We start from the raw sequence: 115,343 nt of genomic DNA, 5'->3' as shown, positions 1-115,343 counted from the left end.
GAAATATAATCAGCAATTTTTTCGCAATATTTAGGTGTTTCATCTCCATGTAATTGTACCATGTGTAATCTGCATTCATCCACCATATGCAATACTTCTTCTGTAGAAGCATTTACAAAAACCCCCACCTTATTAATATTGTTTTCCTTTTTTATCTGATTTGTGGTCATGTGGCGTAGCACATACCTCGGCGATCTCGGATAAAAAATGAATCCGGCAAAGGTAGCGCCAACTTCCGGCAATTTTACCAATTGCTCTCCTTGTGTAATACCACAAACTTTTACTCTCATTACGCTGATGCTTTTAATTGTTTTACAAATTCGGCAAAAGCAATCGTTGGGTTGGGTTGTTTCATAAAGTTCTCACCTATTAAAAAACCCTTAAATCCGGCATTTTTAAAGATATTGATCGTTTCTACATTGTGAATACCGCTTTCTGCTACTTTGATCTTATCCGCTGGTATCTGTTTGCTTAAAGCAATGGACCGGTTGATATCAACCGTAAAGGTTTTCAGATCCCGGTTATTTACACCCACTATGGCAGTTTCATCACATATATGTACTAATTCTTCTTCAGCATGAATTTCAAGTAACACTTCTAAGCCTAAACTTGTTGCAAAGATGGCTAATTCTTTCACTCTTTGTGGTGTTAAGCAAGCTGCTATCAATAAGATAACATCAGCCCCCATTGACTTTGCTTCGATGATCTGGTATTCATCAATAATAAAATCTTTTCTTAAGATAGGAATATTATTGATCCTTGCTTTAGTCAGGTCATTAGTGGTTCCGCCGAAGAATATTTCATCTGTAAGCACAGATAAACAGCTTGCACCATTTTCTGTATACGCTTTTGTAACATCCACCACATCCGCAGTTGCATTGATCACTCCTTTTGATGGAGATTGACGTTTGAACTCAGCAATGATGCCTGTTTTCGTTTCATCCAGTAAAAATTGTTTTAATGAAAAACAAGTACGGCTATACAGTGGAGAATTTCTTAATTCCTCTGCACTTGTTTGCAATTTTCTTTCTGCTACTTCAATTGCTTTTTGTTCAATTATTTTATCTAAAATAGTCATGAGCTTAACCTACTAATTTTTGTAAAACTTTTAATGCACTACCACTTTCCAAGCTATTAACTGCTAATTGATAACATTCTTCGTAGTTGCTATACTTGCCAGTACATTGCAATGCCATGGCTGAGTTAGCTAGTACCACTGCATTTTGAGACCATGTGCCTTCTCCTTTCAAAATATTTAAAAATATTTTTGCGGCAGCTTCTACAGAATCACCTCCATGAATATCTTCAGGTTTTACAGTTCTTTTGCCTAAAAATTCAGCAGTCAATATTTTTTCTCCTTCATTGGTGATCACTTTGGTATCTCCTGTCAAAGAGATTTCATCATAGCCATCAAGGCTATGGATGATGGTGAAATTATTAGCTGTCTGTTGTAATAAATAATTATAGATCCTTGCCATTTCGAGGTTGTATACACCTACTAATTGATGCTTTGGAAAAGCAGGATTAACCATTGGTCCGAGCATATTAAAAAAAGTACGTATGCCTAAATTTTTTCTGATTGGCCCTACAGCTTTTAATGCCGGGTGAAAAAGAGGTGCATGTAAAAAACAAATATTACATGTTTCAATTTCTCTTTTTAGTGTATCGGCATCGTTTTTGAATTTATAGCCTAACTGTTCCATTACGTTGCTGCTTCCGCTGATAGATGATGCTCCGTAATTACCATGTTTAGCCACTTTGTTACCGGTGCCGGCAACAATAAAACAACTTAAGGTAGAAATATTGAAAGTATCTTTTCCATCACCACCCGTACCTACTATATCAATTACGTCATTACCGTTAAGGTCAATTTTTACGCACAACTCCTGCAATGCATCTCTGAATCCACTTAATTCATCAATGGTGATGCTCCGCATAAGATATACGGTAACAAAAGATGCGATCTCACTTTCATTGTACACTCCTTTAGAAATATTGATCAATACTTCTTTAGCCTGTGCAGCAGTAAGGCTTTTATATTCGAATAAATGTTGTAGAATCTTTTTCATTACGTTATTGTTTCAACCAGTTCCTTAATATTTTTTCTCCGTCGGGTGTTAATACGCTTTCCGGATGAAATTGTACACCTTGTACATCAAAAGTTTTGTGTTGTAGCCCCATGATGTAACCATTGTCATCTGTGGCTGTGATTGCTAATTCAGTCGGGAAATTTTTATTGCTGACTATCCAGCTATGGTAACGACCTACTTCAAAACTATTCTCTAATCCGTCAAACAATTTTGATGCGACATTTGTCTTTTTAATGTTGGTTGCAACCCCATGATATACCGTACTCAAATTCTCCAACGTGCCACCAAATGCTTCGCCTATTGCCTGATGCCCGAGACATACACCCAGTATTGATTTGCTGGAAGCATATTCTTTGATCAGCGGCAAGAGTAAGCCAGCTTCTTCAGGTATGCCTGGTCCGGGTGATAAAATGATCTTATCATATTCTTTTACTTTTTCTAAAGCGATCTTATCATTACGGTAAACATCTACTTTCTCATGCATGATCTTTTCAACCAAATGAACAAGGTTGTAGGTGAATGAATCGTAATTATCAAATACCAATATCTTCATCTTATATAGTTTGTGCTAATGCAATAGCTTGTTTTAATGCGTTCAATTTATTGTTCACTTCCTGTAATTCGCTTTCGGGTTTACTGGCAGCAACAATGCCTGCACCCGCCTGGCGAATTAATGTATTATTCTTACTTAAAAATGTACGGATCATAATAGCGTGATTACATCTTCCGTCAAAGCCCATAAAGCCTATAGCGCCTCCGTAATAACTTCTTTTTGTTGGTTCAAATTCATTGATCAATTGCATCGCCTTAAATTTAGGCGCACCACTTAGTGTACCTGCAGGAAAACTAACTGCTAATAATTTAAAAGGATTTGTTTCGGCCTGTACAGTGCCTTTTACTTCACTCACCAAATGAATAACATGAGAGTAGTAATTGATCTTTTTGTATTGTGTTACTTCTACTTCATTGCACATTCTGCTTAGGTCGTTTCTTGCAAGATCTACCAGCATCACGTGTTCGGCATTCTCTTTTTCATCTGCTTCTAATTCAATAGCCAATGCTTTATCCTGTTCATCGTTGCCTGTTCTTTTAAACGTACCCGCAATTGGATGAACGATCGCTTTTCCATTCTCCACTATTAACTGACTTTCAGGAGAAGAACCTATCAGTTTATAATCACCATAATCAAAATAAAATAAATATGGACTTGGATTGATGTTTCGTAGTGCCCTGTAAACATTGAATTCATCACCTCTGAATTTCTGTTCAAATTTTCTGCTGAGTACGATCTGGAAAACATCACCTCTGTAACAACTTGCAATTCCTTTCTTTACTATTTGTAAATATTGTTCATCAGTAAGATTAGAGGTTTCTTCTCCAATACTTTCAAATGGGAAGACCGGAACATCTTTACTTTTTATTAAGCTTTCTACTTCATCAATTCTGCTCTCAATTCCCGGGATTAAATTTTCACAAATAAATAATTCATCTTTAAAATGATTGATCGCAATTACATACTGATACAATCTGTAACGCATCAACGGTATTTCTGTACTTTGTTCTTTATGTTCTACACTCAAATTTATCGTATCGAAAAATTGTACCGCATCATAAGTACTGTAACCAAATAAACCCTGGGCTACATTTATTGGTTTGGGTGCATGTTCAGTTACTTCAAATCGTTGCATAAAATCCCATAAATGTTGTGGAACATCCGTTGGATTTGCGATGGTAATTTTTTCAGGAACTTCTCCTGGTAATTTGTATTCGATAATTTTTGTATTGCTTATTTCAATACCGGCAATAGCATTGATACCTATGTAAGAATAACTGTTTTCACCTGCATGAAAATCGGTACTCTCCAACAGTATGGTATCTCTGAATCTGTCTCTCAATCGTAAATAAATACCTACCGGTGTGTAGATATCGGCTAAGAGTTTTTTCGATGTGGTTTCTATTCTTATTTTTTTCATTTTACCTCAATCCGCTGTAACGGAACTTTAGTTTAAAATTCGTTTGTTCTGTTTACTTCCTATTCCCCCTTTAGGGGGTTAAGGGGTATTAAAAAGCCCCAACACAATGTGTCGGGGCTTACGAGTATATTAAATACATATCAATAGCATAGCGACACAAGAATTACCTTGACTGCCACCACCAACTATTGTTATTTGTATTGTTTATTTTCATTTGTTATTGCAAATATGAGTGTGATTTTTTAATTAACCAAAAAATATTTTGATGTATTTTTCCTGAAAATTATATCAAATGCTGATACAACATAAGGAAGAAGGACATAAAGGTTCATTTTATGTAGAAGAAAACGGAAATGTACTTGCAGAAATGACCTACTCAATGACAGGAGACAAATTGCTGATCATTGAACACACAGAAGTTTCTGATGCTTTAAGAGGCAAAAATGTCGGCTATCAGTTGGTGCATTCGGCGGTTGAATTTGCCAGATCTAATCAGCTTAAGATATTACCATTGTGTCCATTTGCAAAATCAGTGTTTAATAAAAAAAAGGATGAGTTCGGCGATGTTCTACGTAACTAAGTAGTATATAGTTTATCTTTATTCAAAGAAAAAATGTATGAAAATTATAATATTTGGAGCAACGGGAATGGTTGGTAGTCGATTGGTGAAACAGGCGTTGCATATGGGACATCAGGTAAGAGCGTTTGGAAGAAATGTGTTTACGGCTGATTTACCTGAAAATGACAACCTGGAGTTGATACAAGGTGCTTTATTTGATGAAAAAGAGGTGTTTACTGCCATAAAAGGATGTGATGCAGTGTTATCTGCATTAGGCGGAGCTCCCAATGGTTTGGATGTTACTCGTAGCCTTGGCATGAAAAATATTGTAACTCAAATGCAGAAAGCAGGTGTAAAACGTATTGTTGGTTTGGGGGGACTTGGAGTGCTGAATGCGGAAGATGATACCTTTCTGTTGGATGCCCCAGACTACCCTGCTCAATATATTCCTGTGGGAAAGGAACATTTAAAGGCTTATGAATTTTTAAAAGCTTCTTCACTGGATTGGACATTTGTTTGTTCTCCGGACATTATTGATGCGGAAGTTACCGGTACATATGTAACCAACGCTGATTATGCGCCTGTCCCTAATGCATATAAAATTAATGTGGGTGATCTTGCCTTGTTTATGTTGACCGAATTAGAAAAAAATGAATATGTAAAGCATCGGGTTGGTATCAGTAATTGAGTAACAACAAAAATTTAACAGATACCAAGACAACCTTTGGCATAGATTTTTCAATCTTACCAAAAAACAAATTCAGTGAAGAAAACAATATTTTCCATTTGTATACTTTTATCGGCATTTGCGAAAGCGCAGACGATTGACAACATCTACGTCAATTTATACACTGACAGTTTAAAAAAAGGGACATACAATTATATCAACATTGACGGTCTTTTATCTAATGGAAGATATTTGCCTTTGGACAGCACACATCTTATTTTTTCTGCTTCTGCAGGTAAATTTTATGGAAATAATTTGTGGCTGGATAAAAGCTTTGCCGGCAATAAAGTAGATTTTAAAGTTGTACTCAAAGCCAACCCGGCTTTATATAAAGAGTTTTCTGTTTTTATAAAAACGAAAGCTGATAATGAACAATTGAAAACAGTAGATGAGATTTTGAATGATGTGAGAAATAAACCGAAATCAAATAAGAAAAAAAATTGAGGTTAAGCTATAAGTAAAAATGCCCGATTCATCTGTAAAGATTTATCGGGCATTTAAATGTATAAAATGTCTTTATTGAACTACAAAAGTTACAGGCTGTTTTCGATAAGCTCTTACTATTCTTCCATTTTGTCTGGCAGGAGTCCATTTAGGTCCTTCTTTAATAATACGTATTACTTCCTCCGCAGTTCCATACCCTGGAGATACATCGGCATTTATTGTACTTACAGAACCATCCATATCTACAATAAATCTTATAACAACTAGATATGAACCCTTTGGTGCTCCATTTTTTATTGGAACCAAAGCATTTAAATTTCGTTGAAGATATTTGGCCCACGCTGATGCTCCTCCTGGAAATTCTGCATCTTTCTCTACTTTGGTAAAAACTATATTGTCTAGACTTTGGGTATCAACTACAGGTGTGGGGTGCATAAAAACACCTGTAGAATCAGTCTGAAGAACAATTTCCTGTGCAGTTATAATATTTGAAAACAATAAAAAAAGAGCCCCTAAAATGTATTTACTCATTTAAGCAAACTTTTTAGCGTCTTCCAAAAATTGCGCTAATCCTATATCTGTCAAAGGATGTTTCAATAAACCTAAGATTGAAGGTAACGGACAAGTGCAAACATCGGCACCGGCTTCAGCACATTTAATAATATGATTTGGATTACGTATTGATGCCGCTAATATTTCTGTTTTGTATCCCTGCATAGAAAATATCTGACGTAACTGATGGATCAGATCCATTCCGTCCCAACCACTATCATCAATTCTTCCGATGAATGGAGAAACATATGTAGCACCTGCTTTTGCAGCAAGTATTGCTTGTCCTGCAGAGAAAATCAAAGTACAGTTTGTTTTAATGCCGTTTTCAGTAAACCATTTGATCGCTTTGATGCCATCTTTGATCATTGGCACTTTTACAATAATATTTGGATGAATTGCAGCTAATTTTTTCCCTTCTGCAATAATGCCATCAAAATCAGTTGAAATAACTTCAGCACTGATATCACCATCTACCATTTCACAAATGGTTTTGTAATGGTTCATAACTGCTTCTTCTCCTTTAATGCCTTCTTTGGCCATTAGAGATGGATTAGTGGTAACACCATCTAATATTCCTAAATCGTTTGCTTCTTTAATTTGTGCCAGGTTGGCTGTGTCTATAAAAAATTTCATATGCCCCTATCCCCTAAAGGGGGATTAGCTTTTTAATTGTGAGTTAAAATTATTCCCTGCAAAAGTAAAATAATTAAAAGTTTTATGTCAATTTTTATTTGATCGGGAAAAAATGGATAAAATGCTGTTATTGGAGATGGTAAACAGGCAAAAAAAAATGGCAAGTTACTTACATCGCACCGCTCAACCACCTACCCTTGCTACCTTCCGGTCCTGGGGGAGTTCAGCAGGAGCTGGTCGTATAAGACTTGCCGGCGCAAAGATAAGGAGAATTGATTTTAAAATGTATTAATTTGGAAATTAGTTATGATTTGAAAATAAAAGGAAATATTCAAAAGCTGATCACCAAATTGTTTAAAAGCTAAACCCAGGTCTGTCTGTTCTTGTATTTATTTTACCAACGCCAATCAACTGATCACTTCTGTCGGTAAATGATTTATAATAAACCAGGATCGTATAATAATTTTCAGTTTCCCAATAATTGCCATCCAATTCGGTATCAAGCGCCGGATTGGTCTTGTCTTTTAACATGTATCCGTAACTGTAATATCCCTGTTTTAAAAACAAACTGCTTTCATACAATCCTTTATCGGGGTTATAGATCATTTTGTTATTTTGAGGAAATGCGTTTTCTGTCAGTTGCCCGATCAGGCATAGTTCTTTGTTTTTATATTCCGCTAAATTCGGCGGAGCAAAACTAAAATGTACTGTGGCATAATCTCCCTGCCAATAAGGATTAACACTTTCATAAGTCGTAACCTGGTAAAGCCCATTAAAATCCTGATAATAGACATAACGTTGATTGCTTCTGTCGGCATCGGTCTTAACAAAAATATCTGTGCTGTTCTTCTTCTTATCTGCACTGTCAATTCTTTCACTTAATAAACGCAGGCTTCTCAGATCGAGCCAGCGCCATTCTTTTCCGCCGGGAAAAACAAAATTGTTTTCAGTGTTATATTCTAAAGTATTGCCTCTGATAAATGTTGGAAAAGCATTGAATTGAGCATTATCCCAACGATAATTTTGCAATACCACTACTTTTATCTGCTGATTAGGATTAAATGCATTTAGTCCGTTTATATTGACTGCAAATTTTATTCGCTGATGTGTATTGAAATTTTGTGGTGTAAAGGGCTGCATCATTTGTGCACTCACTGTACTTCTTGAGTCAAGTACCAGAAGTCGCCTGGTAAAAGCCAGATTAGTAGTATCTCCGTTTAGAAACACCTTTAGTAAATAATTACCGCTTTTTGTAGGTACAGAATTAGCTTCGGGCAAAATAACCTGGTAATGTGTGTAACGGGTAAATGCAATGGATGAGTATCGGTAATTGCTGATCCTTTGTTGAGTAAATCCTTTAATATAATCAAACGGGCTGAGATTTACAGGTTGCCAATCGTAATCACACAACTGATAGGTATAATAGTAACTTTTCACATCCCCGTCAAGATCATCAAAATGTAATTCAAGTCGGTCGTCACTGTTCAATTTATAGATAGGCATACTCAACTGATCGCCATACGTATGTAAACGAACGGTTTTAATATTGGGCAGATAGGTATTTCCGGCGTTTGTTTGAGCCGAACTGATTACCTGGTTGCCCAGTAACCATAAGAAGAAAATAAATTTTATAAACAGAGATTGCAAGTGTTTCATCAAATTGAAATAAAATGGTTTAGTTTTGAAAAACTGATGACAAGATACTTAATTTATCTGCCACACAATCAGTTATCATATTATTGATTGACAAAATTTATGCCGATTGGATATATCAGCGTTCATAGCTAAAAGAATTGCCTTTAACAAGCAGAAAACATTCTCTCGTTTTATAGTACGGCTGGCCGTTGGAGCTACTGCTATCAGTGTGGCTGTAATGATCGTAGCATTAAGTTTTGTAAACGGATTTCAGCAGGTGATCAGCAATAAAGTATTCAGTTTTTGGGGACATATACATGTTCAACAGGATATTGAAGACAGGGCAAACACCGCCGAAGAATATGTTATTACCAAGAATGATACAGTTGAAAATATTATAAAAAGTATTCCTGAGGTTAAGAACGTAGAGCGTTATGCGACAAAATCGGCCATACTCACCTATGGAACAGATATTGAGAGCATATTGTATAAAGGAATAGATTCATCATTTGATTATAGTCGACTCGATCCATTTTTAGTAAAAGGAAAATGGTTATCGTTTGCCGATAGTGGTTATAGTAAAGAGATCGATATCTCAGCTTATACGGCCAAGCAACTTAACGTGAATGTGAATGATACTATTTTGTCATTTTTTATACAACAAGATGGCTCTAAGAGGGCCCGGAAGCTTAAGGTCGTTGGTATTTTTAAAACATCTATTGAAGATTACGACAAACAGTTTGCTATTTGTGATATCAACCTCATTCGTAGAATGAATGATTGGGATGCCAATCAGATCGGTGCGTATGAGGTCTTCTTAAAAGATTATACAAAGATCGATACGATAACCAATCTGATCAAACAACAAACACCGCTTGAATGGAACAGTAAAAGTATCAAGGAGATATATCCTAATATCTTTGACTGGCTTGCTCTACAGAACAGAATCAAATTTATATTGATCTCCATTATGCTGGTAGTGGCTGTGGTAAACCTGATCACTTGTTTATTGATCATTGTATTGGAAAGAACAAAAATGACCGGCGTATTAAAAGCATTGGGGGCAAGCGACTGGACTGTTCAAAAAATATTCTTATACAATACAAGCCTGATCGCAATCGTGGGAATTATTATTGGCACTATACTGGGTGTAGGCATTTGCTTGCTGCAGGAAAAAACAGGATTTATAAAGTTAGATGAAGAAGCGTATTTCATGAGTGAAGCTCATGCACAAATTGTGTGGTGGCAAATATTATTGATAGATATCATCACATTGGCAATTTGTTTCGCTACATTGATCATTCCTTCTATATTGGTAAAAAAAATAAAAGCTATACGGGCTATACAATTCAGATAATATGTGACAATATAATACCCGTTGCTACAGCAGCATTCAATGATTCGGCCTCTCCTATTTTAGGAATAGTAATTTTTTCAAAAGCAATATTCATTAATTCTGCACTAATGCCTTTTGATTCGTTGCCTATTAAGATGATCCCTTCTTTCAGGTCTTTTATTTCATTAACTTTTTTACCGTCAAGTGCTGCGGCGTATACTTTAATGTCGTCATTCTTGTCGATCCAATCAACCAGGTCTGTATAAATAATATTTACCCTGCTCAAACTCCCCATGGTACTTTGTACTACTTTGGGGTTATACATTTCTGTAGTGTTTTTTGAGCAGATGATATTTTCAATGCCAAACCAATCGGCTATCCGAATGATCGTACCCAGGTTTCCGGGATCCTGGATAGTGTCCAACATCAAATTTATTTTGCCTTTTGCAGCAACTTTCTCTGTTGTAGACTTTGAAAAAATAGCCAATACTTCATTAGGAGTTGATAATGCACTGATCTTTTCTAATTCAATATCAGTTATGACCTGGATCGGTTCTTTGTAATTTTTTTTTACTGTCGATTTATATTGTACCTCCCAGTTGTAGGTACAAAACAGGGTTTTACACTCAAACTTTTCAGATTGCAATAATTCTAACACTACCTTAGTACCTTCGCCAATAAATACTCCCTCAATATCTCTTGATTTTTTGTGGTGTAAACTTTGAATATATTTGGTATATGTTTTGCTTAACATCGTTTTTTAAAGATTTGTATGCTCGTTAATTTTTTTAATAAATCCGGATTTATAAATAGCCTGAAAAGTATTGCATTGTTAGCTGTACTTTTTTCTTCCTGTACCATTCCGAAAAAATACCAAAAAGATAAACCGTTTTTATTTAGCAATGATATTAAAGTTATCGGACAAAATTTAAGCAAAGATGAAAAAATAGCTATCAAAACAAGATTAGAGGCTCAATTAGATGATAGTGCAAGAGTGATAAAAACAGACAAATTTTTAGTATTTCACTATATCAATCAACCGCCGGTATTTGATACAGCTTATGCCGGAGCATCTGCAAGAAACATGAAAGCATCGATGGTGCATATTGGATATTACAATTCTATCGCTACTTATAAGGTTGATACGATCACTAAAAAAAATCAAAAAAGGGTTTCTGTTGCTTACAGTGTAGAAACCGGTCCTCCAACATTGATTGACACTATTGGCTATCAATTAAAAAAAGAAGATCTGCAGCAATTGGCCTTAAAGACGATCAATAAATCTTTCTTGAAAAAAGGAAGACCGGTTACTAAGGTGGATATCAATGCAGAAAATGCCCGACTTGTTGATCTTTATCGTAATAATGGATACTTTAAATTCAGTTCGGATGACCTGCAATTACTGGGAGACACTACCATTGCATCATTAACCACTATCAGTGATGATCCTTTTGAAAGTTTACGTTTATTGGCAGAAGCACAACAACAAAGAAATAAGCCAACCATCAAGCTGCAGATGGTGCTTAATCCTGCCACAGACACGAATAAACTGAAGCAGTATTATATCGATAATATTTACATTTACCCGGATTTTTATAGTACAAGTTCTGTACGTCAACCTAAGTTTACCAGTGATACTGTGAAAGGGTACACTATTTTTCACAGAAGAAAATTATTCAAAAACAGTTTTCTTTTGAGTAATATGGCTTTTGAAAAGGGAGACCTTTACAAGCAGGATGATTATATCCGAACGATCAATAATTTTTCTAAGACAGGGGTATGGCAAAGCATAAATATTCAGGCCATTGAAGCCAAGGATAGCACGGGAAAACTTGACATGAATATTCAATTACTGCCTTCCAAAAAATATGGATTTGAAGCCAATATCGAAACAAGCTATTCTACCAACAATAACTATTCGTTGGGTAATCTGCTCGGATTTTCTGTCAACTCATCTTTACAGGATAGAAATATTGGAAAGGTTGGCGTTAAGATGACACATGCACTTCATGCCGGGGTAGAGTTTAACGTTAGTAAGAATAAAAGTACCAATGGATTGATCAATTCTAATGAAGTTGGCTATACCAATACAATTTCGATCCCTAAATTGGGATGGCCTTTCAGAACAGAGAAAGGAGAAAGATCTGATTTCTGGGATACAAGAAATAAGACAGCTCAACAAACATTTATTAATACCAGTTTATCTTATACCAACAGAATTGATCTATTCAATTTACAATCTTTAGGGTTGGCAGTAGGGTATAGTTGGAACAATAAGAAAAATGGCAACTGGGTATTAAAATTATTGAATGTTGAATTTTCGAGGTTGTACAATGAATCTAAAAGTTTTTCAGATACGCTTGCTAAGTATCCTTACTTGAAATATTCTTTTAAAACAGCATTGGTAATTGGTACCAGTGTTAGCTACACGTATAATTATGGTACCGCAAAAAATTTGAGTACAATAAAAATAAATGTGGAAGAATCGGGGCATCCCTTATTTTTCCCATTGGCACAATCCGGCATCTTTGAAAAATATTTACGTCAATTTGCTAAAGGAGATTTTGAATTTACTAAGACTATCAGTAAAAATAAATCGGCTAATGTCTTTCGTTTTTTTGTGGGAGTGGGTTGGCCATATGGAAAACAGGATTCTTCACTACCCTTCTTTAAGCAATATTTTGCCGGCGGCTCAAATAGTATGAGAGGTTGGCCAATTCGTGGTATCGGCCAGGGAGCAAGACCATTGGCGCCTTATGGAAGTGGAAATAATTTTAATGACAGAACAGGTGATGTAAGAATAGAAGGTAATTATGAGAACAGGCATAATCTCTGGCAAATAATCCCTAATTCGGTTACATTAAAAGGAGCCTTTTTTATAGATGCAGGTAACATCTGGAATTTTAAAAATACAAAAACTGGTGGAGGCCCGGATAGTTTACAGTTTGATTTTTCTAATTTGTATAAACAATTAGGTGTTTCTGCAGGCTATGGATTCAGGTTGGATTTTAATTATTTCCTCATCCGATTTGATCTTGGCTTCAGATTTAAAAAACCGGATGTTGCTAAAAATGCAGGATGGCAGTTGCCAAATATTTTCTCTTTTAATAATTTATTCAAACGTGGAGTAAATGTACCCGATCCTTTGAATCCGGGAAAAACATATAATGATGAACGCTATAAAAAATGGCGGTACGAGAATTTCAATTTTACAATTGGTATAAGTTATCCGTTCTAATTAACTGCTGGATATAATTCTTTCGTTAAATCATCCATATCAATAGCGTCAGCAGCGTTGAATTCTCCTATCTTCGTACGGCGGAGACTGCTTAAATACCCCCCACAGCCCAATGCTGCCCCAAAATCGTTTGCCAAACTGCGTATATACGTTCCTGTTGAACACGTTACTTTAAAGTCAACAACAGGTAAAGCAATATGGGTGATCTCAAAACTATGAATAGTTATTTTCCTTGATTTCAATTCCACCTCCTCTCCTCGCCTGGCTAATTCATATAAAGCCACCCCATCTTTTTTTATGGCGGAATATATGGGAGGATACTGATCTATTTCACCGATGAATTTTTTTGTAGCATTCTGCAGCATTTCATTGGTAATAAATGAATAATCTTTTTCCTGTTCAGGCTTACTTTCCAGATCGTATGTTGGGGTAACTGCCCCGAGTGTGATACTGCCGGTATATTCCTTTTGTTGTGCCATAAATTCATTGATCTTTTTGGTGAATTTACCAGTGCATACAATCAAGAGACCGGTAGCTAAAGGATCCAGTGTACCGGCATGACCAATTTTTTTGATCTGAAGCAGCCCACGTAATTTACGTACAACATCAAATGATGTCCAATGCAGCGGCTTGTCAATTAAAATAACTTTACCTTCAGCATATGGCAATTGAATGGCAGGGTCAATAGGGATACGTTCTTTTCGTTCCTGTCTGACTGGGGCTTCGCCTCCTGCCTCAATGATCCGGTTGGTATATCTTTCTCTGTATGATCCTTTTTTTGCCACAGTTAATGTTTTCGCAAAAGTACTATTTGAAACGGCAATGGAGAAATGTTAATCAGATACCGTAGAGTATGAAAATCAAATCGCTTGTCTGGTCTTTAATTCAAGATATTTATTGATCGTGTTGATGGTTAAATGTTCAGGCGAAGTAAGGATAGATAAAATGCCATGCTTCTGTAATTCTTTTACGATCAATCTCTTTTCGAAGGCAAATTTTTCTGCAATGGTTTTAATATACACTTCTTCTGTATTGGAGGCAGAGATAGATGAGAGTTCTTTCAATTCCGTATTTTCAAAAAATACAACCATCAGCAAATGATGCCTGGCAATGGAACGCAAATAGTTCAATTGTCTTTTTAAACCTGATAGCGATTCGAAATTTGTAAACAATATAAGCAGGCTACGATGCTTGATACGACTGCGTATTTGCATATACAACATTTCATAATCGCTTTCAAGATAACTTGTTTCCTCTTTGAATAAAAGTTCTGAAATATGACTTCGCTGGATCGGCTTTCTGTCAGCCGCCAGCAGTGTCCCCATTTTATTAGCAAAGGTTATCAGGCCTACTCTATCTTGTTTTTGTAAACAGACATTACTTAAAACCAGTGTGCTGTTAATAGCGTAGTCTAGTAAACTAAGTCCGTTAAATGGCATCTTCATCAAACGCCCCTTGTCTATGATACAATACACCTGTTGACTTCTTTCGTCGGTATAATTATTTACCATTAACGAAGTTTTACGTGCAGTAGCTTTCCAGTTAATGCTGCGAATATCGTCTCCCCTCACGTATTCCTTTATCTGTTCAAATTCCATGCTATGGCCAATTTTGCGCATGCGTTTATTGCCATTTTCAGATTGTATTGTAGTTTGAGAAATCAATTCGTATTTGCGTAATTGCATAAATGAAGGGAACACCTCGACGGTCATTTCTGCCTCAACATTGTGCCTACGCATCAATAAACCTAGCAGGGATCTAACGTAGATAATGATATCACCAAAATGATATTCGCCCCTTTCGGTAGGCCGTATGGTATAAGCCATGTTTTTTTGCTGGCCGGCTTTGAAAGATTGTTTTAATATAAAATCTCTTTTTTGAAACTGCACCGGTAATTCGTCAATGATTTCCATCATCACTTCAAAACGCATCCGATTGGTTACCTGTAATGAAACTTTATTGGTGTCGCCATTGCTCAAACGTTCTGCCACTATACGTTTGGCAGCTGGTGAGCTTCCTCCGAAAAATAAAAAAATGTAATCAAAAAATATTAGTGCTGCGATTGTATATAAAATGATCTTAACTGGCTGATACAATGCTGGTACAAAAAATGAGATAACAAACAATACAATGCATCCTCCCACCACGATATAAAAACGTGCTGGTAAAAAAAGGTTGCCTATGTATTTTTTGATCATATCTTATCTGGGTACTTCTATTGATTTAAGAATGGTGTCGATCAGATCATCTGCTGTAATGCCTTCCATTTCCTTTTCTGGAGTGAGAATGATACGATGGCGTAACACCGGGAATGCCATATCCACTATGTCTTCCGGAGTTACAAAATCTCTTCCTTTGATCGCAGCATTGGCTTTTGCTGCTTTCAATATTGCCAATGAAGCTCTTGGCGATGCACCTAAAAACAATGCAGGATTGTTACGGGTCTCATTCACAATTTTTGCGATGAATTCTATTAAACGAGGTTCTACAATTACTGATTGTATCAATGTTCTATATTCACGTATGGCTGAAGCAGATAATATTTTATTTACATCGGTCAATAATTGTGATTGCAGTTTGCCGTGTTGATTATTTAAGATGGTAATCTCATCAGCCAGGCTTGGATATTGCACATCAATTTTAAAAATAAAGCGATCCAGTTGTGCTTCAGGTAATCGATAGGTACCTTCCTGCTCAACAGGATTTTGTGTAGCTAAAATAATAAATGGAAAACGCATTTCGTGTGTTACGCCATCTACGGTGATCTGCCTTTCTTCCATTACTTCAAATAAAGCAGCTTGTGTTTTTGCCGGAGCCCGGTTGATCTCATCTATTAAAACAATGTTGCTGAATATTGGCCCTGCTTTAAAACTGAAATCACTTTCTTTTGGATTGAATACAGATGTTCCGATCACATCACTAGGCATCAGGTCGGGAGTAAACTGTATCCTGGAAAAGTCTACATCTATGATCTTCGCCAGCAGTTTTGCCGTAAGCGTTTTAGCTACACCTGGCACCCCCTCTATCAGAATGTGTCCGTCACTTAATAAGCCAATCATCAATAGGTCGAGCATTTTATGCTGACCAACGATCACTTTACTTATTTCGTTGCGGATATTATCTACAGCATTATTAAGACCGGAAAGATCAATGCGTTGCTGAAAAATATTTTCTTCCATTATATTTTAGTTTTATTAAAGTGTTCAATTTGATTGTTTAATGACAATAACTGATGATCGCTTACATCAAAATTATTTTGAATCTGGTGAATTGTTTTAAATAGTTTTTTAGTCTTTTCGATCGATACATTACTTTTTCTGCTTACAGTATCAATAAACTCGTCATTCAGATGATTGGTATTCAAAAAGTATTGTGTACGGATCTGTTCAAAAAAATACAAGATCATTTTATCGGCAATATTTCGATTGTTCTTACTCTGTAAATATAATCTTCCTATAGTTTCAGTAAAAGCTACTGTTGTGTTAATATTGGGTTTTACTACCTCGATGATCCTTTGTCTTCGTTTGCCTCCAAACAATATATATAAGGCTAACAACAGTAAAGTAAGCCATAGGGCCCATTTTAAAGGCGGGTATTTTGTCAGCATAGCAAAAGTACCCTCTTCCGACTCTCCATCACTTGTAGCATAATTTTTCTTACAATAGAAATCATCCCAAAAAACCTGCTCCGGGTTTTCATTGGTAAATGCCAATGCCTGTTGCAGGTATTTGTAATTACTTTTCTGTAATAAAAAATAATTGCTGAAAGCTTTGGGTTCCAGGTGTAAATAGAATCTTCCTTTTCCATGAAAGAGCAGAATGAAATTAGGCTTGCCATTTTGATTGACACCCAATACTCTTGATTGTGCTGTGTCGTACTTCAGAAATTTATTATCAAGCGGATAATAAAAATAACTGTATTTGGTGGAGTCATTAAACAAGGAAGGTTCAAGTCCTACATGTGTATAGTTCATCAACTCAGGCACAACATATGGCATGTCCTGAGATTCAGTAGTGCTGCAACCAAGTGTATCCAGTAATTTTTTGTCAATATTATTTCCAGAAATAAACATGGTATTGCCGGCATAAACATATTGTAGCATAGCTGTGACATCAGCCTTTGTTAAAAACACATTATTACTGATCGAAACATATAAAGCTTTTGTGTCAGAAATTTCACTCCAGGTAGTTTGGAAATTTTGCCGTTTAATAAAGATCGTATTGTGTGGATAAAGCTGCTCCATCTGGTTGTAAGTGATATAAGTACCAAAAGGAGTCTTATCTTTTTTTTCGAAAGTTTCAGTTAATACAGGTAGTTTAGATGGTTGCTGATTGCATGCAGCCACCATCACAATAGTGATAAATAGAAAAATATAATATCGTATAAATTGCGGCAACTATAATTGATTATGAAAGTGTTGAAACGTTGTTTTTAATTTTATATAGATCAGTTCATCTATCTCAAATTCTCCATACCATACATACTCATAATTCAAAGTGAGTGCTGCAAAATCTTTCTTATATGGTTTTGACATAAGCTCTCTTCGATATTGATCATTGGTTTTATCAGCGGCAAATACTATTGCACCAGATGCTGAAAGTTTTTGTAGTGTTTGCAGATATAAATATCTGATCGCTAAACGATAATTTTTATCAGCAACTGCCAAGGCGATCAGTTTTTCATAATCTCCATCAATCGAGACTTCTTCTTCCTCAGGTAATGTATTGATATCATTTTTAATTGCTGGCCGTTGAAAAAATCCTTTGGTAAAAAATAATTTATACAGGATGATCAATACAAATGAAATGGCCAATATCCAAAAAGCAGTATGCGTAATAGGAGATTCAAAAAAACGTTCTATCCAGCCTTTCTCAGGAGGTTTTATATCGGCATTGAATTCCTGCTTTCTCTGCATGGATTTTAAGATACTATCCAGATTTTTAGCATAAGCAAAAGCTTCGCTTTTTTTATATTGATTTATCGAATCTCTTGACACCAATTTTTCCGTCGCATACAAAGTAGTGTCGGGTTCTGCTGCATAAATGAATTTCTCTGTATTTTCTGAATTTTCTTTGGGAGGCTCTTCTATGCTTGAAACAACAGTATCTACCGTAATGTCCTGTGCAGTAGAGTAAATGCTGCACAATAATAATAGTAAAAATGATATGATGAATTTTGATCGGGGCATTAAATGGCAGCAGGAGTTTTTAAAAAACCACCGGTTGATACCTGATAGCCCTTTTTATGTAACTGAATAGGAAGAATTACAAAATACCAAACGATAAATACCAACGAAAGAAACAGGATCAAACCGCTACCCCACACGGGTAAGCCGATATTGTTATGCTTATCATATGTGTTACTCATTAAATGTGTAACATAACTTTCAAAAAATGCGGCTAAAATAAAAATAGGAACCAATACGATCATTACTTTTAATGCATCTTTTACCCCTCGCCTGAAAGATATCGATCTTGAATAGGTACCCGGAAAAAGAATTCCGTTGGCGATAATGAAACCTGCGGTAGATGCTACTACAAAGGATAGTATCTCCAGCGTGCCATGCACCCATATTACCATTACTGACTGTATACCTAAGCCTTTGGCAAAAAACATGTATTGAAAGCAGCCTAACATTAAACCATTTTGCCACATAGAAAATAGTGTGCCGGCGCCACAAAGAATACCTCCTATTGCCATGAGGAAGGCCACAAAAATATTGTTCATGGCAATATGTACGAACATAGTAAAAGGGTTATCGCTTTTATACACGCCAAACGGATCTCCGTTTGCAATATTTTCTTCTGTCATATTTACGTAGGCATCGCCTAGTACTCCACGGATGAAACCAGGTTCTTTTATAGAACCGAATACACCAATGGCTACAAACAGTAAGAATACCAGAAATGTAAATAATAATATCCGGTGATACCGTTTAAAAAGCAGCGGTAATTCGTATTTCCAGAAAATAAAAAAGCGGTTGTATTTTTCTTTCTTGTTTTGGTAAATATTTAGGTAGATAGAAGCGGCTATCGAATTTATCCAACGGGTAACTTTACTTTTAGGGTAAAACGTTTTGGCATAAGACAGGTCATCAACCAATGTTACAAAACGTTCGGCTGTTTCATCGGGGTCAGTAGATTCGGAATGTTGGTATTCATTCCATTTGTCTACATTCTTTTTTATGAACATTGCCTCACGCATTTAACAAATTTACTGATTGCAGTTTAAAAATGGTCAATTCGTAAAAATTGTACGCAAGATTTTTTCGTAAAAAAGTTCATCTGTAAACAGCAATCTGTAATTTGCAAGAGTTATGCCGCTGATACAAATAGCCACCCCTTTCAATATTGATATTGAATTTGAAATTGCAGAGTTTCATAAAAGGCTATTTGCGTATATGATAGACTTTTTCTTGCTGATCATTTATCTGTTCAGTATGATATATGTGCTTTTTGGAGGCTTCAGTCTTGGCGAAGGCAGTATAGGCTTCGTGTTTCTTGTTATTTTTATTCCGATGATCTTTTATACACTGCTTACAGAATTGTGGCTGAACGGGCAAACGATCGGTAAAAAGATCTTTAAAATCAAAGTAGTAAGTCTGGATGGTGGTGAGCCGACGCTTAGTCAGTATCTCTTAAGATGGTTTATGCGTTTTTACGAATGGGGGTTTATAGTATTCTTTTTGTTTTGGGGAAATGCCACCTGGGGCTTTATGATCCTTTTTCTTGGAGGGATCACTTCCATAATTATCATATCTGCTTCAAAAAACAATCAGCGTATAGGCGATATAGTTGCTGGTACTGTTGTGGTGAATACTAGATCTAACCTTACCGTACATGATACAATATTCATGAACCTAACCGAACAAGGATATAAAGTAAAATTCCCTCAAGCAATTACATTAAGCGATCGGGATATCAATACCATTAAAAATGTATTAACGCAAGCGGAGAAATCCAACAATCATCAAATGTGTAATCGGGTGGCAACAAAAGTAAAAGATGTATTGGAGATAACTACCGATATGTATGCTATGGATTTTTTAGAAAGAATTATGGCCGATTATAATTACCTGGCCACCAGAGAATAGAGCCGATGTGCTGATTTGTTGATTTGGTGATTTGAATGTGACGGATTTTCTAAATCTTGATATCCATACATTTTCAAATCACCAAATCTTCAAATTGAATGTATTATTTCTGCAATTCCAACACAACAGCCTGATACGACCCCAGTTTAAAATCTTTTAGATCGCTTTGTTTTTTAGTATACACGTCGAGCATTTTGGTAAAGCCGGCAGTACGTTCCGTATATTTATTTACCGAAATAGTTTTCTCTTCTTTGGCAGTATTCATCACGATCATCACCGTTTGTTTAGCATCGTATCTGAAATACACATACACGCCATCTTCAGGTAAGAACTGCATCATTTTACCGGTGGTAAGCGCAGATGATCCCATTCTGTAATTAGCTAGCGTTGCTACATATTGCCAGATGGTTTGTTCCTGTTGGCTTCTTCCTTTAATTGTAAATTTATTCACGGAATCACCTTTCCATCCGCCTATAAAATCCTGACGGACATATCCGTCGTTAGGAGATGTAAACCCTGTCATGCCAATTTCATCACCATAATACAATTGAGGAATACCACGGCACGTCATCAACCATGCTAAAGATGATTTGTATTTATCCATATTTCCTCCAATGGTAGAAAAGAAACGGCTCAGGTCATGGTTATCTAAAAATATCACTTGTCTTGTCGGATCTTTATAAACAAAATCCTGCGCAAGCGTAGTATATAGTTTATTGATACCATCATCCCATCCAAAATCTCTTGTCATGGCATCTTGTATAGCCCATAACGTTTGAAAATCGGTAGTAGCCTGCAAATTACTTTTGTATGGAATATTATAAGTATTCTGACAGAAGAAGCTTTGATTGATCACACCATGCACCCATGTTTCGCCAAACAGAGTGATCTTGGGGTATTCGTTCATTAATGCCTGGTTACACTTATTCATAAATTCCAGATCATTATATGCATATGTATCAATACGCCATCCGTCAATTCCAAATTCCTCTACAGTCCACAAAGCGTGCTGTATTAAAAAGTTTGCAACAAAAGGATTACGTTCATTCAGATCAGGCATCTCTTTCGTGAACCAGCCATCACTCATTATTTTCTTTTGTGATGGAGCTGCATACGGATCAAACAATGTCTGGTCTTTATAAGATGTATTGGTATAGTTATCCCATTGATTCAGCCAGTCTTTCATTGGAGGATCAAGAACAGTTAAATGAAATCTGCCCACATGATTATACACTGCGTCTTGAATGATCTTCATTCCTCTTTTGTGGATAGCTTCTATCAATTGATGATACGCCTGTTCTCCACCAAGTCTTGGATCTACTTTATAATGATTAGTAAATGCATAACCGTGTTCAGTGCGGTTAGGCATATCATTTTCCCAAATAGGATTTAACCATAAAGTGTTTACCCCCAGGTCTTGTAAATAATCCAAATGGTTACTGATACCTTGTATATCTCCGCCATGCCTGTTGAATACGGTATCTCTGTTCAATGTCTGATCTCTCATGCCTTCTATTCTGTCATTACTCGGATCACCGTTACTGAATCTGTCAGGCATGATCAGGTACATGAGGTCTCTGGAGTTAACCCCCTGAGCATAGGCACTACCGTTACCCTTACGTCTTGGCTTCAATTCAAAATCTATATCAAAAGGATAATTTGCTCTGTTTACTTTAATTTTTATAATGCCGGGTTTTGCTGCAGGAGCAATTGCAATATCTAAAAAAACATAGTTACTGCTTTCAACTATATTGGTCTTAAGAAGTTTTACACCGGGATAATTGATGGTAAAACCACCGGCTGCATTTGCGATCGCATCACCATGGATCATTATCTGTACTTTGTTCCATTTCATACCCGTCCACCAATTGGTAGGATAGCATTTATAACCTGATTGAGCTACTGAGCAAAAGGCAATGAACAACAGGCAATTGGCAATAAAAAGTTTCTTCATAATAATTATTTTTCTTTGATTCGTAAACATAATAAGGCTGCTACTAACATGGAGCATCCTCCTAAAACAATCGATAAAATTGCCTGATCTCCAAAAAGATGTTTAGTGAAGAATCCTAAAAGTGTTGCTGCCAATATTTGTGGAATTACAATAAAGAAATTAAAAATTCCCATGTAAACTCCCATTTTGTGCGACGGCAATGTTTGTGTTAAAATAGAATATGGCATTGATAAAATACTAGACCATGCTAATCCTACACCTGCCATACTAATGATCAATAATTTTTCTTCTTTAAAAATATAGTAAGAGATCAGACCAAGTCCTCCGGCGATCAATGCGATCATATGTGCTTTTGGACGAGAGAATTTTTTAGATAACACCGGTAAAAGGAATGCAAACAAAGCCGCAAAGCCATTATAAGAACCAAACATCACTCCTACCCAATCACCAATTTTATTATATTGAGAAGATGCTGTATCAGTAGTATTATACAAATGCTGTGCTAATGCCGGTGTACTGTATATCCACATAGAGAAAAGGGCAAACCAGGAAAAAAACTGAACAACAGCTAATTTTTTCATGGTGTCAGGTAAAAAATTCAGGTCATCCATTACTTCCACCAAACCATTGTCCATATTGCTTTTGTGAAACAACCCTGCAACCATTTGCAACAGCCCGAAAAAAGCAACCCCACAAGTCAACACATATAATTCTTTCTCTAATTTAACTTCAGTGGTCGTATTATAGAGGTATAAAGCAGCTGTCAATATTCCTCCAATCACCAACCATACCAAACCCTTGTTGAAAAAAGAAGACCAGTTGGATTTTATATTTTTAGCGGTAGATTCATCGTCCAGTACACCAAATGATTTCATTTGTGCCGGAGAATACTCCTGTGTTGTAAAAACCGTATATGCTACTGCGATCACATACACAATGCCGCCGATATAAAATGAATATTTCACTGTATCCGGTAGCTGACCAAGAGGCGCCTGATCGGTGATATCAAATTTTCCTAAAATATATGGAAGCATAGACGAAATAACCGCACCTACTCCAATGAAAAAGCTTTGCATCGCAAAACCGGTTGTTCGCTGATTGTCCGGCAACATATCACCTACAAATGCTCTGAAAGGTTCCATCGAAATATTTATTGATGCATCTAACAGCCACAATAAAACAGCAGCCACCCACAATGCTGCTACGTTAGGAAAGGCAAATAATGCCAATGCAGCTAAAATGGCTCCCACCATAAAATAAGGTCTTCTCCTTCCGAATTTCCCCAACCAGGTCTTATCACTCATATGCCCAATGATAGGCTGCATTATTAATCCTGTTAAAGGCGCTGCGATCCAAAGAATAGGTATCTCTTCGATCTTTGCTCCAAGGGTTTGAAATATTCTGCTGACATTGGCATTCTGTAATCCGAATGCAAATTGAATTCCCAAAAAACCTACACTCATATTCACAATCTGAAATAGGCTTAATCGGGGCTTTTGAATGGCTCCATTTAATTCTGACATAGCAATAGTTTAGAAATGATCGTTTATTCGTGTACAAAATACACATTTTTATTTTACTGCAAAAAAAAACATGTTCAACGGCTGTTAAAGGTGCTGTTTTTCAGGTTTATTGCATAGTTAATTTGTACGCTGGCATAGTACGCTTACTCAACTTCAGCCCCGCTATTCGCTGCTACTCCGGCACAAGGCTTGCGCACAAACCTTCACCGGGGTATCCGCTTCTATCGGGCGTATGAATTCAGCTGTTGAATATGTACGAACATGTATAAAAAAAGCCCTGCATAAACAGGGCTTACATTTTATTCTTTATAAAGTTCTTTTATTGTAACACAAAACCATTTTCAATGATCGCATCTTTTTTAATTACCACAATGCCATCTTTGATAGTATACAAAGAATGATCTCCATTTGGTAAATGATTGCCTCCATTGATACGAACATCATTACCAATACGGCAATGCTTATCTACAATTACATTATTTAAAAAACAACGTTCCCCCACACCAACTTTGGGAATGCCTCTTTCTTCTGCATAAGTAATTTCTTCCAGCGTTTCATACGAGTCGCTACCCATCATATAACATTTGGAGATGGTAGTTCCTTTGCCGATCCTTGTACGAATACCGATCACACTATCCTCAATTCTGGAAGCATGAATGATACAACCATCTGCAATGATCGTTCGTTCTAATGTAGTACCGCTAATTTTTGCAGGCGGTAGCATACGGGAGCGGCTGTAAATTGTTTTTGCGTTATCAAACAAATTGAATTCAGGAATATCTTTTGTCAAAGCCAGGTTCGCCTCAAAGAAAGAATGGATATTTCCAATATCTGTCCAGTAACCGTCGTATTGAAAACTAAGCACTTTGTATTTACTGATAGAATCCGGAATGATCTCTTTACCAAAGTCTGTGGCTTTACCATGTTCCTCTTCTAACAAACTGAATAATAATTTTCTGCTGAAAATATAAATACCCATTGATGCCAGATAATTTCGTCCGGTTGCTTTCATTGCATCACCGGTATCACTTACCCATTCAGGCAATAACTCTGCAGCAGGCTTTTCTATAAATGAAGTGATCACCCCTTCGTTATTAGATTTTAATATACCAAACTCTGTGGCCTCTCTGGCTGTTACGGGTATGGTGGCAATAGTAATATCGGCATTTCGTTTTTTATGATTTTCTATCATTTCGGTAAAATCCATCTGGTAGAGTTGATCGCCGGATAATATCAATACATAGTCGTAATCATAACTGCGTATATGCCTTAACGATTGTCTTACCGCATCAGCTGTTCCCTGGAACCATTTCGGATTATCCGGGGTTTGTTCTGCTGCCAGAATATCAACAAAACCGCTACTGAAAATACTGAACTGATAAGTGTTCTTGATATGCTTGTTCAAAGAAGCAGAATTGAATTGTGTCAATACCATAATTCTGTTGATACCAGAGTTGATACAATTTGAAATAGGAATATCAACCAATCTGTATTTTCCTGCAATCGGTACCGCAGGTTTACTTCTGCTGGCAGTTAAAGGATATAATCTTGTTCCGGCTCCTCCGCCTAAAACTATTGATATTACTGATTTTCCTATCATTGTGATACTGTTTTATATAGAAATTAATAAGCGTTTAAAATTACGGTATAAAGTTTATTGCTTGAAATATTATTACAATTTTCTTTTATAATTGTTTATACACTTCAATGTATTCACCTGCACTCTTTTCCCAGCTATTATCGATCTCCATCATCGTTGTTCTTACTTTGTCTAATTGCTTGGGATGTTTGTATAATTGAAGTGCCCTGTAAATGGCATGAGTGATATCCCCTACAGATGCGTCATTGAATCGCACTCCATATCCATTCTTGTCGCCGTAATCGATCACCGTATCCTTTAACCCCCCGGTACTTCTTACAATAGGTACAGTACCATATCTCATTGAATACATCTGGTTTAAACCACAAGGCTCTACCCTGCTGGGCATCAGTAAAAAGTCCGCTCCTGCATACATTTGGTGGCTCAACTGTTCGTTATAACCGATCCTTGAATTATAATAACCTGTCAACTGATGGTTCATACTGGCTAATTGCCCTTCGATCCAGGTTTCGCCACTGCCCAAAATGAGAAAATTCATTTGGCCCTGCAAATGATAGATAGAATCACCTATGACTGCAGGTAAAAGGTCTGCAGCCTTTTCATGTACCAGCCTTCCTATAAAGATGATCAATGGTTTGTTGATGTCTAAATTAAACTGGTCGCACAATATTTTTTTATTGTTTAGCTTGCCTTCGTCGGCATCTTCTATTCCATACCTGTAATCGATATAGGTATCTGTGGATGGATTCCATACAGCATCATCTATACCGTTCAAAATACCTATACACTTACCTTTTTCGTATTCAAATAATTTTTCTAATCCGTTGGCCATGTGTTTGAGCTCCTGCAGATAACTGTGACTAACAGTGGTAACCTTCGATGCACATTTAACGCCACATGCCAGCGAATTCACCGTGTTTTCCCATTCCAATAGACCGGCTTTCCATGGATCCCAGGCAGGAATGAAATTAGTTTTATCCCATCCTATCCATCCCTGGTATTGTCCGTTATGTATGGTCAATACGGTAGGGATGGTATTTAAATGTTGGTACACATAACAATGCTTCATCATAAAAGGGATCAATGCCGTATGATGATCATGCACATGCACTACGTCCGGACGGTGATTCCATCTGCTTATCCAATCAACAGCAGCGATCTGAAAAGCTACAAATCTTTCTACATCATCATCATAACCATATACCGCTTCTCTGTCCAGCAAGCCATAGATATCGATCAGATACAGATCAAAGCCTAGGGTATTCACTCTTTCTTTGATAACAGTATAATCAATAAAACCTGCGGCTCCCATATGAAAGCCTCCCTTATGCACTACATCAAATGAATGAGCATTCAGGAATTTGGTTTTATACATCGGCATCACTACTTTGGATATGTGGCCGAGTTGATTTTGATATTTTGGTAAAGCGCCTACCACATCACCTAATCCACCAGCTTTTGCTACCGGATAACACTCTGCACTGATATGTATTATTTCCATTTACTGTACAATATTTTTATTGTTGGTAAATTAAGAAGGATTTTGTTACCAGCAATATAAGTATTCAAAATTTTTCAGTTTGCTTAAATTATTCTACTTTCAGCCAAATTTTTATATACGATGCCGACTGAAAAAAAAAGCACCATTAGCGAATATGTAGAATCTACACAAATACCTACTAATTATGGTGCATTAAGCACACTTGTTACCGTATTTTTTTTCTGGGGATTTATTGCTGCCGGCAATAGTATTTTTATTCCCTTTTGCAAACATTATTTCCATCTTGATCAATTCCAAAGCCAGTTAATTGACTTTGCTTTTTATACTGCTTATTATATTGGAGCATTAGGTTTATTTGCTTATGGAGCTTTTGGTGGTAAAGACCTGGTAGGCAAATGGGGTTATAAAAAAAGTATCGTATACGGGTTACTGTTTTCTGCAATGGGAGCTGCTGCAATGATCATTGCAGTGAATGCAAATACTTTTGCTGGAATGTTGGTCGGTCTGTTCATTGTTGCATTAGGCTTTTCTTTACAACAAACTTCAGCTCAACCTTTTTCTATTTCATTAGGTGATCCTGCTACAGGAACCAGCAGGGTTAATTTGGGTGGAGCCATCAATTCTTTTGGTACTACTATCGGCCCTATTGTTGTTGCATTTGCGTTGTTTGGCACCACAGCTGCTGTTACAGATGAACAGATCGCTGCATTGAGTTTAAATAAAGTAATTATTTTATACACTTGTGTTGGCGCATTATTTCTTGCAGCTGCAGCACTCTTTTATTTTTCTAAAAAAGTGCCGGCAGGTGTGTTAGAAGAAAAAACAGAAAAGGCCAATAAAGCACTCAATACTTTACTGATAATAACCGGTTTATTGATCATCATGTTTGTGCCGGTTTTCAGTAGTTACAAAACTGATCTTACCAATGCAACGGATATTGAAAGACACAGCATGGAATCATACCGAATGAAATGGTTATTAGGAGCATTGGCCGTGGTGTTGATCGGTTTATTGTTTGCCAATATGAAAGCGAAAAAAAATCCGAATGGCTGGGGGGCAATGCAATACCCTCAATTGGTTTTGGGCATGATCGCCATATTTGTTTATGTAGGTGTAGAGGTTGCAATTGGTAGTAATCTTAGTGAATTGTTGAAACAACCTGCGTTTGGTGGTCGTCAGTCTTCAGAAGCAGCACCTTTCATTTCTATGTATTGGGGAAGCCTGATGATAGGCAGATGGGCAGGTGCAGTAAGCGCATTTAATTTTAGCAAGCAAACAAAAATGTTGTTGCAGTTTGTTGCTCCCTTGATTGCCTTCGGTGTGATCATTACCGTAAATACAATTGCCAAATATGATATGACAGCATTGTACTATTACATTATTTGTGTGCTGATTCAAATAGCTGCTTCTTTTATCAGTAAAGACAATCCTGCAAAAACTTTGCTGGTGTTTGGTTTATTGGGAGTAGCTGCTATGTTGGTCGGACTTTTTTCAACAGGCACAGTAGCAATATACGCTTTCTTAAGTGGAGGTTTATTTTGTTCTATTATGTGGCCATGTATTTTCGCTTTATCGATTGCAGGCCTTGGAAAATATACCACACAAGGATCTGCTTTTTTGATCATGATGATCTTAGGCGGAGGTATTATTCCTCCTATCCAAGGTAAACTGGCAGATGTGATCGGTATTCATCAATCTTATTTTGTACCGGTTCTCTGCTTCGCATATCTGGCGTTTTTTGCATTTGCAGTAAAAGGTATTTTAAAAAGACAAGGAATTGATTACAGTATCAGTAATGATGCAGCAGGCGGACATTAAAATTTATCAGTTTAAAAGAAGTTAATCATTTATGAAAAAGAAATACGCAGTTGGTATTGATATAGGCGGCACTACCACCAAGTTTGGTATTGTTACCGAAAAAGGAGAAATCTTAGTGCAGGATAGAATTCCTACCAATCAACATGAGGTAGTAGAAGAGTTTATAGACGACCTTTATAACAAGTTAATGCCAATGATTGAGCAACATGGCGGAGTTGAAAATTTTATCGGCATTGGCATGGGTGCTCCTAACGGAAATATTTATACTGGCACGATCGAGTATGCACCTAATTTAAAATGGAAGGGAATCATTCCTATTGCAGAATTGATGGAGAAGAATTTTGGGTTGCCTACCAAACTTACCAATGATGCCAACGCAGCCGCTGTTGGAGAAATGATGTATGGATGTACTAAGAACATGAAACATTTTATAACGATCACACTGGGCACAGGAGTTGGCAGTGGAATTGTTATTGATGGTAAAATTGTTGTTGGTCATGATGGCTTTGCCGGAGAACTGGGACATACTGTGATCAGACCCGGAGGCAGATTACATAAAACCACTGGATTGCATGGCAGTCTTGAATCATATGCATCTGCTACAGGAGTTAGAGAAACAGCGATAGAATTATTGACTGAACATCCTGAAAAAGAAAGTTTGTTAAGAGATTTTTCTCTCAATGAATTGACGAGTCAGACAGTATATGAATGTGCTATGCAGGGAGATGATATCGCCAATTCTATTTTTGAATTTACCGGACAGATATTAGGTGAATCATTGGCAAACTTCATTATGTTCTCTTCACCCGAAGCGATCGTATTATTTGGCGGACTTACAAAGGCTGGTAATTTATTGCTGAATCCTACAAGACAACACATGGAAGCAAATCTGTTACCGATCTTCAGAAATAAAGTAAAATTATTGTTCAGCGAATTGAATGAAGCTGATGCGGCAATACTAGGTGCAAGCGCATTGGTTTGGGATATAAAAGAGTAATCTGGTCAGACAGATATTTCTCAGGTGTACTATGTGTCTATGTACTGTCCTGTACAATGCACCGAACAAGTACATATCCACATAGAGTTTTCAGAAAGGGCACAATGCACCATTGCACGTAGGTGGTTAAAGCCTACGATGCAATAAAGTCCTTCAGTCGCTGAAAATCTTTTTTATCCGGAGATTCGAAAAGGGATCTGCATACAGATGAGATGATCTTAAGGAAATTTGATAAGGCAGTAGCATGTTGGTTTTGGGTACTTTTGTTTTCCATAGTCTTCTTAGATTAGACTGTAAAAGTAGAAAACTTTACCCCCCTTTGTCAAGAGGGGATTTGACCCTTTTTTAAGACACCATTTTTACGGAAATATCGTAAAATGTACTATATATCTATAGTAATAAGCACAACGTACCATTACTATTTTTATTGTAACTGTTTCTCTTCTAACCACTTATTTTTTCCCCATCCTTGTATCACATGCTTTTCGCTATGGTAAGACGACCGTACCAACGGACCGCTCTCTACATAATCAAAGCCCATATTGTAGCCAATTTCACGTAATTCTTTAAATTCATCAGGGTGTACAAATCTTTGTACAGCTAAATGTCTTTTACTTGGTTGAAGATATTGCCCAATAGTTATTACATCTACATTGCTATCTCTAAGGTCTTGCATGGTTTGTATCACATCTTCTTTGGTTTCACCCAATCCAAGCATGATGCCACTCTTAGTACGCATTCCGCCTGCTTTTAAAATACGCAGTGTTTCCATGCTGCGCCAGTATTTTGCCTGGATACGAACCTGTTTCGTTAACCGTTCTACCGTTTCAATATTGTGTGATACCACTTCAGGAGCAGCATCAATGATGCGTTGTATGTTCTCTGCTTCGGCTTTAAAATCCGGGATCAGTGTTTCTAGAGTTGTAGAAGGATTTAATGTCTTGATTGCTTTGATGGTGTTATACCAGATGATACTGCCACCGTCTTTTATCTCATCTCTGTCAACAGAAGTAACAACAGCATGCTTAACTTTCATTAAGTTGATCGCTTCTGCAACACGTTGAGGTTCGTCCCAATCAACAGGTTCGGGTCTGCCGGTAGCTACTGCACAAAATCCACAGCTACGTGTACAGATATTTCCCAGTATCATAAAGGTTGCTGTTCCTTCTCCCCAGCATTCACCCATATTAGGGCAATTACCACTTTCACAGATCGTATGCAATTTGTGTGTATCTACTAAATTCCTTACATGCTTATACTCTTCGCCGATAGGCAATTTAACTCTTAACCAATTAGGTTTTTTAGGACGTTGCTCCACTACTCCATCCAATACCGGTAACTCTATCATTTAAAAATATTTAATCATTAATTATTTTATTTCCTTCTGCCGAACATGATGCCTACATAAGCTCCAAAGAAAAATTGCTTTTGTTCTACATATACCATTTGTTCTAGCTTTTTGCTGTATACCTCAGCCGTCAGACCAAGCTCTACTGCATTAACCATCTCATTGAATTTTCCGTAGTCAAATCTAAATCCTGCTTTTACATATGCTCCCGGGTTTATTTTTATTTCGCCCCAACCTTTACCAAAATCCGGCCCACCTATGATAGCACCGTTATTTAAGAACAATGCACTGTCGGGAGAATTGTACTTAACAAATTCTGTTGAAGTAGGAGAAGAAATTACCTGAACATAATAAGGTCTTAACAGACCAATATTCACTCCGCCACCATAATTAGCTGTTACAGAAACACCATTCTTGTTGCTTTTGTTTCCTAATAATATTTGCTGTTGAACTCCTAATTTGATGTTGTATACAAAGTTTTGTTTTCCATAAACATATGGAATGGTGGATACATAAGGATTGCTTTGTTTTTCTTCTTTCGGGTGCTTTCTTTCTGTTATCTCAAATTGAAAAAGTGTAGCCTTTTTAACAGATCTGGCTCTGCCGGTCTCGAAAAACAACCCATAGCCATCTGTAGTTAATTTTAGTCCGTAAACGGTATGTTTATGGTAGGCAATCACCCCCTCTTCATCTTGTTTAATAAGCGCATTGATTCGTTGCCTCCGCTCTTCTTTCCGCTCCTTTTTGGTTTTTTGTGCCATTACAGATAAGGTGCCAATGAACAACAAAAAGAATAAAAATATTTTACGCATGATAGCTATTTACTTCTGTAAATTTATGCAAAAATAGTACAATGACAGCAACCATAGTATATGAAGGAAATTTAAGATGTGTGGCCACCCATTTACAAAGTGGTACAGCTATTGAAACCGACGCCCCTACTGATAACCGGGGGAAAGGTGAACGTTTTTCTCCAACCGACCTGGTATGCACTGCCCTGGGAACCTGCATGATCACAACGATGGCAATGAAGGCCACGGATATGGGAATTGAACTGAAAGATACCGGTATATCTGTAAAGAAACATATGCTCTCCGATCCAAGACGTATCGGGCAAATTGATATTGTAGTGAACTTTCCGTCATCCTTAGATCTGGCTGAAAATGACAAGACCATTTTGCAGAGAGTGGGTGACCATTGCCCGGTGATAAAAAGCCTACATCCGGATATTGTATTGAATATTGAATACCACTGGTGATCGATCTCATATGCTGCTTTTAAGTAGCTTATTACCGATAGCACAGTCCAGGCATCTTTTTTTACTGCAGTATTCATTTTTTAATTGAATGAGTGCCTGGGAGTCCGCAGCACTTTTATTAGCAATACCCAATTTCATATATCCATTGGTGATGGCATTTTTTTCTGCAGGGATATGTTCAAGCCATTGCAAAGCCCGGTTCTTATATTCCTGTTCATCGATAGTATGGCCATAAGCAAACAGTACCGGCACGATCGTATTGATACAGATATTGTGTATCATTTGTGTTCCCAGTTTTTTCTCTTTATACGCAGAAGGCTCATCCAGCATATAATGATAATGCCAGTAATCATTTGCAGTTACATCTAATAATGCTTGTATGTCATTCAATACTTTGATCTCTTTAATTCTGGAAAACAAGTGAGTGCTGGAATGTATCAACATGGCCAATTGCGCCAATCTTACCGAAGGAAAATTAGAAGGACGCATTCGTAAAAAATGTAACGGAATATTGATGGGGTCAAGCTTGTACTTATTTTTATAAAACTGGTATTCTCTTTTCAGCATGAGCGTATAATCATCGGTACAATCTGTATTCAATAATCCGGCCTGTCCTAATAACAATGCTTCTGTCTGATGGATCTGGTTTTTATGTTTGGCCAAAATATTTATGGGTATAGAACGGGCTATTGCTTCAAAAGCATCTGCATTTACTTTTACACCGAAATTTCTTGCTAATAGCCACCAGAAACTTTCCTCCCAATGGTTATTATTCTGAGACAAAAAACTAAGTATATTGGTTGATTTGTGTTGTAATCTTTCTATCAGCAATCTTTCTTTCCAGGAGTTCCAGATAAGCGGATTTACCGACTGAATATTTTTCTCACAAGGAATAAAAGTTTCTGCATTCATCAAGGCTGTATATCTTTCTAACAGTAATACAGAAGTACGATCCTGTAATTCAACTGTAAAGAATGGTTCATTCAATTGCACATCATCCTGCCATACAACATGCAGAATGATATTTCGATAATTGGCATCATCACTATGCTGATGATCATTCCAATCAGCAGTATGTATATGCAATTCGATATTACCTGCCCAGATAGTATTGCCTACTTTTATTTTAGCATCTAAAAAATCGGGGCCCTGGTTGGGATTAAGTTTACCGGGATAGATGATCTGCAGTTCCTCACCTGTAGTAGTGGTCAGATCGCTCTTGTTAAAATATTGGAATTGCCAGATATATTGCAGCAGTTTCTCTGTCATAAACAATTAGTTGTGATAATTACTTGAGGGAATTATTCAACTAATGGTTGCATGGTAATTGGAAAATTTGGTAATTTGATGATTTGGAGATTTGATAATAAAAGACTTTTTATAAATATTAAGGTACTCACATCTCCACATCTCCAAATCTTCAAATCATCAAATTACCAAGTTCCTGCACCACCCTGCTCACCGGTAATCCCATAACATTATAAAAGTCGCCTTTTACTGATTGAATGCCTACAACGCCGATCCATTCCTGTATAGCATAAGCACCTGCTTTATCGTATGGTTTGTATTTGTCTACATAAAATTCAATTTGTGCTGCAGATAATTGATGAAATACCACTTCTGTAGTATCTGCAAACACAATTTCTTTGTAGGCGGATGAAATACATACGCCTGTGATCACCTGATGTTTTTGTCCGGAGAGTTTAGATAAGATATTGATAGCATCTGTTCTGTCCTTAGGTTTACCAATGACCTCATTGTGCAATACCACAATGGTATCTGCCGCTAAAATTGTTGTTGGCTGAGAAATTAATTCTTTAACGGCAACCGCTTTATTTTTTGCAATATGAATAGCAATTTCATCTACTGATAAATTGGAAGGATAAGATTCGTCGGTTTCTTTTACGATAATATCGAATGGTATTTCGGCCCATTCTAATAATTGTTTACGACGAGGAGATTGTGAAGCAAGAATTATTTTTTGCATAAAGATTTAATGGTAGATCCTGAAAAATATCATTGATAGTATACCTGTAAGCATGATCAGTTTGATCCCTCTGCTCAACTGATGATATTGTGCTGATGTTTGAGCCTTGTATAATTTTCTGAGCACCCAGATAACAGGAAGAATGACCAGGATAAAACAGTACAGCGCACTTTCCCACCATCCTAATTGCAGTACATAAAACTGTATCACCGCCAGCGCCCCTGTCAATACTACCAGCCATACAGCTACAAATACTTTAGAGGCAGGTATACCCCAAACAATTGGCATTGTTTTGCAGTTGTATTTTGCATCGCCTTCCATGTCTTCCATATCTTTTACCACTTCTCTTACCAGGGAAATGATAAAAGCGAAACCACCATATAAAGCAGCAAACTTATATATACGTTGCATGGTTAGTTTAACAGGCACACTAACCACTACTCCTGCTTTGTAATCAATATCGGCAACAAAATAAAGTACAAATAATGTCCAGGCAGTTAACAGTGATATGATGACGTTACCTGATAATAATTTCTTTTTGAATGTTGTAGAATAGAACCAAAGTAACATGGTACAAACAATATTGGCCACCGCAATGATCCAATTGGTTTTAAGTGATATGTAGATGCTGATCACTACTCCGATCGTTGTTACGATAATATGCCATAAAATAGCCCATCTGCGACTAATGATCTTTTCAACCACCATTTTACCTGGTTTATTGATCTGGTCGATATTGATATCAAAATAGTCGTTTATGATATAACCACCTGCTGCTATAAAAACGGAAGCGATGATGATTAGAATAAAAATGAGATCAGTAATGCGGTGTGGTTGTAAATGATATTCCTGTGGTAAAGAAGGGAGAATGATACAGTAGTAAAAAAGCGTTTGCGCTAAAACAATAAAAAAAAGATTGGGCCAACGTATCAATCGAAAAAATGCGGCAATTAGTTTCATGCTTTTATTTCTTATACGAAAATACGTATTGAAATAGTAATAATGGTAAAAGATTATTTAGAAGCCACTGTTGTATCCAGCCCCCAGTCATTATTCAGCTTCAATACTTTTTCTATCACATCCCGGCCGCAACCGCCACCACCGATAATTGGTGAGATATATTTTGATATTTCCTTTATTTCTGGTACTGCATCTGCCGGGCAACATGGCAACCCTACTAATTGCATACAGGTATAATCGGGGATATCATCTCCCATATACAGGGTTTCATTGAGGGATAAATTATTTTCAGCTACATATTGCTGCAGCTTTTCTTTTTTATGATTCACACCTAGGAAAACATCCTGTATCCCCAATCGGTTAAGGCGTTCTCTCACGGCTTCTGAAAGTCCGCCGGAAATAATTACCACACGGTATCCTTTTTTTACAGCCAATTGTAATGCATATCCATCCTTGCTGTTCATGTTACGAGCCATCTCGCCACCGCTTAATACCAGTAATGTGTCGGTAGCCAAAACGCCATCAACGTCAAATACGAATGTTTTGATAGATTTGAAATGTTCGAGAATGTTCATTATTCTGATTTGAAGATTTGAAGATTTGAATATTTGGAAATGATGAAAAGTATTTCTAATAATGAAGTCTTTTCATCAGCAGATCTCCAAATTTCCAAATCTCCAAATTGGTTAATTATTTCTGGTTATCCCTCCATTCATACACCCAGGTACTCTGTATCATTTCCAGATGTCCTTCATTACTTTCTTCCGGTTTGCCGGCAAATTTTGGTATTTCCATTACCCACTTGTGCAGATCGGTAAAACGAATACGGTAGATCTGGCTTTCGCCAAAATCATCGCCGAAACGTTCGTACAGTTTCATGGCTATATCTTCATAATCATTCCAGTGGATGGGTGGCTCAAAATGCGTCATATATCTAATTTGATGATTTGGAGATTTGGTAATTTGGAGATGATAAGATGCTTTCGGAACATTGAAATCTTTACATCATCAAATTTCCAAATTGATTAATTAATTATTCTCCTAAAAATTGTGTTTGATCGGGTAAGGTAACAACAATATTACCGCTTCCGCTTTGTAATACACACTGACAACCAAGTCTTGAATTCAATCTCGGACTTATTGCTCTGTCAATAAAATCTTCTTCTTTATCGCTTAGTTCCTCTAAAAAATCTTCGCCTTCATTTACATAAAGATGACAGGTGCTGCAAGCGCAAACACCCCCGCAATTATGGTGTAGATCAATGTCGTTTTTCAGTGCAACCTCCAGTAACGACTGGTCGGGTTCTATATTATTGAGTGTGATAGAATCCAGTCCCTTCTGCTCAAAATTAAATGTGATGTTATACATGTTTTATACTAATATCTGACTGCAAACCTACTGTAGAATTGCCAATTAATGAAAACTTAGTTGAGTTAGAGTATACGAGTTTGGGAAATAAAATGGCAGACTATTATATTAAAAAAGTACTTATGTTACTTTTTTTGCGGAAAAAAAGTAACCAAAAAAGCCGTCGACAAAGGATTACAGCCCCTTTGTCGATTTGTTCCCTGATATAGCTTTTGCACTACTGTAAACTCAGCTTCAGTAATGCTACATTACGTTATGTTCTCAAACTCATCCCATCACTTATTTGGAAGACATGATACTATCCGTCATTTTCAAATAGATATTTTTAAGGGCAGGATAGCGTTGCAACATTTTAAGGTGCTTCTCCAGTGTTACAAAATCATTTCTTAATGCCGGGCCGGTTTGCAGTTCGGCAGCAGATTTTTTTTCAATGCGTAAAGCAGTTTCTGCAATAATAGGATGCAGCATATGGAAATCAACTCTTTCCTTCTGACAAAAATCTTCCGTCAAAGCATATAAGTGATTGCTGAAATTACTAACTACTACTGCGGCCAGGTGAAGATTCACACGTTCTTCATCAGTAGTAGGCGACACGATCGGTGAAAGTGTATGTGCAAATTCTTCTATTGTTTTCTTTGTCTCTTTATTATTTCCATCAACCAGTAAAGGAATTACCGGGATACTCGTCATCTCTTTACGTAGACTCTGCAGAGGATACAAAACCCCAAAGTTGGCTGAAACATGTTCCAGCACATTTTTTGAAACAGAGCCGGCAGTATGCAATGCTATCTTTTTTCCAAAGTCAAAATTTGTTCCCACTTCGTACAGAGCGGTATCTGATATGGCAAATAGATAGATATCTGCAGTCTCATCGATCAGTCCTTTATACCCACAATGTCCGCACCCCAATATTTCTGCCAATGATTCAGCGGCATGTTCATTTCTGCTTACCACCTGCAATATTTCATGTCCTGCTTTTTTAATGATCTTACCTAAAACTGTAGCAACATTTCCCGAACCAATCATTACTATTCTCATTTTAGTATATTTGTTTTTTATGAAGTTAAGGCAAAGATTAATATTCGCTTTCTTTAGGCGTAAAATAAAGTTCATTGCAGCTTTTTCTAAGCAAAAGGCTGCAGAGGAAGCGTTTAAAATTCTCTGTACCCCCTTTCCTCCCGACAGGGATACCATGCCGCTTATCTATCAGCAAGCTAAGTCTGTAAAGTTTGTATTACACGGGAAAAAAGTCCGGGGCTATCGCTGGAAAAATTCAGGGAGTGTAAAACGTGTATTGATCATTCATGGATTTTCATCAGCCTCACATCGTTTTGAAAAATACATTATATCCCTGCTGAACAGAGGCTTTGAAGTACTGGCTTTTGATGCTCCGGCACATGGCAGAAGCCAGGGCAGAACGATCAATGCCCTGGATTACAGGGATATGATCGTAAAAGCAATTGATCGTTTTGGCCCCATCGATCATTTTATTGCTCACTCGTTTGGAGGCCTGGCGCTTTGCCTGGCATTAGAAGATATCAAGGACAACGAAAAGTTTAAAGTGGCACTCATCGCCCCTGCTACAGAAACCACCACTACCATCCGTAATATGCTGGGCATGTTAAAAATATCAGATAAATCGATGATGAATGAGATCGAGAACCTGATCTTTAAGGTAAGTCACCAGCAAATTGAATGGTTCTCTATTAAAAGAGCAATGAATAAGATCAGATCAAGTGTGTTATGGGTACATGATAAAGATGATGAGATCACCCCCTATGCTGATGTGGTTGAACTGGAAGAAAAACAACTCCCCAACATAACTTTTTATGTTACCAACGGGCTCGGACATCATAAAATTTATAACAATGATGATGTAAGAGAACAGGTTATAAACTTTCTATAACCATCCATTTTTCCGCTACAGAATTTTATTAAAAATTTTGATTTTTCAATTTTAAACTAATATTGCAGTATAAAGGAACCCTTACGAGGTTAAAAAAGTCTTGTTAAGGTGTGGTTGTTCAGGCTCGTCTTAATGAGACGAAAAAGATACCGACCAATTGAATTTCAGTCGGTTATAAAAACAGTAAAAGTAATTATGGCTAAAAATTTATTGATAGTAGAAAGTCCGGCAAAAGCAAAAACGATTGAAGGCATTCTTGGAAAGGACTTCGAAGTAAAAAGTTGTTTCGGGCATATTCGAGACCTGGAGAAGAACGATATGGGTATCGATATAGCAAACAATTTTCAACCTAAATATATTATATCACCCGAAAAGACAAAGGTAGTAAGCGAACTGAAAGCCCTTGCAAAGAAAAGTGATGAAGTTTGGCTGGCATCGGATGAGGATCGTGAGGGAGAAAGTATCAGCTGGCATTTGGCTGAAGTGTTGAAATTAGATCCAAAGACAACCAAGCGTATCGTCTTCCATGAGATCACCAAACCCGCCATACAAAAAGCAGTACAAAATCCTCGTACCATTGATATGAACCTGGTAGATGCCCAGCAAGCCAGAAGAGTATTGGATAGAATTGTAGGTTTTGAACTGAGCCCCGTGTTGTGGCGTAAGATCGGTATGAAAGGCGGCTTAAGTGCCGGCCGTGTACAGAGCGTAGCTGTAAAACTGATTGTAGAAAAAGAAAGAGAGATCAATCAATTCACTCCTGTCAGCAGTTTTAAAGTAGAAGCATCACTTGCTGCAACAGATATCAATAACAGAACCGTTGCATTCAAAGCAGAAGGTGCTAAATATAGCCAGGAAGCAGATGCACAGAAGTTCTTAGAAAGCTGTGTGGGAGCAAAATACACCGTAAAAGACATACAGGTGAAGCCCGGCAAACGTACTCCGGCGGCACCTTTCACCACCTCTACCCTGCAACAGGAAGCCAGTAGGAAATTAGGCTATGGTGTAAGTAAGACGATGTTGCTGGCACAAAAGCTATACGAAAGCGGTAAGATCACTTACATGCGTACGGATAGTGTGAACTTGGGTGAAACAGCCATGGATGCCATCAAAGCAGAGATCAGTAAAAGCTATGGCGATAAATATTTGCAAATACGCAAATACAAGAATAAGAACGAAGGAGCACAGGAAGCGCATGAGGCCATTCGTCCTACCTACATGGAAAACCATACAGTAAACGATCCTGAACTGGCCCGTTTATATGAGTTGATCTGGAAGCGTACCATCGCTTCTCAAATGAGTGATGCAGAATTGGAAAAGACCATCGCTAAAATAAATATCAGCACCAACAACGAAGAACTAACGGCTACGGGTGAAGTAATTAAATTCGACGGGTTCTTAAAAGTATATATGGAGAGCACCGATGATGAAGAAACGGAAGAAGGCGATGAAAGCCGTTTACCGAATTTAACTGTTGGACAAGCGCTCGACTTCAACCAGATGACCGCCACCGAACGTTTTACCAAACACTCGGCACGTTATACAGAAGCCTCTCTGGTAAAGAAGTTAGAAGAATTAGGCATCGGCCGTCCGAGTACTTACGCTCCTACTATCTCTACCATTATCAAACGTACTTACGTAGAGAAAAAAGACAAAGAAGGCGTTAAAAGAGATTTCAGGATTTTAAAATTGAAGAACGATACCATTCAAAAAGTAACTGAATCAGAAAATACCGGCGCAGAAAAATCGAAGCTCTTCCCTACCGATCTGGGTTTGGTGGTAACAGATTTTTTAAGTCTGCATTTTAAAGATGTAATGGATTATTCTTTTACTGCCAACATTGAAAAAGAGTTTGATGATATTGCCGAAGGCAAGATCGTTTGGAACAATATGGTGAAAGATTTCTACGGCCCTTTTCATAACGGCGTAGAGCATACGTTGGAAACGGCTGAACGTGCCGTAGGCGAACGTGTGTTGGGAGTGAGTGAAGATGGCAAACCGATCATTGCACGTATGGGCCGCTATGGCCCGATGGTACAGATCGGTGCACAGGCTACAGGTGATGAAGAGAAACCAAAATTTGCCAAACTGAAGAATACACAGAGCATTGAAACCATCAGTATGGAAGAGGCGCTTGAGTTATTCAAGCTCGGTGCTCCGCTTGGTGAATACGAAGGACAGGAAATAACGGTGAACATTGGACGCTTTGGCCCTTATGTAAAATTCGGTGATCAGTTTGTGTCTATTCCTAAAGGCGAAGAACCTTCATCGGTTGATCTGGAAAGAGCCATTGAGATCATCAACGCCAAAAAAGTGGAAGACGCTCCTATCGGTTTTTATAATGAACTGCCTATCACTAAAGGCAAAGGTCGCTTTGGTCCGTTCATTAAATGGAACGGCTTATTTATTAATATCCCCCGTGCTTATAATTTTGATACGCTGACACAAAAAGATTGTGATGAGCTGATTGAAAAGAAAATGGAGAAAGAAGCCAATCGCTTTATTCAGCAATGGCCCGAAGAAAAGATCGCTATCGAAAATGGCCGCTGGGGCCCATTCATCCGCTTTGGTAAAAAAATGCTGAAGTTGGTAGGTGGTGGTGCTAACGGTAAATACACGCCTGAAGAATTAGCAGTAATAGACCTTGAGGAAGTGAAAAAAATGATCGTTGCTCAGGAACCGAAAGCATTTGATAAACCTGCTAAGAAGAAAGCTGCTCCTAAAAAAGCTGCGGCGAAGAAGAAATAGATTGAAACAAACCTCTACATATGAGAGCCCACTTGACTGAGTGGGCTTTTTTATTTTTTTGTTAGGGAGATTCGAACTCCCACGCCACAAAATTTTAATAGACTCAGGACGGAGTCTTTGCGCCTATTGGGATAAATAATAACCGTTTTATCTGATCTCCGTAAGCTGTGCCACAGAACCAAAACTTTTTGACCCAAATATATATCCTACTATCAACCTGTTATTACCGTCATTGAGAAGGGTCATTGTTCTTGTAGGATCCTTGTAAATGGATTGTTTATTATTGATGTCAAAAGTTTCAATGGTAACAGCTTCGCCTTTATATTTAATGGCGGTCTGCGTTACGTTTGTTGCAAGGGCAAAAGATTCCTTTGGGTAACTGTCTATTTTTAATGATGTAGTACCGTTAGCAATTATTTCTTTGTAATTGTCCCGGCTAAACCAAAATACCAGGGAATCCATCAAACTCATATTTAATTTATCGCTGCCAAAATAAGTGGTATAATTCCTGGTAGTTTTATAAGTGCTTCCGGGAATTACTACATGCCATTTATTGGAGGAAACACTTTGCTGATAAGAGAGGTCGATCTTCTGATCTGAAAATTCATTTACAACAATAAAGACATCATATTGCATTACCAATGCCTGGCAATGATATACCAGTGTATCATGCTTTGTAATAGTTGCATTCATTGCTTTACCATTTTTTTTATACGTAAAAGAAAGGTTGGAGGTTTGTGCCATAGAACCTATACTTAAAAATAAGAATGCAACTATGAATTTGACTGAATGCATATGAATTAAAATTTAGAAATATGAATGTACAAAATCTCTTAGCATTATTAGTACCCTCAATTGGGTATATGTGCTTTCTATAAACAGCTATGCCTTTAAGTAGTATTGAGGATGTTTTTGTTACGGCGGGGTAACAGAAACATTTTGTCTAAGCAACGTCTCTCTCCCAGCCTATGCAGAGCCGAATACGTTGCGACCTATAACTAACACTAGATCTTTTATAATTGTTACAATGTCCCGTGCTGGAGACATTGCCACTAATAGAGCTCAGAATGACAGTTTTTACATCTTGCTTAATTATAAACAAATGCACAATCCGTAACCTATCACTAAAAAACTTAAAGTATCTTTGCAAAATGTTCTACCGTAGAAAAATAATATTAGCCCTATTACAAGTATTTGGCGGCAGGTTAGATAAAATTAATCTGCAAAAATTATTGTTTTTGGTATGTAATAAGCAAAAAGCGCCAGCTTACGATTTTATCCCATATCTATACGGTTGTTATTCTCATTCTGCAAAAGCTGATCTGTTTGCAATGGTGAAAAGAGATTTCTTATCAGAGGATGAAACAGGCTATTCAAAGAAGGACAATAAAAATTATTTAGCTCTATTGAATGAGGATGATAAGCAATTAGTAAATCAGGCATATTCACTTTACAACAAAATGAATAGCGATGGCTTGATGAAACATACTTATATTAATTATCCTTACTACGCAATTAACAGTACAGTTGCGGAAAGACTTTTAACCAAAGAACAGTTACATAAAATCAATACAGTTCGGTCTACTCTAACCAATACAACATTGTATACAATTGGCTATGAAGGAATCTCTTTAGAAGCCTATTTGAATAAACTGATACAAAATGATATACGAGTGTTAGTTGATGTACGCAATAATCCGATGAGTCAGAAATTTGGATTTTCTAAAAGTCAACTAATACGTTATTGTGAAGGTTTAAATATAGAATATATCCATTTTGCAGATGTTGGTATCCAATCTGAATACCGTCAGGAATTAAAAGTGCAAAGCGATTACGATACGCTTTTTAATAATTATAAAAAGAAGACCCTTCCTCATACAGTTTCTACACAAGAAACTATACTAACCTTATTACAAGAAAAACAACGAATAGCCTTAACCTGCTTTGAAGCCAATATTTGTCAATGTCATCGTAAACACCTGGCAGAGGCAATTACCCAATTACCAAATTGGCATTATGAACTAAAGCATATATAAATGGCTATAACTAAAGTATTAATTGCAGTAAAGACATACCCTTCGCTTTCCACTAAGTATGATGAATTAGTATGCACTGCTGGCTTTTTAGAAACCGGCGAATGGATAAGGATCTTCCCTATCCCATTTCGAAAATTAGATTACGATAAACGTTACAGTAAATATGATTGGGTTGAAATCGATTTGACAAAGAACACGGGTGATTTTCGTCCGGAAAGCTATAAACCAAAATCTATTGAAACTGCATTCAATGTAGTTGGACATATTAATACAGGTAACTGTAAATCGTCAGCTAAAACTGGACTAAAAATAAGTTAATTTTAGAGAGTATTTCCATTGTTCATCATTAAAATAGAATAACATGGAAAAGAAACAAAAACAGTCCACAGAAAACTTCATTAAAGACATCCGTCGCAGGACTAGGCGATTGTTCACCTCCGAACAAAAGATCCTTATAGTTATGGAAGCACTACGAGGTGAAAGCTCTACCGCAGAGATATGTCGTAAACATGGGATTAACCAGGCATTGTTTTACAAATGGAATAAAGAGTTCATGGAAGCAGGTAAGAAACGCCTTAATGGTGATACTACTCGTGAAGCTACTAGTGACGAAGTAACTGAACTACGTAAAGAGAATCAAAGGTTAAAAGAAATGGTAGCTGATCTGATGCTCCGCTATGACATTGTAAAAAAAAGCTTAACCATCTTGGAGTAAGCGAAAAATATCAACGTCGTATGAGATTATCAGTAGCAGAAAAGGAGGAAATCATTCAATTGGTTGAACGTTCAGAACTGGGAGTAAACAGAACTTTGGTACAGTTGGGGATCAACAAGAGTACGTTTTACAATTGGTACAAAGCTTATTTGGATAAGGGTGCTAATGGCCTTGAATCAAAACGTGCTACCCGGCAACGCTGGAATACGATACCACAGTCTGAAAAGAATCTTGTAGTGGAGATTGCGCTGGAATATGCCGAGTTATCACCCAGAGAATTATCCTGTAAACTCAGTGATGTAAAAGGAATATTCATATCAGAATCCAGCGTGTACCGGATTTTGAAGGCCAAAGGGTTAATCACCAGCCCTTCACATATTTTGTTAGCAGCAGGAAATGAATTTAGTCAAAAGACCTGCTTTGTTCATGAAATGTGGCAAACAGATTTTACTTACTTCAAGATATTGGGATGGGGATGGTATTATCTGAGTACAGTACTGGATGATTACAGCCGTTTTATTGTTCATTGGGAACTCTGTAAGACAATGAAAACAGAGGATGTACAACGAACAGTTAATAGAGCCCTGGAGGCTTCAGAGTTGCCAAATGAGTTCAGGCCAAAGTTATTATCGGACAATGGAGCTTGCTATATCGCATCAGAACTCAAAATCTTTTTACAAAACAAGAAAATGAAACTTTTACATGGCAGGCCCAATCATCCGCAAACACAAGGGAAAATTGAACGTTATCATCGGTCAATGAAAAACGTTGTTAAGTTGGATAATTACTACTGCCCTGAAGAACTGGAAGCATCATTAACGGCTTTTGTACACTACTATAATCATGAACGCTATCATGAGTCTCTTGGGAATGTCACACCGGCAGATGTTTATTACGGAAGGCAAGAAGAGATTTTTAAATACAGGCAAAGAATAAAAATGCTAACGCTTCAAAGAAGAAGGCAAAATTATTTAAGACAAAAAATAGCATCTTAATTTTAATCTGTACACTATAAAACTAAAAATAAAAAGTATCTTTAAATCACGAAACACTCTCTAAGAGAAAGTTCACTTTGATTTGACGACATACACAGGTAACAGTTGGCAGGAAAGAAAAGATATAGTTCTTAAAAAGGTTTATACTAATCTAACTACGCTTATTACTGAAGCAAAAGATAAAACCATTGCAACATCTTTAGCAACTTTTAAACCGACAGAAATATTAGGTTTTGTTATTGAACCTGTAGAAGATCGTGAATGGGATAAAGAAAAATTGGCTACTTTAAAAGCAAAAGCTCAGCAGTTGCAATTATTTCAAAACGCAGACAATCCATTTGAAGTCGTTAATAAACTTCCTTTCAAATTTTCTTATCGTTTTAAAGATGATGCTGGAACTATTTCAAAATTGATGATCGAGGATTGGGAAATAGGAGCATTATACTGGCGACAGTTGGAAAAATATGACGGTCATGACAGAGAAACAAGAGCGTGTGAAGATGTAAAGAAAAAATATTGGGATGATTTTACTTTAACTAAAGACTTATACCTTTTCTTAGGCACAGTATATGAAAGTCATGTAAAAAATTATCCAAACCCATTTGTAATTATTGGAACATTTCATCCTACATTTCCTAAACCTGTAAAACCTGAAGCTCAATTAAAATTATTCTAAAAAGGTGGACTAACATCCCAAGCAATTCCTTCGCCTTACTCAAAATAGCAACTTTTCCGCCGCTGTAGGTGCTCCAATATCCCACATAAGCCAACTGTAACAAGTACAACATGCCGCCGTCTGGTCTCCGACCAACGGCACAAATTTAAAAGCCCCCTTTTATCCAAGCCTCTTTTCGAGTGCCACAAACCAAGGTGATGGGTAAATGAATCAATATAATATCGTTAAATGTACACCTGGTAATACATTCAAGCTTGCTCCGTTTTTAAGTGTAAGACTTCTGCAAACTTTATTTGAATTTATGTTTACAACAACAGGTCCATCAATGACCACATCGGTATAGGCATCAGGCACAGTGCCACAACTCCAGCTTGTTGCATTTTCCCAATTATGATTAGTAGCAGTAGTTAAGAATGTATTTACAAAATTAATCGTGTGGGTAAATGAATAAACAACATTTGTTAAGCAACGATATTTATAACCAGCAAAGGAAGAAGGAATATTGCTTATAGTAAGGGTACGTTGGTGCACTCCTGAATAATACAAACCATCTGATAGGTCTTTAAAGCCTGTGCCATCATCTACCTGCCAATAATAAGCATAGCCACAACAAATTGCTATCCCTTCCCAATTAGAAGTAAGGGTGATAGTACTTCCGGGGCATATTTTTTTTGCGGTATCAACAAATGTAAATCCGGTATAAGTACTTGAAACGTTCAATGCATTTTTTAATAAAATATCACCGGATGCTCCTGCACCTACAACCGCTTTAAGTATATTATTTGCAACTTTAATAACAGTATCCGCTTTTACACCACCAAAAGATATTTCAGGTAATGCAGGGTTGTTAGGTATGTTGAAATATTTTCCTTTGATGGTAACGGTATCCCCTTTTCTTGCGGTTAGTGGGTCTACCGAACTGATAACAGGTGTAGCGTCAAAAGTAATTCCCCCTATATCTGCATCAGCACTCTGACAAGAACCTTCGGGCTGGTAATGCATATACATTTGGTTATCACCTTGACAGTCGGAAAAAATTACAAACTTAGCTTGATTCAACGATTGCGAAATCATATAACTCGAAACTGTTCCACACGTTTTAGACATCAATGTACCCGAATAGTTACCAATAAAAGAACTGGTACTTAATGTAAGTGTATCTCCGGGACCAATTTTGGTATTTAGCGGAAACCCATTTACAGCCAATGTAGCAAAAGGACTAAACACCAATTTAGCCTGTCCGTAATTAGTATAAACCTGCAATACATAGCTACCGGGTTGTAAAGGAATTGCAAAATTAACCTCTATGACATTGGGATTCATTACAGAATAACTCGTCATAGGGCTTGGCCCCATTATAAATACTGACACTGGTCCGGTAAAATTGGACCCGATAATCGAAGCTTGAGTTGATCCTACATTTGCATTAATACAGTTGATGGTGGGTGGAAATTGAGCTAAGCTTTTAATGCTTGAGATTACAATACAGAGGAAAAAGATTATTTTTTTCATTGTTCAGGGAATGAAGGTTGTACAAAAATAAAAAATATTTTTCGTTTTTTAGCTGTCCTGCGCCTATTGGAGGAAACTGAAGAAATAGTTTTAAATTTATCGCATGACAGAGAAAAACACTATTATAACTCCTCCCTATTGGCTCGGTTTACTTTGTTTTTTGCCGTTGATTGGCGCAATCGTTGGAATAACAATGATAATAAAGGGCATCACAAAATATAAGGACAAAAAATTCATACTGATCGGTTATTTTGGCATACTGTTTACCATTACAGTGTACTCTCTCCTCTTTTACAATTTAAAATATGGCAAGGCAACAGCAAAAGGTTTTGCCGAAATAGCACAGATAGAATTAAATAGCTTATTTAGAAACGTGGAATTTTATAAAATAGAAAATGGTCAATATCCTGATAGTCTGCAACAATTAATTAAAGTAGATCCAACATTATCTATTTATGATCCTCTTCTTGTAAGAAAGATGGACAACGATGTAAAATCAACATTCGAATATCAAAAGATCGGAGAAAAATACAGGCTCTTTTCTGTTGGTATAGATGGAAAGATAGATACAGATGACGATATTTATCCGGTTTTAGATACCAGTGTTCATAAGTATGGATTGATAAGGAGGTTAGTTGTAAAAACTTTATAAATTAATGTTCAGGTAAGGTTGACGGCTAAATCATTTTATTTAGGAAGAGAATAAATATTGCTTCCCTGCTGTTAGAGAAATAATACAAAGCAACATGATATCGATAAAAGATCTGATTGAATTGGAAGGTGGCAAAGATTTAGTTACTATGTTACTGAATGCTATAATCGATAGCAAAACAAAGGGAATTGAAAAGCAAGAATTTTCCTTCAATGTTTTCGATGTTCCGATTGATTATAAACTTAACAACGTAACGATTAGTGAAAATCTAGTAATTGAGGAAAATGAATCTATTACAATAAAAATTGATGACTTTGTAAATAAGTTGTCATTATATAAAAATTGAGCATTCCTCCTCGCTATCCGTAGTATTCATCAAATATAAAACTTCACTGTCCTGAGTTTCCGAACTCAGAACTTATTATTTAAAATAAGAAATACAATTTTTATCCGAATGTGTGGATTATGCAATTAGTTTCAGTTGATATGTAACATCCTTCAATTTTGCAAACTTACTTTTGTGCTCTAAAAAATAATTAAGTCCGTTACAATCAAGCTGCAATTATTTTACCAACAGCATCTCATTTTTATGATCAAAGCATTCAAAAAGATCTCATTTGAACATTTAGTAACTCCGTTAATTATTTTGGTAGGTATTTTGTTGTTTGCTACCGGCTCTAAGAAAAATAATAACATACCTTCTGCTAATTATAAACAAGTAGATAGTATGACCGATACTGCAATGAGCCTGAAATACCATCCCTTTCCTTTTTAATAATAAACGATCCTTCTTTCTTTGCTGCTGATTTCTCTATCACAAAATCACTTTGCTGCGAATTGTTCTAAAAACTGTGAATCATGTAAGAAATAACTAAAGTTCTGTAATACCTTTTTTTAAAAAGAATTCAACCTTTACATAGTATCAAATACGGTACAATTTAAATCCTATAAAATGAAAAAAATATTACTACAAATTTTTATAATCATCGGTATTTTAGCATGTCCGAATATAAATTTTGCACAAACACCTGACCTGGGAACAGCTTCAGGATTCGCTCTTTTTACTGCAGATGGTGCATTTACCAGCACAGGTGCAACAAATGTAACAGGTGATATAGGAACAAATGTTGGGGTATTCTCCGGTTTTCCTCCGGGAACAGTTTCCGGGGCCATTCATGTAGCAGATCCAACTTCGGTTCAGGCAGCTTTAGATGTAAATACAGCGTATACTTATTTAAAAGGGCTTACTTGTGGAGCAGTGCTTACAACTACTCTGGGCAACAACCAGATACTAACACCCAATGTGTATTGTCTTGGAGCAGCATCTACTTTAAACGGAAGCTTAACGCTTGATGGGCAGGGTGATCCCAATGCACTATTTATTTTTCAGATCGATGGAGCATTTACCACCAGCACATTAACTAATGTATCAGTAATTAATTCTGCAGCTATATCGAATGTATATTGGCAGATAAATGGTGAATTTATATTGGGTGATAATTCTGTTTTCAGAGGCAACGTTGTAAATAACGGAGCTATTACTTTATTGAATGGCGCATCTCTTTTGGGCAGAGGCCTTTCACGTGCAGGAGCAATTGCTATCCATAATAATATGGTGATCCCCGATCTGTTTCCGGCTCCAATAAAGATGACAAATTTTAAAGCAACAAATGCAGGTTACCGGAACGTAATAGAGTGGACAACTGAAACAGAAACAGGCGGAGATGTGTTTGGCGTAGAAAGAAGTACAGATGGGATCAACTTTGTTTCATTGAGTACAATGAATGCAGCAGGAAAACCAATTGTATATAGCTATTATGATGAATCTCCTTTTTCCGGATTGAATTACTATCGTTTAAAAATGACCACAGATGCAGGGAATATTACCTACTCACCCATTGTTACAGCTAGTATGAAAGCATCTTTACTGTCTTACGTAAAAGTATATCCTAATCCAGTACATAACAATTTAACCTTACTGGTAAAAGGAACACCGGGCAAAAATCAGGTAGTAACTATTTCAGATATGACCGGCAGAAAATTGAAACAGATCTCATTTGCAGGTAATAGCGTTCACATAAAAATGAACGAGGTTAAAAGCGGCATGTATACACTCACCTATTTTGATGATACGATCAAAAAAACAATAAAGATCAATAAGCAATAAAAGGATTTTCTTCCAAACAATGTTTTTTCTGCTAATTTCTCTCCTGCTATTGGTGGGTATGTAATAAATACCCACCCAAGGGTATTGACATACCCGCCAATAACCATTACATTTATAAAAAATAGTAAAATGAAAAGATCAGTATTTCAACTCATTGTATTTCTTTGTATTTGTTTATTGCCAACAATAGCAGAAGCTCAGCAGGATGTTAGTCTTACGTTTAGATTTGTAACAAAAAATACCAAAGAAGGGTACGATCATGTATCAAAATTGATAGTATACAGCGATGATGAACAGATTGGTGAAAGCACAGAAAAATTACAATCCAAACCAAATAGTGTAACGGTAAAAACACCAAAAGGAAAGCATAAAATTAAAGCCATCTTATATGCTTTATATAATGGCACATGGGAACCCCGTACAATTGCAAATGAATACAGCTTCGATTTTGAGTATAGCAAAACAGGGAACTGGGAAGTGAATAATACCATTAGTCTTACTTTTGATATTGAACAAACAATGGTGCATATAAAAGAAAAAGTACCTGTTGTTGCAGATGACGAAGATTGATCTTAACCAGAAAATAAATACAATACTGCCTTACCGCTGCTGATCAGGAAATTGAAAGCAGTGTTAGTCCTCTCTCATTATAATTAATGCGTAATAGCGCATACTTCCCTGTACAAGCATTCGGATAGTTTTATATCAGTTTATACTATTATCATTCATTTTCTTTTACTGATAAACAGGAAACGTTTTCTTTATCAGGGCAACAGCCTATTGTTACTTATAGAATATACAATGTGTGAATAATATAACCATTTCTCATAATTATGTAACTATCTAATTGATAAAGTTGCTAACCTTTACTAAAGGCTAAAACTTAGCAAAAAGTGCTGCAAGAGACAAAAGCATTACATACACACAGTGTGTACAAATGTTTTTTAACCACAACCAGATCTTACCGATTAAAAACTACCCGGCTAAATTATGACTAAACGCAATCAATCGGAGGAGTTGATCAAAGCAAACACTGAACTGGTTTCTGAAAATGAAGTAAGCGACAGTATCAATACAAAAAAAACAGACAAGACTTTAGGTAATGAAAGGAAGAAATTGCATGATCTGTTCCTGCAGGCGCCTACAAGCATGGGGATGTTAAAAGGACCTGATCATATTTTTGAAGTGGTGAATCCATTTTACCTGCAATTGATCGGTAAAAAAGATATAATCGGTAAAACGGTAAAAGAAGTTCTTCCTGAGGTAGAAGGGCAAGGATTTATTGAAATATTAGATAAGGTATATGCAACAGGCGAAATTTATCGGGCAAATGAAATGCTGATACAGCTTAAGGAACCAGTTACAGGAAAATTAATAAATAACTATTTGAATTTTGTTTACCAACCATACAGAAATTCTGATGGAAGGATAGACGGAATACTCTTCTTCGCTGTGGATGTAACGGAGCAGGTTATATCCCGCCGGAAAGTTGAAGAAAGCGAAAATCGATTTCGTGCAATCATAGAAAAAAGCGCAGAGATGATAACGCTTTCTACTAAAGAAGGGAAATTATTATACATCAGTCCTTCCATTACAAAAGTGTTTGGATATGAATTGAATGAGCTTAGCCAATTATCCGGCTTTGATTTTATTCACCCCGATGACCTTCCGGAATTTACAGAAAAAAGACAAAAAATATTGGATACCGATGGCAGGTTCTTTACTGTGCAACTAAGAGTATTGCACAAAAACGGACACTGGATATGGTGTTATGCAAGACTTACCAATATGTTGAATGAACCGGGTGTGCATGCAATGGTATCTAATTTTACAGATATTTCTGAAAAGAAGATGGCAGAGCAGCAAATGGAATTTGATAAAAATAACCTGTATGCACTTATTAATAATACCCATGATCTCTTATGGAGTGTAGACAGAAATTTCAAACTGCTCACGTTCAATCGCCCCTTTTCTGATCTTGTAGAATTTATGTCTGGAGTTAAACTTTTAAAGGGAGAAGATAGCCTCAGTCTTGTGTTTCCAGGAAAAAGAATAGAGCGATACAGGAAATTGTATGAACGGGCATTTGCTGGAGAGATCTTCACTGAAATTGAATACACAGATAGTCCTGTAGAATTTTGGTCAGAAATTTCTTTCTATCCCATCATGAAAGGAAATGAGATCGTTGGTACAGCCTGTCATTCCCGTAATATCACGGAAAGAAAAAGAAGTGAAAAAAAGTTATTGCAAAGCGAAAAAAAATATCGCCAGATATTAGAAACTGCCCAGGAAGGAATATGGCTGGTAAATGAACATAATAAGACCACTTTTGTAAATGACAAAATGTGTGCAATACTTGAGTATGACAAGGAGGAAATGATGGGACGCACTAATTTGTCCTTTAATGATGAACATGAGCAGAAAATCGGATTAGCACGAATTGAAAGAAGAAAAAGAGGAGAAAAAGAAACATATGAATCTAAGTTTACTACAAAAAACGACAGACATATTTGGGCACGGGTATCGGCCAGTCCTATTTTTGATGATCATGGATTTTACGCCGGAACTTTAGCTATGGTCACCGATATCAGTAAACGAAAACAAGAAGAACAGCAACTGAAATTATTGGAATCTGTAATTACTAACACTACCGATTCTGTTTTGATCACAGAAGCGGAACCACAGGATGAACCTGGTCCTCGGATCATTTATGTAAACGAAGCATTTACAAAAATGACCGGTTACACAGCAGAAGAGGTCATTGGTAAAACGCCGAGAATTTTACAAGGCCCAAAATCTGATAAAAAAGAATTACACCGATTAGGTGAATGCCTGAGAAAATGGGAACCATGTGAGATCACTACTATCAATTACAAAAAAAATGGAGAAGAATTCTGGATCAATTTTACTATAAATCCTGTAGCAAATGAAAAAGGATGGTATACGCATTGGATCGCTATTGAGAGAGATGTAACGGAAGAAAAACTACATGAACACAAAATAATAAAAGCCATTATAAAAACACAGGAAGATGAGCGGTATGAAATTGGAGGAGAGTTACATGATAATGTATGTCAATTACTGGCAACCAGCCAGATCACTCTTGGTATGATCAAAGAATCTATACCTGAAGAAAGGATGAAGTTTTATACTCAAAGTAAAGAGTATATTAAAATGGCTTTAAATGAAATAAGAAATTTGTCTCATCGGCTGGCGCCTGCATTTATTGGAGACTCAACATTAGAAGAAGCATTTGGCAGATTGCTTGATGCATTCAATGTTGAAAATAAATATACTATCTTGTTTCATTTTGATGTAGCCATAAAGAAGGATGTCATAAGTAAGGATATTCAATTAAATCTCTACAGGATATTGCAGGAACAATTAAAGAATATTCTGAAATATTCTAAAGCTACGATCATTGAAGTTGCTATAACGATCAATAACAATAAACTTAACATGAAGGTAACTGACAATGGCGTTGGATTCGATACAAACAAAGCTAAAGACGGCATCGGATTGGCAAATATGAAACGAAGGACAGAATTGTTTTTAGGCAAATTCGAAATAATTTCTTCGCCGGGCAATGGTTGTATAATTGTGATAGATATTCCTGTTTAAATTTTATGGGTTAGAAAATCTCTCCACCAATAGCCCGATTTTTTGATAGTCCGCAATTGTGTTACAAAGTCTACATGTATCAACCCAAACCGGGCATTGTATCCTTCTGCCCATTCAAAGTTGTCGAGTAAGGTCCATGCAAAATATCCTTTCACCGGAATTCCTTCTTTAATTGCCAGATGCATTGCTGTAAGATATTGCTGATAATAACTGATCCTTGCAGCATCCTCTACAACCCCGTGACTTAGTATGTCTTTAAAGCAGGCGCCATTCTCAGTAATCAAAATATCTTTAGCTGGATCATAGGCAGAAAATCTTTTTATCACATTATAAAAACTATCAGGGTTGATCTCCCACCCCATTGCTGTATGTGGAACTTTTCTTGCTTTGGCTTTTACTTCCGATGCGCTTACGTATGGGATCAATGAATTATGCCGTATGGTAAGCGGAAAATAATTTTGTATACCGATGAAATCAAAATCAAATTGAAATTTGGTTTTGTTTCTCCAGCTCTTCGAATGAAAATGGATCTTTTCCATCAAAGGAAAATCATCTTCGGGTAAACCAAGCCCCAAGGCAGGCTCTATAAATAACCTGTTTAATAAAACATCTATTCTGTTTGCTGCGTCAATATCTTTTTGATTGGGTGTATGAGGAATGATCTCACTACAGGAAAAAGAGGTGCCAATATATGCCTTTTGAATCAGGCTTCTTATGATATTACCACCTTCAGCCTGTGCCAGTGTTGCATTGTATACAGCGGGTAAAAAATTTGTCAGCCCGGTTTTACCGGGAGCATGTTTGCCCAACATATAACCTAAAGAGGTAAAACCCATTGGTTCATTCAACACGATCCAGTGCTTTACCTTGTCGCCATATTCCTTTGCACAAAAATTAACGTAGTGTTTGAACCATTGAATAAAAAATACAGATGTCCACCCGCCTTCCTTTTCTAAAGCATAAGGAAGATCCCAATGATACAATGTTACAAAGGGGATCAGTTCAAGTTTTAAACATTCATCAATAAGTCTGTGATAAAAAGCAACACCTTCTTTATTCGCTTTCCCTTTTCCTTCAGGGAATATTCTGCTCCATGAAATGGAAAATCTAAAAACAGTAAAGCCCAAAGCTTTTGCTAATAAGAGATCATCTTTATAACGATAATAAAAGCAGCATGCATGGTACGGTGTATGTCCATTTTGTATTTTACCTTGTCGCTTTGCAAAACTATCCCATATAGATATTCCACGACCATCAACGTTATGGGCTCCTTCTATTTGTGCAGCAGCCGTAGCAACTCCCCAAAGGAAATTCTTATTGAAATCGTTATGCGTAATATCAGTCAAGTAATAATCGGCTTAGTGAAGGATGGATATCCAAATAGGTAGATAATTGATTGCTGCGATCTTCTCTAAGGCCACGTGCTGTATAAATTACTTTTGATACGATCGATTCTGTACTGTATTGAAGTGTTAGTTTTTTTTGCTCACTATCTAACCATTGCTTAACGCTATTTGAAAACAGAGCATCCATTTCTTCCAGTACAGGTACATTAAAATTTTTTAAAGCCTCCGCATTACATAGCTGTTCGTATTGACCTTTAATTGGAAGTACCATTAATTTTTTACCCAGGTATAATGCTTCTGCAGGTGTTTCAAATCCTGCGCCTGTTATGATTCCTTTGGAGTGTATCATGCTTTCATTAAAACCATTGTTATCTATAGGAAGAAATGTAATATTCTTATTCACTTCTTTTTGTTTCACCCTTTTACTAAATACTTCAAACTCGATATCCTTGAGATTTTTAAGTTTTTTTGCTAACTGCAGGTCGCTGTAATGGGGCAGATAAACTGTTACATGCCCTTTGTCTGCAGGTCTTGCGCTCAGTATCTTATTTTTAATTACAGGTGATAAAATAAAATCATCGTATTGCTCAAAATGAAGACCAATGTATGATCTGGCAGGGGCATATTTTTTAAGTATCAACTCTCCTGCAAAGTTTTTCTTTTTAGGACGTGGCACTTTATCACTCATAAAACTTGCCTGATGACCAAAATTAACAGATGGAATATTTTTCATTCTGCAGGCGTGCGAAGTGATGCTTTCAAAATCATTGATCACAATATCATATTTTTCAACAGGCAGATCTTTAGCCTCTTTAAATACTTTCAACGGTGAAAAATGTTTTAACATTTTCCAGTAATCCAAGCCCCCTTTGTTACTGTAAAAAAGACTAACGCCTTTACTCCGGTATTTTACCGGTAATTTTTGGGAGGTATCCAAACTGCTATTGCTTCCACTTAAAAAAATATCCACTTCACCATATTGTTGCAAGTAGGGCATTAATTCTATTGCTCTTGCAATGTGTCCGTTTCCGGTAGCTTGTACGGCATAAAATATTTTCATTATTGAGAAATTAATGTGTCAATGAATAAGGATATTTCGTTGGTTTCTACATTCAATCCGGGCAACTTTTTATCTCTTGTTACAATACGTACATGATCTTTTAAAAATTGTTTTTCATCATACTGATATATCTCCCACTCATCGTTATTGTATTCAAGTGCTGTCAGGTTTTCAACCCAATCTCCGCTATTGAGATATATAACATTTCCTTCCTTTGTTTCTATCACTCTTTTCTGTGGCTGATGGATATGACCGCATACCACATAATCATATTTTTTAGCAATGGCCAGTTCTGCAGCCGTTTGTTCAAAATCTGCTATCCATGAAACGGCTTTCTTTACACTATCTTTTACTTTTTTACTTAAGCTCATTTTCTCTCTGCCGAATATTTTTAAAATAGCATTGATGAAACGGTTTAACAGTATCAGCAGATCATAACCATGTCCGCCAAGTTTTGCAATTATTTTAGCACTTCCTTTTGTGGTAGCATCAAATACATCACCATGAAAGAACCAGGCTTTCTTTCCGTTTATTTCAATGACGAATTTATCTGTGAGTTGAAAATTTCCGATCTGCAGATCGCAGTAACGACGCAACATCTCATCATGATTGCCAGTGATGTACACTATCCTGGTTCCATTGTTCATGAGGGTCATTATTTCTTTTATTACCTGCATATGACTAACAGGAAAGTATCTTTTGCTGAATTGCCAGCCGTCAATAATGTCGCCGTTTAGAATTAATATCTGCGGAGCAATACTTTGCAAATAATTTAGAATTTCTTCTGCATGGCATCCGTATGTGCCCAGATGTAAATCGCTGATGACAGCAATTTCTACAGTACGTTTTTCCATAATGGAATGATGGTTTAGCAAAAGAACTAAACCTGTATTACCATAGTATTACCTAAGTATTAAGGAATTGTGATAATATCTTCTACATATTTTAATCCCGGGAAAAAGATAGGAAAACCTTATAAATTTTAGTAAATTACATTAACACCCGTCAATATATTACCATTATGTCAAACATCTATTTTACAACAGCAGCATTTCAAGATCTGCATACACCGGAAGGTGTAGATGCATTGATCGGGTTGATCAATGAAATAAAAAATGATAAAGAAGAGAATGAAAAGTTTTATGTAAAGGAAGGCAATATTGTAAGACAGGTAAAATACAGTGAAGAAACCGATTCATTGTACTTAGGTGAACCAATTAGCGAAAACATATAGTAATTATCTTTTCTCAACGCTGTATACTACTTATTGTGTACTATTCGTACACAACTAACCGTTCGATAACGGTATTATTTTTCCCTCTTGTATATTTTCTTTATTTTCGCTCCTAATATTGATGTAATTATTAATATTTACCTTTTTAAACCTTAGACTTATTTTTCAGTCAATTCATTACCTAACCAACCAACTGATATGAGAATAAGTTTACCGTATCTATCGGCACTGATCTTTATTTGCCTTTCTTCTTTCTTTTCAACTACATTACTAGCTTTTGACGCCAACTATATTGACACTACTATTGACCCGATCCCCGATGCCAAAGTAATGATCGCAAACGGAGCTGATGCACTAGAGATCACCCCGCTTACTTCCACAGACAGCATTACATTAATAGAACCGGTGAATCGCACTACTAATAAAGGTATATCTACCCGTTTCTTTTTATCCGATACTTCTTTCTGGTCGTTTTATACTAACTCTACACAACGATTGACCATTGCCGGTGATGGAAAAATTGCCACTACTACCCCATTGTTTGTAAATAATGCAACTGTTGACAGTACTTCGGCATTAAGGGTAAATGGCATTGGCCGTTTTGATTCTGCCGTATATGTTCCCGGAAATAATAACTCATTTATTGAAATAAGAAGCAGGGTAAGAAGTATCACTGAACCAGACGATAGTATTTCTCCCTATACCATTACTCCTATGACATGGGCAGAGGGAAAAGGATTACCTGTATTCAGATTAAGACACCCGAATACAGTAGCAGGCTTTCAAACAAACCATCATGTAAGTACGGGCAGAGATTTTATGATACTGCCATATGAATTTGGTACTGCAATAGAATTTAATGGTGTGGTAGAATGCTGGGTTGGAGAATGGTCAATTCACAAAGGAAATTATTATGTGGATATAGAAGGGAAAGGAAATGGATGGGGTGCTGTTCATTGGGTTGGTGATGATGTAGACGGAGGAGGCGTAAGAACAACTGCCAGAAACAATACTTCATTGGGAGGGAATGTTAAATACGGAGAAATTTCTGTTGAAAGTTTCACCAGGGGATCTAACGGAGATTTTCGTTTTCGATTACCAACCACAGAGAATTCATTTCAATATGTATACGGAGAAAGAGGTAGTGAAAATATTGTAGCTAAGATATCTCACAACGGTTTTTTTATTCCTGTTATTCCTTCCACCGATTCTGTTGCATTGCCGGAAAGAGCACAGCTGAGTTTTGATTCATCCGATCACCAACTAAAAGTATATGATGGTACAAAATGGAAAAAGCTGACCAATGATGATGTCCCTTTGAATCCGGGTACTTATACAATTTCAGGAGATGGCATAAGCCTGTTATATAGCATTCCACACGGCTTAAGCAGTAAACCTTCTTACTATACTGTGATCCCTACCAGTGCAGATGCTGCCAACATAAGCTATGTAACTGCAGATGATACTTTCCTTTATGTTCACTACATCATTCCTCCAATATTGGGTACAGATAATCTTTCATGGAACTGGTTGATAAAAAAATAAAAATACGCTTGTATTGTTTTTGAGAAAGTTCATACTGTATATTTACAGCTGAAAAAATTCAATACATGAACATGAAAAAAAAATATTTCGGCCTGTTGCTTCTTCCCTTTTTTGTAATTGCCTGCAGTTCTTCAAAGACGTACTTCACCACAGGTATTCGTAATGCTGTAGAAAGTAATCATCAACCTCTGGAAAAAATTCAGTTTTATGCCGATCGTGATATCATTTTAAAACGTGAAATGAATGTGGGTGAAACAAAAGTGAGTTCAGGAAAAGTAAAAATTGAGAACGGTCACTATGTGCAGATCATCATATTAAAGAAAAATACGCCGGGAGTGTGTACTGTTGTAAAAAATAATATAGTAGGTATTTCTTTTGAGAACGGGCCTAATAAATATTTAACTTTTGGAAAGATAAAAAATGCCAAGCCGGAAGATCCTTATCGTTTGCTGATCACTGATTGGGTAAAAGATATGGGAGTTGTTGAGTACGAAGGAAAAAAATACCGTATTGCTTCAGAAAGTGCTGATGCCGGTATCATGATAAAAACAAGTGTGTTGAAAAAAGATAAAACTGAACAAAGAAAGATGAAGGGCCGAACGCTCCCTAATTAAAATTGATCACAGTTTTTATTTGAAACATTACGTATTACCGATACGATAGCACATAGCCCTTACAGAAGTTAATCACATAAGTGGAAAATTATTGTTTCTTTTTGTGGTTTCTAATAACGAATTTCATTTTTAAATAAAATCTGTTGATCGAAAACAAAGAAATATCAGCCCTGTTTCATTTGATAGATGATCCCGATGAGGAGGTGTACAGTACTGTTAGTGATAAACTGATCTCCTTCGGAAAAGATATTATTCCTAACCTGGAAGACCTCTGGGAAAATACAACGAATGAAGAGATACAGGAAAGAATTGAATCTTTGATCCATAAACTTCATTTCAGAGATCTTACAGAAGATTTTATCCACTGGAAGAATAATGATGGCAGTTTGCTGCAAGGTGCTATATTAATAGCCCGTTATCATTACCCTGAAATGCAGACCACACAAGTGCTGCAGGAAATTGAAAAACTCCGGAGAAATATATGGCTTGAGTTAAACCGCTATCTTACGCCATTGGAACAGATCACTGTTTTTACCAGCATTTTATACAATTACTACAAACAACAAGGTGTAGAGATAGCCTACGAACATCCCGAAGATTTTTTGATCAACAAAACCCTGGAAACAAAAAAAGGAAATGCCATCAGCAACGGTATCATTTACCTGATCTTGTGTGAGATATTAGATATTCCTGTAAAGGCAATTAATTTACCCCGGCAATTTATCCTGGCACATTTTGATCCGCAATTTGAGATGATCGAGTCGGTAGCGCATAATTCTGAAAAAATTCTTTTTTATATTGATCCGTTAAATGGTCAGATATATTCACATAAAGATGTAGAGAATTATTTTAAACGTATTTCTGTTCCGCCTACAAACTCTTACTTTAAACCAATGGATAACAAACGGGTTATTCAGTTCCTGTTAGAAGAATTGAGTAAATGTTTTGATGATGACAGAAATCGGTATAAAATGCAGGAATTATTATCACTAGTAACTTTATTGGATGAATGATCTACCACGTTGTAACTTCTGAAAATTGGCAAAAGGCGCTGGCAGCAGGCTTTTACGAGGCTCCTTCCCTGCATACTGAAGGATTTATTCATACCAGTAAAAAAGAACAGCTAGCAGGTGTGCTGGAAAGATATTATAAAGGAGCTACAAATTTATTACTCCTCCACATTGATGAGAACAAACTTACTGCTTTACTGAAATATGAATTAGCCCCATCTGTGAATGAGCTTTTTCCTCATATTTATGGCCGGTTAAATATGGATGCGGTTATTGAAGTAACGGAAATATAATTGCCCGGATCAGGCTTCGCAGAATTTTCCCAGGAAGGTATTAATTCTTTTAAAGTTTTCTTTGTTCAGCGTAATGATCTGATTGCGTCCTTTTTTATTGCAATCGATCAATGCACTTTCTGCTAACAACTTAATGTGATGTGAACAGGTAGGTTGAGATAAACCGGTAAGGCTTTGCACATCACCACAGCACAACTCTCCTTTCAGGTAAACTTCCTGCAGGATAGATAAACGACATGGGTCTGCTATCGCACTCATTGCCTTCTCTATAAATTTCATATCACCTTTTGTTGTATTCATTCAAAGTTGTAAAGAAATTGTATTTTATTCAATCAGTCAAAATTAATATAGTAAATTTATTTTTTTATACATGGAAACCTGCACTTCATACTATCAATCTCCTATCGGTATTCTTGAGATCAGATCGGAAGGCGACACTATTACTGCCATTCTTTTTGTTAATTCATGGAAAGGTACAAAGCTCGATGAGGCTGCTATTCAATTGAATCAGTCTGCATCTCCGGCAATTAAGATCTGCATGGAACAACTGGGTGAATATTTTTCAGGAGAACGAAAAGTTTTTTCTTTGGCGTTCAGCCAGACAGGTACGGATTTTCAACAAACTGTTTGGAAAGAGTTATGCAATATTTCCTACGGACGGACAATCAGTTATCTTGAGTTAAGCAAACGCATTGGTAATACAAAAGCCATCAGAGCAGTAGGTACAGCCAACGGCAATAACAGTATTTCAATTGTTGTTCCTTGTCATAGGGTCATTGGCAGCAACGGAGACCTAATTGGCTACGGCGGTGACCTGTGGCGAAAGAAATGGTTATTAGCACACGAAGCTAAATTTGAGAACGGCGTTCAACAATTATTTTAGATCATCACCACCAAAAGACAAAGGCAATAATTGATTGGCCTGTTCTACAACAAATATATTTCCGTCCATACCACTCAATATCAACCTGATCGGGTGTTTGGTTCTGCCTTCATACTCAACCAATGCTTGTCTGCACATACCACATGGCGAAACAGGTTTATTGCTTTCTCCATTTAAATTATGGTATGCAATAGCCATTGTGTCGATGGCCACATTAGGGAATAATGTTCCCAATGCAGATAGCAAAGCTCTTTCGGCGCAAATACCAACCGGATAAGAAGCATTTTCCTGGTTGGTGCCGGTTACGATCTCTCCATTAGCTAATTTAGCCACGGCGCTTACCTGAAAATTGGAATAAGGCGCATAGGCCAGTTTGGTGATCTCCCTTGCTTTTAATAACAAAGCTGCATCACCTTCTGCCAGATCAGTAACTGATGGGTAGGTTTCGAATGTAAATTGGTATACTTTTTTTTCCATGCAATTTTTATTTAGATAAAAAATCCTCCCAACATTGCTGTTGAGAGGACACATCCATATTTTAAAGTTACATAATATAAAACAAAGGACAAATTATTTTATCCATCTGAACATTCTCTTCCATCTTGGGCCTTTATCCCAACTGAACCATATCAGGGATGCTTTACCCACTACATGATCTTCCGGTACAAAACCCCAGTAACGACTATCCAGTGAATTATGCCTGTTATCCCCCATCAACCAGTAATAGTCCATTTTAAACGTATAACTGGTTGCTTCTTTACCATTTAGCAACACTTTACCATTACTGGTTTCCAATGTATTATTTTCATAAGTAACTATACAACGGGAGTATCTGGCAATATTGTCTGGGGTTAATTGTATCGATACTCCTTTTTTAGGCACCCAAAGTGGCCCGAAATTATCTACCGACCAATGTGCTGCAGTATCGTAGTAAGGGTATAGTTCAGGAGAAACCTCATTGATATAATCTTCTACTTTTGTCACATTTTTTAACGCAGCCACTTTTGCTTTTTCTCCGGCCGTCATGTTTATTTTATAAACACTGTTGTTCATTACCTGGAACTCTCCCAATTCGGGATTGGTATGTACGCCTATCTCAGTCAATTCATCCTCGTTCAAGGGCGTACCGTTTGTTTGTACAGTATAATAATGTTCACTTTCCGCAGGGAAAGGTTGTGGCACATTATTGATATATAGAGTGGTGTTTTTTATTTGCAGGGTATCTCCTGCTATAGCCACACATCTTTTAATGAAATTCTCACGCTTATCAACCGGACGTGTAATGATGAGGTCTCCGTAATTCTGCCATACCATATCTCTGCCCAATGACCTTACTGCCTGATAATAGGTGATCTTAGACCCAAAATTTTCTTCATCGTTGATAAGTGTATCATTGGCAGGGAAATTAAATACAACAGCATCATTGCGTTTTACAGGACTTGCAAACCACCTTGTATAAGGTATTTTGATCCATTCCAGGTAAGCTTTAGTATTGGTAATTGGTAAAGTATGATGTACAAAAGGCATTGCCAATGGTGTATTAGGAATGCGTGGACCATAAGTTGATTTACTAACAAAAAGAAAATCATTCACCAACAAAGATTTTTCCATTGAAGGTGTAGGTATCGTGTAGGCTTCAAATACAAAAGTTCGGATAAGTGTTGCGGCTACAATAGCAAAAGCTGCTGCATCTATCCATTCTCTTGCGCCTGATTTCTTGTAATTTTTTACAACAAGCTCACCGGCAAATTTTTCATTTTGGCTGTAGCCTAAATAAGGGAAATAGATAAACGGCAATAGAACGGTAGCGGCATGATGCCAAAAGCCAAAGCGGCCGAAATGTTCTACAAATTTTATGGTGATCCATATAGTAATGAATGCTCCTGCAATAGGAACAAACTGCAGGAAGAACCAAACCTTATTTAGTTTGATCTTATCTACGATGCACCAGGTATTATAAAAAGGGATCAATGCTTTCCAGGATTCTATTCCTGCTTTTTTAAACATGCCATACAAACCGATGTGCCAACCTATTGTTGCTACTATAAAAATGATCCAGCCAATACTCATAATAAAAATTTAATTGTGCCAAAAGTACCATATTAAACGGAAACCTAAATTGGTATCACAAAATTGTTTTAAAATGTTTAACAATACCCTACCACTCATAAAAAAGTCCCGACCACACAAGGAATGTAATCGGGACAGTAAAACCCTGAAAACCTAGTTCAAATATTTTTAACGAATCATTTTCCAACCAAGATAATCGACATATATTGCTTTTGCAGTTGTTCCTGCTGTTTTTTCAATTTTAAAAACAAACTTCATGGCAGCTGTAGGAATATTAGCCGATACAGATCCAATCAAAGTACCATCAATATAAAAATCAACTTGAGTACCCGCTGCATTAACCACCGCTTTTATTTTATACCAGGTGTTGGCTACAATCGTAATACCTGTATTTAAAGAACTCGAGGTACCTGTTTTAGTACATATGGCTGTCCATTTGCCTGAATTCAATGCATAGTTATATTTATAATAAACCCCATTAGATGGATCTCCGGCTGTTATAGAACCTGAAGCCATTACCAGATCCATTAATCCAAAATAAGCATTAAAATTATTAGTAGCATCACCTAATCCAGTGATCTTTACCCTTGCTTCGTATATTACCTGTTTTCCTCCCAGTTTTAGTCTGTTAATAAAGTTAAAGGCACCCAAACCGGCTCTACCTGCAGAGTTAGTACCGGTACTCATGGTATCCATACCTGCATAATCATTTGCGGTAACATCAACTGAGCCATCCACATCATTTATACCACTATTTTGTGTTGCTTTAGTGAAGGAAAATTGGTTATCATTACTACCCGAACCGGCATACGCATCAAACACAAAATCTTCAAAGTTATCTTGCGAAAAACTTAATGAAGGTGGTGCATAGGTTAAGAAATCAGTCGCAGATCTTTTTTTGATTGCACCTGTTGCATCAATTGTTAATAGACTATCATTACTTGTACCACTTGATAAAGTGCTTAATACAACGGCACTGCTTGCAGTTAAAGTGTCTGCAAAAGTTTTCTTTCCTCCTAATGTTTGTGAGCCTGTTGTTACTAACCCCCTTGCGGTTGTGCCTGCATCAGGTATATTAAAAGTATTTACAGTACCAGCAGTAGAAATATTAAAGTCAGATCCGCTTGTACCGGTAGCGAAAGTCTGATCTCCACTAATACCATTAACAGCACCACCTACCGGTGTCCATGTAGGACTTGAAGGCGTACCTGTATTCACCATAAATAAATTGTAATTAGTATTATATATCAACAAGCCTTTTGCCGGAGAAGCAATAGCATTTTGCTGAGTTGTTGTCATACGGGGAGTTAATACACCTTTGTTTGTACTCTTCATGTCTAATATAGAGCTTGCATCCGGCGTTGCCCCATCTTCATTAATGGCTATATTTTGCGCTTGAATTTCGGATGTAAGCATTACTGCGATCAGTAACCAAACAGATGTAACTACTTTTTTCATAACCTTAGTTTTAATAATTAATTCAAGTTTTTTCATTTAAAGGATCTTATTATTTTGCAATTATACTTTGTGTAACAATTGTTTTGTCTGGTGTTGTAATTTTTAATTGATATATACCATTGATCAATTGAGATTCTTTGAGCTTAATCACATAAGTAGCATTGCTGCCTGTATGTTTTAATGTATTGTTGTAAATAATTTGCCCAAGTGTATTGATCAGTTTAAGTTCATAACTACCGGCAACCTGATTATTTAAGTGTAAATTGATAGTACCGTTAGTAACCGGGTTTGGATAAACATTCAATCCTTTTTCAATATTATTACTATTTGATACTTTAACAATTGATGAATATTTAACCTGTCCATTCGTTTCATAAATTTTAATTCTATAGAAATTATTACCGGTTAATGTATGTTCATCTAACCAATTGTATGTATTGGTTGAATTATTATTGCCAGCTACATTTTTTGTTCCGGCTGTGATAAATGAAGCACCATCAGCCGATTTTTCTACTTCGTATTTTGCAATATTTGTTTCATTTTCTACTATCCATTCTACCGCAATATTGTTGTCAGTTTGTAGGCTTGCTTTTATATTACTGATGGTTACCGGTAATGGGCCGGATACAACTATAGGTCTGAAAACAACCCTGAATCTATCCATTGCCTGAGAAGCAGGAGCACTGTTGATAGAAAAATCATAAACAGTAGGGGTTTCCAGGCTTACAGGAGTTGATGTTTTTAGGTAGCTATCTTCTAAAAAGCCCTGCAAACCAGTTTGAGCCAGGTAAGATGGAACTAACTCTATTCTGTAGTTTCTTTGTGTTGTTCTCCAGGTCTTAAAAAATATGGTATCGTGTACATTGAGCATTGGTCTTCTTTCCACAGAAAAACTCAACCCGTTTCTTATCAATGTAAAATTTTCATTTGTATTGGATGGTTTTGAAGCATCTTCTAAGTTTGTAGCAGCGCTATATCTGTTATCAAACTCAGTAAGGTTACCATCTGCAATTATTGCATTATCTGGATTAAGTAAATAAAAATTACCACGGATAGAAGCTATCGGACTGCTTGGAGAAGCAGGTCTACCCATTATCGTTGTATTGGTAGAGGTAGCTTTGCTTGTTTCCTCAAATGTAATAGAAGCCGAAGGGACATTCCCATTTGTTACAACCATAACCGCCTGCCCTGATTGTATTTCATTTGTCATGCTGCTGGCAGCAATAGATTTTGTATATGTGCCATCTCCATCAAGATCATCTAACATTACCCATGACCCTACTGAACCTATCGAAGGATCCAGTACAAAGAATCTTTTTACAATATTATTTCTGGTAACATTATTAAAGTTAATGGGAGATGCATACGGATTACCGATCAATGTATATTTTGCAGAGTCTTTAGCTGTGGTGAAAGTCTGCGTGTGTGTTTGTAGTTTACCAACACTGGTAAGTGTAGTAATGGTACAAGCACCGGAATAGTAATCGAAGTTATTATACACCCTGTCTCCTCTTACAAAAATAAAATAGCCTGTGTTGTCTGCACTTCCATTAGATCCTGATGAAATAGGAACTTTAGTATTTAATACATTAGTAAAAGCTTGTGTACTGTAATTAAATCCTTTCATTGATACGTTATCTTCCGGGCTATCATCAATACCATTACCTGATGGGCCGCCTGGATTAGGACCTGTAACCCATGTACCTTTGCCAGCTTCGTATACTCCCCCGTTTTGCCAGGTGTTCAAAATTGTATTAGAACTGGTTACAGGAGCTGTTAATAAACGCCATGCTCTTCTGGGTGGCATATATCTTTGCACAAAAGCCTTTCCGTAAATTTCGGAACTAGCTGGAACATTATCTACTCTTGCAGTAAGTGTAGCATCTGATAATAAAGTTAAATTACTATCGCAATACAAATGTCCTGCACCTACTTTTAAAACATTCCTGATGCCTGCATAAGATTTTACAGCAAGCCCGTATGCGGATTTATCTGTGGTTAGATTATAAAATGTAGAACCTGAACTTCCTTTCACATATGATACAGTTGTATCAGTTGTCCCGCTGAATTTTACTGTACTAACATCTGCGGTAAAAACGCCGTTATTATTAAATCCGGTATTATTCAATACCAGATTGATAGATCCGTTCATAACCATATGTATGCCGGAAGTAAGTTTTAGCTCTTGTGCATTTATTGTGGAGAAAAGCAGAATAAGACCAAGAGTTACACCAGATACATTTTTTACTTTGTGAAAATATTTTTTATTAATTGCAGGAGTAACAGATCTATACAGGAATGACTTGTAAGAAAATATTATGATGCTTACGGATAAGAAAAAAAGTATAAGTAAAAATATAACCATCTCATTAAGGTTTAATATCCAACTGACATGCAATCGGGCATTAAGAAAAATCTCGAATTAGGAGTCTTTGAATAGAATGTTGGAGCTAACGTGGTTAGTTAAAAGAATACTGGAAGTTAGTCTTCGGGTTAGTTAGATAGGAAATTGGATGGATAAGGTCTACCTTGTTGCAGATATAATGACTACATAAAATGACTACTTTAAATTGCAGTCGCAGAAATTAATAAGTATTCCCTAGGCTAGATTAACGCTAAATTATTTTATTTATTTCGTTTTGTAAAGGTATTTTTAACTTTTATTTACAAATAGCACCTAATGCTTTTGTCATTAGCTAATTACATATTAGTGTATATGTGTATAAAAAAGTCAAAAACCTCGTTTTTTTGAAATTATATAATTAATTATTGTAATAAGATTTTTTCTATTTTAATAAAAGTGGTGCTATTTACCTTCAAGGTATAGATCCCTTTCGAATAATTACCCAGATACAGTGTAGTTAATTGCCCCCTACTGATTTTTGATAACTCTTTATTAATTACCAGCTTACCGGCAGCATCAAAAACCTGATATTGGGTCTTGCCTGCATCTACGTTGCTCATTACCGATAGAATTCCTTTTGTAGGGTTGGGAAATATTAAACAAGTTATTTTTTCGGTATTAAATAGTACAGATACAATTTGCGATATTACAACCTGTCCACTCTTATCCACTTGTTTTATCCTGTAGTAATTGATGCCTGATAACGGTGTTGTGTCAGCGAAAGAGTATTGTTGTGAGGTGCTTGCATAATTTTGAGCAGATACTTTTCCAATACTGCTAAAATTAATTCCATCCGAACTTCTTTCTATTTCATAAAACGAAGCATTTTGTTCGTTCACTATCCATTTTAAGTTAGTGCTCAGGAAGTTTTTTTGTGCACTAAACTCAACCCATGTTACCGGTGTAACAAATAATATATTGAAGTTGTTGGAAGATATGTTATAGAAAATATTGCCCACTGCTTTTACTCTTATTCTGGCGGTGGTGGTAGTAGCTACATTCGGTACTGTAATTGTTTGTGATCCATCGTTTGGTGTACTGGCTATTAAAGTAATCGGATAAGTGTATCCCCCATCCGTTGATAATTCAATACTGACATTAGCTGTACTGACTGGAGATATATTTGTATTGGCAACATCCCAGGTTACGGTTTGTGTTGTATTGCCTGTCCAGGTAATACCGGCTGCTGTAGGATAGGTCACTTTAAAAGGCCCATCACTATTTACAGTAACCAATATGTCATCATAATTAACACCGCCACCGCCTGCACGATTATCCCTCGCCGTTAGCCTGAAATTCATCGGCCTTGCAATTGCAGGTAACAACTCTCCTATGGTTGTTGTATTGTTTACAACATCACTTATTTTGGGGAAATAACGAACGCCGGAATCAACAGGTAAAAAGGACCTGAATAATGGAGCACTGGTTCCTGAGGGTTCATTCCATTTAGATGCAGGAGCTCCTACATCAATTTGCTCCCAGCTATATGATAAAGCGTCACCGTTAGCATCTGTTGCAGAACCGGATAATCGGAATGGCGTAGATTTTGGTATTATATAATCTGCTCCTGCATTTACTACAGGTATAGTATTGCCTGTAGCTGTTTTTACAGCACATGAATTTCCTCCTCCGTTTACAGAAAAAGTTGAGATCTCAATAAAACTTACTGTATGAAAAACAGCATCACTATTATTTTGCAGATTATCTGTTCCGCAAATTGCCGGATTAGCAGAATATCCCATGATAGTAGATCCGCTACCGGGTTCAGCATTGGTAGTAGCATTCCATTGCAATGGAGATCCGCAAAAATCCAACTCAGAATTAAAACTATGATCAGCGTTAAACTGATGCCCCATTTCATGACAAACGTAATCGATAACAAATGGATCTCCTACAGGGTTTGAAGTACCCGTAACGCCTTCAGCTTTATGATTTGTACTACATACTACTCCTACACTGGCGGCTCCCCCGGCACCTGTACTGAAGGTATGTCCTATATCATAATTGGCACTTCCTATAGTTGTACCAATTACAGATTGACTTTCATCAACTAAGATCTGTGCGTCATCATTTCCTGTAAAAGGATCAACTCCGGCTGTTGGGAATATTATCGAATTTTCATTTGCGATTAACGTGAAATGAATAGACAATTCTTTTTCGTAGACCTGATTAATTCTATTAACAGCTGTAACGATCGCCGACAATGTTAAAGCCACTGTAGGAGCAGAAGGCGAACATACTGCAGCCGCATACTGGTGTGTACATGCAATAGCGAGGCGATATGTTCTCAATTGTGTACCTACACCAGCTAAAATATTATTGCCTTGTATTGGCCTGTGTAGATTTTCTGTCAGTTTTTTTGGGGCTAACTCTTTGAATGCTCCTTTTTTTTTAAAGTCGCTTTTAAAATAGGAAATGTAGTTTACTTTATTCCCATTCGAATATGGATCTATTAATATTGTACCCGATAATGCACTTAATATCATGGCATGAAATCCTAAAGGAGTCCAATCTATTTTTATTGTAGCAGTTTTGTCGTCTACCCCTTGTCCAGTATATGTTTTTATATCCGGAAATTTAGCAGCTAATTCCGGTGCCATTATTTCTGTTTCCCAAACATGAAATTTTGCAGTAGTGCCATTGGGCATTGGTAGTTCTAATACCGGAGTATTATTTCTATCAGCCGATATTGATAAAGCTGGTAGAGATTGAAGAAATTTTTTAAAAGCAGTGGTATCTAATGAAACAGTTCTGTACTTAGAAGGTTTAACAATTGGCTTTAGTTCTGTTTGCCTGAATGCTTTCTCTGGTTTATCGGCAAAGAAATTATTTTGTGCATTGGCTTTTACTGAAATTACTGCCAACAGAAGAATGAATAATGCTTTTGTAAAAATTTTCTTCATATAGATATTTTATAAATCAAAAATGTTAAAACCCATTTCTAAACAGAAGAAGCTTTGAAACCAATTATTGCTGCTTCTTTGGAAGCACATAATTTTCTACATCATCAGGGGTAATATTTTTTCCTGAGAGAATGATCAGTCTTTCAACCACATTTCTGAGTTCACGGATATTTCCAGTCCAATTATATTTTACTAAAAGATCTAATGCATCTTTGTCAATGATCTTCTTAGGTTGGCCATATTCTTCAGCGATAGTTTCCAGGTAATAATCTACCAGAACAGTTACATCTTCTCTCCTTTCATTTAACGAAGGGACATGTATGATTATTACTCCTAAACGGTGGTATAAATCGAGTCTGAAATTCTTTTCACTTACTTCTTTCAGCAGGTCTTTATTGGTAGCAGCTATTACCCTTACATCTACATTAATATCTTTATCAGCGCCTACTCTTGTTATTTTACCTTCCTGCAGGGCTCTTAAAACTTTGGCTTGCGCATTTAAGCTCATGTCTCCAATTTCATCCAGGAATAAAGTGCCACCATTTGCTTGCTCAAATTTTCCAATACGTTGTTTGATAGCTGAGGTAAAAGATCCCTTTTCATGACCGAATAATTCACTTTCAATCAGTTCACTAGGAATAGCTGCACAATTGACTTCTACCATCGGCCCTTTATTGCGGCTGCTTTTTTCATGAATCCATCTTGCCACCAATTCTTTCCCCACACCATTTTCTCCGGTTATTAATACTCTTGCGTCTGTAGGGCCTACCTTCTCAATCGTTTCCTTTATTTTTTTCATACCGGCGCTATCTCCCACCATTTCCTGCACCTTACTTACTTTGCGCTTTAATACCTTAGTTTCTGAAACCAGATTTTGTTTGTCTAATGCATTTCGCAAAGTAATCAGCATCCTGTTCAGATCAGGAGGTTTACTGATATAATCAAAAGCGCCTTTCTTTACCGCCTCTACTGCAGTTTCAATATTGCCATGTCCGCTAATAATAATGATCGGAACATCAGGATTGATCTGCCTTGCTTTTTCCAAAAACTCTATACCATCCATCTTAGGCATTTTTACATCACATAATACTACATCATAGGCAGCATTACTGAATTTCTTAAATCCTTCCTCACCATCCGCAGCTTCATCTATTTTATATCCTTCGTAACTAAGTATCTCTGCTAAGGTTTTGCGAATTGCTTTTTCGTCGTCAATGATTAAAATATTTGGCATAGTTTATTAACAATTTTTTTTGTGGATTAAATGCTGAGAAGCATCTCACAAACAAGTCTAACCAAAAATAATGATTTATGCGTTCCAAACCTATACTGTTATTTATTTCGAGTGTAAGCTTGTCTTGTACGGAAAATCATGTGGATGTAACAAGAAACATTCAATCAAATGTAATCAAAGTTGTATCAGAAGACATTAATCCCTATACTTCCATTGGAAAAATCCCGTTGCCTCCCGGGTTTGTTCGTTTGGAAAAAAGCAAAGATTCATTTGCCACCTGGCTTAGAAATATCAAATTAAAGAAAGATAAAACGGTATTTCTGTATAATGGGAATGTCAAAAAAAATCAATCAGCACAATTTGCTGTACTTGATATCTCCGTCGATAAAAAAGATCTTCAACAATGTGCTGATGCTATGATGAGATTAAGAGCAGAGTATCTTTTTAACAATAATAAATTTGATGAAATAGTTTTTACAGATAATGCTGGTACCAAATATCAATTTAGAAAGCCATATACTAAAGAAAATTTCAACAACTATCTTACGACAGTTTTTGGCATGTGTGGTTCTGCATCTTTATCAAAACAATTAAAAAACATAGCTATCAGAGATATTGACCCCGGGGATGTTTTTATACGGGGTGGATTTCCCGGGCATGCCGTTATGGTTATAGACGTGGCCACGAATGCGCAGGTAAAGAAAATTTATTTACTGGCACAAAGCTATATGCCTGCACAGGATATTCATGTGCTGATAAACCCTGTAAATGCAGTATTATCTCCATGGTATATGGTGAATGAAGATGAAGATATTATAACCCCTGAATATTATTTTAAGAAAAATGAGCTTAAACGATGGTGAAATATTTCTACGGGTTGAACGAAGGTTGGACCATTATAACGTATACCATTAATATACAAAGTAAAATACCGATAATAAAAAAGCCCTCCATTTGGAAGGCTTTTTATTATCTATTAATTAATTATTTCTTTAAATACATCACTTCTTTTACCACTTTAACTGTTTTTTCTACACTTGGTAAATAAGCAGCTACAAGGTTTGGTGCATAGTGCATTGGAGCATCGGCACTGGTAACCCTGCGTACAGGAGCATCCAAATAATCAAATCCTTCTTTTTGTATGCGGTAAGCAATTTCAGAAGATACAGAAGCAAATGGCCATTGTTCTTCTACAATTACTAAACGATTTGTTTTTTTAACGCTTTCTAAAATTGTAACCCAATCTAAAGGACGAATAGTAGCTAAATCAATTACTTCTGCTTCGATACCTTCTTTGGCTAATTCTACTGCAGCACCCAAAGCAATCTTCATCATTTTATTGAAAGAAACGATGGTTACATCTTTACCCTCTCTTTTAATGAATGCCTTACCGATTGGTAATACATATTCTTCTTCAGGCACTTCTCCTTTATCTCCATACCCTACTTCACATTCCATGAACATAACAGGATCGTCGTCACGAATAGCTGCTTTTAATAAACCCTTTGCTTCGTATGGCGTAGCAACGCTGATCACTTTTAAACCAGGGATATTTGCATACATAGATTCAAAAGAGGTAGAGTGTTGAGCACCTAATTGCCCGGCTGAACCATTTGGCCCTCTGAAAACGATCGGACAACCAACCTGTCCTCCACTCATTGCCAACATCTTAGAAGCCGTATTTAAAATTTGATCTAAAGGTAAAACAGCAAAGTTCCAGGTCATAAATTCTACAATCGGACGAAGACCATTTTGAGCAGCACCTACTGCAATACCGGCAAAACCCAATTCAGCGATCGGAGTATCAATAATTCGTTTTTCGCCAAACTCATCCAGCATACCCTGACTAACTTTGTAAGCTCCATTATATTCGGCAACTTCTTCACCCATTAAAAAAACTCGTTCATCCCTTCTCATTTCTTCCTGCATTGCTTCTCTAAGGGCTTCTCTAAGTGCTATTTGGCGCATAATTGTGTTTATTGTTTATTGGTTTAGTAGTAATAATTGTGTAAATGTTCATTTATCATTACCCCGGCATTTAATGACATATTAACCAATCAATAATTAACCTGAGTACATTTACGGAGTGCAAATTTATTCCTTAGAAGTCACACAAACAAATTGAATACTATAGATTTTCGATAACGATTGCACTGGCTCCTCCTCCGCCATTACAAATGGCTGCTGCACCGATCCTTCCACCATTTTGTTTCAACACATTAATTAATGTAACAATGATCCTGGCACCACTACAGCCCAAAGGATGCCCTAATGAAACAGCCCCTCCATTCACATTTACTTTATCTGCCGATAAATTCATTTTTTGCATATTAACAATACCCACTACACTAAAAGCTTCGTTCAATTCCACAAAATCAATATCACTCATTTCCAAGCCAGCTTTTGCAACAGCTTTAGGTAAAGCCAATGCAGGGGTTGTTGTAAACCATTCCGGTGCCTGTTCGGCATCAGCATAACTGATGATTTTAGCGATGGGTTTTAGTCCTAGCAAATCAGCTTTTTCTTTACTCATTAATACAACAGCAGCTGCACCATCGTTCATTGTACTGGCATTGGCTGCAGTTACGGTTCCGTCTTTTACAAAAGCTCCCTTCAACTCCGGTATCTTATCAAATTTTACATTAAAGGGTTCTTCATCTTTAGAAAATAAAAGTGGCTCTCCCTTTCGTTGAGGTATTGATACCGGGATAATCTCGGCATCGAATTTTCCTGTATTTACAGCCGCTTGCGAACGTTTGTAACTTTCCACAGCAAATGCATCTTGCTCTTCTCTGCTGATATTGCACTCTCTTGCACACAGTTCAGCAGCATTACCCATTGCATAATTATTGTAGACATCCACTAATCCGTCTTTAGCCAGCCCATCTTCCAAAACAACATTGCCATACTTATTCCCCCAGCGCATACTGGACGAATAAAAAGGAACATTGCTCATACTTTCCATGCCACCTGCAACTACTATATCTGCATCCCCCAATAAAATACTCTGAGCGGCTTGCGTTATAGCTTTCATACCACTGGCGCATACTTTATTTATTGTAGTACAATTAACACTATTGGGCAAACCGGCAAATTTTGCTGCTTGCCTGGCAGGCGCTTGTCCCATGCCTGCCTGAATTACTGCTCCCATTAAAACATCCTGCACATCCTCAGGCTTTATACCGGCTTTCTCAATCGCACCTTTAATAGCCACAGCTCCCAATTGTGTAGCGGAAAGATCTTTCAGGCTCCCGCCAAAACTTCCTATTGGAGTACGAACTGCAGATATAATATACACTTCTTTCATATGGATCGACATTTAGTTGATAAAGATAATTTTTTGTTAGCATTATACACATCAATTTAGAAAGACAATTGTAGTATTTTTGAAGTTTCAACATGGATAAAAGTTTAAACAAATATATCAGTGAAACCGGCTTTTGCTCAAGGCGGGAAGCTGATAAATATATCGAACAAGGCAGGGTTACCATTAATGATAATATTGCCAGTAAAGGCAACCGGGTAATGCCCGGTGATGTGGTTGAGATAGATGGAGAATCTTTAAAAAAGAAAGATAAAACAGTCTACATTGCTTTTAATAAACCGGTAGGAATAACCTGTACTACCGATATGAAGGATAAAACCAATATCATTTCCTTTATCAATTACAAAAGCAGGATTTTCCCTATTGGGAGATTGGATAAACCATCGGAAGGGTTGATCTTTTTAACCAATGACGGAGATATTGTCAACAAAATTTTGCGGGCAGGCAACAATCACGAAAAAGAATATATCATTACTACAGATAAACCGATTACCGGGGACTTTGTTACTAAAATGAGTAATGGAGTTAAGATATTGGGTACGGTCACTAAAAAATGTTTTGTAAAACAGGAAGGAAAAAATCGATTCAGGATCATTTTGGTACAGGGATTGAACAGGCAGATAAGAAGAATGTGTGAGGCATTGGGATACAAAGTAATAACGCTGAAAAGAGTAAGAATAATGAACATAACTATAGCGAATCTGCCCCAAGGTAAATGGCGCTATTTTACGTCGGAGGAAATCGCTTCGATTGAAAAAATGATCTCAAATTCTTCAAAAACCGAGGAAGCTTCTAACATTTCATTCGAAATGGGAGAATAACAATATTTTAATGTAAATAATCTTGAGCAACGTTTTTTGCATTTTTACTATCTTTATAATGAATTTTTTTTAGAAAATAGGACTGATGGATTTTTTAAGTATTACATCTTTATTTATTTTCTTATGTGGATTGTAGGCTTGATACTATTTAAAACTAATTTTTTATATGCGGCTATCTTTGTCCCTTTTGCTGTTACTTTTTTGCTTTATCACAGTTAAAGTAGTGGCTCAGCCCACTATTATTAACAGAGGAGACTTAGCTATTGTAGCTGTAAATGCAAATCTTCCTAATCCAAATGCAAGTAAAGATGAAATAAGCTTTGTTTGTTTTAAGCCCATTACTAAAGATACAGAGCTTCAATTGATCGATGCAGGCTATGAAAACTGCGTATCAGGCATGTGGAGTGGCGGGCAAGAAGGGGGTGCTATATTAAAAAGAACCGGAGGCACTATTCCGGCAGGAACGGTAATAACTTTCAGAACCACTTCCCCATTTGTTTTTGTTTCCCCTGATAATGGCTGGAGTGTTAGTGATCTCTATGTTCATCCGACAAACCCTGCTTATTCACTGTTAGCTGCTAATTTAAACATGAATTCTAACGGAGATCAGATCTATATGGCTCAAGGAGGAACATGGACACCAGGTCCTACCCTTTGTACTATCAACGGAAATCGGACATCACCTAATGCTGTATTCCCAGGAAATGGGGGAAGAATATTATTTGGCTTTTCTACGAGTTCCTGGTTGTCTCAACAACAATCATCGGGTGAATCAGCATTATTTCCCGGTATGGAATGTTTTAGTATGGCTCCAACCAGTGGTACTGCATATAATAAATATACGGGGCCATTAACACCAACCACACAAACCGGTTGGATAGCCAGAATCAGTAACGTAAATAATTGGTCTAGCTATGGTTCTAGCGCTACTTATTCATCTTCAGGTACTAATTTCGGAGGAGGTTTTAGTATGACCATACAAGCCGGAGGAGATATTCCCACTGCAACATGGTCTACCCGCCCTCCGATCTGCTCTGATACGGCCAGTTTTGACCTGTCTACTTTGATAACCGGCACAACAGGTGGAACTTTTAGCGGAACGAATGTAACCGGTAATATGTTCAATCCTTCCGGATTAAATGGGAACTATGATATAACATACAAGGTTGTTTATTTATCATGCCCAATAACTCAAACGAATACTATAACTGTTAATGCTACTCCTAATCCGCCAACACTTAGCGTTACGCCTCCAAGTTGTACGGTTGCTACAGGTACAGTTTCTGTAAGTAGCAGTACAGCTGGTTTAACTTTTAGTAGCGATGGGGTAAATTATACTAATACCACGGGTGTTTTTTCTGGAATTGTTCCTGGTGCTAGTTACAGCATCACTGCAAAAAGTGTCGCTGGATGTATATCTACTGCATCTACGGGAACAATGGGGCCTGCGTTAACAACACCTGCTCAACCTACTGTAACGCCAACAAATCCTACCTGTGCTACTCCCACAGGAACACTAACGGTTACGAGTAGTACCACAGGCCTAACATTTAGCAGTGACGGAACAAACTATACCAATACTACAGGAATATTTACCAATATTGCATCTGGAGCAGCTTACAGTATCACTGCTAAAAATACATCAGGCTGTGTATCTACTGCTGCAACGGGTACGATGGGAACTGCGCCTTCAACCCCGGCTCAACCTACTGTAACACCTACAAATCCCACATGTGCCGTTGCCACAGGTACACTAACTGTAACAAGCAGTACCACTGGTTTAACTTTTAGTGACGACGGAACGAACTATACCAATACTACAGGAGTATTCACCAATATAGCATCAGGTGCCGCTTACAGTATTACTGCTAAAAATGCAGCAGGCTGTATATCTACTGCTGCAACAGGTAATATGGGAACTGCACCGGGAGCTCCAGCTCAACCTACAGTTACTCCTACTAATCCTACATGTACAGTTACTACCGGAACATTGACGGTTACAAGCAGTACTGCAGGTTTAACATTTAGCAGCGACGGAACCAACTATACCAATACAACAGGCATATTTACCAATATAGCATCAGGAGCTACATACAGTATTACTGCAAAAAATGCAGCAGGTTGTACCTCTTCTGCGGCAACTGGTACGATGGGAACTGCGCCGGGAGCACCAACTCAACCAACAATAACACCAACCAACCCAACCTGCTCCGTTGCTACTGGTACACTAACGGTTACGAGTAGTACAACCGGTTTAACGTTTAGCAGCGATGGAATAAATTATACCAACACTACCGGAATATTTACCAATATAGCATCAGGAGCTACATACAGTATTACTGCAAAAAATGCAGCAGGTTGTACTTCCTCTGCTGCAACAGGCACGATGGGCATAGCGCCAACAACCCCAGTTCAACCTACTGTTACTCCTACCAATCCTACCTGTACGGTTAATACCGGCACACTAACAGTTACGAGTAGCACAACCGGTTTGACATTTAGTAGTGACGGAACTAACTATACCAACACAACAGGAATATTCACCAATATTGCATCAGGTGCTGCTTATAGCATTACTGCAAAAAATGCAGCAGGTTGTACCTCTTCAGCGGCAACAGGTACGATGGGAACTGCGCTGGGAGCACCAACTCAGCCAACAGTAACGCCGACTAATCCTAAATGTACTGTTGCTACCGGAACATTGACGGTTACAAGCAATACAACAGGTTTAACATTTAGTAGTGACGGAACTAACTATACCAACACAACAGGAATATTCACCAATATTGCATCAGGCGCTGCTTACAGTATTACTGCCAAAAACGCAGCAGGTTGTGTATCAACAGCGGCAACTGGCACGATGGGTACAGCACCAACGACACCAACTCAACCTACTGTCACTCCTACTAATCCTACCTGTGCAACTTCTACCGGCACACTAACGGTGACGAGTAGTACAACAAGTTTAACTTTTAGCAGCGACGGAACTAACTATACCAATACAACAGGAATATTCGCCAATATCGCATCTGGAGCAGCTTACAGTATCACTGCAAAAAACGCTGCAGGTTGTATATCAACAGCGGCAACTGGCACGATGGGTACAGCACCAACGACACCAACTCAACCTACTGTCACTCCTACTAATCCTACGTGTGCAACTTCTACCGGCACGCTGACGGTGACGAGTAGTACAACAGGTTTGACTTTTAGCAGCGACGGAACAAACTATACCAACACAACGGGAGTATTTACCAATATCGCATCTGGAGCAGCTTACAGTATCACTGCTAAAAACGCAGCAGGTTGTGTATCTGCAGCGGCAACTGGCACGATGGGTACAGCACCAACAACACCAGCTCAACCTACTGTCACTCCTACTAATCCTACGTGTGCAACTTCTACAGGCACACTAACGGTTACGAATAGTACTGCAGGCTTAAGTTTTAGCATCGACGGAACTAACTATACCAATACAACAGGAATATTCAACAATATCGCATCTGGAGCAGCTTACAGTATTACTGCTAAAAACGCAGCAGGTTGTGTATCTGCAGCGGCAACAGGCACGATGGGTACAGCACCCACAACCCCAGTTCAACCTACTGTAACTCCAACAAACCCTACCTGTGCTACTGCCACAGGCACATTAAAGGTGACGAGTAGTACAACAGGTCTAACATTTAGCATCGACGGAACTAACTATACCAACACAACAGGAATGTTCACCAATATCGCAGCAGGTGCAGCTTATAGTATCACTGCTAAAAACGCAGCAGGGTGTATATCTGCAGCGGCAACAGGCACGATGGGTACAGCACCCACAACACCAGCTCAACCTACCGTCACTCCTACTAATCCTACGTGTGCAACTTCTACAGGTACACTAACGGTTACGAGTAGTACTACAGGTTTGACATTTAGCATCGACGGAACTAATTATACCAATACAACAGGAATATTCACCAATATAGCATCAGGTGTACCATACAGTATTACTGCTAAAAATGCCGCAGGTTGTATTTCTACTGCAGCTACGGGTACAATGGGTGCAGCGCCGACAATTCCAGGCAAACCTGCTCTTACTGTTACTCCCCCTACTTGCACCATATCCACAGGGGCATTACAAGTTAATCCGTTGGTTACTGGTTTATCTTATAGCAATGATGGAGTTACATACAATAATACAACAGGAACTTTTTCTAATGTAACTGCAGGCACTACTTATAGTATCACCGCTAAAAATACAGTAGGATGTATATCTGCTGCAGCAACAGGAACAATGCCTGCAGCTCCTATTAAGCCATCGGCTCCTGTATTAGTTGCAACTAATAATTGCGGCACTTCTTCGGTAATAGCAAATAATGTTACTGGTACTTTAACATGGAGTGATGGAGGTTCAGGTAATCCAAGGACATTTAATACAGCCACATCTAATATTACTGCCACACAAACAATCGGAAGCTGTACCAGTCCGGTAAGCAACATTGTTTCTGTTTCACCTGCATCACAACTTGTTCCAAATCTTGGGAAAGATCTATTCCTTTGTCCGGGTGATAGAGTAACATTAGATCCTGGTAAATTTGATAGTTATACCTGGCAGGATAACTCTGCTTCTCCAAAATATGTTGTAACACAACCGGGAACCTATACAGTAACTGTAAGGAATAATGCAAGTTCATGCACCGGATCTGATGCTGTAAAGATCACTTATTTTGTTACCTGTAACGAAATCTATTTCCCAACTGCATTCAGCCCGAATGGTGATGGACTAAACGATTATTTTGGCCCAGTTGGAAATCTTAATCTTGTGACAAATTATTCGTTTTACATTTATAATCGCTTTGGAGAAATGGTTTTCAAAAGCAATAACCCATTTGAAAAATGGGATGGTGTCTATTCTGGCGGTATTTCACAAGGAAATTTTGTGTGGCAGGCTAATTTCTTGTTTAAAGGTGCAGCAAGGGTTCAGAAAGGGAATATAACTATTGTTAAATAATCCCTCGTTGTCTTGTTGCCTCATATAAAATAATTCCGGTAGCAACAGATACATTCAATGATTCAAAATCTCCGGGCATCGGTATTTGAAACTGGTCATCACAAATTTTCATTAATGCAGGATATACACCATGTTCCTCGCCTCCCATTACTATGGCACAAGGTTCTTGTAAATTCATTTCTGATACTTTTTTAGTTGCTGTCATTTCGCTGGCAAAAACTTTTATACCATTGAGATGGAGCTCATCGACAGCTTTCATCAAACTGCTCACACGGCAAACAGGTATTTTTTCTAATGCTCCTGCAGAAGTAAGAATAGCATCTTCATTCAATGCTCCTACCCCTTTATCGGGGATAATTATTGCATTTACACCAAAACAAAATGCACTACGTGCAATTCCTCCAATATTTCTAATATCTGTAATACCATCTAAGATCAGGAAAAAAGGCATTTCACCTTTTTCTACAATAAATGATATAATGTCCTGTAAATTTTGATACTGAATTTTGCTGATCACAGCCACGCAACCTTCATGATTACTTACATTAAAGTTGTTTAACTTCTCTACAGGTACCTTATTGATAGGTACCAGATTTTTTTCTGCCAGATTTCTTATTTCATCAATAACTTCTCCATGTACTGTGGCCTGAAGATAGATACGCTCCAATTGTTTGCCGGATTGCATGGCTTCAATAATTGCTTTTCTGCCGATTATCAGTGTGTTTTTTTTGGGACGATGTTGTTGTTGACGGAAATTTTTCACAAATCAAAATTAAGTAAATAAATATTGCTGAAACAAAAATCAGCCAATCTCAAGGATATAAGAAAAAGACCATAAGCTTTTGCAAACTTATGGTCTGAAATTATTTTAAACGATTCGTCTATTTTAAACCGAAAGCTTTTTTTACTTTAGCTACGTAGTCAAGTTTTTCCCACGTAAATAATTCTACTTTCATTTTCTTTACTTTACCATCAGGACTAGTAAAAGTTTTTTCAACTACTTCATTTTTACGCCCCATATGACCATAAGCAGCTGTTTCACTGTAGATAGGAGTACGTAATTTCAAACGTTGTTCGATGAAGTAAGGACGCATATCAAAAACGCTTTCAACGATCTTGCTGATCTGTCCATCATTTAAACCAACTTTTGCAGTACCATAGGTATTTACGTTGATTGAAGTAGGCTGAGCTACACCAATTGCATAAGATACCTGAACCAATACTTCATCAGCAACACCAGCTGCTACTAAGTTTTTAGCGATATGACGAGTTGCATAAGCAGCACTTCTATCTACCTTACTTGGATCTTTACCACTAAAAGCACCTCCACCATGAGCACCTTTACCACCGTATGTATCTACAATGATCTTACGGCCGGTTAAACCAGTATCTCCGTGTGGCCCACCAATTACAAACTTACCGGTTGGGTTAATATGATATTTGATATTTGCATTGAAAAGCTTTGCATATTTTTTATACTTAGCTTTAACTCTTGGGATCAATATTTCAATGATATCTTTTTTGATCTTAGCTAACATTTTAGCTTCGCTATCAAAATCATCATGTTGTGTAGAAACAACGATCGCATCAATTCTTACCGGTTGATTGTTATCGTCATATTCTAAAGTAACCTGACTTTTAGCATCAGGACGTAAATATTTGATCTGTTTATTTTCTCTGCGTAATGCAGCCAATTCAATTAAAATTTTGTGAGCCAGATCCAAAGCTAGTGGCATATAATCATCTGTTTCGTTACTTGCATAACCAAACATCATACCCTGGTCACCAGCACCTTGTTCTTCTTTCTTTTGTCTGTCTACCCCTTGATTAATATCTGCAGATTGCTCATGAATAGCTGACAAGATACCACATGAGGCGGCTTCAAACATATATTCACTTTTGGTGTATCCTATTTTCTTGATAACGCCACGTGCAATTTCCTGTACATCCAAATATGCTTTACTTTTTACTTCGCCGGCAAGCACAACCTGTCCGGTGGTAACCAATGTTTCGCAAGCAACTTTACTTTGTGCATCAAAAGCTAAAAAGTTATCAATTAATGCATCGCTGATCTGGTCAGCTACTTTATCCGGGTGTCCTTCACTAACGGATTCTGATGTAAATAAATACGGCATGAAAATTAATTTTTTGAGGTGCAAAGATAAGATTATAAAATATCTATTTATACAAAGCCCCGAAATATTTCGAGGCCTTATAAATTTCTTTAAGAACTATATTTTCGAATAAATAATACGCATTCGTAGTTTGTAATTTGGATTACTGCCGGAGCCAACTTTTATCCTTCCAAATCCAAGCGGATTACTAAAAGGGAAAGTATAACCATAGTAGTCCATATTGTATGGAGCATATAACCTAAAACCATAGTTAATAGTCCGTTTGGTAATGGTATTTTGTACGTACCTGGAAAGATTAAAACTATAATAATTAATGCTGTTACCCAGGTTATCCAATTTAGTTTTGGTGAAGCCTCCAAAATAGCTAAAATCTACACCATTACTCGGTAAAAAATAACCAAGTGTACTATTATCAGGATTATAAGTATATGTTGGACTCAGATCATAATTAATAGGCTTAAACCCATTTCCTACCCCTGGAGATACAATATCCATATAAAGATACTGCGGTGCAGGGAAAATAAGATTTAATGATGTAGTTGACGGAATTTGCTCCACAATCACTTCGGCCCTGTGTATAATACTGTTAGGGAAAGTACTTAATCCTGGTATATCCAGATTGGCGTATGTTCCGGGAGTTGCCTGAATATATAATGCTTCTGGATCCGGAGACATGCTATATTCTGAAACAGTTCTGTCTCTTTGTAAATAAGCAGCATGAGAACTTACGCTGGCATATGAACTTGCTGCAGCAATAAATGGGAAAACAGCATAGGTAGTATCTACTTTACCTGCATTGCGTTTACGATAATGAATCTCTAAACGTGTAGTAGCATCGGTTAGGTTTACATAAAACAAAGCATTGCCACCCATTCCTGCATCTGCCACTACTGCAAAACCTTTATAAAAGGTTTTAAATATCGAGTCTGAATGAAAAGCATTATTAAAACCTCCTGAAGTAGAATCCCGGTTATATAATTCGGTTGCGAAAGCATTGCTCAATTTAATACGGATCTGATTCTGTGCAGAATCTTTCCTGTTTGCAAAATATGTAAATTGATTAAGTTTCCTTGCATCAACAGTGGCCTGACCAAGTAATTTCGTAGGAGTTACATTTGGTTGAAAATTTAATTTGTACGAAGAATCAACAAAATTTGTTGTGTTGTTATCCATTTGATATACACTGAAATTTTGAGGGATCATACTATCTCCATATAAGCCTTTATACGATAGGCATAAAACTACCGAATCCACTCCTGCGTCTGTCCAATTCAATGTATCACCTGAGGCACCAAAACGATAGGGAAAAACTGCCGGTTTCAATTCAAGATAAAGATTGGCATTTGTCTTTCCAAACAATGGATCATTGTTAATGCTACCGATAAAATGATTAGCTGTTCTGGCAATTCTGGTAGAATCAGTAAATAATAACGCTTGAGACGTATTGATATCCAAAGTAGTGTCGAATGTATGCACATTGTCTACTGCCGGGATCAGATCATCTCCGATCGTAGTAGTGTCTATCTTGGTACAACTCAGATTAACAAATGACAAAAAGAATAAAGAAAATATGACGAACGCTAAAAAATTTCTTTGCACAAAAACAGTATTTATGATAATGATAGTTAGTGAATTATACTACTTCGCAAGGTCGGTATATAATTGTAAATAGTCTGTTAAATCGCTTTCTGCATTAAATGGCAATGTTTTTTTGCCTTTTACCTTGCTGAACTCTTCCACTAACTTTTTATCAACTTTTGCCGCACCGAAAGTAACCGCATCTGCAAAAGCAGCCCCACCTCTGAATAAGGCTACATTGTTATTATCTTTAAAAATATCTAACTCTTTTTTTGTTACATTATCATTAATGGTGGCCAATTTTAAAAAGTCAGCACCCATTTTTTCTTTAAATGTATTCTCTCCAATAGTGTAAACAACTTTACAATTATTGAAAACAGGCTCTTTTTTATAAGCTGTTTTGATGAACATAGGAATTAATCCAGTCATCCAGCCACTGCAATGAATAATGTCAGGAGGCCAACCGAATTTTTTTACGGTTTCTAAAGCTCCTTTACAGAACAAAACGGTTCTAAGTCCGTTATCAGGAAACCATTTTTCATTTTCATCATGAAAAACAGTTTTTCTTTTAAAGAAATCCTCATTATCTAAAAAATAAACCTGCAATCTTGCATTAGGCAGAGATGCCACCTTAATAACCAAAGGATAATCATCTCCATCAACTGTTACATTAATTCCGGATAACCTTACAACCTCGTGCAAACGGTGTCTTCTTTCATTAATCACTCCAAATCGTGGCATGATACACCTGATTTCCATGCCGCTATCATTTGCCTTTACGGCCAGTTTATTAATTATTTCTGCAAATTCTGTAAGCTCTAAATAAGGCGACATTTCATTTGCAATAAATAAAATTCTTTTCTTTGTTGACATTTGTACTTGGTTATGTGGTTCCTTTGAACTTCTAAGGGTGTGCAAAAGTACGAAAAAAAATCGGGAAATTTAGAACGCATCAGGATTTGGTAGTGTCTCAGTTTGAAAATATCCCCTAAAATGCACAAATTTATTCCCAATTTCATTAAAAGGCTGTATTCTATCTGAAATTAGGTAATAAAGTTACCCATTGTTATATTGTGAGACTAAATCATAATAATAATGGGAACTGCCAACGAAATAAAAGATTTATATACTGAGTTATCAAAAAGCAAACCGATGAAAAAAATAATTATAATTATTTCTATTCTTTTTACAGTTTTTGTTTCAGTTGTTGTGATTAAAGCAGCAATTGGGCAACACGTTAAAATGTTATGGATTGAACTAAATATCCCGAATGAGCATAATGATACTGTTTTTATTACTCAGCCTGTTAAAATAGATACAGTCTATAAATATATCCCTCAGCCAAAAGAAAATAAAAAGGTTACTTTTAGCCCACCAATTAGTAAAAACACTGAAAGTAATGTTACCTCAATCAATCAAAGTGGTGGGCAAACTGCAAAAGATATTAATAATAATCGTTAGCTTTTTTTTAAGTTGTATCTCTAATTCTCAATCACAAACCCTCTCTCCAAAAGATAGCATAAATTTTAAAAAAGATTTTGAGAATCTTCTATCCAAGTATAAGATCGATAATTCAGCGTATCAAATAAATGTACAATCCAACAATCAAAAAGGAGGGCAAACTGCTTTTATAATAAATAATAATTATTATGGTGACCCTTCTATAATACCAGATTCTATAAATTATACTTACAGTGTTACACTTGAGAATGGTAAATTAATTCTAAATGTTTCACCGAGGGGACAAACTTGGGAAAAACCATTAATAGGATATGATACTTTATATAAAAGAACTAAAAATAAAGTAAATTATCTAAGTGCACAAAGCTCAAGTTATTATGCTAGCTTACCAATTGACAAGATTAAAACTAGTCTATACTCATGGATATTTGATTTGCCATGCACAAACAAAAAAAGTATAAAAATCGACATTTCTGAAAATCCAAACCAATTTATATATTTTGGAGATGCTAACAATACTAAAAAAAGATACTTGTATAGAAATGGGAAAGTAGTATGGTATTGGGGTGATTAGTATTAAACTATTTTCTTTTTATATTGCCCCCTTGTTTTAGAAGATTCATCAGGAACTAAATTTGCAATATCTTCAATACTCATAAAGCGTTTTGTCAATCCTGCTGCGATTGCAGGGGTTATTCTTAAAGACTTATGTTGTTTTACAAAATTGTAATAAACAAAGTGAAGTGCTATTGCATGGCAATGATTCTCTAACTTTTTGCTGAAAGCATTGGTTAATCTTGTAAACCTTCTCATGTGCATTCTCATAGTAAGATTTTGACGTTCTACAAATGATGTTGAGATATGTTCTACATCTGGATTACCAGATACTACAATCTTGTTAATTGATTTTAATCTTGCAGGACTATATTTCTTTTCTGTATTACTATTGCTGCTACTTCCACCACCACCGTATATTTTCATTAATTGAGCATAATCTATTTGGCTGCCAAATACACTACCAACAGCATCTAAATAAATATTCCACCCGTCTGATGTCAATTGCACTCTTTGTTCTGAAATTCTTGATTGTATATCCTGCATAAATTCTAATGCTGATTCCATCCCTCTGTCACCTACATACCATGATACAACAAGTTTTGTATCTGCATCTATAGCAACCCACGTCCAAGCATCCCCGTTTCCTGCTTCTTTTTGTTCTATTGTTGCGTTCTTGTCCTTGCAACCAACGAACGACCAAATTTCGTCACATTGTATTCTTTTAGAGGGTACTGCAATAACAGTATCATGATGAAATTGCTCACAAGCCCTGCCTACATCTACAAGTAATTTAGTAACTGTATTTATTGATACATCGGCTATTCTTGATGTTGAACGCAAAGAGTTGCCTTCAACCAATAGATTGATGATTTGCACTCTTTTATGTAATGGTAGCTTGTTCATACATCAAATATAACACTTTATGCTTAATCGGTCAAGCATTTGTTCATTTTTATTTTTGTTAATTTTTTGTCGTATCTATGTTAAACAAATGTTTTTTAAGGCACAAATGTAAATAAATTCTTGGAAATAATTAACCTATAGCTTAATTTCGTGAAAAGAAAATGTATTGTAATTAAATCTGCTAAAGAATACGGGTCTTCATATAGGAGATATTTATGTGTAGATGAAATTAATGCAGATGAAATTATCCAGCTTATCGAAAAGAAAAGAAAGCGATTTTGGTATATAGTGGAAAGAACTTTAACCCAAAGTGGAATATATTGGGATTGTTATGGACAAGAGGCAATGAATGACAAATCAAAAGGTGTTTCAGCTATAAAATTTTTTGATGTCGATAATACCAGAATTTATTGCAAAGAAGTTTCAGATGATACTGGCGGTTTTTATATAGTTTGTTCTATTCTTTTACTAAGTAAGAAAGTTCAAGAAAATGATCAACGAATTAAAGAGATAATTTTAAAAATAGCTTCATATGAATATGAAATTGAGCAATAAAAGCCAAGAGATAAAAGAAAAAATTAGACTTTTATTGACTGAACAAAACGAGATTGAGGGTATCAAACATGATGCATTAATTTTAATGTCTGGTTACTTATCAGAAATTGATAGATTAAGTGAGATTGCAGTAATAAATAGAGGAGAATTGGCAGAAAAAATAAAAGTATCCCCTAGTTATTTAACTCAAGTATTTAGAGGTAATAAACCTTTAAATTTTGAAACTATTGCTAAAATACAAAGGGCATTAAATATTAAATTTAATATTAGTGCAGAACCAAAGCAAACATTTATTTCAATAACTGCATCTAAAACAGAATTTATACCTTCAAACACTTCGGCTCTAATTACAGCACCAAGTAATTATCTTTATTCTGTTAAAGGCGGACAGTTTAAGTATAACCACAACACAGAAAACAATATAAACACAGCTTCTTAGGATTATGTTAATTGATAATAAAAATAACAAATATGATGATTTGAAATATTCAATTAGTAGAGTTAAAAATCTATCTTTTTTTGTAAATGAACACTTAAAGCAAGGAGATTCAAAAGAGGTAAATGTTGAATTAGCTCAGGCATGTGGAATAAGTTTAGAAGGGAACATAATTGATTTTAGGATTACCATTTTTTTTCATTATCCTGAGAATAATATTCAGTTGTCTCAAATAGTAGTACAAAATGTTTTTACTGTCAATGAAATAAAAAAATATCATACTGATGGTAAAATCACTTTGCCGTGTGGTTTAATTATTAGTATTATTAGCATGTCTATTTCACACGCCAGAGCTTTATTTTGTCAAAATTTATCTGGAACAGTTTACCAAGATTTTATATTGCCAATAACTAACACTTTAGATGTTGCAAAAAAATTCTTTCCAGATATGTTTGACGCAAATGGATTAATTCTTGAAGAAACTACTTTTAATTTGACCCCTAAAATAACAAAGAAATAATTTATTTTTTATCCCACCTTGCAGCAGCAGCCTTCTTAGCTATTTCAGACCTTCTTTTGGGAGTTAATGATGCAGCTCTGGCTTTACCTCCCTTTAAGCCACCTTTACGACCTAATGCCGCCGCAGCAGCCTTTATTAAGTCTTGTTCAGTAGATTTAGTTTCTTCTATTTCTCCCGTTGCTATATCTACTATTGATTTAGCTAATTGATTAGTATCTTTTGGACGTTTTAATTTTGCCATAACCCAAAGATAATACATCTTTGCTTACTCGGTTAAGCATCTAAAAAATAACTATTTTCAAACTGAGACACTACCCAGGATTTCAGCATTAATACATATAAATAATGATTTTATTTAAGACGGTTAAAGACATTAAAATATTCCTTGGAAAAAGAGATAAGGGAACAAGTAAGATGGCATTTGTACCAACCATGGGGGCATTGCACGGAGGACATATATCATTAATTAATAATGCAAAAAATGACAATTTTTTCACTGTCTGCAGTATATTTGTAAACCCCACACAATTCAATAACCAGCTGGATTTCAGTAAGTATCCGGCTACTATCGAGAATGACATCTACCTATTAGAAAAATCCGGATGTGATGTACTCTTTCTACCCTCAGCCGAAGAGATCTACCCAAATGGCCCTGCAACCAGTGTCAAATATGATCTGGGGTATTTAGAAACGATCCTGGAAGGAAAATACAGACCGGGTCATTTTCAAGGTGTTTGTCAGGTTGTACAAAGATTATTGGAGATCGTTCAGCCAAAGATGCTTTACCTGGGGCAAAAAGATTATCAGCAATGTATGGTCATCAGTAAACTGATTGATATTATGGGAGTAGATATTCAATTGAACATCTGCCCTACTCAAAGAGAAATAACGGGTTTGGCCATGAGCAGCAGAAATATCCGGTTGACTGATACAGAGAGAACACAAGCATTAAGAATTTACGAAACATTGGAGTTAATCAAAAGAGAATGTAAACCCGGCAATTTGTTGGCTTTAAAAGCAATCGCAACAGAAAATCTTTCTACTAACGGATTTGTAGTAGATTACGTTGAAATTGCCGATGCTAAAACATTAGAATTGAAAGAAAATTGGGATGGCGCTTCTCCGTTAGTTGCATTAATTGCAGCTTATTTAAATGAAGTTCGGCTAATTGACAACCTTGTAATTACAAATTGATTAATTTGTAGCTCTTTATGAAAAAACGTTTTCTGTCTATATTGCAATATGCCGCTTTTTTTTCTGTAGGAATTTTTTTGGTTTGGTGGAGTATTCATAAAATGAGTGATAAGAACTGGGAGAATTGTAAGAATGCATTACAATCTGCCAGATACGGATTATTTGTTCCTGTTTTTTTTATCCTTTCACTTAGTCATATCAGCAGGGCAATCCGTTGGAAAATTTTAATGAAACCCCTGGGATATAATCCCCGGTTTTTAAATACTTTTTTTGCCGTAATGATCGGATACCTTGCCAATTTAGCAATTCCAAGATTAGGTGAAGTATTGAAATGTACGATCCTTGGAAAATATGAGAAAGTCCCCCCCGATAAATTAGTAGGAACGATCGTTGTAGAACGGGCTGTAGACCTGCTTTCATTGATCATTGTATTTTTTATTGCGATCATAACGCAAGCCAGTATTATCGGCAGTTATGCTAAAGAAACGATCAAAGAGAATTTTTTATCTGGCAGCAAGCAGGCTATGCTTACGAAGTTTTTAATTTTGGTGATTTCTATTGTTGTTATTTACTATGTACTTAAATATATTTTTAAAAAATACGGAGAAAATAAATTCATTCATCGAATGAAAAATATAGCTACAGGCATTGCAACAGGTTTGGCATCTATAAAAAATTTAGAGAATAAAAAAGCATTTATTTTCCATAGTGTATTTATCTGGTGCTGTTATGTAGGAGGCACTTATTTAGGTTTTTTTGCAACATCAGGCACCGCTCATTTATCATTTGCAGCTGCTTTCCCGGTGTTGGCTTTTGCCAGTATAGGCATGATCATAACACCCGGCGGTATTGGCTCCTACCCTGTTTTTATCATGGAAGTAATGCTCTTGTATAATATAGAAGAAGGTATTGGCTTTGCTAATGGGAATCTACAATGGGTTGCTCAATTCCTAATTGTTTTGATCGTTGGATTTTTGTCTCTTCTCCTCTTACCATATTATAATAAAAAATCAAATCATGCGTAATTCTAAATCAATCACAGATAAAATTATAACGACTGCTGAATTACCACATCTGGTAAATCGCTGGCGATTACTAGGTAAAAAAATTGTTTTTACCAACGGTGTTTTCGACATCCTGCATGAAGGACACATTGCTTCCTTAAGTGAAGCTGCTTCTTTTGGAGATATTCTTGTCGTTGGAGTAAACACAGATGCATCCGTAAAAAGATTAAAGGGAGAAAGCAGACCCATTAATAACGAAAGCGCCAGAAGCCTTTTGCTGGCATCTATTGTATTAACTGATACAATTATTTTATTTGATGAGGATACACCTTTGAATCTTATCAAAACGATACTGCCTGATGTATTGGTAAAAGGAGGAGATTATTCCATTGACCAGATAGTGGGAGCCAAAGAAGTAATTGCCAATGGTGGAGAAGTAAAAATTGTAGAACTCGTTCCGGGTATTTCAACAACAGCTATTATAAAAAAAATGGCTTCTTCATAAAAACTTAACATTGCAGAAAATATTTTTATCACATCTTTGAGTATAATACTTTTATTCAAAGCGTTAGTTTGTTAGGTTTATGCACCGAAATATAATTCCCCGGGATATCAGTTGGCTTTCTTTTAACGGACGTGTGCTTCAGGAAGCGGCAGATGAAACTGTTCCATTAAGAGAACGCATTCGTTTTCTGGCGATCTTTTCCAACAATTTAGATGAGTTTTTCAGGGTACGTGTGGCTACATTAAAACGTATGATCGAAGTAGGCAAAAAAGGGAATATGCACCTGGAAACTGCTCCTGAACTGATCTTAGAAGAAATACAGGAAAAAGTTGTTGAACAGCAAAAGGAATTTGACCGTATCTGGAATGAAATTTTGCGTGAATTGAAAAAGCAAAAGATATTTCTGTTGAATGAAAGTAAATTAAACAGGGAACAGCAAAAATTTATCGTCAATTATTTTAATGACGAGATCAAGAGCAATATTGTTCCTTTAATGATCGAAAGTTTACAAGCATTTCCAACCCTGAATGATAAATCCATCTACCTTGCTTGCAAACTTTCTAAAAAAGATAAAAGTATCTCACAGCGTTTTGCGCTGGTTGCTGTGCCTGCAAGGCGTTTACCCAGATTCATCATTCTTCCTTCAAAGGCAAATGAAAAAAATATCATTTTATTAGAAGATATCATACGGTTTTGTTTACCGCAAATATTTTCATTTTTCGGGTATGATGTTTTTTCCTCTCATATTATTAAAGTAACCAGGGATGCAGAGATCGATATTGATAATGATATATCTACATCATTGATACAGAAAATTGAAAAGGGATTAAAAAACAGAAAAAAGGGCAAGCCTGTTCGATTTGTGTTTGACAAAGAAATCGACTCCTCTTTATTAACTTATTTAATAAAAAGATTGGGGCTTACAGAAAAAGACAACATTATCCCAGGAGGCAGGATCCATAATTTCAAAGACTTTATTAATTTCCCCGATTCTGTTTTTACACAAAAAAGTACCAGGAAGAAACCATTTATACATCCGGCATTTCGAAACGCTTCTCAAGTTACTAAGGTTGTTTTGCAAAAAGATGTGTTGCTTAGTTTTCCTTATCATTCTTTTGACAGCGTAATAGACCTGTTGAGAGAAGCTGCCATAGACCCCGAAGTTAAAAGTATCAAGATCACGGCATATAGATTAGCAGAAAGATCAAAAGTCATTAACACATTAACAAATGCTGTTCGTAATGGTAAAGAAGTAACAGCTGTGATTGAATTAAGAGCTAGGTTTGATGAAGAAGCTAACCTGGTTTGGAAAAAAGAGCTGGAAGAAGCCGGAGTAAAGGTTTTGATAGGTGTGCCTAATGTTAAGGTACATGCCAAATTATGCCTGATAAAAAAAGTACACAACAAACATACTACCCATTATGGATTTGTAAGTACCGGTAATTTGAATGAGAGCACGGCTAAAATATATGGTGATCATTGTTTATTTACTTCTGACAGAAATATCATGGCAGATGTAAACAGGATATTTCATTATTTAGAACATCCAAAAAGCAGAGGTGCTTTTCTAAAAGCTTGTAAAACGTTGATGACGAGTCCGGTGAACATGCGTTCGCAAATAATTTCATTGATCAATAAAGAAATTAAAAATGCCCGGGCAAAACAACCTGCATCTATCATCCTGAAGGTAAATGCACTTAGCGATGAGCTATTGATAAACAAATTATATGATGCAGCGAAAGCCGGTGTAGAGATAAAAATGATCATAAGAGGTATTTGCTGTATGCTTACAGAAAATAAAAAATTCAAAACTCATATTCAGGCAATCAGTATTGTGGATGAGTATTTAGAACATGCCAGAATAATGATTTTTCATAATGGCGGTAAAGAGAAAGTATATTTATTATCTGCAGACTGGATGGTGCGTAATATTGACCATCGCATTGAGGCGGCCTGTCCTGTGTATGATCACGAAATTCAGAAGGAAATAAAAGATATACTCCAGATACAATTATCTGACAATATCAAAGCCAGAAAGCTCGACAATGAGTTAAGCAATCAATACATCAATCCACGAAATACCAAAAAGATTCGAAGTCAGGTAGAAACTTACAATTATTTGTTTCGTAAACAAAGTAAATAATTCGACCAGAGATATTACAATTTCACTGTGGAAGGGTCCTGCATTTTTTTGTAAACCATTTTTGAAATACTACTGATGACCTCCGGTAATTTCTTTACGTCAGTTCCTTTTGTCATCACTGTTAAAATATAAGGAGCAGAATTGGAATATATTATACCTGATTCACTTAGTTGCGGGGCAGTTGTATATCCTCCTTCTCCAAATTTGTGTGCAATCTTACAATCAGACGGAATGCCGGCAACTAACCCGTTCTTAAAATCACTATCGCTTAGCAATTCGGTACAAAATTCAGAGTCCTTTATAGAAAGGTATGAGGCATTATATAACAATTTCATGAATAATGAATAATCCTTTGCAGAGATCGGATAATCGTTTGCACTCCAATCCGGAGCTGGTAAGCCTACATCTGTAAATACCTTTTTAAAAGTTGCTACATCAATCAATTTATTCAGTAAAAGTGTAGCATTATTATCTGAATACGCAACCATGTAAAATAGTAATTGCCTGATTGTATAAGTATTGCCTAATTGGATACTTTTAGACAGATAGGTAGCCGTTTTTGTCGAGCTTAATGGCTTATCAAAAACCACTTTCCTTTCCAATAAACCAGGATTAGTTTCATTCATCTTAAAAAAAGTAATAAGTTCAGGAACTTTTAACAATGATCCGGGACTATATTTTTCTGCCTCGGCAATTGACATCCATTCTCCATGATGAAACTCTCTTAAATAGACTGAAGCAGAAGTAATGTCGCCTTTTGTTTTATACGAGCTGATCAAACTTTCTACCTCACTTTTTATATTGCTTAATGTATTGGATTCGCAGGCAGGTTCTGCAAACATCAAGGGATGAATGAATTTATATCCATCTAGTCTTGATATATTATAACTACAGGAATTTTGACTGACATTTACACTAGCAGAACCGGTTTCGTCAGTTTGAGAATTAATAAAGGGAACTGCAAAATAAGTCAAAGCAATAGTTGTAAAAAGCAATAGAATAACTACGTAAAGCGGAACCGTTTTTTTTAACATGGCAAGAATATTATTGGATTCAACGGCGCAAAGTTACAATAAATTCTGTTTGGGTTGGTAATTATCCACATAATTATCATATTGCACGATGTTGATTGCACTTCCTCGGTTACACCACTATCTTTGTAGTATTAGATCAAATCATAATAGCTTAATAACCTTGAAATTAGCAGCGATAGACATAGGAAGTAATGCAGCGAGACTCTTGATCACACAAGTAGTAGAAAACGATAAAGGCGTTGCAACTTTTAATAAGTTGAATTTATTTAGGGTGCCGCTGCGTTTGGGGTTTGATGTATTTGAAAATGCCGCTATTTCCAAAGCCAGGATGGCAATGCTTTTTCAAACAATGAAAGCATTTAAACATTTATGTAATGCTTATGAGGTAGAGTATATAAAAGCATGTGCCACCAGTGCAATGAGAGATGCTAAAAATTCCGGAGATATTATAAGAAAAGTAAAATTGGAAACTGATATTGAAATTGAAGTTATCAGCGGTGATTACGAAGCAGGACTTATATACGAAAACCATGTGGCCGAAAACATGGATAAAGATCACAGTTATTTATACATTGATGTTGGCGGTGGCAGTACAGAACTTAGTTTTTTTAGTAATGGCATTCTTATATTTAAAAAGTCTTTCAATATTGGAACAATACGATTGTTAAAGAATATGGTAAGAGAGTCAGATTGGGATGAAATGAAAAACACTCTCAGAGCTGTTACCAAAGGACATAAGGAAGTAGTGGCAATTGGTAGTGGAGGAAACATCAACAAAGTGTTCAGCATGAGTAAACGCAAGGACGGCAAGCCCCTCCCCTTTGAATTATTGAGAGAGTATTACAAAGAATTAGGCAATGTTTCTTTAGCCGACAGGATCAGTAAATATAATTTACGGGAAGACAGAGCTGATGTGATCGTACCGGCACTTCAAATATATATCAATGTTATGCGTTGGGCCGGTGCCGAGAATATTTATGTACCAAAAATTGGCCTGGCAGACGGATTGATACAACACTTATACGCAGAAGTAAAATAGTCCTCCTTTTAACGTTATCTTTTATTTTGATTATGTAGTTTGGCTACAAATCTCCACAAAATGAAAAAGTTATTTTCAATTATAGCCTTGCTTTTTCTCACAAAAATCTCTATTTCTCAAGAGAAAATTGACTACGCTGATTTCATACAAACTGATACAGGCGTTAAATGGGCTGCAATCGGCAATTATTACATCAATCTTACTCCAGTAAATCCCAATTTTAATCTGAGTAATTATTTTTTTAATAAACTGAAAAAAGCTTCGCTTATTGCGTATAGAGATTCAGACAAAGATCTTTCTGTAACCCGGTATAACGTAAATTATAATGACATTATATCCGGTAGAGTATTTGAAAAAAATGATCCTGAAAAAACTAATTGGATATTCAATTATGATGATAAGCATGATGCTACAGAAGAAATTTTCTATAAAGATTCAAATGATTGTGATACCTGCTTGTTAAACAAGCTCAGCTTCTTTAAAGTAAAACAATTACTTTACTATAAAAATCATCAATTAAAAATTAAAAATATCTTCATCAATCCTATTGTTTATAAGAAAAAACAAGAGCAAAGAAAAGAAGAAACACTTTTTGCAGAAACCTTTAATGTTTGTTTTAATCCCGGGGAGAGCGATAATAGAACAATCCCTTCATCTGCTGTATTTATTAACAGAACCTGTAATAAGATAACATTATCAGCTACCCCCTCAGGTAATTTTACAGAAACCGGCGTACTAACGATCAATAACTGGAGTTTGGGAAACCAATTATTTAAAGACATTAAAGCAAAAAAGATCAAAGCATACGATACAGAAATGAGTATCTATCCAACCTCGGCATCAGTCATTCAATCTAAACAAATAGAAGCATATCACAATCCTCCCATAGAGGTTATGGTATATGACGTTGAGGGTAACGTGACAGGGACAAAAAAGGTATTATCGGAAATTAATTATGATAGTCTCTACACTTACAAATTGATCCAGGATTTTTATTTTGATTTTGCCACAGAAAAAATGTACAGCAAACTGATCGCTTTCGTCCCTCAGATCAATGTAATAACATCTTCAGGAATATCCTTAGGCTTAACCGATTATTGGGGTGTAATATTTGATGAAAATACCAGAAAAATAGTAAGTAAGAAGAAATGATCTTTAAAAGAAAAAACTTTCACTAATTCTATTTAATCTTTACATTTACAGTGTAATCACCGGATTTGTTTTATTCTAATGCAGAGTCAATTCCTTTTTCTTTTATAAAAATATCTAATCACTCAAAACAGATCAGTAAACAATGGGTCCGGAGCACAAAGAAATTAAGAAAGTTACTACCAACACTATCCAAAAAATGAAACAGAATGGAGAGAAGATCTCCATGATCACTGCTTATGATTATTCGTTTGCAAAATTGTTTGATGAAGCGGGTATTGATATCATTTTGGTGGGTGATAGTGCCAGTAATGTAATGGCAGGGCATCACACTACCCTTCCTATTACTTTAGACCAAATGATCTATCATGCTCAAAGCGTAGTGAGAGCAAGAGAAAGATGCTTGATCGTTGTTGATATCCCATTTGGATATTATCAATCTAATTCTGAAATAGCCCTGGCATCTGCCATCAAAATAATGAAAGAAAGTGGTGGCCATACCGTAAAACTGGAAGGTGGCGAAGAGATCATCGATTCTGTAAAAAAGATCGTAAGTGCAGGTATCCCGGTAATGGGACATTTAGGATTAACACCGCAATCCATCAATAAATTCGGAACCTATGTTGTAAGAGCTACCGGAGAAGAGGAAGCTGATAAATTGAGAAAAGACGCTTTGTTATTACAACAGGCTGGATGCTTTGCAATAGTTTTGGAAAAAATTCCAGCTGCATTGGCTAAGCAGGTAAGTGAAAGTCTTTCTATTCCTACTATTGGTATTGGTGCCGGAGGGGATTGTGATGGACAAGTATTGGTAATGCACGATATGCTGGGTATCAACACAGATTTTAAACCTCGTTTTTTACGCAGATATCTTAACCTGGATGAACAAATAAAGCGAGCTGTACAGCAATATGTTTCGGATGTTAAAAGCAGAGATTTCCCCAACGAGAATGAACAATATTAAATTATTGTTTAATGGTTTAAGTCATCTGAAGTTAAATGACTCAACGCACTAAACGATTCTATATATCTATTGAATCATTGTAAACTTTTATATTTGCAAAAAAATATTAATTTCATACCATGGGAATTACGCTTAGAAACGACTGGACTTTAGAAGAAATAAAAGATATCTATTACCGTCCACTGCTGGATCTGATCTTTGAAGCAGCCTCGGTTCACCGCCAAAATAAGGCCTACAGCGAAGTACAGATCAGTAGCCTGATCTCTATTAAAACCGGAGGATGTAAAGAAGACTGTGCGTATTGTCCGCAAGCTGCCCGTTACCAAACTGATATAGAAGTAGAACCGTTGATGACGGTAGAAAAAGTAAAAGCAAGAGCTGAAGTGGCGAAAGCAAACGGAGCATCAAGACTTTGTATGGGAGCTGCCTGGAGAGAAGTAAGAGATAACAAAGATTTTGACCGTGTGTTGGAAATGGTAACTGAAGTAAATGACATGGGATTAGAAGTATGCTGTACATTGGGTATGCTGACGTACGAACAGGCCGAAAGACTGAAAGAAGCAGGATGTTTTGCCTACAATCATAATATTGATACCAGTAGCGATAAATATGGTGATATTATTACCACCAGAACTTTTGATGATCGCATCAACACACTGAATAATGTGCGGAAAGCCAAGCTAAGTGTATGTTGTGGAGGTATTGTTGGTTTGGGTGAAACGGATGATGACAGAGTAAAAATGTTACATACTTTATCTACAATGGAAGTTCACCCCGATTCTGTACCGATCAACCGGTTGGTACCGGTAGAAGGAACCCCATTACAGGACAATCAGATCGTACCTATTGATGAAGTATTAAGAATGATTGCTACTGCAAGGATCATCATGCCAAAAAGCGTGGTGCGTTTATCGGCTGGCAGAAATGAGATGAGTGTAGCTGAACAGGCACTTTGTTTTATGGCTGGTGCTAATTCTATTTTTGCAGGAGAAAAATTATTAACTACACCTAATCCTGATTTTGATGTAGATATGCAGATGTTTAAAATGCTTGGTTTAACACCACGTAAACCTTTTAAAGAAGCCGTTAGCAACTAAGGAGAAACCTCCTTCATCAACAAACTACCTTATTGTGAATGCTAATCAACGTTTTGATATAACCTTACAACAAAAGTTGGATGCCAGAGAAGCAAGTGGTTTATCACGTGAGTTAGTTACTGTAGGTAATAGAATTGATTTTAGCTCCAACGACTATTTAGGATTTTCCAAACTCCCTGCTTTACAAGCAATAGAAGTAAAGACCCAGCCAACGGGAGCAACCGGCTCACGACTGGTTACCGGCAATTCCGAATTAGCAGAAACTACAGAAAAAATTATTGCTGACTTTCATCATGCTGAAGCTGCATTAATTTTTAATGCAGGCTATATGGCGAATGTTGGATTATTTTCCTGTATTGCAACCAAAGGCGACACCATCATTTCCGATGAATTAATTCATGCAAGTATTATTGATGGTATCAGGCTTAACCATGCCAATCGATATAAGTTCAAACATAATGATGTAGCTGACCTGGAAAAAAAAATGCAACAGGCAACCGGGCAAATCTTTGTTGCAGTAGAATCTATTTACTCAATGGATGGAGATGAAGCTCCATTGGTTGCTATCAGCGAACTATGCAAAAAATACAATGCATTGTTATTAGTTGATGAAGCACATGCCATTGGTGTATTGGGTGATAAAGGTGATGGCTTGGTTTGCAAATACAATTTGCAAAATGATGTATATGCCACTGTATATACTTTCGGAAAAGCAATCGGTTTACATGGTGCTGTTGTTACCGGGAGTAATGTTTTGCGTAATTACCTGATCAATAATGCACGTTCATTCATTTTTGCGACAGCATTACCTCCACATACATTTTTGCAAATTCAGCAGGCATATCAATTGTTGCCTACAGCTGATAGAAAATACTTATTTGATTTGATCAGTCATTTTAGAGAAACGGTTGGTAAAACAAAGGGATTGCAATTTATTGATAGTTGCTCTCCCATTCAGGGAATAATTGTTGGTGATAGTTTTAAAACAAAGGCACTCTCCTATTATTTAAGAGATAAGGGCTTTTTTGTAAAAGCGATCCTGCCTCCAACGGTTCCGGTAGGCACAGAACGATTACGCATAAGTTTGCATACTTTCAATACTGTCAATGAAATAGATATGTTGGTTGAAGAAATAAAAAACTTTATTGCATGAGTGTAATTATTGCAGGGATACATACAAACATCGGCAAAACAATTTGTTCAGCCGTAATATGCCAGGCATTAGGCTATGATTACTGGAAACCAGTTCAGGCTGGTGATTTGGAAAACTCAGACAGTGTTTTTATCAAAAGAGTGGTGAGTAATCCTTTATGCAAAATTCATCCGGAAGCATATCGATTAAATACCCCTGCATCCCCACATTATGCCGCTGAAATTGATGGGACAACAATTATTAAAGCAAATATCAATCTGCCAAGATCAGATAACAATATTGTAATAGAAACCGCTGGCGGTATCATGAGTCCTTTGGCATACAACTATTTGAATATTGACTTGATAGAACAACTCAGTTTACCGGTAATACTCGTTTCAAATAATTATTTAGGAAGCATTAATCATACCCTATTAAGCGTCTCAGCTTTAAGACAAAAAAACATTTTTCTAAAAGGACTTGTTTTTTCAGGGGAAAGCAATCTTTCTTCAGAAAATTTTATCAGGCAATATACTGACTTACCTATATTGTTTTCCATTCCTGCATTATCAGAAATTAATGCAACATCAATTGATAATTTTGTAAAGCAAGGGCCAATAAAAATTTAATATGCCAAAAGAAGATAATGCAATATGGTATCCATTCACCCAGATGAAAACGGCTGAAGCTCCTATTCATATTGACAGTGCAGAGAACTGTACATTATATGCTAAAGATGGAAATACTTACATCGATGCAGTATCTTCCTGGTGGGTAAACATACATGGGCATAGCAATCCGATCATTGCGAAAGCAATCGCTGACCAGGCAAAAAAATTAGAACATGTAATATTTGCAGGGTTTACACATACACCGGCGATCGATCTTTCAAAAAATTTACTCAGCGTCTTACCTGATCATTTTAAGAAAATATTTTTTTCAGATAATGGATCAACAGCCGTTGAGGTTGCTTTAAAAATGGCGCTTCAATACTGGCACAATCAAGGTGTCAAAAACAAAATAAATATTATCGCATTTGAAGGCGCTTACCATGGTGATACTTTCGGTGCTATGAGTATAGCAGAGAGAAATGAATTCAATGCTGCTTTCAGTAAACATTTATTCAAAGTTTCACATATACCTGTTCCAACAAAAGAAAACATTAAAGAAGTAACTGAAAAATTTACTGCTTTAATTGATAAAGAAAATGTGGCAGCATTTATTTTTGAACCGTTGATACAAGGCACTGCCGGAATGAAAATGTATAGTGCTAAACATTTAGATACGCTGCTTTCTATTGCAAAGAAAAAAAATATCCTCTGCATTGCAGATGAAGTGATGACGGGATTTGGTAGAACAGGCAAAAATTTTGCCATAGAATACGTAAAGAGTAAACCTGATATTATTTGTTTATCGAAAGGAATAACAGGGGGCTTTATGCCTTTGGGTGTTACGGCATGTTCAAATAAAATATATGATGCATTTTATGCCAATGACAAAACAAAAACATTTTATCACGGACATTCTTATACAGGCAATCCTTTATCGTGTGCTGCAGCCAATGCAAGTATTGAATTACTAAAAAGTAAAAAATGTAAGGATCAGATCACAATGATCACTGAGCAACATAAAAAATTTGCTGAATCAATTTCATCTCACGATTTTGTAAAAGAGCTTCGTCAACAGGGCACTATTCTGGCAATTGAGTTGAATACCAAACAGAATACCTCTTATTTTAATTCAATCAGAGATCTGGCTTATAAGTTCTATTTGTCAAATGGGGTACTGTTACGTCCGCTTGGCAATATCGTCTACATCATGCCGCCATACTGCATTACTAAGAAGGAATTGAGTAAGATCTATACCACTATAGAACAATCATTGACCTACCTGAATGATAGAACACTGATTTAACTGATTAGGCCGATTACACAGATAAGTGGTCATAAGTCAAATCAGTACCATCTGTGTTCGATAAAAATTTATCTTTGCCCCATAATTATGGAAAATATTTTTGAAACAGTAGTGAAAGACAATAAACTGCATGCAAAGTGGCTGAATACGCTTTCTATGATGGAGAATGCAGGCGCTAAAAAGATCAAAAAGTGTGAGCACCCTATTTTAGCAACAGAAATGATCTTAAAACATTCTGCTGAAGAAGCCAGGCATGCTTATTACCTGAAAAAGCAAATTCAGAAGATAGATAAGGGTAGCTGTCCTACCTATGAAAAAAAATATTTACTTGCTCCTAAAATGAGCTTCTATTATATTCATGAGCTGGATATTAAAGTGTGCCGTTTTTTGAAAGATACATTTGGCTACATAGGCAATGACCTGAAATATGCTGCTTATCTTCTGGTAACCTATGCCATCGAAGTAAGAGCAGATGAACTCTACCCCAAATACCAGGATGTATTGACTGAAACGAAAAGTTCCGTGAACGTAAAAAGTATCATCGCTGAAGAGATCAATCACTTGGCAGAGATGAAACATCAGTTGAAAGAATTTTCACCTGATTGGGAAAAACTTTGCAGTACTGTTGTTGAAGTGGAAGAAAAATTATTCAATGTTTGGATCAATGCAGTAGAGAAAGAAATTTTAGCTAACTAATAATAATTTATTAAAATTAAAAAGGGCCTTCAAAAAAAGTTGAGGCCCTTTTTGGTTACAGTTTATTTCTTTAAGAACCGCAGCTCATACACTCATCTTTATTATCTAAAGAGCAAGATATTTGTGCAGCTTGCTCATCTTTTGTTTGATTTAAAACAGATGCATCAACTGTGAATTTAATTGCATCAGCTGCTGCTTTGGTACGAAGGTAATACATCCCGGTCTTCAGCCCTTTCTTCCATGTGTAGAAATGCATTGATGAAAGTTTTGCGAAATTTGCATCAGCTACAAACAAATTCAATGATTGTGATTGACAAATGAATGCTCCCCTGTCTGCCGCCATATCAATGATATTACGTTGCTTGATCTCCCAAACTGTTTTATAAATTTCTTTCATATCTGCAGGTATCTCTTCAATATTTTGAACAGAACCATTAGCAGCGATGATACGTTGTTTCATATGATCGTTCCACAAACCTAAGTTCATCAGATCTTTCAGTAAATGTTTGTTTACCACTGCAAACTCACCGCTTAATACACGACGGTTATAGATATTTGAAGTATATGGTTCAAAACATTCGTTATTTCCTAAAATTTGAGACGTAGAGGCAGTAGGCATCGGTGCCAACAATAAAGAGTTGCGTACGCCATGTTCCATAATTGATTTACGTAAACTATCCCAATCATAACGATCGCTTGGTTGTACATTCCACATATCAAATTGTAAAATACCCTGACTTAATGGAGAACCTTTAAATGTTTCGTAAGCACCAAATTCTTTTGCAACATTGTTTGATGCTACTAAAGCGCCATAATAGATCGTTTCAAAAATATTCTTGTTCAGCATCTTTGCCATATCACTTTCAAATGGCAAACCTAATAACATGAATACATCCGCCAAACCTTGTACACCTAAACCAATAGGTCGATGACGGAAGTTACTCAACTTCGTTTCAGGGATTGGATAGTAATTGTTATCAATTACCTTGTTCAGATTTTTAGTGACGATCTGAGTGATCTCTAATAATTTTTCAAAATTGAAAGTCTTGCCTTCAACAAAACGAGGTAAAGAAAGTGACGCCAGATTACAAACCGCTGTTTCATTTTCATCACTGTATTCGATGATCTCTGTACAAAGATTGCTGCAGCGTATCGTACCTAAATTCTTTTGATTACTCTTTTCATTTGCAGCGTCTTTATATAAAATGTACGGTGTCCCCGTTTCTATTTGCGATTCTAAAATTGCATTCCACAAATCACGTGCAGGAACTGTTTTCTTTGCTTTTCCTTCAGCTTCATACTGCTCATACAATGCTTCGAAAACTTTTCCATGATTGGTGTGGAGGTCTTTTGCTTCATTCGGGCAGAACAAGCTCCAGTTGCCATTCTCTTCTACCCTTTTCATAAACAGATCAGGAATCCAAAGCGCTAAGAACAGATCTCTTGCTCTCATTTCTTCTTTCCCATGATTTTTTCTCAGGTCTAGAAATTCAAACACATCTGCATGCCATGGTTCTAAATAAACAGAGAATGCTCCTTTGCGTTTTCCTCCGCCCTGATCTACATAACGTGCTGTATCATTGAATACCCTCAACATTGGAATGATTCCGTTACTTGTACCGTTTGTTCCTTTTATATAACTACCTGTAGCTCTGATATTATGAATGTTTAAACCAATTCCTCCTGCAGATTGAGAGATCATGGCACAGTTTTTTAACGTATCATAGATACCAGCAATACTGTCATCCTTCATACTCAGCAAAAAGCAACTGCTCATTTGCGGTTTTGGTGTACCAGCATTGAATAAAGTTGGAGTTGCATGAATAAACCATTTTTCACTCATCAAATTATAAGTTTCAATCGCAGCATCAATATCTGTTTTATGAATTCCCAATGCAACTCTCATAAACAAATGTTGCGGACGTTCAACTATTTTACCGTTAACTTTTAATAAGTAAGATTTTTCCAATGTTTTAAATCCAAAAAAATCAAAATGATAATCTCTTTCATAAATAATTGATGCATTCAACACATCCTGATGCTCTTGAATGATAGCCCAAACATCATCAGCGATCAATGGAGCCACCTCGCCTGTTTTCTCATCAACATAATTATACAATAATCCAGCTGTTTCTGAAAATGACTTTAATGTATTTTTATGCAAATTAGAAACAGCTATACGTGCTGCCAATACTGCAAAATCAGGATGCTTAGTGGTAAATGATGCTGCGGTTTCCGCAGCCAGATTATCTAATTCTGTAGTGGTAACATTATTGTAAATACCTGCAATTACTTTTTTTGCGATTTCAATAACATCTTCATTCTTTAATTGCAAACCGTAACTCAGCTTCATTACTCTCGAAGTGATTTTATCAAAGTGTACGGCTTCACTTTTGCCATTGCGTTTTATTACTTTCATGTGTTAGAGAATTTAGGTAGTAATTATATTAAGGGTAATTTTTTATTTAAAAATCTTCATCCATTGTAAATGCTTTCGAACTGCTGTCATTCATCACACCTGCTTTTTGATATTCGCCTACCCTTTTTTCAAAGAAGTTGGTTTTGCCCTGCAGAGAGATCAATTCCATAAAATCGAAAGGATTGGTGGCATTGTAAATTTTATCACAACCCAAGGCCACCAATAATCTGTCTGCAACAAACTCAATGTATTGGCACATCAAGGTTGCATTCATGCCAATTAATCCCACAGGTAAAGCATCGCTTACAAATTCTTTTTCTATCGTTACCGCATCTCTGATAATTTGGGTAACTGTTTCTTTTGGTAATTGATTTATTAAGTGATTGGTATAAAGCAAACATGCAAAATCACAATGTAACCCTTCATCACGGCTGATCAATTCATTGGCAAAACTTAAACCAGGCATTAGTCCACGTTTTTTTAGCCAGAAAATAGAACAGAAACTTCCGCTAAAAAAGATACCTTCAACAGCAGCGAAAGCAATTAATCTTTCTGCAAAACTTCCTTTATCGATCCAGCGTAAAGCCCATTCAGCTTTTTTCTTAACACAATCAATGGTATCAATTGCTCTAAGTAATCTGTCTTTTTCAATCGGGTCTTTAATATAAGTATCGATCAATAGTGAATACGCTTCGCTATGAATATTTTCTATCATCACCTGAAAGCCATACATACAGCGGGCTTCAGGATATTGCACCTCCTGTAAAAAATTAACTGCCAGATTTTCATTTACAATACCATCGCTTGCCGCAAAAAATGCCAGCACATGTTTGATGAAATATTTTTCATCCTCCGTTAACTTATTTGCCCAATCCTGCAAGTCGGCTGTAAGATCAATTTCTTCAGCAGTCCAGAAACTTGCTTCCGCCTGTTTATACATTTTCCAGATATCCTGATGGTTGATCGGAAAGAGCACAAAGCGGTCTTTGTTATCCTGTAAAATCGGTTCGTTCTGCATATTTATTTTTTGATTACCGTCGACACAAATAAGGTGCAAAAAAGAAGAGCAAAATCGTCTACTTTATTATACCGCTACTTTTCCGCCGAAAGTATAGTTTTTGTTATGTCATTGTTAAAGGCAGGTCTTCTGGCTCGTCCTGTTTTTGCTGCCTTCCCATCCGCCTGACGGCGGAAAGTGGCTTTGAGGTGCAAAAATCTTTAAGACTTACAGCTACGGGGATAGCTCCTGAATTGAACAGGATTCCCTTTTAATCTTGTTACTACTAATGAATTGGAAATAGAACTAAGAACCTCAACAACAGTGCAATATTACACCTGATGACGGCAACAATTCGATAATGTTTTTCACAAATTGTTTACAAGTTTTAAAAGTGTTAACAGGCAAGGATTTCACACATAATTGATCGATGTAAAAAGAAATAACTTTATTTTTGGCAATCCTTATTACACTTCCATAAACATGAAAGCATTTTTTTTATCATTTGTTTTTTTACTAATTGCAACAGTTGGATTCTCACAAACTTATACATTTACCGGCAATGGTAATTGGTCAGTATCCTCCAATTGGACTAATAACATCATTCCTCCATTAACATTACCATCAGGAGACAGCATCGTAATAGCTCCGGCCATTAATGACAGTTGTGTATTGGATGTAACTCAAACAATTTCAGATGGAGCTTTTTTTATTGTGGCTACCAATGCTAAGTTTATCATACATGGCAACCTTAATATGAATGTACAGCTTCCTACTGTCACTACTACAAGCCTTGCTGAAATAACAGGTTGTTCTGTAATGACTGGCGGCAATGTAACTGCTGATGGCAATGCTCCTGTAACATCAAGAGGTGTTGTGTGGAGCACTTCGCCAAACCCTACAATTAACCTATCCACTAAAACTTATGATGGTACAGGAAAAGGTGTTTTTCAATCTAGTATCAGTAATTTACAGGCGTCTACCCAATACTACGTAAGAGCTTATGCTACCAATGCAGTTGGCACAGCTTACGGCAACGAATCAAGCTTTATTACTTCAAATACTTTTACTATTGTATTTACAGATTCTCCTACGGTTATTACTAATACAACAGCAACTTCGGGTGGCACTTTTATTACTGATCCATGTTCCCCAATATTTTTTAAAGGAGTGCTTTGGAGCACAGATTCAAATACCGTTGTTTTCTCTAATAAAAAAACATCGGACGGACCGTCAGGAAATATATCAGGCCATTATTCAAGTTTTATAACAGGACTGTTACCTGCTACAACTTATTTTGTTGCAGCTTATCTACAAACTAAAACAAATTTGATCTTCGGTAACATTATTCGTTTTAAAACATTACCAGATCCTCCAGTTGTTACTACCACGTCTATTTCTTCACTAACTAACAACTCAGTTGTTTCCGGGGGAAATGTTGTTAGTGGTGCAGGTATTACCGCTAGAGGAGTTGTGTGGAGTACATCTTCTAACCCGACAGTAAATCTTACAACTAAAACGATAGATGGAACCGGTACAGGTTCATTTATCAGCAATATTGCAGGTCTTTCAAACAATACTACTTATTACATAAGAGCCTATGCTACTAACAGTGGTGGAACGAGCTATGGAAATGAAATTAGTTTTACAACACTGAACGGAGCCATTCTGACAACTAATAGTATATCATCCATTACCAGTACTACCGCTATGAGTGGAGGAAGTATTACTGCAGAAGGAGGAACTCCTGTAACAACAAGAGGTGTGGTATGGAGCACAAGTCATAATCCAACAATTGCGTTATCAACCAAAACTGTTGATGGTAGCGGCTCGGGCAGTTTTACAAGTAACCTTTCAGGGTTACTGCCTGGTGTTACTTATTTTGTCAGAGCATATGCTACTAACAGCGTCATTACCTCGTATGGCAATGAAATTGGTTTTACTACTGTTGATCCCACAATAACAGAAGTTGCTATGTGCAACCAGATATGGTCAGGTAAAAATTTAGATGTATCAACTTATAAAAATGGAGATACTATACCACAAGTTACAGATCGTACTCAATGGAATGCTATGAGAACAGGTGCATGGTGTTATTACAACAATGACCCTGCTAACGGTTCCGTATATGGCAAAATGTATAACTGGTATGCTGTGAATGATCCAAGAGGTCTAGCACCTCAAGGTTGGCATATCCCTGACAATGCTGAGTATACTGATCTTGCTAATTGTTTAGGCGGCTCTACTGTAGGTGGTGGCCCGTTGAAAGAAACTGGTTACATACACTGGAACAGTCCTAATAGCGGTGCAACCAATAGTACAAACTTCACTGCTCTTCCGGGTGGCAATACCAATAGTTCTGATGGCAATTTTGGCAATCTACGTGACTGGGCAGATTGGTGGCTGGCTACTGAAACGGATGCTAATAATGCGGTAGTGATCGCTACAAATAGCTATTCAACTTATTTCCAATCAGTACCAACTACAAAATGGAGAGGTTTTTCAATCCGCTGCGCTAAAGATAAAGTACCAACCATTACAACGACATCACCAACATTGGTCACAACCAATTCTGTCAGATCCGGTGGTACTATTTCTCTTAATGGAGGATATGCAGTTACTGCAAAAGGTATTGTTTGGAGCACAAGCCCCAATCCTACTATAGCACTTACTACTAAAACAAATGATGGGTCAGGTAATACAACTTATATAACTGATATCAATGGATTACAACCATACACTACCTATTACATAAGAGCTTATGCTACGAATAGTATTGGTACAGGCTATGGTAATGAGATCAGTTTTACTACTTTAGATATTCCTTCTTTGGCAACCGATTCGATCAATGGAATATCCAGCAATTCAGGAACAGTATGGTGGAGACTTGTTAATGATAAAGGAAGTGCTGTCACTGCAAAAGGAATTGTTTGGAGTACTAATCCTAATCCGACAATTAACCTCCCAACAAAAACCAATGATGGATATGGTGCCCCGGGGTCATACGGCAATATTATGTCAGGCTTATTACCAAACACTACTTATTATGTAAAAGCTTATGCTACAAATGCGATAGGTACTGGTTATGGTAATGAAATCAGCTTTACCACTTTAACTACAACACCAGCAATTACAACAAATACTGCATCATCAACTACCAATAATTCAACTGTTTCAGGTGGTGTGATCTCTTCCGATGGAGGTAGCCCTATAACTGCAAAAGGTGTGGTATGGAGTACAGCACATAACCCTACTGTTGACCTAGCTACAAAAACCAATGATGGATCAGGAACTGCTTCATTCACCAGCAATATTACTGGTTTGTTATCCAACAAGAATTACTATTTCAGAGCATACGCTACCAATGCTAACGGCACCGCATATGGCACAGAAAAAAATGTAGTAACACTGATAGAACCTTCTTTAAAAACAATTCCAACTGTAGCTATAACAGGCAACACTGCTGTATCAGGTGCTAGTGTATCATCTGAAGGCAGTGTAGTCTTAACTTCAAAAGGTATTGTATGGGATATCAATCCTAATCCGACAATTAACCTTCCAACAAAAGTAACATACAGTGCAGGTGGCACTGGCATATATACCGCAAACATGACAAACCTGACCCCTAACACTGTGTATTATGTAAGAGCATATGTAGCTAATAGTTTGGGTGTATTTTATGGCAATGAACGCAGCTTCACTGCAAAAGATATTATCAGCATACCTGAAGTAAAAACTTGTAATCAGGTATGGATGGCCCGTAACCTTGATGTAGTTACCTATAAAAACGGCGACACAATACCACAAGTAAAATCTGCAACAGAATGGGCTAGTCTAACTACTGGTGCATGGTGTTACAATAACAATAATGATACTGTCAATGGGGTCTTATTTGGTAAATTATATAATTGGTATGCTGTTAATGATCCAAGGGGCTTAGCTCCGCAGGGATGGCATATTCCTACCAGTATAGAATGGGATACATTATCCAACTGTGCAGGTACTTACAGTAATTCTGGTGCAGCATTGAAAGATACAGGCACTATATTCTGGCCAAGCCCGAATACAGGCGCCACCAACAACAGCAATTTTACCGCACTTGCAGGGGGGTACAGAACTTCCGGCGGAGCATTTCTTTTACCAGTAACAGGTAATGCAGGTTCTTTTTGGACAAGTACACAATCTACTTCCAATATTAACTGGGCCTTATGGCGTGGCTTAACTGGTACAAGCAGTACCCTCTCAAGTAACAATGTTGGTGACGATAAAAGAATTGGATATTCTGTCCGATGTGTAAAAGATCAGTAATCGTAAGAATGCCTTAAAAAGTTTACATTTACTTACAGTTAGTGATTGATTCATTATAATAAAATTGATCAACACCTGTGACTAAAACAAATGCCATGAAATTTCTTGAATTACTTCAGATAAAAGAAAATAATCCGGGAGTATCTACCGGTTTACAATGGATCAAATCCAAAGGTGATATCTTTGATTCCTTCTCTCCTGTTGATGGGAAATTAATTGCATCGGTTCAAGGTGCAGATAAAAGATCATACGATGAAGTTATAAATACTGCCAAAACAGCTTTTGCTGAATGGCAATTATGGCCTGCCCCAAAACGTGGCGAAATCGTAAGACAGATCGGTGATAAATTAAGAGAAAACAAATCTGCACTTGGGCAACTGGTAAGTTATGAAATGGGCAAGAGCTTACAGGAAGGATTAGGCGAAGTTCAGGAGATGATCGATATCTGTGATTTTGCAGTTGGTCTATCACGCCAGTTACATGGCTTAACAATGCATAGTGAAAGACCCGGGCATAGAATGTATGAACAATACCATCCACTTGGAGTTGTAGGCATTATTTCAGCATTTAATTTCCCTGTGGCGGTATGGGCATGGAATACTGCATTGGCATGGATCTGCGGCAATGTATGTGTATGGAAGCCAAGTGAAAAAACACCATTAACCGCCATTGCATGCACCAATATTGTAACGGAAATTTTTAAAAAGAATAATGTACCAAAAGGCGTTAATAATTTAATTGTTGGTGGCAGAGATGTTGGTGAGTGGATGAGTAATGATACAAACATTGCATTGATCTCTGCAACGGGCAGCACCAGAATGGGCAAAGCCGTAGCCGCAGCCGTAGCCGCAAGGCTTGGAAAGAGCTTATTAGAATTAGGTGGCAACAACGCTATCATCATTACTGAAAATGCTGATCTTGATATGGCATTGATCGGCGCTGCATTTGGCGCTGTTGGTACAGCAGGTCAAAGATGCACTTCTACACGAAGATTGATCATTCAAGAAAAGGTTTATAATAAATTCAGAGACAAATTAGTGAATGCATACAGGCAATTAAAAATTGGCAACCCTCTAAATGAAAAAAATCATGTCGGCCCATTGATCGATAAAGATGCAGTAAAAATGTATTTAGATGCTATAGAGAAATGTAAAGCAGAGGGCGGCAAATTTATTGTTGAAGGTGGCGTATTAAAAGGCAAAGGTTATGAAAGCGGTTGTTATGTAAAACCTTGTATTGCCGAAGTGAAGAATCATTTTAAAATTGTACAGCATGAAACCTTCGCTCCTATTTTATATTTGATCAAATATAAAACCTTAGATGAAGCCATTGCTTTGCAGAATGATGTACCACAAGGTTTATCATCTGCTATCATGACAAATAATTTAAGAGAAGCTGAAAGATTTTTATCTCATGCCGGTAGTGATTGTGGTATTGCGAATGTAAATATCGGAACCTCCGGGGCTGAGATCGGTGGCGCATTTGGCGGCGAAAAAGAAACAGGCGGCGGCAGAGAAAGCGGCAGTGATGCATGGAAAGTTTATATGCGTAGACAAACAAATACCATCAACTACACTGATAAATTACCATTAGCACAAGGAATAAGATTTGATCTGTAAAACCTTACAGTTCAGTTAACAATTCATCAATATCTAATCTGGCTGTGATCATATCTAAATTGCCATTTGCATCAACAGGCCAATCAGCCTGTGGCTTGTCCCAATACAACTCCACCCCATTGCCATCGGGGTCATTTAAATAAATAGCCTCTGATACGCCATGGTCTGCAGCTCCGGTCAACGGATATTTTATTTCCAATAAACGCTGAACTATGGCAGCAAGATCTTTTCTTGTTGGATATAAGATCGCAGTATGATATAAGCCTACTGCATTCACCGGTGCAGGCCCTGCTCCTTTACTATGCCAGGTATTCAACCCTATATGATGATGGTAGCCCCCGGCACTGATAAACACTGCACTATCACCATAATGCTGCATTACCTGAAAGCCCAGAATATCTCGGTAAAATTTCAACGAACGCTCAATATCTGCTACTTTTAAATGAACATGTCCGATACGGGTTTGTGCAGGAATTGTATATGTCATATATTTTTTTTAATTTGCACTCAAATTTACAACTATCTCTTCTAACAGATACATATCGTATTTTCTCAGCAGTAATCTTGATCTGCTGAATCACTAAGTGAATTTCTTAGGCACTCCTCTGTTTCAGAGGAGCAGCTATCCTTGTCTATATCATCAAACATCAGGTAAATTGGCACAACCCAGTTTTTAAACCTATTCAACATTTTAAACATCTGAAACTTTAAATAAATGCATTCAACAATAAACATATCGGCTAATTCGCAACAATACATCGACCTTGAAGAAAATTACGGAGCACACAACTATCATCCTCTGCCAGTAGTACTGGAAAAAGGCGAAGGTGTTTTTGTGTATGATGTAGATGGAAAACGTTATTTCGATTTTTTAAGCGGATATTCTGCTGTTAACCAGGGACATTGCCATCCAAAAATCATTGCATCATTAATTGAGCAGGCAAAAAAGCTAACACTAACGAGCAGGGCTTTTCACAGCAATCTTTTAGGACATTACGAAAAATATATCACTGAATATTTTGGCTATGACAAAGTATTACCAATGAATACCGGTGTAGAGGCTGTTGAAACAGCTTTAAAATTAGGCAGAAAATGGGGCTACGAAGTAAAAGGTATTGAACCCAATAAAGCAGTGATCATAGTTTGCGAAGGAAATTTTCATGGTCGTACAACAGGTGTGATATCATTCAGTTCTGATCCTTCTGCAAAAAATAATTTTGGCCCGTACACAACAGGGTATGTTACTATACCACATAACGACCTGTTGGCATTAGAAAAGGCTTTGCAGGATAATAATGTAGCTGCCTTTATGTTTGAACCTATACAAGGAGAGGCTGGTGTGGTTGTACCAGATGAAGGTTACTTTGCCGGAGTAAGAAACCTGTGCACCGAATACAATGTATTAATGATCGCCGATGAGATCCAAACAGGGTTGGCCCGTACCGGAAAAATGCTGGCATGCGATCATGAAAATGTACGTCCGGATGTTTTGATCTTAGGAAAGGCTTTAAGTGGCGGTGTTTTACCTGTAAGTGCTGTATTGGCTGATAATGAAATTATGCTGACCATTAAACCTGGAGAACATGGCAGCACGTATGGAGGTAACCCATTAGCCTGTGCTGTGGCTATCACTGCATTGCAGGTATTAAAGGACGAAAACATGATGGCCAATGCAGAAGCAATGGGAGAATTATTACGAAGTGAATTAAAAAAGCTCAACTCTCCTTTTATTGATATTGTAAGAGGGAAAGGCTTGTTAAATGCTATCGTAATAAAACATAGTAATCCTGATGCAGCGTGGGAACTTTGCCTGGCATTAAAAGAAAATGGTCTATTGGCAAAACCTACACATGGAGATAAGATCCGTTTTGCTCCACCATTGATCATTACAAAAGAACAGATAATGGAATGTGTGGCTATTATTAATAAAAGTTTACAAACACTTTGATATAGTGTAGAAGGTTTAAGAGTTTAGATAGTAAGCTATTAGTATATTACATCAAATCTGAACTCCCAAACTTCCTGAACACTCTAAACTAAAAACCAAATGGATACACATCTTCATCACGAGCATACAGAAAGTCATTTAAAAAGTTCAGAAGCTTTAAGAGATATAGTGATCGGCATGAGTGACGGGTTGACCGTTCCGTTTGCATTAGCTGCAGGATTAAGTGGTGCTGTAGACAAAAGCAGCATCATTGTTATTGCCGGTATTGCTGAAATTGCTGCCGGTAGTATCGCAATGGGTTTAGGAGGGTATCTTTCAGGAAAAACTGAGCAAGACCATTATAGAAGTGAAGTGAAAAGAGAATATGATGAGGTAGAAAATTTGCGCCATAAAGAAATTGAAGAAACAAAAGAGTTTTTTGCTAATATTGGTTTAAGCCCTGCTTTGCAGGAACAGGCTACGGAAGAAATAGCACAAGATAAGGATCGTTGGGTCGACTTTATGATGAAATATGAATTAGGATTGGAAAAACCGGATCCTAAAAGAGCCACCAAAAGTGCACTTAATATCGGACTTTCCTACATTGCCGGAGGCATCATTCCGTTGAGTCCGTATTTTTTTATTGCCGATTCTACACAGGCATTAGAAATATCTGTAGTGGCTACATTAGTATGTCTATTTATTTTCGGATATTTTAAAAGTAAGATCACGGGAGTAAATCCTTGGTACGGTGCATTAAGGGTTACACTTATCGGCGCAATGGCTGCTGCTGCTGCATTTGGTGTAGCCAAACTATTCGAATAACAAAGAAATCAAATAAGGAATAAGAAAAAGCCATTTAATTCAAAAACTAATACGCTCTTATTTCTACTTTATAAATGATGTTTCGTATCTGCCGAAATATTTCTCATCGTCCATTCGATCTTTTTCTCAAATGGATGTTTACGCACAGGACAATCTTGCTTGGTACAAATGTTACAACTAAAATCCAAACAACCATCCGAGTGTACAAATAATTCCATCGATTCGCCAAACTCATTTTTTACCAAATAAGATAATGCATCGATTTCTACATGCGCCTCGTGCACATTCAAATACCATGGCACAGTAAGATGACAATCCAAATGCAAGGTGCCTCCATTTTTTATGATCCGCAGATTATGAAAATCGATCCAGTTCTCTCTCCTGTTAGCATTTAACATTACTACCATTT

The 115,343-nt window shown here is 36.7% G+C and carries 104 protein-coding genes, 1 other RNA gene and 1 riboswitch (2 of these 106 running past the window's edge); of the genes, 51 read left to right on the top strand and 54 right to left on the bottom strand.

The genetic code is table 11. The annotated features are described in order from the left end of the window. The 5 genes in view from LK994_RS11920 to LK994_RS11900 are tightly spaced (at most 4 nt apart) and all read right to left on the bottom strand, a layout consistent with a single transcriptional unit that may run on beyond the window. Positions 1-290, bottom strand: the 5' portion of a protein-coding gene (locus LK994_RS11920) for a phosphoribosylanthranilate isomerase (RefSeq protein ID WP_229760310.1). The gene continues 340 nt to the left of window position 1, outside the view; the window shows 290 of its 630 coding nt (coding positions 1-290); it begins with the start codon at positions 288-290; its stop codon lies off the left edge, out of view. Continuing rightward, the gene (trpC, locus tag LK994_RS11915) at positions 290-1,078 is read right to left on the bottom strand and encodes an indole-3-glycerol phosphate synthase TrpC (RefSeq protein WP_229760309.1); all 789 of its coding nucleotides are present in this window, start codon (positions 1,076-1,078) and stop codon (positions 290-292) included. The genes LK994_RS11920 and trpC overlap by 1 nt, the downstream gene beginning before the upstream one ends. Positions 1,079-1,082: 4 nt before the next feature. Then, complete coding sequence (trpD, locus tag LK994_RS11910) at positions 1,083-2,069, bottom strand: anthranilate phosphoribosyltransferase (protein ID WP_229760308.1); 987 nt, start codon at positions 2,067-2,069, stop codon at positions 1,083-1,085. A 4-nt stretch (positions 2,070-2,073) separates the two neighbouring features. Beyond that, complete coding sequence (locus tag LK994_RS11905) at positions 2,074-2,643, bottom strand: anthranilate synthase component II (protein WP_229760307.1); 570 nt, start codon at positions 2,641-2,643, stop codon at positions 2,074-2,076. Position 2,644: 1 nt separating this feature from the next. Further along, positions 2,645-4,063 carry an anthranilate synthase component I family protein gene (locus LK994_RS11900; RefSeq protein WP_229760306.1) on the bottom strand — a complete coding sequence of 473 codons (1,419 nt, stop codon included), beginning with the start codon at positions 4,061-4,063 and terminating at the stop codon, positions 2,645-2,647. Between the two features lie 292 nt (positions 4,064-4,355). Between LK994_RS11900 and LK994_RS11895 the strand changes: the two genes are divergently transcribed. The 3 genes from LK994_RS11895 (at position 4,356) to LK994_RS11885 (ending at position 5,793) form a co-directional block, all read left to right on the top strand. Beyond that, entirely contained in the window at positions 4,356-4,643 is a 288-nt protein-coding gene (locus LK994_RS11895) for a GNAT family N-acetyltransferase (RefSeq protein WP_229760305.1), read from the top strand. Between the two features lie 37 nt (positions 4,644-4,680). Then, positions 4,681-5,310 carry an NAD(P)-dependent oxidoreductase gene (locus tag LK994_RS11890; protein ID WP_229760304.1) on the top strand — a complete coding sequence of 210 codons (630 nt, stop codon included), beginning with the start codon at positions 4,681-4,683 and terminating at the stop codon, positions 5,308-5,310. Positions 5,311-5,385: 75 nt separating this feature from the next. Beyond that, positions 5,386-5,793 (top strand): hypothetical protein, encoded by a 408-nt coding sequence (locus LK994_RS11885; protein WP_229760303.1) that lies wholly within the window; start codon positions 5,386-5,388, stop codon positions 5,791-5,793. Between the two features lie 72 nt (positions 5,794-5,865). On the opposite strand, the gene LK994_RS11880 is transcribed toward LK994_RS11885, so the two are convergent. The 4 genes from LK994_RS11880 to LK994_RS11865 form a co-directional block, all read right to left on the bottom strand. Further along, a complete protein-coding gene (locus LK994_RS11880; RefSeq protein ID WP_229760302.1) occupies positions 5,866-6,324 on the bottom strand; it encodes an energy transducer TonB in 459 nt (152 codons plus the stop codon). Beyond that, complete coding sequence (gene fsa / locus LK994_RS11875) at positions 6,325-6,978, bottom strand: fructose-6-phosphate aldolase (RefSeq protein ID WP_229760301.1); 654 nt, start codon at positions 6,976-6,978, stop codon at positions 6,325-6,327. It lies immediately after the preceding gene. A gap of 155 nt (positions 6,979-7,133) precedes the next feature. After that, positions 7,134-7,232: signal recognition particle sRNA small type (gene ffs, locus LK994_RS11870), an RNA gene on the bottom strand. Between the two features lie 100 nt (positions 7,233-7,332). Continuing rightward, positions 7,333-8,634, bottom strand: a complete 1,302-nt coding sequence (locus LK994_RS11865; protein WP_229760300.1) for a type IX secretion system plug protein — start codon at positions 8,632-8,634, stop codon at positions 7,333-7,335. Between the two features lie 106 nt (positions 8,635-8,740). Between LK994_RS11865 and LK994_RS11860 the strand changes: the two genes are divergently transcribed. After that, complete coding sequence (locus LK994_RS11860) at positions 8,741-9,970, top strand: ABC transporter permease (RefSeq protein ID WP_229760299.1); 1,230 nt, start codon at positions 8,741-8,743, stop codon at positions 9,968-9,970. Here the strand turns inward: LK994_RS11860 and LK994_RS11855 are convergent. Continuing rightward, a complete protein-coding gene (locus tag LK994_RS11855; protein WP_229760298.1) occupies positions 9,963-10,703 on the bottom strand; it encodes a TrmH family RNA methyltransferase in 741 nt (246 codons plus the stop codon). The two genes, LK994_RS11860 and LK994_RS11855, sit on opposite strands and share 8 nt — an antisense overlap. Before the next feature lie 18 nt (positions 10,704-10,721). Between LK994_RS11855 and tamL the strand changes: the two genes are divergently transcribed. Next, complete coding sequence (gene tamL / locus LK994_RS11850) at positions 10,722-13,187, top strand: translocation and assembly module lipoprotein TamL (RefSeq protein ID WP_229760297.1); 2,466 nt, start codon at positions 10,722-10,724, stop codon at positions 13,185-13,187. Here tamL and truB read toward each other — a convergent pair. The 6 genes from truB to LK994_RS11820 all read right to left on the bottom strand — a co-directional run bounded on the left by truB (position 13,184) and on the right by LK994_RS11820 (position 19,379). Beyond that, positions 13,184-13,972 (bottom strand): tRNA pseudouridine(55) synthase TruB, encoded by a 789-nt coding sequence (gene truB, locus LK994_RS11845; protein ID WP_229760296.1) that lies wholly within the window; start codon positions 13,970-13,972, stop codon positions 13,184-13,186. The two genes, tamL and truB, sit on opposite strands and share 4 nt — an antisense overlap. Positions 13,973-14,047: 75 nt before the next feature. Next, entirely contained in the window at positions 14,048-15,385 is a 1,338-nt protein-coding gene (locus LK994_RS11840; protein WP_229760295.1) for a DUF58 domain-containing protein, read from the bottom strand. A 3-nt stretch (positions 15,386-15,388) separates the two neighbouring features. Further along, a complete protein-coding gene (locus tag LK994_RS11835) occupies positions 15,389-16,366 on the bottom strand; it encodes an AAA family ATPase (RefSeq protein ID WP_229760294.1) in 978 nt (325 codons plus the stop codon). After that, a complete protein-coding gene (locus LK994_RS11830; RefSeq protein WP_229760293.1) occupies positions 16,366-17,583 on the bottom strand; it encodes a DUF4350 domain-containing protein in 1,218 nt (405 codons plus the stop codon). Before LK994_RS11830 ends, LK994_RS11835 begins: the two co-directional genes overlap by 1 nt. Beyond that, positions 17,584-18,375, bottom strand: coding sequence for a hypothetical protein (locus LK994_RS11825; protein ID WP_229760292.1), 792 nt, complete (start codon positions 18,373-18,375; stop codon positions 17,584-17,586). Further along, complete coding sequence (locus LK994_RS11820) at positions 18,375-19,379, bottom strand: stage II sporulation protein M (protein WP_229760291.1); 1,005 nt, start codon at positions 19,377-19,379, stop codon at positions 18,375-18,377. Before LK994_RS11820 ends, LK994_RS11825 begins: the two co-directional genes overlap by 1 nt. Before the next feature lie 124 nt (positions 19,380-19,503). Here LK994_RS11820 and LK994_RS11815 point away from each other — a divergent pair, with 124 nt between their 5' ends. Further along, on the top strand, positions 19,504-20,280 hold the full coding sequence (locus LK994_RS11815) for an RDD family protein (protein ID WP_229760290.1): 777 nt from the start codon (positions 19,504-19,506) through the stop codon (positions 20,278-20,280). Between the two features lie 103 nt (positions 20,281-20,383). Here the strand turns inward: LK994_RS11815 and LK994_RS11810 are convergent, their stop codons facing one another. The 4 genes from LK994_RS11810 to LK994_RS11795 form a co-directional block, all read right to left on the bottom strand. Further along, positions 20,384-22,234, bottom strand: a complete 1,851-nt coding sequence (locus LK994_RS11810; RefSeq protein ID WP_229760289.1) for a glycoside hydrolase family 13 protein — start codon at positions 22,232-22,234, stop codon at positions 20,384-20,386. Positions 22,235-22,239: 5 nt separating this feature from the next. After that, a complete protein-coding gene (locus LK994_RS11805; protein WP_229760288.1) occupies positions 22,240-23,757 on the bottom strand; it encodes an MFS transporter in 1,518 nt (505 codons plus the stop codon). 319 nt (positions 23,758-24,076) lie between these two features. Further along, positions 24,077-25,357, bottom strand: coding sequence for a glucose-1-phosphate adenylyltransferase (locus LK994_RS11800; RefSeq protein WP_229760287.1), 1,281 nt, complete (start codon positions 25,355-25,357; stop codon positions 24,077-24,079). An 85-nt stretch (positions 25,358-25,442) separates the two neighbouring features. Next, positions 25,443-26,858 (bottom strand): glycogen synthase, encoded by a 1,416-nt coding sequence (locus LK994_RS11795; RefSeq protein ID WP_229760286.1) that lies wholly within the window; start codon positions 26,856-26,858, stop codon positions 25,443-25,445. A 120-nt stretch (positions 26,859-26,978) separates the two neighbouring features. On the opposite strand from LK994_RS11795, the gene LK994_RS11790 reads away from it, so the two are divergent. Beyond that, entirely contained in the window at positions 26,979-28,676 is a 1,698-nt protein-coding gene (locus LK994_RS11790; protein ID WP_229760285.1) for an MFS transporter, read from the top strand. 31 nt (positions 28,677-28,707) lie between these two features. Next, positions 28,708-29,673: an ROK family protein gene (locus LK994_RS11785; RefSeq protein WP_229760284.1), complete on the top strand. Its 966-nt coding sequence runs from the start codon at positions 28,708-28,710 to the stop codon at positions 29,671-29,673. Between the two features lie 424 nt (positions 29,674-30,097). Here LK994_RS11785 and lipA read toward each other — a convergent pair whose 3' ends face one another. Beyond that, on the bottom strand, positions 30,098-31,021 hold the full coding sequence (gene lipA / locus LK994_RS11780) for a lipoyl synthase (RefSeq protein ID WP_229760283.1): 924 nt from the start codon (positions 31,019-31,021) through the stop codon (positions 30,098-30,100). A gap of 26 nt (positions 31,022-31,047) precedes the next feature. Further along, positions 31,048-31,833 (bottom strand): hypothetical protein, encoded by a 786-nt coding sequence (locus LK994_RS11775; RefSeq protein WP_229760282.1) that lies wholly within the window; start codon positions 31,831-31,833, stop codon positions 31,048-31,050. 41 nt (positions 31,834-31,874) lie between these two features. On the opposite strand from LK994_RS11775, the gene LK994_RS11770 reads away from it, so the two are divergent. After that, positions 31,875-32,279: an OsmC family protein gene (locus LK994_RS11770; protein WP_229760281.1), complete on the top strand. Its 405-nt coding sequence runs from the start codon at positions 31,875-31,877 to the stop codon at positions 32,277-32,279. Between the two features lie 6 nt (positions 32,280-32,285). Here the strand turns inward: LK994_RS11770 and LK994_RS11765 are convergent, their stop codons facing one another. From LK994_RS11765 to LK994_RS11735, 7 genes are all read right to left on the bottom strand, one after another. Further along, positions 32,286-33,548, bottom strand: a complete 1,263-nt coding sequence (locus LK994_RS11765) for a DUF2851 family protein (RefSeq protein WP_229760280.1) — start codon at positions 33,546-33,548, stop codon at positions 32,286-32,288. A gap of 151 nt (positions 33,549-33,699) precedes the next feature. After that, a complete protein-coding gene (locus tag LK994_RS11760; protein WP_229760279.1) occupies positions 33,700-34,266 on the bottom strand; it encodes a Maf family nucleotide pyrophosphatase in 567 nt (188 codons plus the stop codon). Positions 34,267-34,272: 6 nt separating this feature from the next. After that, complete coding sequence (locus tag LK994_RS11755; protein ID WP_229760278.1) at positions 34,273-35,226, bottom strand: geranylgeranylglycerol-phosphate geranylgeranyltransferase; 954 nt, start codon at positions 35,224-35,226, stop codon at positions 34,273-34,275. A gap of 53 nt (positions 35,227-35,279) precedes the next feature. After that, entirely contained in the window at positions 35,280-35,801 is a 522-nt protein-coding gene (locus tag LK994_RS11750) for a KdsC family phosphatase (protein WP_229760277.1), read from the bottom strand. 115 nt (positions 35,802-35,916) lie between these two features. Beyond that, positions 35,917-36,156, bottom strand: coding sequence for a Fe-S cluster assembly protein IscX (iscX, locus tag LK994_RS11745; RefSeq protein WP_229760276.1), 240 nt, complete (start codon positions 36,154-36,156; stop codon positions 35,917-35,919). A 103-nt stretch (positions 36,157-36,259) separates the two neighbouring features. Next, entirely contained in the window at positions 36,260-36,595 is a 336-nt protein-coding gene (locus tag LK994_RS11740; RefSeq protein WP_229760275.1) for a 2Fe-2S iron-sulfur cluster-binding protein, read from the bottom strand. A gap of 279 nt (positions 36,596-36,874) precedes the next feature. After that, entirely contained in the window at positions 36,875-37,633 is a 759-nt protein-coding gene (locus LK994_RS11735; protein WP_229760274.1) for a Rossmann-like and DUF2520 domain-containing protein, read from the bottom strand. A gap of 19 nt (positions 37,634-37,652) precedes the next feature. Here LK994_RS11735 and LK994_RS11730 point away from each other — a divergent pair, with 19 nt between their 5' ends. Together LK994_RS11730 and topA are read left to right on the top strand one after the other, a co-directional pair. Continuing rightward, on the top strand, positions 37,653-38,501 hold the full coding sequence (locus tag LK994_RS11730) for an alpha/beta hydrolase (RefSeq protein WP_229760273.1): 849 nt from the start codon (positions 37,653-37,655) through the stop codon (positions 38,499-38,501). 195 nt (positions 38,502-38,696) lie between these two features. Further along, a complete protein-coding gene (gene topA / locus LK994_RS11725; RefSeq protein WP_229760272.1) occupies positions 38,697-41,249 on the top strand; it encodes a type I DNA topoisomerase in 2,553 nt (850 codons plus the stop codon). A gap of 147 nt (positions 41,250-41,396) precedes the next feature. Here the strand turns inward: topA and LK994_RS11720 are convergent, their stop codons facing one another. Continuing rightward, complete coding sequence (locus LK994_RS11720) at positions 41,397-42,044, bottom strand: hypothetical protein (protein WP_229760271.1); 648 nt, start codon at positions 42,042-42,044, stop codon at positions 41,397-41,399. Positions 42,045-42,400: 356 nt separating this feature from the next. Between LK994_RS11720 and LK994_RS11715 the strand changes: the two genes are divergently transcribed. The 4 genes from LK994_RS11715 to LK994_RS11700 all read left to right on the top strand — a co-directional run bounded on the left by LK994_RS11715 (position 42,401) and on the right by LK994_RS11700 (position 45,671). Then, a complete protein-coding gene (locus tag LK994_RS11715) occupies positions 42,401-43,285 on the top strand; it encodes a DUF488 domain-containing protein (protein ID WP_229760270.1) in 885 nt (294 codons plus the stop codon). Then, positions 43,286-43,603, top strand: a complete 318-nt coding sequence (locus LK994_RS11710) for a hypothetical protein (RefSeq protein ID WP_229760269.1) — start codon at positions 43,286-43,288, stop codon at positions 43,601-43,603. Between the two features lie 43 nt (positions 43,604-43,646). Next, a protein-coding gene (locus LK994_RS11705; RefSeq protein ID WP_229759599.1) for an IS3 family transposase occupies positions 43,647-44,995 on the top strand; the annotation gives its coding sequence in 2 pieces (ribosomal slippage) (positions 43,647-43,982 and positions 43,985-44,995; 1,347 coding nt in all). Positions 44,996-45,077: 82 nt separating this feature from the next. Continuing rightward, complete coding sequence (locus LK994_RS11700) at positions 45,078-45,671, top strand: hypothetical protein (protein WP_229760268.1); 594 nt, start codon at positions 45,078-45,080, stop codon at positions 45,669-45,671. 210 nt (positions 45,672-45,881) lie between these two features. On the opposite strand, the gene LK994_RS11695 is transcribed toward LK994_RS11700, so the two are convergent. Further along, positions 45,882-47,042 (bottom strand): IPT/TIG domain-containing protein, encoded by a 1,161-nt coding sequence (locus LK994_RS11695; RefSeq protein WP_229760267.1) that lies wholly within the window; start codon positions 47,040-47,042, stop codon positions 45,882-45,884. Between the two features lie 244 nt (positions 47,043-47,286). Here LK994_RS11695 and LK994_RS11690 point away from each other — a divergent pair, with 244 nt between their 5' ends. The 6 genes from LK994_RS11690 (at position 47,287) to LK994_RS11665 (ending at position 53,623) form a co-directional block, all read left to right on the top strand. Then, a complete protein-coding gene (locus tag LK994_RS11690) occupies positions 47,287-47,835 on the top strand; it encodes a type II secretion system protein GspG (protein WP_229760266.1) in 549 nt (182 codons plus the stop codon). 94 nt (positions 47,836-47,929) lie between these two features. Further along, on the top strand, positions 47,930-48,181 hold the full coding sequence (locus tag LK994_RS11685; protein WP_229760265.1) for a hypothetical protein: 252 nt from the start codon (positions 47,930-47,932) through the stop codon (positions 48,179-48,181). Between the two features lie 243 nt (positions 48,182-48,424). Next, the gene (locus tag LK994_RS11680) at positions 48,425-48,610 is read left to right on the top strand and encodes a hypothetical protein (protein ID WP_229760264.1); all 186 of its coding nucleotides are present in this window, start codon (positions 48,425-48,427) and stop codon (positions 48,608-48,610) included. Positions 48,611-48,787: 177 nt separating this feature from the next. Further along, a complete protein-coding gene (locus LK994_RS11675; protein ID WP_229760263.1) occupies positions 48,788-50,002 on the top strand; it encodes an ice-binding family protein in 1,215 nt (404 codons plus the stop codon). A gap of 129 nt (positions 50,003-50,131) precedes the next feature. Next, positions 50,132-50,572: a hypothetical protein gene (locus LK994_RS11670; protein ID WP_229760262.1), complete on the top strand. Its 441-nt coding sequence runs from the start codon at positions 50,132-50,134 to the stop codon at positions 50,570-50,572. A gap of 420 nt (positions 50,573-50,992) precedes the next feature. Beyond that, positions 50,993-53,623: a PAS domain S-box protein gene (locus LK994_RS11665; protein ID WP_229760261.1), complete on the top strand. Its 2,631-nt coding sequence runs from the start codon at positions 50,993-50,995 to the stop codon at positions 53,621-53,623. Here LK994_RS11665 and LK994_RS11660 read toward each other — a convergent pair. Genes LK994_RS11660 through LK994_RS11650 form a run of 3 tightly spaced genes read right to left on the bottom strand, consistent with a single transcriptional unit; the run spans position 53,620 to position 56,883 of the window. Then, positions 53,620-54,969, bottom strand: a complete 1,350-nt coding sequence (locus LK994_RS11660) for a GH1 family beta-glucosidase (RefSeq protein WP_229760260.1) — start codon at positions 54,967-54,969, stop codon at positions 53,620-53,622. The two genes, LK994_RS11665 and LK994_RS11660, sit on opposite strands and share 4 nt — an antisense overlap. Beyond that, entirely contained in the window at positions 54,962-56,029 is a 1,068-nt protein-coding gene (locus LK994_RS11655) for a glycosyltransferase family protein (protein WP_229760259.1), read from the bottom strand. Before LK994_RS11655 ends, LK994_RS11660 begins: the two co-directional genes overlap by 8 nt. Then, positions 56,029-56,883: a UDP-2,3-diacylglucosamine diphosphatase gene (locus tag LK994_RS11650; protein WP_229760258.1), complete on the bottom strand. Its 855-nt coding sequence runs from the start codon at positions 56,881-56,883 to the stop codon at positions 56,029-56,031. The genes LK994_RS11655 and LK994_RS11650 overlap by 1 nt, the downstream gene beginning before the upstream one ends. A gap of 167 nt (positions 56,884-57,050) precedes the next feature. Here LK994_RS11650 and LK994_RS11645 point away from each other — a divergent pair, with 167 nt between their 5' ends. The 5 genes from LK994_RS11645 to LK994_RS11625 all read left to right on the top strand — a co-directional run bounded on the left by LK994_RS11645 (position 57,051) and on the right by LK994_RS11625 (position 60,725). Then, positions 57,051-57,263 (top strand): hypothetical protein, encoded by a 213-nt coding sequence (locus LK994_RS11645; protein WP_229760257.1) that lies wholly within the window; start codon positions 57,051-57,053, stop codon positions 57,261-57,263. Between the two features lie 198 nt (positions 57,264-57,461). Then, entirely contained in the window at positions 57,462-58,808 is a 1,347-nt protein-coding gene (locus LK994_RS11640; protein ID WP_229760256.1) for a hypothetical protein, read from the top strand. Positions 58,809-58,879: 71 nt separating this feature from the next. Then, complete coding sequence (locus LK994_RS11635; RefSeq protein ID WP_229760255.1) at positions 58,880-59,422, top strand: hypothetical protein; 543 nt, start codon at positions 58,880-58,882, stop codon at positions 59,420-59,422. A 143-nt stretch (positions 59,423-59,565) separates the two neighbouring features. After that, positions 59,566-60,435, top strand: a complete 870-nt coding sequence (locus LK994_RS11630) for a transglutaminase-like domain-containing protein (protein WP_229760254.1) — start codon at positions 59,566-59,568, stop codon at positions 60,433-60,435. Further along, entirely contained in the window at positions 60,432-60,725 is a 294-nt protein-coding gene (locus LK994_RS11625; protein WP_229760253.1) for a DUF952 domain-containing protein, read from the top strand. The genes LK994_RS11630 and LK994_RS11625 overlap by 4 nt, the downstream gene beginning before the upstream one ends. A gap of 9 nt (positions 60,726-60,734) precedes the next feature. Here LK994_RS11625 and LK994_RS11620 read toward each other — a convergent pair whose 3' ends face one another. Then, complete coding sequence (locus tag LK994_RS11620) at positions 60,735-61,025, bottom strand: ArsR/SmtB family transcription factor (RefSeq protein ID WP_229760252.1); 291 nt, start codon at positions 61,023-61,025, stop codon at positions 60,735-60,737. A 70-nt stretch (positions 61,026-61,095) separates the two neighbouring features. Here LK994_RS11620 and LK994_RS11615 point away from each other — a divergent pair, with 70 nt between their 5' ends. Further along, positions 61,096-61,608 carry a methylated-DNA--[protein]-cysteine S-methyltransferase gene (locus LK994_RS11615; protein ID WP_229760251.1) on the top strand — a complete coding sequence of 171 codons (513 nt, stop codon included), beginning with the start codon at positions 61,096-61,098 and terminating at the stop codon, positions 61,606-61,608. On the opposite strand, the gene LK994_RS11610 is transcribed toward LK994_RS11615, so the two are convergent. From LK994_RS11610 to LK994_RS11585, 6 genes are all read right to left on the bottom strand, one after another. Then, the gene (locus tag LK994_RS11610) at positions 61,600-62,085 is read right to left on the bottom strand and encodes a cytidine deaminase (protein ID WP_229760250.1); all 486 of its coding nucleotides are present in this window, start codon (positions 62,083-62,085) and stop codon (positions 61,600-61,602) included. The genes LK994_RS11615 and LK994_RS11610 overlap by 9 nt on opposite strands. Positions 62,086-62,178: 93 nt before the next feature. Then, positions 62,179-63,678, bottom strand: a complete 1,500-nt coding sequence (lepB, locus tag LK994_RS11605; protein ID WP_229760249.1) for a signal peptidase I — start codon at positions 63,676-63,678, stop codon at positions 62,179-62,181. A 168-nt stretch (positions 63,679-63,846) separates the two neighbouring features. After that, positions 63,847-65,136: a hypothetical protein gene (locus LK994_RS11600; protein WP_229760248.1), complete on the bottom strand. Its 1,290-nt coding sequence runs from the start codon at positions 65,134-65,136 to the stop codon at positions 63,847-63,849. Between the two features lie 49 nt (positions 65,137-65,185). Beyond that, positions 65,186-67,501 (bottom strand): T9SS type A sorting domain-containing protein, encoded by a 2,316-nt coding sequence (locus LK994_RS11595; protein WP_229760247.1) that lies wholly within the window; start codon positions 67,499-67,501, stop codon positions 65,186-65,188. 401 nt (positions 67,502-67,902) lie between these two features. Beyond that, positions 67,903-70,443 carry a reprolysin-like metallopeptidase gene (locus tag LK994_RS11590; RefSeq protein WP_229760246.1) on the bottom strand — a complete coding sequence of 847 codons (2,541 nt, stop codon included), beginning with the start codon at positions 70,441-70,443 and terminating at the stop codon, positions 67,903-67,905. A gap of 64 nt (positions 70,444-70,507) precedes the next feature. Continuing rightward, entirely contained in the window at positions 70,508-71,677 is a 1,170-nt protein-coding gene (locus LK994_RS11585) for a sigma-54-dependent transcriptional regulator (RefSeq protein WP_229760245.1), read from the bottom strand. 77 nt (positions 71,678-71,754) lie between these two features. Between LK994_RS11585 and LK994_RS11580 the strand changes: the two genes are divergently transcribed. Continuing rightward, positions 71,755-72,540: a DUF4846 domain-containing protein gene (locus tag LK994_RS11580; RefSeq protein WP_229760244.1), complete on the top strand. Its 786-nt coding sequence runs from the start codon at positions 71,755-71,757 to the stop codon at positions 72,538-72,540. Positions 72,541-72,661: 121 nt separating this feature from the next. Here the strand turns inward: LK994_RS11580 and LK994_RS11575 are convergent, their stop codons facing one another. Continuing rightward, positions 72,662-73,645, bottom strand: a complete 984-nt coding sequence (locus LK994_RS11575; RefSeq protein WP_229760243.1) for a pyruvate dehydrogenase complex E1 component subunit beta — start codon at positions 73,643-73,645, stop codon at positions 72,662-72,664. Between the two features lie 160 nt (positions 73,646-73,805). After that, positions 73,806-74,984: an acetyl-CoA C-acyltransferase gene (locus LK994_RS11570; RefSeq protein WP_229760242.1), complete on the bottom strand. Its 1,179-nt coding sequence runs from the start codon at positions 74,982-74,984 to the stop codon at positions 73,806-73,808. A 92-nt stretch (positions 74,985-75,076) separates the two neighbouring features. On the opposite strand from LK994_RS11570, the gene rluF reads away from it, so the two are divergent. Beyond that, complete coding sequence (gene rluF / locus LK994_RS11565; protein ID WP_229760241.1) at positions 75,077-75,823, top strand: 23S rRNA pseudouridine(2604) synthase RluF; 747 nt, start codon at positions 75,077-75,079, stop codon at positions 75,821-75,823. A gap of 166 nt (positions 75,824-75,989) precedes the next feature. Next, positions 75,990-80,822: a T9SS type B sorting domain-containing protein gene (locus LK994_RS11560; protein ID WP_229760240.1), complete on the top strand. Its 4,833-nt coding sequence runs from the start codon at positions 75,990-75,992 to the stop codon at positions 80,820-80,822. Here LK994_RS11560 and rlmB read toward each other — a convergent pair. The 4 genes from rlmB to LK994_RS11540 form a co-directional block, all read right to left on the bottom strand. Next, the gene (rlmB, locus tag LK994_RS11555) at positions 80,815-81,585 is read right to left on the bottom strand and encodes a 23S rRNA (guanosine(2251)-2'-O)-methyltransferase RlmB (RefSeq protein WP_229760239.1); all 771 of its coding nucleotides are present in this window, start codon (positions 81,583-81,585) and stop codon (positions 80,815-80,817) included. The genes LK994_RS11560 and rlmB overlap by 8 nt on opposite strands. Positions 81,586-81,703: 118 nt before the next feature. Further along, positions 81,704-82,957 (bottom strand): methionine adenosyltransferase, encoded by a 1,254-nt coding sequence (gene metK / locus LK994_RS11550; RefSeq protein ID WP_229760238.1) that lies wholly within the window; start codon positions 82,955-82,957, stop codon positions 81,704-81,706. A gap of 96 nt (positions 82,958-83,053) precedes the next feature. Continuing rightward, positions 83,054-84,556 (bottom strand): DUF4270 domain-containing protein, encoded by a 1,503-nt coding sequence (locus LK994_RS11545; protein WP_229760237.1) that lies wholly within the window; start codon positions 84,554-84,556, stop codon positions 83,054-83,056. A gap of 39 nt (positions 84,557-84,595) precedes the next feature. Further along, positions 84,596-85,408 (bottom strand): glycogen/starch synthase, encoded by an 813-nt coding sequence (locus LK994_RS11540; protein ID WP_229760236.1) that lies wholly within the window; start codon positions 85,406-85,408, stop codon positions 84,596-84,598. Between the two features lie 222 nt (positions 85,409-85,630). Between LK994_RS11540 and LK994_RS11535 the strand changes: the two genes are divergently transcribed. Beyond that, the gene (locus tag LK994_RS11535; protein ID WP_229760235.1) at positions 85,631-85,996 is read left to right on the top strand and encodes a hypothetical protein; all 366 of its coding nucleotides are present in this window, start codon (positions 85,631-85,633) and stop codon (positions 85,994-85,996) included. Further along, a complete protein-coding gene (locus tag LK994_RS11530) occupies positions 85,935-86,570 on the top strand; it encodes a hypothetical protein (protein ID WP_229760234.1) in 636 nt (211 codons plus the stop codon). The genes LK994_RS11535 and LK994_RS11530 overlap by 62 nt, the downstream gene beginning before the upstream one ends. Positions 86,571-86,572: 2 nt before the next feature. On the opposite strand, the gene LK994_RS11525 is transcribed toward LK994_RS11530, so the two are convergent. Next, complete coding sequence (locus tag LK994_RS11525) at positions 86,573-87,457, bottom strand: IS1 family transposase (protein WP_229760233.1); 885 nt, start codon at positions 87,455-87,457, stop codon at positions 86,573-86,575. A gap of 150 nt (positions 87,458-87,607) precedes the next feature. On the opposite strand from LK994_RS11525, the gene LK994_RS11520 reads away from it, so the two are divergent. The 3 genes from LK994_RS11520 to LK994_RS11510 are packed head-to-tail and all read left to right on the top strand — an operon-like array spanning position 87,608 to position 88,968. After that, positions 87,608-88,012, top strand: coding sequence for a hypothetical protein (locus LK994_RS11520; RefSeq protein ID WP_229760232.1), 405 nt, complete (start codon positions 87,608-87,610; stop codon positions 88,010-88,012). Continuing rightward, positions 87,990-88,451: a helix-turn-helix domain-containing protein gene (locus tag LK994_RS11515; protein ID WP_229760231.1), complete on the top strand. Its 462-nt coding sequence runs from the start codon at positions 87,990-87,992 to the stop codon at positions 88,449-88,451. Before LK994_RS11520 ends, LK994_RS11515 begins: the two co-directional genes overlap by 23 nt. A 4-nt stretch (positions 88,452-88,455) precedes the next feature. Further along, positions 88,456-88,968, top strand: a complete 513-nt coding sequence (locus LK994_RS11510) for a hypothetical protein (protein ID WP_229760230.1) — start codon at positions 88,456-88,458, stop codon at positions 88,966-88,968. A 1-nt stretch (position 88,969) separates the two neighbouring features. Here the strand turns inward: LK994_RS11510 and LK994_RS11505 are convergent, their stop codons facing one another. Next, positions 88,970-89,209 (bottom strand): hypothetical protein, encoded by a 240-nt coding sequence (locus tag LK994_RS11505; RefSeq protein ID WP_229760229.1) that lies wholly within the window; start codon positions 89,207-89,209, stop codon positions 88,970-88,972. Positions 89,210-89,313: 104 nt separating this feature from the next. Between LK994_RS11505 and panC the strand changes: the two genes are divergently transcribed. The 4 genes from panC to ppk1 all read left to right on the top strand — a co-directional run bounded on the left by panC (position 89,314) and on the right by ppk1 (position 93,814). Continuing rightward, positions 89,314-90,162, top strand: coding sequence for a pantoate--beta-alanine ligase (panC, locus tag LK994_RS11500; protein ID WP_229760228.1), 849 nt, complete (start codon positions 89,314-89,316; stop codon positions 90,160-90,162). A gap of 17 nt (positions 90,163-90,179) precedes the next feature. Next, the gene (locus LK994_RS11495; RefSeq protein WP_229760227.1) at positions 90,180-91,187 is read left to right on the top strand and encodes a lysylphosphatidylglycerol synthase transmembrane domain-containing protein; all 1,008 of its coding nucleotides are present in this window, start codon (positions 90,180-90,182) and stop codon (positions 91,185-91,187) included. Continuing rightward, entirely contained in the window at positions 91,180-91,671 is a 492-nt protein-coding gene (rfaE2, locus tag LK994_RS11490; protein ID WP_229760226.1) for a D-glycero-beta-D-manno-heptose 1-phosphate adenylyltransferase, read from the top strand. The genes LK994_RS11495 and rfaE2 overlap by 8 nt, the downstream gene beginning before the upstream one ends. 79 nt (positions 91,672-91,750) lie before the next feature. Then, the gene (ppk1, locus tag LK994_RS11485; protein WP_229760225.1) at positions 91,751-93,814 is read left to right on the top strand and encodes a polyphosphate kinase 1; all 2,064 of its coding nucleotides are present in this window, start codon (positions 91,751-91,753) and stop codon (positions 93,812-93,814) included. Positions 93,815-93,828: 14 nt separating this feature from the next. Here ppk1 and LK994_RS11480 read toward each other — a convergent pair whose 3' ends face one another. Continuing rightward, positions 93,829-94,848: a serine hydrolase gene (locus LK994_RS11480; RefSeq protein WP_229760224.1), complete on the bottom strand. Its 1,020-nt coding sequence runs from the start codon at positions 94,846-94,848 to the stop codon at positions 93,829-93,831. Between the two features lie 160 nt (positions 94,849-95,008). Here LK994_RS11480 and LK994_RS11475 point away from each other — a divergent pair, with 160 nt between their 5' ends. The 8 genes from LK994_RS11475 to LK994_RS11440 all read left to right on the top strand — a co-directional run bounded on the left by LK994_RS11475 (position 95,009) and on the right by LK994_RS11440 (position 102,839). Beyond that, on the top strand, positions 95,009-95,887 hold the full coding sequence (locus tag LK994_RS11475) for a Ppx/GppA phosphatase family protein (RefSeq protein WP_229760223.1): 879 nt from the start codon (positions 95,009-95,011) through the stop codon (positions 95,885-95,887). Positions 95,888-95,947: 60 nt separating this feature from the next. Continuing rightward, on the top strand, positions 95,948-97,039 hold the full coding sequence (locus LK994_RS11470) for a hypothetical protein (protein ID WP_229760222.1): 1,092 nt from the start codon (positions 95,948-95,950) through the stop codon (positions 97,037-97,039). A 142-nt stretch (positions 97,040-97,181) separates the two neighbouring features. Then, entirely contained in the window at positions 97,182-98,000 is an 819-nt protein-coding gene (gene panB, locus LK994_RS11465) for a 3-methyl-2-oxobutanoate hydroxymethyltransferase (protein ID WP_229760221.1), read from the top strand. Positions 98,001-98,119: 119 nt separating this feature from the next. Next, positions 98,120-99,097 carry a biotin synthase BioB gene (gene bioB / locus LK994_RS11460; protein ID WP_229760220.1) on the top strand — a complete coding sequence of 326 codons (978 nt, stop codon included), beginning with the start codon at positions 98,120-98,122 and terminating at the stop codon, positions 99,095-99,097. Between the two features lie 34 nt (positions 99,098-99,131). Beyond that, on the top strand, positions 99,132-100,250 hold the full coding sequence (locus tag LK994_RS11455; RefSeq protein ID WP_229760219.1) for an aminotransferase class I/II-fold pyridoxal phosphate-dependent enzyme: 1,119 nt from the start codon (positions 99,132-99,134) through the stop codon (positions 100,248-100,250). Continuing rightward, positions 100,247-100,858 carry a dethiobiotin synthase gene (gene bioD, locus LK994_RS11450; protein ID WP_229760218.1) on the top strand — a complete coding sequence of 204 codons (612 nt, stop codon included), beginning with the start codon at positions 100,247-100,249 and terminating at the stop codon, positions 100,856-100,858. The genes LK994_RS11455 and bioD overlap by 4 nt, the downstream gene beginning before the upstream one ends. A gap of 1 nt (position 100,859) precedes the next feature. Beyond that, a complete protein-coding gene (gene bioA, locus LK994_RS11445; protein WP_229760217.1) occupies positions 100,860-102,143 on the top strand; it encodes an adenosylmethionine--8-amino-7-oxononanoate transaminase in 1,284 nt (427 codons plus the stop codon). Positions 102,144-102,230: 87 nt separating this feature from the next. Further along, a complete protein-coding gene (locus LK994_RS11440) occupies positions 102,231-102,839 on the top strand; it encodes a hypothetical protein (RefSeq protein ID WP_229760216.1) in 609 nt (202 codons plus the stop codon). Positions 102,840-102,909: 70 nt separating this feature from the next. Here LK994_RS11440 and LK994_RS11435 read toward each other — a convergent pair whose 3' ends face one another. Together LK994_RS11435 and LK994_RS11430 are read right to left on the bottom strand one after the other, a co-directional pair. Beyond that, positions 102,910-105,258 carry a ribonucleoside-diphosphate reductase subunit alpha gene (locus LK994_RS11435; RefSeq protein WP_229760215.1) on the bottom strand — a complete coding sequence of 783 codons (2,349 nt, stop codon included), beginning with the start codon at positions 105,256-105,258 and terminating at the stop codon, positions 102,910-102,912. A 46-nt stretch (positions 105,259-105,304) separates the two neighbouring features. Further along, positions 105,305-106,276, bottom strand: coding sequence for a ribonucleoside-diphosphate reductase small subunit (locus LK994_RS11430; protein WP_229760214.1), 972 nt, complete (start codon positions 106,274-106,276; stop codon positions 105,305-105,307). Positions 106,277-106,378: 102 nt separating this feature from the next. Further along, positions 106,379-106,588, bottom strand: a riboswitch (cobalamin riboswitch). A gap of 150 nt (positions 106,589-106,738) precedes the next feature. Between LK994_RS11430 and LK994_RS11425 the strand changes: the two genes are divergently transcribed. After that, positions 106,739-110,563: a fibrobacter succinogenes major paralogous domain-containing protein gene (locus LK994_RS11425; protein ID WP_229760213.1), complete on the top strand. Its 3,825-nt coding sequence runs from the start codon at positions 106,739-106,741 to the stop codon at positions 110,561-110,563. A gap of 95 nt (positions 110,564-110,658) precedes the next feature. After that, positions 110,659-112,182 (top strand): L-piperidine-6-carboxylate dehydrogenase, encoded by a 1,524-nt coding sequence (amaB, locus tag LK994_RS11420; protein WP_229760212.1) that lies wholly within the window; start codon positions 110,659-110,661, stop codon positions 112,180-112,182. Positions 112,183-112,186: 4 nt separating this feature from the next. Here amaB and LK994_RS11415 read toward each other — a convergent pair whose 3' ends face one another. Continuing rightward, positions 112,187-112,669: a VOC family protein gene (locus tag LK994_RS11415; protein ID WP_229760211.1), complete on the bottom strand. Its 483-nt coding sequence runs from the start codon at positions 112,667-112,669 to the stop codon at positions 112,187-112,189. A 228-nt stretch (positions 112,670-112,897) separates the two neighbouring features. On the opposite strand from LK994_RS11415, the gene rocD reads away from it, so the two are divergent. Continuing rightward, positions 112,898-114,130 carry an ornithine--oxo-acid transaminase gene (gene rocD, locus LK994_RS11410; protein ID WP_229760210.1) on the top strand — a complete coding sequence of 411 codons (1,233 nt, stop codon included), beginning with the start codon at positions 112,898-112,900 and terminating at the stop codon, positions 114,128-114,130. A gap of 99 nt (positions 114,131-114,229) precedes the next feature. Then, a complete protein-coding gene (locus tag LK994_RS11405; RefSeq protein WP_229760209.1) occupies positions 114,230-114,934 on the top strand; it encodes a VIT1/CCC1 transporter family protein in 705 nt (234 codons plus the stop codon). Positions 114,935-115,002: 68 nt separating this feature from the next. Here the strand turns inward: LK994_RS11405 and LK994_RS11400 are convergent, their stop codons facing one another. Further along, positions 115,003-115,343 carry the end of a cation diffusion facilitator family transporter gene (locus LK994_RS11400; RefSeq protein ID WP_229760208.1) on the bottom strand. It continues 643 nt past the right edge of the window, so only the last 341 of its 984 coding nucleotides appear in the window; the start codon falls outside the window, past its right edge — the gene reads right to left on this strand; its stop codon occupies positions 115,003-115,005.

The sequence above is a fragment of the Ferruginibacter lapsinanis genome, assembly GCF_020783315.1.
Taxonomy (GTDB): domain Bacteria; phylum Bacteroidota; class Bacteroidia; order Chitinophagales; family Chitinophagaceae; genus Ferruginibacter; species Ferruginibacter lapsinanis.
Note: the sequence above shows the minus strand (reverse complement) of the source record. Positions and strands in the feature narration are given on the sequence as shown.

Coding starts and splice junctions, on each gene's coding strand:
- trpC (WP_229760309.1), bottom strand. CDS start 1,078: ATGACTATTTTAGATAAAATAATTGAACAAAAAGCAATTGAAGTAGCA.
- trpD (WP_229760308.1), bottom strand. CDS start 2,069: ATGAAAAAGATTCTACAACATTTATTCGAATATAAAAGCCTTACTGCT.
- LK994_RS11905 (WP_229760307.1), bottom strand. CDS start 2,643: ATGAAGATATTGGTATTTGATAATTACGATTCATTCACCTACAACCTT.
- LK994_RS11900 (WP_229760306.1), bottom strand. CDS start 4,063: ATGAAAAAAATAAGAATAGAAACCACATCGAAAAAACTCTTAGCCGAT.
- LK994_RS11895 (WP_229760305.1), top strand. CDS start 4,356: ATGCTGATACAACATAAGGAAGAAGGACATAAAGGTTCATTTTATGTA.
- LK994_RS11890 (WP_229760304.1), top strand. CDS start 4,681: ATGAAAATTATAATATTTGGAGCAACGGGAATGGTTGGTAGTCGATTG.
- LK994_RS11880 (WP_229760302.1), bottom strand. CDS start 6,324: ATGAGTAAATACATTTTAGGGGCTCTTTTTTTATTGTTTTCAAATATT.
- fsa (WP_229760301.1), bottom strand. CDS start 6,978: ATGAAATTTTTTATAGACACAGCCAACCTGGCACAAATTAAAGAAGCA.
- LK994_RS11865 (WP_229760300.1), bottom strand. CDS start 8,634: ATGAAACACTTGCAATCTCTGTTTATAAAATTTATTTTCTTCTTATGG.
- LK994_RS11855 (WP_229760298.1), bottom strand. CDS start 10,703: ATGTTAAGCAAAACATATACCAAATATATTCAAAGTTTACACCACAAA.
- tamL (WP_229760297.1), top strand. CDS start 10,722: ATGCTCGTTAATTTTTTTAATAAATCCGGATTTATAAATAGCCTGAAA.
- LK994_RS11840 (WP_229760295.1), bottom strand. CDS start 15,385: ATGATCAAAAAATACATAGGCAACCTTTTTTTACCAGCACGTTTTTAT.
- LK994_RS11835 (WP_229760294.1), bottom strand. CDS start 16,366: ATGGAAGAAAATATTTTTCAGCAACGCATTGATCTTTCCGGTCTTAAT.
- LK994_RS11825 (WP_229760292.1), bottom strand. CDS start 18,375: ATGCCCCGATCAAAATTCATCATATCATTTTTACTATTATTATTGTGC.
- LK994_RS11820 (WP_229760291.1), bottom strand. CDS start 19,379: ATGTTCATAAAAAAGAATGTAGACAAATGGAATGAATACCAACATTCC.
- LK994_RS11815 (WP_229760290.1), top strand. CDS start 19,504: ATGCCGCTGATACAAATAGCCACCCCTTTCAATATTGATATTGAATTT.
- LK994_RS11810 (WP_229760289.1), bottom strand. CDS start 22,234: ATGAAGAAACTTTTTATTGCCAATTGCCTGTTGTTCATTGCCTTTTGC.
- LK994_RS11805 (WP_229760288.1), bottom strand. CDS start 23,757: ATGTCAGAATTAAATGGAGCCATTCAAAAGCCCCGATTAAGCCTATTT.
- LK994_RS11800 (WP_229760287.1), bottom strand. CDS start 25,357: ATGATAGGAAAATCAGTAATATCAATAGTTTTAGGCGGAGGAGCCGGA.
- LK994_RS11795 (WP_229760286.1), bottom strand. CDS start 26,858: ATGGAAATAATACATATCAGTGCAGAGTGTTATCCGGTAGCAAAAGCT.
- LK994_RS11790 (WP_229760285.1), top strand. CDS start 26,979: ATGCCGACTGAAAAAAAAAGCACCATTAGCGAATATGTAGAATCTACA.
- LK994_RS11785 (WP_229760284.1), top strand. CDS start 28,708: ATGAAAAAGAAATACGCAGTTGGTATTGATATAGGCGGCACTACCACC.
- lipA (WP_229760283.1), bottom strand. CDS start 31,021: ATGATAGAGTTACCGGTATTGGATGGAGTAGTGGAGCAACGTCCTAAA.
- LK994_RS11775 (WP_229760282.1), bottom strand. CDS start 31,833: ATGCGTAAAATATTTTTATTCTTTTTGTTGTTCATTGGCACCTTATCT.
- LK994_RS11770 (WP_229760281.1), top strand. CDS start 31,875: ATGACAGCAACCATAGTATATGAAGGAAATTTAAGATGTGTGGCCACC.
- LK994_RS11765 (WP_229760280.1), bottom strand. CDS start 33,548: ATGACAGAGAAACTGCTGCAATATATCTGGCAATTCCAATATTTTAAC.
- LK994_RS11760 (WP_229760279.1), bottom strand. CDS start 34,266: ATGCAAAAAATAATTCTTGCTTCACAATCTCCTCGTCGTAAACAATTA.
- LK994_RS11755 (WP_229760278.1), bottom strand. CDS start 35,226: ATGAAACTAATTGCCGCATTTTTTCGATTGATACGTTGGCCCAATCTT.
- LK994_RS11750 (WP_229760277.1), bottom strand. CDS start 35,801: ATGAACATTCTCGAACATTTCAAATCTATCAAAACATTCGTATTTGAC.
- iscX (WP_229760276.1), bottom strand. CDS start 36,156: ATGACGCATTTTGAGCCACCCATCCACTGGAATGATTATGAAGATATA.
- LK994_RS11740 (WP_229760275.1), bottom strand. CDS start 36,595: ATGTATAACATCACATTTAATTTTGAGCAGAAGGGACTGGATTCTATC.
- LK994_RS11735 (WP_229760274.1), bottom strand. CDS start 37,633: ATGAGAATAGTAATGATTGGTTCGGGAAATGTTGCTACAGTTTTAGGT.
- LK994_RS11730 (WP_229760273.1), top strand. CDS start 37,653: ATGAAGTTAAGGCAAAGATTAATATTCGCTTTCTTTAGGCGTAAAATA.
- topA (WP_229760272.1), top strand. CDS start 38,697: ATGGCTAAAAATTTATTGATAGTAGAAAGTCCGGCAAAAGCAAAAACG.
- LK994_RS11720 (WP_229760271.1), bottom strand. CDS start 42,044: ATGCATTCAGTCAAATTCATAGTTGCATTCTTATTTTTAAGTATAGGT.
- LK994_RS11715 (WP_229760270.1), top strand. CDS start 42,401: ATGTTCTACCGTAGAAAAATAATATTAGCCCTATTACAAGTATTTGGC.
- LK994_RS11710 (WP_229760269.1), top strand. CDS start 43,286: ATGGCTATAACTAAAGTATTAATTGCAGTAAAGACATACCCTTCGCTT.
- LK994_RS11690 (WP_229760266.1), top strand. CDS start 47,287: ATGACAGAGAAAAACACTATTATAACTCCTCCCTATTGGCTCGGTTTA.
- LK994_RS11685 (WP_229760265.1), top strand. CDS start 47,930: ATGATATCGATAAAAGATCTGATTGAATTGGAAGGTGGCAAAGATTTA.
- LK994_RS11680 (WP_229760264.1), top strand. CDS start 48,425: ATGATCAAAGCATTCAAAAAGATCTCATTTGAACATTTAGTAACTCCG.
- LK994_RS11675 (WP_229760263.1), top strand. CDS start 48,788: ATGAAAAAAATATTACTACAAATTTTTATAATCATCGGTATTTTAGCA.
- LK994_RS11670 (WP_229760262.1), top strand. CDS start 50,132: ATGAAAAGATCAGTATTTCAACTCATTGTATTTCTTTGTATTTGTTTA.
- LK994_RS11665 (WP_229760261.1), top strand. CDS start 50,993: ATGACTAAACGCAATCAATCGGAGGAGTTGATCAAAGCAAACACTGAA.
- LK994_RS11655 (WP_229760259.1), bottom strand. CDS start 56,029: ATGAAAATATTTTATGCCGTACAAGCTACCGGAAACGGACACATTGCA.
- LK994_RS11650 (WP_229760258.1), bottom strand. CDS start 56,883: ATGGAAAAACGTACTGTAGAAATTGCTGTCATCAGCGATTTACATCTG.
- LK994_RS11645 (WP_229760257.1), top strand. CDS start 57,051: ATGTCAAACATCTATTTTACAACAGCAGCATTTCAAGATCTGCATACA.
- LK994_RS11640 (WP_229760256.1), top strand. CDS start 57,462: ATGAGAATAAGTTTACCGTATCTATCGGCACTGATCTTTATTTGCCTT.
- LK994_RS11635 (WP_229760255.1), top strand. CDS start 58,880: ATGAAAAAAAAATATTTCGGCCTGTTGCTTCTTCCCTTTTTTGTAATT.
- LK994_RS11625 (WP_229760253.1), top strand. CDS start 60,432: ATGATCTACCACGTTGTAACTTCTGAAAATTGGCAAAAGGCGCTGGCA.
- LK994_RS11620 (WP_229760252.1), bottom strand. CDS start 61,025: ATGAATACAACAAAAGGTGATATGAAATTTATAGAGAAGGCAATGAGT.
- LK994_RS11615 (WP_229760251.1), top strand. CDS start 61,096: ATGGAAACCTGCACTTCATACTATCAATCTCCTATCGGTATTCTTGAG.
- LK994_RS11610 (WP_229760250.1), bottom strand. CDS start 62,085: ATGGAAAAAAAAGTATACCAATTTACATTCGAAACCTACCCATCAGTT.
- lepB (WP_229760249.1), bottom strand. CDS start 63,678: ATGAGTATTGGCTGGATCATTTTTATAGTAGCAACAATAGGTTGGCAC.
- LK994_RS11600 (WP_229760248.1), bottom strand. CDS start 65,136: ATGAAAAAAGTAGTTACATCTGTTTGGTTACTGATCGCAGTAATGCTT.
- LK994_RS11595 (WP_229760247.1), bottom strand. CDS start 67,501: ATGGTTATATTTTTACTTATACTTTTTTTCTTATCCGTAAGCATCATA.
- LK994_RS11590 (WP_229760246.1), bottom strand. CDS start 70,443: ATGAAGAAAATTTTTACAAAAGCATTATTCATTCTTCTGTTGGCAGTA.
- LK994_RS11585 (WP_229760245.1), bottom strand. CDS start 71,677: ATGCCAAATATTTTAATCATTGACGACGAAAAAGCAATTCGCAAAACC.
- LK994_RS11580 (WP_229760244.1), top strand. CDS start 71,755: ATGCGTTCCAAACCTATACTGTTATTTATTTCGAGTGTAAGCTTGTCT.
- LK994_RS11575 (WP_229760243.1), bottom strand. CDS start 73,645: ATGCGCCAAATAGCACTTAGAGAAGCCCTTAGAGAAGCAATGCAGGAA.
- LK994_RS11570 (WP_229760242.1), bottom strand. CDS start 74,984: ATGAAAGAAGTGTATATTATATCTGCAGTTCGTACTCCAATAGGAAGT.
- rluF (WP_229760241.1), top strand. CDS start 75,077: ATGGATAAAAGTTTAAACAAATATATCAGTGAAACCGGCTTTTGCTCA.
- LK994_RS11560 (WP_229760240.1), top strand. CDS start 75,990: ATGCGGCTATCTTTGTCCCTTTTGCTGTTACTTTTTTGCTTTATCACA.
- metK (WP_229760238.1), bottom strand. CDS start 82,957: ATGCCGTATTTATTTACATCAGAATCCGTTAGTGAAGGACACCCGGAT.
- LK994_RS11540 (WP_229760236.1), bottom strand. CDS start 85,408: ATGTCAACAAAGAAAAGAATTTTATTTATTGCAAATGAAATGTCGCCT.
- LK994_RS11535 (WP_229760235.1), top strand. CDS start 85,631: ATGGGAACTGCCAACGAAATAAAAGATTTATATACTGAGTTATCAAAA.
- LK994_RS11530 (WP_229760234.1), top strand. CDS start 85,935: ATGTTACCTCAATCAATCAAAGTGGTGGGCAAACTGCAAAAGATATTA.
- LK994_RS11525 (WP_229760233.1), bottom strand. CDS start 87,457: ATGAACAAGCTACCATTACATAAAAGAGTGCAAATCATCAATCTATTG.
- LK994_RS11515 (WP_229760231.1), top strand. CDS start 87,990: ATGAATATGAAATTGAGCAATAAAAGCCAAGAGATAAAAGAAAAAATT.
- LK994_RS11510 (WP_229760230.1), top strand. CDS start 88,456: ATGTTAATTGATAATAAAAATAACAAATATGATGATTTGAAATATTCA.
- LK994_RS11505 (WP_229760229.1), bottom strand. CDS start 89,209: ATGGCAAAATTAAAACGTCCAAAAGATACTAATCAATTAGCTAAATCA.
- panC (WP_229760228.1), top strand. CDS start 89,314: ATGATTTTATTTAAGACGGTTAAAGACATTAAAATATTCCTTGGAAAA.
- LK994_RS11495 (WP_229760227.1), top strand. CDS start 90,180: ATGAAAAAACGTTTTCTGTCTATATTGCAATATGCCGCTTTTTTTTCT.
- rfaE2 (WP_229760226.1), top strand. CDS start 91,180: ATGCGTAATTCTAAATCAATCACAGATAAAATTATAACGACTGCTGAA.
- ppk1 (WP_229760225.1), top strand. CDS start 91,751: ATGCACCGAAATATAATTCCCCGGGATATCAGTTGGCTTTCTTTTAAC.
- LK994_RS11480 (WP_229760224.1), bottom strand. CDS start 94,848: ATGTTAAAAAAAACGGTTCCGCTTTACGTAGTTATTCTATTGCTTTTT.
- LK994_RS11470 (WP_229760222.1), top strand. CDS start 95,948: ATGAAAAAGTTATTTTCAATTATAGCCTTGCTTTTTCTCACAAAAATC.
- panB (WP_229760221.1), top strand. CDS start 97,182: ATGGGTCCGGAGCACAAAGAAATTAAGAAAGTTACTACCAACACTATC.
- bioB (WP_229760220.1), top strand. CDS start 98,120: ATGGGAATTACGCTTAGAAACGACTGGACTTTAGAAGAAATAAAAGAT.
- bioD (WP_229760218.1), top strand. CDS start 100,247: ATGAGTGTAATTATTGCAGGGATACATACAAACATCGGCAAAACAATT.
- bioA (WP_229760217.1), top strand. CDS start 100,860: ATGCCAAAAGAAGATAATGCAATATGGTATCCATTCACCCAGATGAAA.
- LK994_RS11440 (WP_229760216.1), top strand. CDS start 102,231: ATGGAAAATATTTTTGAAACAGTAGTGAAAGACAATAAACTGCATGCA.
- LK994_RS11435 (WP_229760215.1), bottom strand. CDS start 105,258: ATGAAAGTAATAAAACGCAATGGCAAAAGTGAAGCCGTACACTTTGAT.
- LK994_RS11430 (WP_229760214.1), bottom strand. CDS start 106,276: ATGCAGAACGAACCGATTTTACAGGATAACAAAGACCGCTTTGTGCTC.
- LK994_RS11425 (WP_229760213.1), top strand. CDS start 106,739: ATGAAAGCATTTTTTTTATCATTTGTTTTTTTACTAATTGCAACAGTT.
- amaB (WP_229760212.1), top strand. CDS start 110,659: ATGAAATTTCTTGAATTACTTCAGATAAAAGAAAATAATCCGGGAGTA.
- LK994_RS11415 (WP_229760211.1), bottom strand. CDS start 112,669: ATGACATATACAATTCCTGCACAAACCCGTATCGGACATGTTCATTTA.
- rocD (WP_229760210.1), top strand. CDS start 112,898: ATGCATTCAACAATAAACATATCGGCTAATTCGCAACAATACATCGAC.
- LK994_RS11405 (WP_229760209.1), top strand. CDS start 114,230: ATGGATACACATCTTCATCACGAGCATACAGAAAGTCATTTAAAAAGT.